Origin of the sequence: Sphingomonas panacisoli (assembly GCF_007859635.1) — a bacterium.
GTDB classification, from domain to species: Bacteria; Pseudomonadota; Alphaproteobacteria; order Sphingomonadales; family Sphingomonadaceae; genus Sphingomonas; species Sphingomonas panacisoli.
In genome coordinates this window covers 57,672-168,495 of record NZ_CP042306.1, presented here as the reverse complement: position 1 = coordinate 168,495, position 110,824 = coordinate 57,672, and the positions used below count along the sequence as shown (strand labels likewise).

At 66.5% G+C, this 110,824-nt stretch carries 114 protein-coding genes and 1 pseudogene (2 of these 115 only partly in view); 55 read left to right on the top strand and 60 right to left on the bottom strand.

Features of this window, described 5'->3' with window-relative positions:
* Window positions 1-916, bottom strand: the 5' portion of a protein-coding gene (nusA, locus tag FPZ24_RS00820) for a transcription termination factor NusA (protein ID WP_146569276.1). It extends 713 nt beyond the left edge of the window; only the first 916 of its 1,629 coding nucleotides appear in the window; the start codon lies at window positions 914-916; its stop codon lies off the left edge, out of view.
* A complete protein-coding gene (gene rimP, locus FPZ24_RS00815) occupies window positions 916-1,446 on the bottom strand; it encodes a ribosome maturation protein RimP (protein ID WP_146569275.1) in 531 nt (176 codons plus the stop codon). Before rimP ends, nusA begins: the two co-directional genes overlap by 1 nt.
* A 174-nt stretch (window positions 1,447-1,620) precedes the next feature.
* On the opposite strand from rimP, the gene FPZ24_RS00810 reads away from it, so the two are divergent.
* Window positions 1,621-2,817, top strand: a complete 1,197-nt coding sequence (locus tag FPZ24_RS00810; RefSeq protein WP_146569274.1) for a PQQ-dependent sugar dehydrogenase — start codon at window positions 1,621-1,623, stop codon at window positions 2,815-2,817.
* Here the strand turns inward: FPZ24_RS00810 and FPZ24_RS00805 are convergent.
* Complete coding sequence (locus FPZ24_RS00805) at window positions 2,807-3,190, bottom strand: PaaI family thioesterase (protein WP_146574044.1); 384 nt, start codon at window positions 3,188-3,190, stop codon at window positions 2,807-2,809. The genes FPZ24_RS00810 and FPZ24_RS00805 overlap by 11 nt on opposite strands.
* A complete protein-coding gene (locus FPZ24_RS00800; protein ID WP_146569273.1) occupies window positions 3,190-3,621 on the bottom strand; it encodes a PaaI family thioesterase in 432 nt (143 codons plus the stop codon). Before FPZ24_RS00800 ends, FPZ24_RS00805 begins: the two co-directional genes overlap by 1 nt.
* Before the next feature lie 68 nt (window positions 3,622-3,689).
* Here FPZ24_RS00800 and FPZ24_RS00795 point away from each other — a divergent pair, with 68 nt between their 5' ends.
* Both FPZ24_RS00795 and FPZ24_RS00790 read left to right on the top strand, forming a co-directional pair.
* Window positions 3,690-5,231, top strand: coding sequence for an acyl-CoA synthetase (locus FPZ24_RS00795; protein WP_146569272.1), 1,542 nt, complete (start codon window positions 3,690-3,692; stop codon window positions 5,229-5,231).
* Between the two features lie 97 nt (window positions 5,232-5,328).
* A complete protein-coding gene (locus FPZ24_RS00790) occupies window positions 5,329-6,108 on the top strand; it encodes a crotonase/enoyl-CoA hydratase family protein (RefSeq protein ID WP_146569271.1) in 780 nt (259 codons plus the stop codon).
* On the opposite strand, the gene FPZ24_RS00785 is transcribed toward FPZ24_RS00790, so the two are convergent.
* Both FPZ24_RS00785 and FPZ24_RS00780 read right to left on the bottom strand, forming a co-directional pair.
* Window positions 6,105-6,860, bottom strand: coding sequence for a sulfite exporter TauE/SafE family protein (locus tag FPZ24_RS00785; RefSeq protein ID WP_240047554.1), 756 nt, complete (start codon window positions 6,858-6,860; stop codon window positions 6,105-6,107). The genes FPZ24_RS00790 and FPZ24_RS00785 overlap by 4 nt on opposite strands.
* Window positions 6,861-6,960: 100 nt before the next feature.
* Window positions 6,961-7,635 (bottom strand): PEPxxWA-CTERM sorting domain-containing protein, encoded by a 675-nt coding sequence (locus tag FPZ24_RS00780; RefSeq protein ID WP_186728955.1) that lies wholly within the window; start codon window positions 7,633-7,635, stop codon window positions 6,961-6,963.
* A 280-nt stretch (window positions 7,636-7,915) separates the two neighbouring features.
* Here FPZ24_RS00780 and FPZ24_RS16985 point away from each other — a divergent pair, with 280 nt between their 5' ends.
* A complete protein-coding gene (locus FPZ24_RS16985; protein ID WP_186728954.1) occupies window positions 7,916-8,962 on the top strand; it encodes a CAP domain-containing protein in 1,047 nt (348 codons plus the stop codon).
* Here the strand turns inward: FPZ24_RS16985 and rlmN are convergent.
* Together rlmN and FPZ24_RS00765 are read right to left on the bottom strand one after the other, a co-directional pair.
* Window positions 8,959-10,143, bottom strand: a complete 1,185-nt coding sequence (rlmN, locus tag FPZ24_RS00770) for a dual-specificity RNA methyltransferase RlmN (RefSeq protein ID WP_146569268.1) — start codon at window positions 10,141-10,143, stop codon at window positions 8,959-8,961. The genes FPZ24_RS16985 and rlmN overlap by 4 nt on opposite strands.
* A 57-nt stretch (window positions 10,144-10,200) precedes the next feature.
* A complete protein-coding gene (locus FPZ24_RS00765; protein WP_240047553.1) occupies window positions 10,201-11,124 on the bottom strand; it encodes an NAD(P)H-binding protein in 924 nt (307 codons plus the stop codon).
* A gap of 90 nt (window positions 11,125-11,214) precedes the next feature.
* Between FPZ24_RS00765 and FPZ24_RS00760 the strand changes: the two genes are divergently transcribed.
* The gene (locus FPZ24_RS00760) at window positions 11,215-12,102 is read left to right on the top strand and encodes a LysR family transcriptional regulator (protein WP_146569266.1); all 888 of its coding nucleotides are present in this window, start codon (window positions 11,215-11,217) and stop codon (window positions 12,100-12,102) included.
* Here the strand turns inward: FPZ24_RS00760 and FPZ24_RS00755 are convergent.
* The gene (locus tag FPZ24_RS00755) at window positions 12,085-12,537 is read right to left on the bottom strand and encodes a hypothetical protein (protein WP_146569265.1); all 453 of its coding nucleotides are present in this window, start codon (window positions 12,535-12,537) and stop codon (window positions 12,085-12,087) included. The genes FPZ24_RS00760 and FPZ24_RS00755 overlap by 18 nt on opposite strands.
* The gene (locus FPZ24_RS00750) at window positions 12,534-13,172 is read right to left on the bottom strand and encodes a histidine phosphatase family protein (protein WP_146569264.1); all 639 of its coding nucleotides are present in this window, start codon (window positions 13,170-13,172) and stop codon (window positions 12,534-12,536) included. The genes FPZ24_RS00755 and FPZ24_RS00750 overlap by 4 nt, the downstream gene beginning before the upstream one ends.
* 135 nt (window positions 13,173-13,307) lie before the next feature.
* On the opposite strand from FPZ24_RS00750, the gene FPZ24_RS00745 reads away from it, so the two are divergent.
* On the top strand, window positions 13,308-13,976 hold the full coding sequence (locus FPZ24_RS00745; RefSeq protein ID WP_146569263.1) for an outer membrane protein: 669 nt from the start codon (window positions 13,308-13,310) through the stop codon (window positions 13,974-13,976).
* Between the two features lie 148 nt (window positions 13,977-14,124).
* Window positions 14,125-15,237: a DNA polymerase III subunit beta gene (gene dnaN / locus FPZ24_RS00740; protein WP_146569262.1), complete on the top strand. Its 1,113-nt coding sequence runs from the start codon at window positions 14,125-14,127 to the stop codon at window positions 15,235-15,237.
* 108 nt (window positions 15,238-15,345) lie between these two features.
* On the opposite strand, the gene FPZ24_RS00735 is transcribed toward dnaN, so the two are convergent.
* The gene (locus FPZ24_RS00735; protein WP_146569261.1) at window positions 15,346-16,407 is read right to left on the bottom strand and encodes an HD-GYP domain-containing protein; all 1,062 of its coding nucleotides are present in this window, start codon (window positions 16,405-16,407) and stop codon (window positions 15,346-15,348) included.
* Between the two features lie 188 nt (window positions 16,408-16,595).
* Between FPZ24_RS00735 and FPZ24_RS00730 the strand changes: the two genes are divergently transcribed.
* Together FPZ24_RS00730 and recF are read left to right on the top strand one after the other, a co-directional pair.
* Window positions 16,596-17,387, top strand: coding sequence for a Coq4 family protein (locus FPZ24_RS00730; protein WP_146569260.1), 792 nt, complete (start codon window positions 16,596-16,598; stop codon window positions 17,385-17,387).
* 69 nt (window positions 17,388-17,456) lie between these two features.
* A complete protein-coding gene (gene recF / locus FPZ24_RS00725; RefSeq protein ID WP_146569259.1) occupies window positions 17,457-18,623 on the top strand; it encodes a DNA replication/repair protein RecF in 1,167 nt (388 codons plus the stop codon).
* Here the strand turns inward: recF and FPZ24_RS00720 are convergent.
* Together FPZ24_RS00720 and FPZ24_RS00715 are read right to left on the bottom strand one after the other, a co-directional pair.
* Window positions 18,607-20,136, bottom strand: coding sequence for an ABC transporter permease/substrate-binding protein (locus FPZ24_RS00720; protein ID WP_240047552.1), 1,530 nt, complete (start codon window positions 20,134-20,136; stop codon window positions 18,607-18,609). The genes recF and FPZ24_RS00720 overlap by 17 nt on opposite strands.
* Window positions 20,133-20,918 carry an ATP-binding cassette domain-containing protein gene (locus tag FPZ24_RS00715; RefSeq protein ID WP_146569258.1) on the bottom strand — a complete coding sequence of 262 codons (786 nt, stop codon included), beginning with the start codon at window positions 20,916-20,918 and terminating at the stop codon, window positions 20,133-20,135. Before FPZ24_RS00715 ends, FPZ24_RS00720 begins: the two co-directional genes overlap by 4 nt.
* 59 nt (window positions 20,919-20,977) lie before the next feature.
* On the opposite strand from FPZ24_RS00715, the gene FPZ24_RS00710 reads away from it, so the two are divergent.
* Window positions 20,978-21,772 carry an SDR family oxidoreductase gene (locus FPZ24_RS00710; RefSeq protein ID WP_146569257.1) on the top strand — a complete coding sequence of 265 codons (795 nt, stop codon included), beginning with the start codon at window positions 20,978-20,980 and terminating at the stop codon, window positions 21,770-21,772.
* Between the two features lie 132 nt (window positions 21,773-21,904).
* On the opposite strand, the gene FPZ24_RS00705 is transcribed toward FPZ24_RS00710, so the two are convergent.
* Window positions 21,905-22,195 carry a 4a-hydroxytetrahydrobiopterin dehydratase gene (locus FPZ24_RS00705; protein ID WP_146569256.1) on the bottom strand — a complete coding sequence of 97 codons (291 nt, stop codon included), beginning with the start codon at window positions 22,193-22,195 and terminating at the stop codon, window positions 21,905-21,907.
* A 53-nt stretch (window positions 22,196-22,248) separates the two neighbouring features.
* Here FPZ24_RS00705 and FPZ24_RS00700 point away from each other — a divergent pair, with 53 nt between their 5' ends.
* Genes FPZ24_RS00700 through FPZ24_RS00690 form a run of 3 tightly spaced genes read left to right on the top strand, consistent with a single transcriptional unit; the run spans window position 22,249 to window position 23,929 of the window.
* Window positions 22,249-22,647 (top strand): metallopeptidase family protein, encoded by a 399-nt coding sequence (locus FPZ24_RS00700; protein WP_146569255.1) that lies wholly within the window; start codon window positions 22,249-22,251, stop codon window positions 22,645-22,647.
* Window positions 22,644-23,285 carry a heme ABC exporter ATP-binding protein CcmA gene (ccmA, locus tag FPZ24_RS00695; protein ID WP_146569254.1) on the top strand — a complete coding sequence of 214 codons (642 nt, stop codon included), beginning with the start codon at window positions 22,644-22,646 and terminating at the stop codon, window positions 23,283-23,285. The genes FPZ24_RS00700 and ccmA overlap by 4 nt, the downstream gene beginning before the upstream one ends.
* Window positions 23,285-23,929, top strand: coding sequence for a heme exporter protein CcmB (locus FPZ24_RS00690; protein WP_146569253.1), 645 nt, complete (start codon window positions 23,285-23,287; stop codon window positions 23,927-23,929). Before ccmA ends, FPZ24_RS00690 begins: the two co-directional genes overlap by 1 nt.
* Before the next feature lie 117 nt (window positions 23,930-24,046).
* Here FPZ24_RS00690 and FPZ24_RS00685 read toward each other — a convergent pair whose 3' ends face one another.
* The 9 genes from FPZ24_RS00685 to coxB form a co-directional block, all read right to left on the bottom strand.
* Window positions 24,047-24,916: a class I SAM-dependent methyltransferase gene (locus FPZ24_RS00685; protein WP_146569252.1), complete on the bottom strand. Its 870-nt coding sequence runs from the start codon at window positions 24,914-24,916 to the stop codon at window positions 24,047-24,049.
* Window positions 24,913-26,310: a threonine synthase gene (thrC, locus tag FPZ24_RS00680; protein ID WP_146569251.1), complete on the bottom strand. Its 1,398-nt coding sequence runs from the start codon at window positions 26,308-26,310 to the stop codon at window positions 24,913-24,915. The genes FPZ24_RS00685 and thrC overlap by 4 nt, the downstream gene beginning before the upstream one ends.
* A gap of 3 nt (window positions 26,311-26,313) precedes the next feature.
* Window positions 26,314-26,955 (bottom strand): SURF1 family cytochrome oxidase biogenesis protein, encoded by a 642-nt coding sequence (locus tag FPZ24_RS00675; protein ID WP_146569250.1) that lies wholly within the window; start codon window positions 26,953-26,955, stop codon window positions 26,314-26,316.
* Between the two features lie 2 nt (window positions 26,956-26,957).
* Window positions 26,958-27,875: a cytochrome c oxidase subunit 3 gene (locus tag FPZ24_RS00670; protein ID WP_146569249.1), complete on the bottom strand. Its 918-nt coding sequence runs from the start codon at window positions 27,873-27,875 to the stop codon at window positions 26,958-26,960.
* 31 nt (window positions 27,876-27,906) lie between these two features.
* On the bottom strand, window positions 27,907-28,440 hold the full coding sequence (locus tag FPZ24_RS00665) for a cytochrome c oxidase assembly protein (RefSeq protein ID WP_146569248.1): 534 nt from the start codon (window positions 28,438-28,440) through the stop codon (window positions 27,907-27,909).
* A complete protein-coding gene (locus FPZ24_RS17715; RefSeq protein WP_275669353.1) occupies window positions 28,437-28,571 on the bottom strand; it encodes a hypothetical protein in 135 nt (44 codons plus the stop codon). The genes FPZ24_RS00665 and FPZ24_RS17715 overlap by 4 nt, the downstream gene beginning before the upstream one ends.
* Window positions 28,568-29,464, bottom strand: coding sequence for a heme o synthase (locus FPZ24_RS00660; RefSeq protein ID WP_146569247.1), 897 nt, complete (start codon window positions 29,462-29,464; stop codon window positions 28,568-28,570). Before FPZ24_RS00660 ends, FPZ24_RS17715 begins: the two co-directional genes overlap by 4 nt.
* Before the next feature lie 94 nt (window positions 29,465-29,558).
* Entirely contained in the window at window positions 29,559-31,268 is a 1,710-nt protein-coding gene (gene ctaD / locus FPZ24_RS00655; RefSeq protein ID WP_146569246.1) for a cytochrome c oxidase subunit I, read from the bottom strand.
* Window positions 31,269-31,270: 2 nt separating this feature from the next.
* Entirely contained in the window at window positions 31,271-32,422 is a 1,152-nt protein-coding gene (gene coxB / locus FPZ24_RS00650) for a cytochrome c oxidase subunit II (RefSeq protein ID WP_146569245.1), read from the bottom strand.
* Between the two features lie 192 nt (window positions 32,423-32,614).
* Between coxB and FPZ24_RS00645 the strand changes: the two genes are divergently transcribed.
* The 6 genes from FPZ24_RS00645 to maiA all read left to right on the top strand — a co-directional run bounded on the left by FPZ24_RS00645 (window position 32,615) and on the right by maiA (window position 36,628).
* Window positions 32,615-33,355 carry a pyridoxine 5'-phosphate synthase gene (locus FPZ24_RS00645; protein WP_146569244.1) on the top strand — a complete coding sequence of 247 codons (741 nt, stop codon included), beginning with the start codon at window positions 32,615-32,617 and terminating at the stop codon, window positions 33,353-33,355.
* On the top strand, window positions 33,352-33,768 hold the full coding sequence (gene acpS, locus FPZ24_RS00640) for a holo-ACP synthase (RefSeq protein ID WP_146569243.1): 417 nt from the start codon (window positions 33,352-33,354) through the stop codon (window positions 33,766-33,768). The genes FPZ24_RS00645 and acpS overlap by 4 nt, the downstream gene beginning before the upstream one ends.
* A gap of 1 nt (window position 33,769) precedes the next feature.
* Complete coding sequence (gene lepB / locus FPZ24_RS00635) at window positions 33,770-34,714, top strand: signal peptidase I (RefSeq protein ID WP_146569242.1); 945 nt, start codon at window positions 33,770-33,772, stop codon at window positions 34,712-34,714.
* Window positions 34,711-34,896: a hypothetical protein gene (locus FPZ24_RS00630; protein WP_146569241.1), complete on the top strand. Its 186-nt coding sequence runs from the start codon at window positions 34,711-34,713 to the stop codon at window positions 34,894-34,896. The genes lepB and FPZ24_RS00630 overlap by 4 nt, the downstream gene beginning before the upstream one ends.
* A gap of 65 nt (window positions 34,897-34,961) precedes the next feature.
* The gene (locus FPZ24_RS00625) at window positions 34,962-36,008 is read left to right on the top strand and encodes an AI-2E family transporter (RefSeq protein WP_146574040.1); all 1,047 of its coding nucleotides are present in this window, start codon (window positions 34,962-34,964) and stop codon (window positions 36,006-36,008) included.
* Window positions 36,005-36,628, top strand: coding sequence for a maleylacetoacetate isomerase (gene maiA, locus FPZ24_RS00620; RefSeq protein WP_146569240.1), 624 nt, complete (start codon window positions 36,005-36,007; stop codon window positions 36,626-36,628). Before FPZ24_RS00625 ends, maiA begins: the two co-directional genes overlap by 4 nt.
* On the opposite strand, the gene FPZ24_RS00615 is transcribed toward maiA, so the two are convergent.
* Window positions 36,615-37,712, bottom strand: coding sequence for a glycosyltransferase (locus FPZ24_RS00615; protein ID WP_146569239.1), 1,098 nt, complete (start codon window positions 37,710-37,712; stop codon window positions 36,615-36,617). The two genes, maiA and FPZ24_RS00615, sit on opposite strands and share 14 nt — an antisense overlap.
* 265 nt (window positions 37,713-37,977) lie before the next feature.
* Here FPZ24_RS00615 and FPZ24_RS00610 point away from each other — a divergent pair, with 265 nt between their 5' ends.
* Entirely contained in the window at window positions 37,978-38,931 is a 954-nt protein-coding gene (locus tag FPZ24_RS00610) for a hypothetical protein (RefSeq protein WP_186728952.1), read from the top strand.
* Window positions 38,932-38,938: 7 nt separating this feature from the next.
* On the top strand, window positions 38,939-40,132 hold the full coding sequence (locus FPZ24_RS00605; RefSeq protein ID WP_146569238.1) for a glycosyltransferase: 1,194 nt from the start codon (window positions 38,939-38,941) through the stop codon (window positions 40,130-40,132).
* Here FPZ24_RS00605 and FPZ24_RS00600 read toward each other — a convergent pair whose 3' ends face one another.
* Together FPZ24_RS00600 and FPZ24_RS00595 are read right to left on the bottom strand one after the other, a co-directional pair.
* Window positions 40,133-41,788 (bottom strand): hypothetical protein, encoded by a 1,656-nt coding sequence (locus FPZ24_RS00600; protein ID WP_240047551.1) that lies wholly within the window; start codon window positions 41,786-41,788, stop codon window positions 40,133-40,135.
* 15 nt (window positions 41,789-41,803) lie between these two features.
* Window positions 41,804-43,252, bottom strand: a complete 1,449-nt coding sequence (locus FPZ24_RS00595) for a hypothetical protein (protein ID WP_146569237.1) — start codon at window positions 43,250-43,252, stop codon at window positions 41,804-41,806.
* A gap of 85 nt (window positions 43,253-43,337) precedes the next feature.
* Here FPZ24_RS00595 and FPZ24_RS00590 point away from each other — a divergent pair, with 85 nt between their 5' ends.
* A complete protein-coding gene (locus FPZ24_RS00590; RefSeq protein ID WP_146569236.1) occupies window positions 43,338-44,954 on the top strand; it encodes an alkaline phosphatase D family protein in 1,617 nt (538 codons plus the stop codon).
* Here the strand turns inward: FPZ24_RS00590 and ubiG are convergent.
* Window positions 44,951-45,688, bottom strand: coding sequence for a bifunctional 2-polyprenyl-6-hydroxyphenol methylase/3-demethylubiquinol 3-O-methyltransferase UbiG (gene ubiG / locus FPZ24_RS00585; protein ID WP_146569235.1), 738 nt, complete (start codon window positions 45,686-45,688; stop codon window positions 44,951-44,953). The two genes, FPZ24_RS00590 and ubiG, sit on opposite strands and share 4 nt — an antisense overlap.
* Before the next feature lie 54 nt (window positions 45,689-45,742).
* Here ubiG and FPZ24_RS00580 point away from each other — a divergent pair, with 54 nt between their 5' ends.
* Window positions 45,743-47,014 (top strand): aspartate kinase, encoded by a 1,272-nt coding sequence (locus FPZ24_RS00580; RefSeq protein WP_146569234.1) that lies wholly within the window; start codon window positions 45,743-45,745, stop codon window positions 47,012-47,014.
* Window positions 47,015-47,024: 10 nt separating this feature from the next.
* Here FPZ24_RS00580 and FPZ24_RS00575 read toward each other — a convergent pair whose 3' ends face one another.
* A complete protein-coding gene (locus FPZ24_RS00575) occupies window positions 47,025-48,608 on the bottom strand; it encodes an amidohydrolase family protein (RefSeq protein WP_146569233.1) in 1,584 nt (527 codons plus the stop codon).
* Window positions 48,598-49,215, bottom strand: coding sequence for a GntR family transcriptional regulator (locus FPZ24_RS00570; RefSeq protein ID WP_186728950.1), 618 nt, complete (start codon window positions 49,213-49,215; stop codon window positions 48,598-48,600). The genes FPZ24_RS00575 and FPZ24_RS00570 overlap by 11 nt, the downstream gene beginning before the upstream one ends.
* Before the next feature lie 123 nt (window positions 49,216-49,338).
* Here FPZ24_RS00570 and FPZ24_RS00565 point away from each other — a divergent pair, with 123 nt between their 5' ends.
* The gene (locus FPZ24_RS00565) at window positions 49,339-50,370 is read left to right on the top strand and encodes an NAD(P)H-dependent flavin oxidoreductase (RefSeq protein ID WP_146569231.1); all 1,032 of its coding nucleotides are present in this window, start codon (window positions 49,339-49,341) and stop codon (window positions 50,368-50,370) included.
* Between the two features lie 227 nt (window positions 50,371-50,597).
* Here FPZ24_RS00565 and FPZ24_RS00560 read toward each other — a convergent pair whose 3' ends face one another.
* Together FPZ24_RS00560 and FPZ24_RS00555 are read right to left on the bottom strand one after the other, a co-directional pair.
* Window positions 50,598-51,566, bottom strand: coding sequence for a hypothetical protein (locus FPZ24_RS00560; protein WP_146569230.1), 969 nt, complete (start codon window positions 51,564-51,566; stop codon window positions 50,598-50,600).
* A 1-nt stretch (window position 51,567) separates the two neighbouring features.
* On the bottom strand, window positions 51,568-51,909 hold the full coding sequence (locus FPZ24_RS00555) for a PadR family transcriptional regulator (RefSeq protein WP_146569229.1): 342 nt from the start codon (window positions 51,907-51,909) through the stop codon (window positions 51,568-51,570).
* Window positions 51,910-51,994: 85 nt separating this feature from the next.
* On the opposite strand from FPZ24_RS00555, the gene FPZ24_RS00550 reads away from it, so the two are divergent.
* From FPZ24_RS00550 to ftsH, 7 genes are all read left to right on the top strand, one after another.
* Window positions 51,995-52,573, top strand: coding sequence for a YdeI/OmpD-associated family protein (locus tag FPZ24_RS00550; protein ID WP_205012853.1), 579 nt, complete (start codon window positions 51,995-51,997; stop codon window positions 52,571-52,573).
* 123 nt (window positions 52,574-52,696) lie between these two features.
* Window positions 52,697-53,251 (top strand): hypothetical protein, encoded by a 555-nt coding sequence (locus FPZ24_RS00545; protein ID WP_146569228.1) that lies wholly within the window; start codon window positions 52,697-52,699, stop codon window positions 53,249-53,251.
* 64 nt (window positions 53,252-53,315) lie between these two features.
* The gene (ptsP, locus tag FPZ24_RS00540; protein WP_146569227.1) at window positions 53,316-55,592 is read left to right on the top strand and encodes a phosphoenolpyruvate--protein phosphotransferase; all 2,277 of its coding nucleotides are present in this window, start codon (window positions 53,316-53,318) and stop codon (window positions 55,590-55,592) included.
* Window positions 55,593-55,704: 112 nt separating this feature from the next.
* Window positions 55,705-56,655 (top strand): helix-turn-helix domain-containing protein, encoded by a 951-nt coding sequence (locus FPZ24_RS00535; protein WP_146569226.1) that lies wholly within the window; start codon window positions 55,705-55,707, stop codon window positions 56,653-56,655.
* Between the two features lie 55 nt (window positions 56,656-56,710).
* Entirely contained in the window at window positions 56,711-57,673 is a 963-nt protein-coding gene (locus FPZ24_RS00530; protein ID WP_186728948.1) for a hypothetical protein, read from the top strand.
* Entirely contained in the window at window positions 57,651-58,640 is a 990-nt protein-coding gene (tilS, locus tag FPZ24_RS00525; RefSeq protein WP_240047550.1) for a tRNA lysidine(34) synthetase TilS, read from the top strand. Before FPZ24_RS00530 ends, tilS begins: the two co-directional genes overlap by 23 nt.
* Window positions 58,641-58,724: 84 nt before the next feature.
* The gene (gene ftsH / locus FPZ24_RS00520; protein WP_146569224.1) at window positions 58,725-60,677 is read left to right on the top strand and encodes an ATP-dependent zinc metalloprotease FtsH; all 1,953 of its coding nucleotides are present in this window, start codon (window positions 58,725-58,727) and stop codon (window positions 60,675-60,677) included.
* A gap of 145 nt (window positions 60,678-60,822) precedes the next feature.
* On the opposite strand, the gene FPZ24_RS00515 is transcribed toward ftsH, so the two are convergent.
* The gene (locus tag FPZ24_RS00515; protein WP_146574029.1) at window positions 60,823-62,943 is read right to left on the bottom strand and encodes an AsmA family protein; all 2,121 of its coding nucleotides are present in this window, start codon (window positions 62,941-62,943) and stop codon (window positions 60,823-60,825) included.
* Window positions 62,944-63,102: 159 nt separating this feature from the next.
* On the opposite strand from FPZ24_RS00515, the gene rpmI reads away from it, so the two are divergent.
* The 8 genes and pseudogenes from rpmI (at window position 63,103) to FPZ24_RS00475 (ending at window position 70,953) form a co-directional block, all read left to right on the top strand.
* Complete coding sequence (rpmI, locus tag FPZ24_RS00510; protein WP_146569223.1) at window positions 63,103-63,306, top strand: 50S ribosomal protein L35; 204 nt, start codon at window positions 63,103-63,105, stop codon at window positions 63,304-63,306.
* A gap of 14 nt (window positions 63,307-63,320) precedes the next feature.
* The gene (rplT, locus tag FPZ24_RS00505) at window positions 63,321-63,686 is read left to right on the top strand and encodes a 50S ribosomal protein L20 (RefSeq protein ID WP_146569222.1); all 366 of its coding nucleotides are present in this window, start codon (window positions 63,321-63,323) and stop codon (window positions 63,684-63,686) included.
* 226 nt (window positions 63,687-63,912) lie between these two features.
* Window positions 63,913-64,540 (top strand): annotated as a pseudogene (locus FPZ24_RS00500) (choice-of-anchor C family protein).
* 73 nt (window positions 64,541-64,613) lie between these two features.
* Window positions 64,614-65,072 (top strand): GNAT family N-acetyltransferase, encoded by a 459-nt coding sequence (locus FPZ24_RS00495; RefSeq protein WP_146569221.1) that lies wholly within the window; start codon window positions 64,614-64,616, stop codon window positions 65,070-65,072.
* On the top strand, window positions 65,066-66,163 hold the full coding sequence (pheS, locus tag FPZ24_RS00490) for a phenylalanine--tRNA ligase subunit alpha (RefSeq protein WP_146569220.1): 1,098 nt from the start codon (window positions 65,066-65,068) through the stop codon (window positions 66,161-66,163). Before FPZ24_RS00495 ends, pheS begins: the two co-directional genes overlap by 7 nt.
* Window positions 66,160-68,529, top strand: a complete 2,370-nt coding sequence (pheT, locus tag FPZ24_RS00485; RefSeq protein WP_146569219.1) for a phenylalanine--tRNA ligase subunit beta — start codon at window positions 66,160-66,162, stop codon at window positions 68,527-68,529. The genes pheS and pheT overlap by 4 nt, the downstream gene beginning before the upstream one ends.
* Entirely contained in the window at window positions 68,522-69,391 is an 870-nt protein-coding gene (locus FPZ24_RS00480; RefSeq protein WP_146569218.1) for an aldose 1-epimerase family protein, read from the top strand. Before pheT ends, FPZ24_RS00480 begins: the two co-directional genes overlap by 8 nt.
* A 17-nt stretch (window positions 69,392-69,408) precedes the next feature.
* Entirely contained in the window at window positions 69,409-70,953 is a 1,545-nt protein-coding gene (locus FPZ24_RS00475) for a peptide chain release factor 3 (RefSeq protein ID WP_146569217.1), read from the top strand.
* Here the strand turns inward: FPZ24_RS00475 and FPZ24_RS00470 are convergent.
* Together FPZ24_RS00470 and FPZ24_RS00465 are read right to left on the bottom strand one after the other, a co-directional pair.
* Window positions 70,950-72,227 carry a spinster family MFS transporter gene (locus tag FPZ24_RS00470; protein ID WP_146569216.1) on the bottom strand — a complete coding sequence of 426 codons (1,278 nt, stop codon included), beginning with the start codon at window positions 72,225-72,227 and terminating at the stop codon, window positions 70,950-70,952. The genes FPZ24_RS00475 and FPZ24_RS00470 overlap by 4 nt on opposite strands.
* 70 nt (window positions 72,228-72,297) lie before the next feature.
* Complete coding sequence (locus FPZ24_RS00465) at window positions 72,298-74,697, bottom strand: TonB-dependent receptor (RefSeq protein ID WP_240047548.1); 2,400 nt, start codon at window positions 74,695-74,697, stop codon at window positions 72,298-72,300.
* 127 nt (window positions 74,698-74,824) lie between these two features.
* On the opposite strand from FPZ24_RS00465, the gene FPZ24_RS00460 reads away from it, so the two are divergent.
* Window positions 74,825-75,490 carry a TetR/AcrR family transcriptional regulator gene (locus FPZ24_RS00460; protein WP_146569215.1) on the top strand — a complete coding sequence of 222 codons (666 nt, stop codon included), beginning with the start codon at window positions 74,825-74,827 and terminating at the stop codon, window positions 75,488-75,490.
* A 106-nt stretch (window positions 75,491-75,596) separates the two neighbouring features.
* Here the strand turns inward: FPZ24_RS00460 and FPZ24_RS00455 are convergent, their stop codons facing one another.
* The 5 genes from FPZ24_RS00455 to rpmF form a co-directional block, all read right to left on the bottom strand.
* The gene (locus FPZ24_RS00455; RefSeq protein ID WP_146574023.1) at window positions 75,597-75,959 is read right to left on the bottom strand and encodes a MerR family transcriptional regulator; all 363 of its coding nucleotides are present in this window, start codon (window positions 75,957-75,959) and stop codon (window positions 75,597-75,599) included.
* Between the two features lie 5 nt (window positions 75,960-75,964).
* Window positions 75,965-76,261 (bottom strand): integration host factor subunit alpha, encoded by a 297-nt coding sequence (locus tag FPZ24_RS00450; protein WP_146569214.1) that lies wholly within the window; start codon window positions 76,259-76,261, stop codon window positions 75,965-75,967.
* A gap of 100 nt (window positions 76,262-76,361) precedes the next feature.
* A complete protein-coding gene (locus FPZ24_RS00445) occupies window positions 76,362-77,327 on the bottom strand; it encodes a beta-ketoacyl-ACP synthase III (RefSeq protein WP_146569213.1) in 966 nt (321 codons plus the stop codon).
* Entirely contained in the window at window positions 77,324-78,379 is a 1,056-nt protein-coding gene (gene plsX, locus FPZ24_RS00440; protein ID WP_146569212.1) for a phosphate acyltransferase PlsX, read from the bottom strand. The genes FPZ24_RS00445 and plsX overlap by 4 nt, the downstream gene beginning before the upstream one ends.
* Window positions 78,380-78,398: 19 nt before the next feature.
* Window positions 78,399-78,578: a 50S ribosomal protein L32 gene (gene rpmF / locus FPZ24_RS00435; protein ID WP_146569211.1), complete on the bottom strand. Its 180-nt coding sequence runs from the start codon at window positions 78,576-78,578 to the stop codon at window positions 78,399-78,401.
* Between the two features lie 198 nt (window positions 78,579-78,776).
* On the opposite strand from rpmF, the gene FPZ24_RS00430 reads away from it, so the two are divergent.
* A complete protein-coding gene (locus tag FPZ24_RS00430; RefSeq protein ID WP_146569210.1) occupies window positions 78,777-79,223 on the top strand; it encodes an MAPEG family protein in 447 nt (148 codons plus the stop codon).
* Here FPZ24_RS00430 and FPZ24_RS00425 read toward each other — a convergent pair.
* Window positions 79,220-79,882 carry an MBL fold metallo-hydrolase gene (locus FPZ24_RS00425; protein ID WP_146569209.1) on the bottom strand — a complete coding sequence of 221 codons (663 nt, stop codon included), beginning with the start codon at window positions 79,880-79,882 and terminating at the stop codon, window positions 79,220-79,222. The genes FPZ24_RS00430 and FPZ24_RS00425 overlap by 4 nt on opposite strands.
* 42 nt (window positions 79,883-79,924) lie before the next feature.
* Here FPZ24_RS00425 and pabB point away from each other — a divergent pair, with 42 nt between their 5' ends.
* The 4 genes from pabB (at window position 79,925) to msrA (ending at window position 83,963) form a co-directional block, all read left to right on the top strand.
* Window positions 79,925-81,709, top strand: a complete 1,785-nt coding sequence (gene pabB / locus FPZ24_RS00420; protein WP_240047547.1) for an aminodeoxychorismate synthase component I — start codon at window positions 79,925-79,927, stop codon at window positions 81,707-81,709.
* 67 nt (window positions 81,710-81,776) lie between these two features.
* Complete coding sequence (locus FPZ24_RS00415; protein WP_146569208.1) at window positions 81,777-82,976, top strand: pyridoxal phosphate-dependent aminotransferase; 1,200 nt, start codon at window positions 81,777-81,779, stop codon at window positions 82,974-82,976.
* A gap of 127 nt (window positions 82,977-83,103) precedes the next feature.
* Window positions 83,104-83,241, top strand: a complete 138-nt coding sequence (locus FPZ24_RS16980) for a hypothetical protein (RefSeq protein ID WP_186728944.1) — start codon at window positions 83,104-83,106, stop codon at window positions 83,239-83,241.
* A gap of 62 nt (window positions 83,242-83,303) precedes the next feature.
* Window positions 83,304-83,963: a peptide-methionine (S)-S-oxide reductase MsrA gene (msrA, locus tag FPZ24_RS00410; protein WP_146569207.1), complete on the top strand. Its 660-nt coding sequence runs from the start codon at window positions 83,304-83,306 to the stop codon at window positions 83,961-83,963.
* An 80-nt stretch (window positions 83,964-84,043) separates the two neighbouring features.
* On the opposite strand, the gene pdeM is transcribed toward msrA, so the two are convergent.
* Entirely contained in the window at window positions 84,044-84,706 is a 663-nt protein-coding gene (gene pdeM / locus FPZ24_RS00405) for a ligase-associated DNA damage response endonuclease PdeM (RefSeq protein WP_146569206.1), read from the bottom strand.
* 122 nt (window positions 84,707-84,828) lie between these two features.
* Here pdeM and FPZ24_RS00400 point away from each other — a divergent pair, with 122 nt between their 5' ends.
* A complete protein-coding gene (locus FPZ24_RS00400; protein WP_240047546.1) occupies window positions 84,829-86,751 on the top strand; it encodes a potassium transporter Kup in 1,923 nt (640 codons plus the stop codon).
* Between the two features lie 112 nt (window positions 86,752-86,863).
* Here the strand turns inward: FPZ24_RS00400 and FPZ24_RS00395 are convergent, their stop codons facing one another.
* The 4 genes from FPZ24_RS00395 to FPZ24_RS00380 form a co-directional block, all read right to left on the bottom strand.
* Window positions 86,864-88,270, bottom strand: a complete 1,407-nt coding sequence (locus FPZ24_RS00395; protein ID WP_146569204.1) for a M20/M25/M40 family metallo-hydrolase — start codon at window positions 88,268-88,270, stop codon at window positions 86,864-86,866.
* Between the two features lie 64 nt (window positions 88,271-88,334).
* The gene (locus tag FPZ24_RS00390; RefSeq protein ID WP_146569203.1) at window positions 88,335-89,285 is read right to left on the bottom strand and encodes an aspartyl protease family protein; all 951 of its coding nucleotides are present in this window, start codon (window positions 89,283-89,285) and stop codon (window positions 88,335-88,337) included.
* A complete protein-coding gene (locus FPZ24_RS00385; RefSeq protein ID WP_186728942.1) occupies window positions 89,285-90,214 on the bottom strand; it encodes an aspartyl protease family protein in 930 nt (309 codons plus the stop codon). Before FPZ24_RS00385 ends, FPZ24_RS00390 begins: the two co-directional genes overlap by 1 nt.
* 103 nt (window positions 90,215-90,317) lie before the next feature.
* On the bottom strand, window positions 90,318-92,651 hold the full coding sequence (locus FPZ24_RS00380; protein ID WP_240047723.1) for a ligase-associated DNA damage response DEXH box helicase: 2,334 nt from the start codon (window positions 92,649-92,651) through the stop codon (window positions 90,318-90,320).
* 110 nt (window positions 92,652-92,761) lie between these two features.
* Between FPZ24_RS00380 and FPZ24_RS00375 the strand changes: the two genes are divergently transcribed.
* The gene (locus FPZ24_RS00375; RefSeq protein ID WP_146569200.1) at window positions 92,762-93,760 is read left to right on the top strand and encodes a ligase-associated DNA damage response exonuclease; all 999 of its coding nucleotides are present in this window, start codon (window positions 92,762-92,764) and stop codon (window positions 93,758-93,760) included.
* Between the two features lie 10 nt (window positions 93,761-93,770).
* Window positions 93,771-94,469 carry a DUF899 family protein gene (locus tag FPZ24_RS00370; RefSeq protein ID WP_146569199.1) on the top strand — a complete coding sequence of 233 codons (699 nt, stop codon included), beginning with the start codon at window positions 93,771-93,773 and terminating at the stop codon, window positions 94,467-94,469.
* Here FPZ24_RS00370 and FPZ24_RS00365 read toward each other — a convergent pair.
* The 8 genes from FPZ24_RS00365 to FPZ24_RS00330 form a co-directional block, all read right to left on the bottom strand.
* Window positions 94,466-94,768: a putative quinol monooxygenase gene (locus FPZ24_RS00365; RefSeq protein ID WP_146569198.1), complete on the bottom strand. Its 303-nt coding sequence runs from the start codon at window positions 94,766-94,768 to the stop codon at window positions 94,466-94,468. The two genes, FPZ24_RS00370 and FPZ24_RS00365, sit on opposite strands and share 4 nt — an antisense overlap.
* A gap of 54 nt (window positions 94,769-94,822) precedes the next feature.
* Entirely contained in the window at window positions 94,823-95,212 is a 390-nt protein-coding gene (locus FPZ24_RS00360) for a hypothetical protein (RefSeq protein WP_186728940.1), read from the bottom strand.
* A gap of 50 nt (window positions 95,213-95,262) precedes the next feature.
* On the bottom strand, window positions 95,263-96,756 hold the full coding sequence (gene rpoN, locus FPZ24_RS00355) for an RNA polymerase factor sigma-54 (RefSeq protein ID WP_146569196.1): 1,494 nt from the start codon (window positions 96,754-96,756) through the stop codon (window positions 95,263-95,265).
* Window positions 96,757-96,759: 3 nt separating this feature from the next.
* Window positions 96,760-97,536 carry an LPS export ABC transporter ATP-binding protein gene (lptB, locus tag FPZ24_RS00350; RefSeq protein ID WP_186728938.1) on the bottom strand — a complete coding sequence of 259 codons (777 nt, stop codon included), beginning with the start codon at window positions 97,534-97,536 and terminating at the stop codon, window positions 96,760-96,762.
* Between the two features lie 135 nt (window positions 97,537-97,671).
* Window positions 97,672-98,205, bottom strand: coding sequence for an LptA/OstA family protein (locus FPZ24_RS00345; RefSeq protein ID WP_146569195.1), 534 nt, complete (start codon window positions 98,203-98,205; stop codon window positions 97,672-97,674).
* A gap of 5 nt (window positions 98,206-98,210) precedes the next feature.
* On the bottom strand, window positions 98,211-98,828 hold the full coding sequence (gene lptC / locus FPZ24_RS00340) for an LPS export ABC transporter periplasmic protein LptC (RefSeq protein WP_240047545.1): 618 nt from the start codon (window positions 98,826-98,828) through the stop codon (window positions 98,211-98,213).
* Between the two features lie 13 nt (window positions 98,829-98,841).
* Window positions 98,842-99,462, bottom strand: a complete 621-nt coding sequence (locus tag FPZ24_RS00335; RefSeq protein WP_146569193.1) for a ribonuclease D — start codon at window positions 99,460-99,462, stop codon at window positions 98,842-98,844.
* A gap of 31 nt (window positions 99,463-99,493) precedes the next feature.
* On the bottom strand, window positions 99,494-100,291 hold the full coding sequence (locus FPZ24_RS00330) for a TerC family protein (RefSeq protein ID WP_146569192.1): 798 nt from the start codon (window positions 100,289-100,291) through the stop codon (window positions 99,494-99,496).
* Window positions 100,292-100,497: 206 nt separating this feature from the next.
* On the opposite strand from FPZ24_RS00330, the gene FPZ24_RS17710 reads away from it, so the two are divergent.
* Window positions 100,498-101,307, top strand: coding sequence for a cold-shock protein (locus tag FPZ24_RS17710; RefSeq protein ID WP_146569191.1), 810 nt, complete (start codon window positions 100,498-100,500; stop codon window positions 101,305-101,307).
* 193 nt (window positions 101,308-101,500) lie between these two features.
* Here FPZ24_RS17710 and FPZ24_RS00320 read toward each other — a convergent pair whose 3' ends face one another.
* Together FPZ24_RS00320 and FPZ24_RS00315 are read right to left on the bottom strand one after the other, a co-directional pair.
* The gene (locus FPZ24_RS00320; RefSeq protein ID WP_146569190.1) at window positions 101,501-102,334 is read right to left on the bottom strand and encodes a DMT family transporter; all 834 of its coding nucleotides are present in this window, start codon (window positions 102,332-102,334) and stop codon (window positions 101,501-101,503) included.
* Between the two features lie 195 nt (window positions 102,335-102,529).
* Window positions 102,530-104,101, bottom strand: a complete 1,572-nt coding sequence (locus FPZ24_RS00315) for a cisplatin damage response ATP-dependent DNA ligase (RefSeq protein WP_146569189.1) — start codon at window positions 104,099-104,101, stop codon at window positions 102,530-102,532.
* Between the two features lie 64 nt (window positions 104,102-104,165).
* Between FPZ24_RS00315 and FPZ24_RS00310 the strand changes: the two genes are divergently transcribed.
* Window positions 104,166-104,981 (top strand): metallophosphoesterase, encoded by an 816-nt coding sequence (locus FPZ24_RS00310; protein ID WP_146569188.1) that lies wholly within the window; start codon window positions 104,166-104,168, stop codon window positions 104,979-104,981.
* Here FPZ24_RS00310 and FPZ24_RS00305 read toward each other — a convergent pair.
* From FPZ24_RS00305 to FPZ24_RS00295, 3 genes are all read right to left on the bottom strand, one after another.
* A complete protein-coding gene (locus tag FPZ24_RS00305) occupies window positions 104,978-105,469 on the bottom strand; it encodes a Dps family protein (protein WP_146569187.1) in 492 nt (163 codons plus the stop codon). The genes FPZ24_RS00310 and FPZ24_RS00305 overlap by 4 nt on opposite strands.
* 95 nt (window positions 105,470-105,564) lie before the next feature.
* Window positions 105,565-106,107, bottom strand: a complete 543-nt coding sequence (locus tag FPZ24_RS00300) for a hypothetical protein (protein WP_146569186.1) — start codon at window positions 106,105-106,107, stop codon at window positions 105,565-105,567.
* A 16-nt stretch (window positions 106,108-106,123) separates the two neighbouring features.
* The gene (locus FPZ24_RS00295; protein WP_146569185.1) at window positions 106,124-106,426 is read right to left on the bottom strand and encodes a hypothetical protein; all 303 of its coding nucleotides are present in this window, start codon (window positions 106,424-106,426) and stop codon (window positions 106,124-106,126) included.
* 175 nt (window positions 106,427-106,601) lie between these two features.
* Here FPZ24_RS00295 and rpmG point away from each other — a divergent pair, with 175 nt between their 5' ends.
* On the top strand, window positions 106,602-106,769 hold the full coding sequence (gene rpmG / locus FPZ24_RS00290) for a 50S ribosomal protein L33 (RefSeq protein ID WP_146569184.1): 168 nt from the start codon (window positions 106,602-106,604) through the stop codon (window positions 106,767-106,769).
* Between the two features lie 83 nt (window positions 106,770-106,852).
* On the opposite strand, the gene FPZ24_RS00285 is transcribed toward rpmG, so the two are convergent.
* Window positions 106,853-107,215, bottom strand: coding sequence for a response regulator (locus tag FPZ24_RS00285; RefSeq protein WP_146569183.1), 363 nt, complete (start codon window positions 107,213-107,215; stop codon window positions 106,853-106,855).
* A 33-nt stretch (window positions 107,216-107,248) separates the two neighbouring features.
* On the opposite strand from FPZ24_RS00285, the gene FPZ24_RS00280 reads away from it, so the two are divergent.
* From FPZ24_RS00280 to FPZ24_RS00265, 4 genes are read left to right on the top strand one after another with little or no spacing between them, the layout of a single operon-like run.
* Window positions 107,249-107,518, top strand: coding sequence for a DUF3572 family protein (locus FPZ24_RS00280; RefSeq protein WP_146569182.1), 270 nt, complete (start codon window positions 107,249-107,251; stop codon window positions 107,516-107,518).
* Window positions 107,515-108,153 carry an HAD family hydrolase gene (locus FPZ24_RS00275; RefSeq protein ID WP_146569181.1) on the top strand — a complete coding sequence of 213 codons (639 nt, stop codon included), beginning with the start codon at window positions 107,515-107,517 and terminating at the stop codon, window positions 108,151-108,153. Before FPZ24_RS00280 ends, FPZ24_RS00275 begins: the two co-directional genes overlap by 4 nt.
* Complete coding sequence (locus FPZ24_RS00270) at window positions 108,150-108,617, top strand: RidA family protein (protein ID WP_146569180.1); 468 nt, start codon at window positions 108,150-108,152, stop codon at window positions 108,615-108,617. Before FPZ24_RS00275 ends, FPZ24_RS00270 begins: the two co-directional genes overlap by 4 nt.
* A 16-nt stretch (window positions 108,618-108,633) precedes the next feature.
* Window positions 108,634-109,773: a GNAT family N-acetyltransferase gene (locus FPZ24_RS00265; RefSeq protein WP_146569179.1), complete on the top strand. Its 1,140-nt coding sequence runs from the start codon at window positions 108,634-108,636 to the stop codon at window positions 109,771-109,773.
* Here FPZ24_RS00265 and FPZ24_RS00260 read toward each other — a convergent pair.
* Window positions 109,767-110,824, bottom strand: partial view of a hypothetical protein gene (locus tag FPZ24_RS00260; RefSeq protein WP_420853374.1) — the 3' portion only. Its footprint extends 673 nt past the window's final position; 1,058 of the gene's 1,731 nt are visible here — the last part of the coding sequence; its start codon lies beyond the right edge, outside the window — the gene reads right to left on this strand; its stop codon occupies window positions 109,767-109,769. The two genes, FPZ24_RS00265 and FPZ24_RS00260, sit on opposite strands and share 7 nt — an antisense overlap.

The following is a 110,824-nucleotide window of genomic DNA, read 5'->3' as shown; positions in this document are numbered from 1 at the left end:
CGCGGCTGACGGATGCCGGCTGCAGCGCGTTGACGACGAAGGTCGCGGTGTCTTCCGACCAGGGGATGATGTCGATCTTCTCGCCCTGCATTTCCTGGACGACCGCCTGGACGCGGCTGCCCTTCATGCCGACGCAGGCGCCGACCGGGTCGATGCTGCTGTCGTGCGAAATCACGCCGATCTTGGCGCGGCTGCCCGGGTCGCGGGCGGCGGCCTTGATCTCGATGATGCCGTCGTAGATTTCGGGCACTTCCTGCGCGAACAGCTTCTTCATGAAGTCGGGGTGTGCGCGGCTGAGGAAAATCTGCGGCCCGCGATTCTCGCGACGGACGTTGAGGATCAGCGAGCGAATGCGATCGTTGACGCGCACGACTTCGCGCGGGATCTGCGCGTCGCGGCGGATGACACCCTCGGCACGGCCCAGATCGACCACGACATGGCCGAACTCGACGCGCTTGACCACGCCGGTGATGATCTCACCCATGCGGTCCTTGAATTCCTCGAACTGGCGCTCGCGCTCGGCGTCGCGGACCTTCTGGAAGATCACCTGCTTGGCGGCTTGCGCAGCGATGCGGCCGAACTCGATCGGGGGCAGCGGATCGACGATGAAGTCGCCGATCGCGGCGTCGGCCTGCAGCTTCTGCGCGCCCTTCAGATCGACCTGCTTGAAATAGTCATCGACCAGTTCGACCACCTCGACGACGCGCCACAAACGGAGGTCGCCGGTATTCGGGTCGAGCTTCGCGCGGATGTCGTTCTCCGCACCATAACGGGCCTTGGCGGCGCGCTGGATCGCGTCCTCCATCGCCTCGATAACGATGCCCTTGTCGATCATCTTTTCGGTCGCGACCGAATTGGCGATCGCGATCAGTTCGGCGCGGTTGGCCGTAACGCCAGTGCTACCCGAGGTGGCCATCAATCCTGTCCTTCTTCTTCGTATTCGTCAGCGCCCTCGTCGGAGAGCGGTGCAGTTGCGGCTAAAAGTCTGTCGGTGATGAGCAGCTTGGCGTCGGCGACCTGGTCGAACCCGATCGTCATGCGCTCGTGTTTCTTGACGTCGATCGCGATGCGGTCGCCGTCGAGCCCGGCGAGGTCGCCGGTCAATTGCTTGCGGCCGTCGATCTCGTCGGTCAGCTTGATCCGCGCCTCATGCCCCGCCCAATCCGCGAAATCCTTGAGTCGCGTCAGCGGCCGGTCGATCCCGGGCGACGACACTTCGAGGCGATAAGCGTCCTCGATCGGATCGATCTCGTCGAACTTGTCCGAAATCCGCCGCGACAGATCGGCGCAATCGTCGATCGTCAGCTGGCGCGTGTCGGGGCGTTCGGCCATCACCTGCAGCGTCAGATCGTCGCCGCCGCCGAACATCCGCACGCGCACGAGATCGAAGCCGAGCGCTTGCGCCTCGGGCTCGATCAACTGCGTCAGTCGGGCGATGTCCGCCATATGGTTCCGTAAGCAAGCAGGTTCGGCGCCGGAAGCGGGAGCCTCCGACCTCTTCACCTGGCGATGTAGAGATTGTGGCGATGATATAGTTCGGTCGGCGCGCGCTGGCAAGCGGGCAACCTTGCATCGTGCGGCGGCGTTGTGAGTCGTGATCGACCGTTTGGAGAATACCGGATGTTGCGCTTCGCCCTGCTCGGCTTGTTGGTCGCCACCGCTTGCTCGGCCGCGCCGCAGGACAGTGCCAAGCCATCGACCAAGGTACCGCGTAATTCGCCGCTCGAACCCGACATCAAGAATGTGCCCGCGACGACCGGCCGCGCGAATCTGGCGCCGACGCAGCCGCCGTTCACGATCACCAATATCGGCAGGTTCGACGAACCGTTCGCGATGGCGTTCATGCCCGATGGGCGGTTGCTGGTGACGGAGAAAGCCGGCCAGCTGAAGCTGCGCGCGGCCGATGGCACGGTCGTGGCCATCACCGGCGCGCCGCCGGTCGCCAAGGCCGGACAAGGCGGCTTGCTCGACGTCGCGATCGCGCCCGATTTCGCAACGAGCAAGACGATCTACCTGAGCTATGCGGAACCCGGCGCGGACGGCAGCGCACTGGCGCTGATGCGTGCGACGCTCGACGAGCCGACACACGCGCTGACCAAGACCGCGGTGATCTGGCGCTCGGGCATGAATGGCCCCGGCGGACAGTTCGGCGCCAACATCCTGTTTTCGCCCGACGGTAAGTATCTGTTCCTGAGCTCGGGCGAGCGCCAGCGCTTCACACCCGCGCAGGATCCGAACCAGGCGCTCGGCAAGATCCTGCGCCTGACGCTCGACGGCAAGGCCGCGCCGGGCAACCCGTCGTTCGATAAGGGCGGGGTCGAGGCGATGACCTGGACCACCGGGCATCGCAACCCGTACGGCATGATCTTCACGCCCGACGGGCGCCTTTGGGAAGAAGAGATGGGTCCGCGCGGCGGCGACGAGCTCAACCTGATCCTTCCGGCCAAGAATTACGGCTGGCCGATCGTCAGCAACGGCGACAATTATTCGGGCCAGATCATTCCCGATCATCCCAGCAAGCCCGAATTCGAGGCGCCCAAACTCTGGTGGAACCCGTCGATCTCGCCGGGCGGGATGATCTATTATTCGGGGGCGATGTTCCCCGAGCTGAAAGGGTCGCTGCTGATTTGCGCAATGTCCGATGCCGGCCTCGCGCACATCACGCTCAACGGCGACACCGCAACCCCGGCGCATTTCTGGGACTTCGGCACGCGGCTGCGGGACATCGCGCAGGCGCCCGACGGGTCGATCTGGCTGCTCGAGGATGGCGGCCAGGGTGCGCAGGGCCGCCTGATGCGGCTGACTCCTAGGACCTGACGATCAGGTAGTTCATGCGCGCCGCCGCGATCGGTTTGGCGGGGTCGTCCTGCCATGCGGTCGCCTCGACATTGGCGACACGCGTGCCGAGCCGCGTCACCACGCCGCGGCTGCGCGTTTCCTTGTCGCGGCCGCCGCGCATGAAATCGACCGTGACGTTGATCGGCTTGATCTCCCCCCCGCCCTCGCTCTCCAGCGCGGCATGCAAGGCGACGATCGCCGCCATCTCCATCAACCCGCTGATCGCGCCGCCATGAAGGAAGCCGGGACGGCCGAGCACTTGGGTCGCGAACGGCATCATCAGCACGGGCGCGCCGTCGTCGCCGGTTTCGGCGACCAGGCCGAGCAGGTCGGCATAAGGCGGCAGCCGCATCATCGCGGATAGCCTTCGGGCGCCATGAACGTACCGGCGACGTGCGCGAGCGGATCGTCGGGATCGCCGTCATGCGCTTGGCCCCGCACGAACGCGATCGAGCGCGTCAGCCGATAGCATTCGCCCCGCCCGATCACCGTCTTGCCCGGGGTCGCCGGCCGCAGATAATCGACCCGCAGGTCGAGCGTCGCGTGGGCTACGAACGCATCGGCGCGCAGCCACACGCCCATGCTGGTCGCCATGTCCATCAGCGACAGGATCGGCCCCGACGCGATCACGCCGGTACCGGGGTTGCCGACCAGTTTCCCGTCATAGGGCAAGGACAGCTCGGCCCAGTCGGCGCCATGCGCGTGATACTGGATGCCGAGCGCACCGCCATGGCCGAGGCCGGCACGGAAGAAGCGTTCGGGGTCGAAACCGGTGAAAGTCATCGCCCGCGCCCTAGCACGGTTGCGAGCGCCGCCAACCCCGCTTAGCGTGCCCGAAAAAGGAGGGGCGGGTGCATCCGAGCGTCCATGCCAAGGCTAATCCCGACAAGCCCGCGCTGATCGTCGCGGAGACCGGCGAGACATGGAGCTATGCCGAGCTCGACCGCCGCGCCAACCGCGTCGCGCAGCTGTTCCGCGCGCGCGACCTCGCCGTCGGCGATACGGTCGCGTATTTCCTCGACAACGTTCCGGATTATTTCGCGCTGACCTGGGGCGCGCAGCGAGCCGGGCTGTTCTATGTCTGCATCTCGTCGAAGCTGACCGCCCCCGAAGCGCACTACATCGTCGAGGATTCGGGCGCGAAACTGGTCGTCGCCTCGGCCGCTCTGTCGCACGTCGCCGAACGGCTGGGACCGATGATCGGCGACCGCGGCAAGCTGGTGCTCGGCGGCGACGTCGACGGATGGGAACGGCTCGAAGACGCGCTCGCCGCCCAGCCCGACACGCCGATCGCCGACGAGCGCGCCGGGATCGACATGCTCTATTCGTCGGGCACGACTGGGCGGCCCAAGGGCGTCCGCGTCGCGCTCCCTGAAGACCCCAACCCCGCCGCCGGCAATGTGCTGATGCAACTCGCCGCGGGGCTCTACGGGTTCGGACCCGACAGCATCTATCTCAGCCCCGCGCCGATGTATCACGCAGCACCGTTGCGCTGGTCGATGACCGTCCATCGGCTCGGCGGGACGGTGATCATGATGCAGCATTTCGATCCGCTCGCGGCGCTGGCGGTGATCGAGACCTACCGGGCCAATTGCAGCCAGTGGGTGCCGACGCATTTCGTCCGCATGCTCAAGCTCGAGCCCGACATGCGTGCGCGCCATGACATTTCCAGCATGAAGGCCGCGATCCACGCCGCCGCGCCCTGCCCGATACCGGTCAAGGAAGCGATGATCGAGTGGTGGGGGCCGGTGATCTACGAATATTATGCGGGGTCGGAGGGGAATGGCTTTACCTCGATCACGTCGGCGCAATGGCTCGAGCACAAGGGATCGGTCGGCAAACCGGCCTACGGCATCGCGCATATCTGTGGCGAGGACGGCGAGGAATTGCCGCCGGGTAGCGAGGGGCTGATCTATTTCGAGGGCGGCGGGCAGTTCGAATATCACAACGATCCGGGCAAGACCGCGGAGGCACGCAACGCGCACGGCTGGTCGACGCTCGGCGATATCGGGCGGCTGGACGAGGACGGGTTCCTGTATCTGACCGACCGCAAGAGCTTCATGATCATTTCGGGCGGGGTGAACATCTATCCGCAGGAGATCGAAAACCGCATCATCACCCATCCGCGCGTCGCCGACGTCGCGGTGATCGGCGCGCCCGATCCTGAGATGGGCGAGCGCGTCGTCGCGGTCGTGCAACCGGTCGATATGGCAGAAGCCGGGCCGGCGCTCGCGGACGAGATCACCGCATGGTGCCGCACCGAACTGTCGGGCGTGAAGATGCCGCGCCAGATCGACTTCACCGCCGAACTGCCCCGCCATCCGACGGGAAAACTCTACAAGCGCCTGCTGCGGGATCGCTATTGGGGCAACAAGGAAAGCCGCATCGTATGACACACATTGCGTCATCCCAGCGAAAGCTGGGATCTCAGGTGGGGAAATACCGCACGGGACCCCAGCGTTCGCTGGGGTGACGATTTAGGAGACTAAAATGAACGACCGCGTTTCGATCACCGTCACCGACCAGATCGCCGACGTCCGCCTGACCCGCGCCGACAAGATGAACGCGATCGATCCGGCGATGTTCGCCGCGATCGGGGCAGCGATCGACAGCCTGACCGAGCGCAAGGACGTGCGCTGCGTCGTGCTGTCGGGCGAGGGCAAGGCGTTCTGCGCGGGACTCGACATGGCGAGCATGCAGGCGGGCGGCTCCGGCACCGGGCGCGGCCGCAACGATCAGGGATCGATCCTGCCGCAGCACGTCACCTGGGGCTGGCGGCAATTGCCGATGCCGGTGATCGCCGCGGTGCATGGCGTCGCGTTCGGCGGCGGCTTCCAGATCATGTCGGGCGCCGATATCCGCATCGTCGCGCCGGGCACGCGGTTCGCGATCCGCGAAAGCTATTGGGGGCTCGTCCCCGACATGGCGGGCTGGCCGATCTGGCGCGGGCTGGTGCGCGACGACGTGCTGCGCGAATTGGCCTACACTGCGCGCGAGTTCGACGCCGACGAGGCGCTGGCCCACGGCTTCGTCACGCGCATCGCCGACGATCCGCATGCCGCTGCGATGGAACTGGCGACCGCGATCGCCGGGCGCAGCCCGCACGCGATCCGCGGTATCAAACGCCTTGCCAATGCGGCGCACGACGCCGACCCGCGCGCTTTGCTCGAAATGGAAACCGACGAGCAGGTCGCCGTCATCGGCAAGCCCAACATGATGGAAGCGGTCGCCGCCAACATGGGCAAGCGCGCGGCGGTATTTCAGGACTAACCGTAAGCGCGCGCGAAGAACACGATCGTCGTCACCCCGGTCACCAGCAGGGTCCAGACGCGCACCCATTCGGCGGGCAGTCGCTTGCCGACATGCGCGCCCGCCCAGCCGCCGATGACCGCGCCGGCCAGCATCGGCAGGCAAGCGGTCCACCGCACCATGCCGGCAGCAACGAACACGATCGCCGCCGCTAGGTTGGCGATAGCCAGCATCAGCGTCCGCGGTGCGAACAGCTCGCGCGGCGTGTGCCCGGCTAACAGGCCGTAGGTAGCGGTCGTCATCAGTCCGACCCCGCCGCCGAAATAGCCGCCATAGATGCCGAGCAGCATCTGGACGCTCAACAAGGTGTTGCGCCCGATCGTCACGCGCTGCTGCAACCAGGCCGACGCGCGCTTGCCGAACGCCAGCACGACGAACGCGTAGAGCACCAGCCAGGGAATGATGAAATCGAACGCCTTGCTCGGCGTCACCACCAGCAGCACGCTGCCAACCAGCCCGCCGGCGAACGTGATCGCCGCCAGCGTTCGGATGCCGACCCCGCCGACCGGCCCGAGCTCGTCGCGAAACGCCCAGGCGCTGGTCCCCGCGCCCGGCAGCAAGGCGACATTGCTCGTCGCGTTGGCGATATTCGCGGGCAGCCCGATCGCGAGCAGCGACGGCAGGGTCGCGAACGTCCCGCCACCCGCAAGCGCATTCATCGCCCCGCCGACGAACCCGGCCGCGAGGGCAAGCAACAGATAGGCGATCGTCACCAGCCGCTCATCGCGACCGCGCGGTGCTTTGTCCATGATGCAAAAGAGCCGCCGACCCAAGGCCGACGGCTCCCTTACGCAATACTAAAGGCGTGAGCCCTCAGGTAAAGCGAATGCGCGTGCTCGTCTTCGGACGGCGGCGCACGGCATAACCGAGCCCGGCAAAGCCGAACATCATCAGCGCCCACGACGCCGGTTCCGGCACGGCGGTCGTCGCGGTCAGATTGCCGGTGCCGTTGAAATTGCCCAGTCCTGAACCGAACGTGATGTCGTACCGAACGGTCTGCGAATAGGGCAGCGATAGGTTCAACGCGTTGGTGCCGCTCGAAACGCCCGTGCTGCCGAACGTCGCGGACTGCAGCAGCGTACCGCCGAACAGTGCATTAGCGGCGCTGTAATAGCTGCTCAGCACGACGTTCGCATTCGCGATCGTGTTCGACGTGAACGTGCTGGTCAGGAAGCCGTTGAACGCGGCCAGATCGGTCTGCGTAATATAGATGCTCAACGTCCCGGCGGTGTTGCCGGCCTGCTGGATGTTGACCGACTGGGTCAGCAGGTTGGGCTGGAGCAGGAGCGGGAAACCCGTCCCGTTGGTGTTGAAGAAGAAGCCGTTCGACGTCGTGTTGAAGTTGGCGGAGCCGATCGTCGAATCCGTCGCCACTTGCGTGATCGGGCCGCCGTTGAACGAAACGCCGATGAAAATGCCGGCCGATGCCGGACTTGCTGCCGCGATCGCCAGGGCGGACGCCGCCAGCGCGAACAGAGTACGCTTCATTACGCAACCCCTTTTACTGGAAAGCCCGCGCCCACGACCATCGTCGAGCACCGCTTTCGCTTGATGCAACGCGCAGCGCAGCCCTGACCGCGCCGACGTTATCGTCGCGTGCAAAGCGTTAACGTGCCGTAAAGGTTGCATGGTCACGAAAATTTTATTTTTGCGGCTGGCTGTCGCTGCTCATCGCTTTGGCGCGCTGCCGCGACGCTTGACCGCTTTCCGCGTGGAAAACGACACGATCTTAAGCACTTCTATACCAAGTTCGGTGCGGGTGGGTTGGATGAAAGCTGGTTTGATCTTGGCATTCGGCGCGTTGCCGCTGCTGGTTGGCTGCGGTGACGGTGGGGGAAGTAGCGGGACCGCGAGCAATGGCGGACCCGTCGTGGTCCCCGCGCCGACCCCGACGCCCGCCCCGACCGCAACGCCGGCCCCAACGCCCGCGCCCTCGCCCACACCGACGCCAACGCCAGCGCCGGTCGGTTGGGCCGCCCAGGCGGCAGCGCTGTACGACGTCCAGCCCAACGCCGCGGCCTGCACCGCCGGAACACTGAAGGCCGCGGTGAAGGCCGATTTCCTCGCCAAACTCAACGCCGTCCGCGCGCTGCACAACCTCGCCGCCGTGACCTATTCGGCGGTCGAGGACGACCAGGAGGCTGCATCCTCGTTGATGATGGCGGTCAACAAGACGCTGAGCCACACGCCGCCGACGACCTGGATTTGCTACACGGCAGGCGGCGCGACCGCGGCGGGATCGAGCAATCTGATCGGCGGCTGGGGCACCGGCCTCGGCTTCTCGACCGAGGACGATTATCTCGCCGGCTGGCTGCGCGAAAACGGCAGCGCGTCGATCGGCCACCGGCGGTGGATCCTCGATCCCTTCCTGGGCAAGGTCTCTTACGGCCGCGTCTCGCTCGTGTTGGGCGACGGCAGCCGCGCAAGCGCAGCATCGATGAAGGTCTTCAACTTCAACGGCGGCGTGTCGGTGCCGAGCGGCGTACCGGGCTTCGTCGCCTATCCCTATGGCGACTATCCGGCGCGCTATTTCCAGGCTGGCGACTATCTGTCGTTCACCGCGATCGCCAATACCGGCGGCGCGTTCGGATCGAACGGATCGATCAACTTCACCGGCGCGACGATCCGCGTGACGGGGCCGTCGGGCAACCTGACGGTGACCGACGTCGCCAGCGACAATGACGGCTACGGCGTCGCCAACAGCGTGCAATGGCACGTGACGGGATTGCAGTCGGGCGTGACCTATACCGTGACGATCAGCGGCGTGACCGGCGCGCCGCAGACCAGCTACACTTATAGCTTCAAGATCACCTAACCGAGCGCGGCGAGCTTTTCCTCGGCCTGGCGGTCGAGCTCGGCGCGGCTCTTCTTCTCGCTCGCGGTCTTGAGCTGCCCGCACGCCGCGTCGATGTCGCGACCGCGTGGCGTGCGCACCGGCGCGGAGATGCCCGCTTCGAACACGATGTTGGAAAACGCCCGCACCCGCTCCGGCGTCGAGGTGTCGTAGGGCGCGCCCGGCCAGGGATTGAACGGGATCAGGTTGACCTTGGCGGGCAGCTTGTACTTGCGGATCAGCCGGACGAGTTCGCGCGCATCCTCGTCGCTGTCGTTCTTGTCCTTCAGCATCACATACTCGAACGTGATGCGCCGCGCGTTGTTCGCGCCGGGATAGTCGGCGCACGCCTGAAGCAGTTCCTCGATCCCGTATTTGCGATTGAGCGGCACGATCTCGTCGCGGATTTCCTTCGTCACCGCGTGCAGCGACACCGCGAGGTTCACCCCGATCTCCTCGCCCGCGCGCGCCATCATCGGCACCACGCCCGAGGTCGACAGCGTGATCCGCCGTTTCGACAGCGCGAGGCCGTCGCCGTCCATCACCAGTTTCAGCGCATCGCGTACATTGTCGAAATTATAGAGCGGTTCGCCCATCCCCATCATCACGATGTTGGTAAGCATCCGCCCCTCGGGCTGGCTCGGCCATTCGCCGAGCGAATCGCGCGCCAGCATCACCTGCCCGACGATCTCCGCCGGGGTCAGGTTGCGCACCAGCCTCATCGTGCCGGTATGGCAGAACCGACAGTTGAGCGTGCAGCCGACCTGGCTCGACACGCACAGGGTCCCGCGATCGGCGTCAGGGATGAACACCATCTCGTAATCCTGCGCGTCGGGCGAGCGCAGCAGCCACTTGCGCGTGCCGTCAGTCGAGACCTGCTGCTCGACCACCTCCGGCCGGCTGATCACGAAGCGGTTGGCGAGCCAGGCGTGCAGCGTCTTCGAAATGTCGGTCATCACCGAAAAGTCGGTCGCGCCGCGATTGTAGATCCAGTGCCAGAGTTGCTTGGCGCGCAGCTTGGCCTGCTTGGGCTCGAGCTGCGACGTCTCCAGCGCCATGCGCAGGTCGTCCTTCGACAGGCCGAGCAGGTCGATGCGCCCATCGGCCCGCGGCACCACGGCGCGCGGGACGGGCACGGGATCGATGTGCCCGGGAATGGGCATGAGGGCTGACGACGCTGTCTGCATGGCGGCGCACATAGGGCAAAAGCGCAGACTTTTCTAGTGACAGCCGAGCGCGGCGAGCGTGGTGCGCATCGCCTCGTCGAGCGGGGTATGCGGCTCTACACCAATGGCCTCGACCAGCGACCGGTTGTCGAGCCGCACGGGGTTCTCCCAGAACGGCCGCATTTCGACCATTTCGCGCATCGTCGGGTTGAACAGGCCGATCAGCGGCAGCACCGCCCACGGCATCCGCCACGTCTTTACCGTACGGTCGAGCGCATGGCCGATCGATGCGGCGAAGCTTGTGCCGTCGGCATCCCAATCCCCGGCGAAATGATAGCGCACGAAGCGAGGCAGATCGTCACCCTTGTCGAGCAATCGCGCGAACGCTTCGCCGACGTCTGGCAGATAGGCCCAGGCATGGCCGACGCCCTTGCGCCCCGGCACCATCACGCGACCGACCGGTTTGCCGGGCGTGACCATGCCCTGGCTCAGCCAGCTATTGCCCGGACGCGGACCGAAGAAATCGCCGGCGCGCAGGATAACCGCTTTCACCCCCGATGCCTCGATGGCGCGCTCCATCTCGACGCGGATCGCCCCCTTATTCGTCATGGGCCGCTGCGGGTTGTCGGGCGCGATCACCGGCGAAGTGGCGGGATCGAAATTGTAGATCGTGCCGGGCAGCGCCAGGCGGGCGTCGTTGGCTTGCGCCGCCGCGATGCTATTGGCGAGCATCGGCATCACCAGCTTTTCCCAGTCGCGATAGCCGGGCGGGTTCACGGCGTGGACAATCGCATCGACACCCTTGGCGGCCGCGAGAACCGCGTCGCGGTCCATCGCATCGCCGACGATCCAATCGATCCCTTCGCCTTGTCGCGGCGTTCGGGTCAGCCCGCGCACCGACCAGCTGTGCGCGATCAACGCTCGCGCGGTCTCGCCACCGACCCCGCCGCTCGCGCCCAATACCAATGCCGTTTTCATCGTTCGTCTCCTCATCCGATGAAGGCGATATCGGCACGGCAGAGGCTAAAGAAAATTGTCGAATAGCGACAATCGGCCTATAAGAAATTAATGAGCGAAGATTGGGAACGTCACCGCGCTTTCCTAGCGGTCCTGCGCGAAGGCAGCCTATCGGGCGCGGCACGGCGGCTTGGTCTCGCGCAGCCGACAGTGCGCGGGCGGATCGCCGACCTCGAAGCCGGATTGGGAGTCGCCTTGTTCACGCGTGCGCCCGACGGGCTGGTGCCGACGGACGCCGCGTTAAGTCTGCGCCAACATGCCGAAGCGATGGAGATCGCCGCCGCCGCTTTCGCGCGCGGCGCGACGCAAGGGGCGGAAGTCGCCGGTCCGGTCCGCGTTTCGGCAAGCGACGTGATCGCGGTCGAGGTACTGCCGCCGATCCTCGCCGCGCTGCGCCGCCGTCATCCGCGCCTGGTCGTCGCGCTCAGCCCCAATAACCGTGCCGAGGACTTGCTCCGGCGGGAGGCCGACGTCGCAGTGCGAATGGTCGCACCGCAACAGGGTTCGCTGGTCGCCAGGAAGATCGGGGCGATCGAGCTCGGCCTGTTCGGCCATGCCGATCTCCTCACCGGCCGCGCGCTCCCGGCGACGATCGACGATGCTGTGGCGATCGGGTTGATCGGAGTCGAGACCGACAACGATGTCGTTCGCGCCCTACGGGCCGAAGGCATTCCGCTGCTCGACAAGGATTTTGCATTCCGATCGGACAGCGACCTCGCGCACGTCGCCGCGATCCGCGCGGGCGTGGGTGTTGGGCTATGCCAAGTGCCGCTCGCCCGGCGCGATCCAGACCTCGTCCGACTGCTGCCCGATCGTGTCAGTTTCCCCCTCCACACCTGGGTCGTGATGCATGAGGATCTGCGCACGTCCGCCCCCATCCGCGCCGTGTTCGATGCGCTTGTCGCCGGGTTACAGGCCTATCTAGCGACGGCAGGCTAGAGCCGCAGAGTCGATCGCGGAGGCGGCGCCGGACAGCGCGTAGGTGTCGGCGAACGGCGCGCCGCCGCGGCCGAGCGCTTCGACGCTGAGCGAGCGGCTCGATCGCATCGCGGCGACGATCGCGGCGTCGGTGCGCGCATCGGGCGCCCAGGCATCGGTGTCGTTCGCGATCAGATCGAACCGACGCTCGCCGATCGACAGCGTGACGCGTGCGGTGCCGGCGCGGGGACGGCTGAGATGGACGTAGAGCTGGCTACGCACGTTGCGGTCGGGCCAGGTCGCGATGCTGAGCGATCCCGCGCGTTGCGTGGGATCGACCGGCTGCGCGATCGCAAAGCACCGCGCGGGGCTGTCGTCGCGGAACGCACCCCAGCCGCCATAGACGCCGATCGTCTCGCGCGCGCCGAGCAACAAGAGCGCGAGCAGCGCGCTCACACACGCTCTCCGCCGCCGCCGATATGGACGACACTCTCGACGCCGCGTTCGATCATCACGAGCGATCCTTGCGGCAAATGCCCGGCCGCCGGTGCGCCGAACCGCTCGACGATCGGCGCGCCGGTCATCACGCCGCGCATCACGCGGCTGGAAATGCCGTGCATGATGACCAGACGATCGCCGTCGCCGCCATCGGTCTCCGCGAGCCAGCCCGACACGCGCTCGGCAATCTCATGATAGAGTTCGCCGTCGGGCGCCGACAGCAACAGGCCGCTCGGCCGGTCGATCACGTCGCCGGCCTCGGCCATCACGTCGGCATAATAGCGTCCGCCCCAGCTGCCCATGCCGATCTCGGTCAGCCGCGGATCGGTGTTCGCGTCGTGCCAGTCGAGCCCGACATGCTCGGCCATTACCGCCAGCGTCTGGAGCGCGCGCCCGGTTGGCGACGCCCACAGGGTCAGCGCCGGCTTGTCGCCCAGCAGATGATGCAGCGCCTCCCCCATCTCGTCGGCCTGCGCGAACCCGGCGCGCGTCAGCGGCGTGTGCGGCGCTTCGCCCTGCAAGCGGCCGGCGGCGTTGAAGACGGTCTCGCCGTGTCGGGCGATGAAATCGCGGCCCCGCCGGTTGGTTCGCATGGCTCCCGTTTCAACCCCCTGTGGCGCGAAAGCAACGGATTTCCGCGTTTATCTGAGGTTCATGCAACCTCCCGAGCCCTGGCGCGCTTGGCGCAACCCACCCACGGTTTCGGGTGGACTTAATGGAGTTGTTTTATGCGTAAGTTCGTTCTCGCCGCCGCCAGCCTCGCAGCTCTGGCCGCTACTCCCGCCTTCGCGCAGTCGGGTCCCCCGTCCGATCCCGACCAGGAGTTCAGCGGCCCCCGTGCCGGCATCCTGCTCGGCTATGATCGCGTCCAGCCGGGCAAGGTACCCAATTCGAATATCGACGACAGCAATTCGGCGAGCGGTCTGACCTATGGCGGCGATGTCGGCTACGACATCCAGAGCAACCGCTGGGTGTTCGGCGTCGAGGGCGAAGTGACCGGATCGACGAGCAAGGTGACGAACAATCCGTCCGCCGCCGGCGCGCTCGGCTATGGCCGGGTCAAGGCTGGCCGCGATCTCTATGCCGGCGCCCGCATCGGTTATGCGGTGGCGCCGCGCACGCTGATCTACGCGAAGGGTGGCTACACCAACCAGCGGCTCGATCTGGTCGCGTCGAACGGCACGACCGAAACCGGCCAGCACTTCAACCTCGACGGCTGGCGCGCGGGCGCGGGACTCGAGCAGAAGCTGGGCCGCAACACCTATGCCAAGCTCGAATACCGTTATTCGAACTACGGCAACGCACGGCTCGAATATCCGAACGGTGCCAACACCAACAACTTCGATGTCGATACCGACCGGCATCAGATCGTGGCCGGGCTGGGCTTCCGCTTCTAAGCGGTGAATCCCCGCAAAAGCTGTGGGAAACCGGGGTCGGAGCGCTTGCTCCGGCCCCTTTTCCGTTTAAGGAAGCAAGACGGCAAAATGCCCCCGGATTCGGTATGTCTGGCGGGAAGGAAATGGGCGCCGGCCCGGGGGTAGGTTCATGAAGGCCACGATCGAACGCGCAACGCTCCTCAAGGGGCTGAGCCATGTCCAGTCGGTGGTCGAACGCCGCAACACCATCCCGATCCTGTCGAACGTCCTGATCGATGCCACCGCCGACGGCCAGCTGAAGCTGATGGCGACCGACCTCGACCTCCAGATCAACGAAAGCGTCGCCGCCGCGGTCGATCAGCCGGGCGCGACCACCGTCTCCGCGCACACGCTGTTCGACATCGCGCGCAAGTTGCCGGAAGGGTCGCAGGTCAGCCTGTCTGCCGCCGAGGGCAAGATGACGATCGTCGCGGGCCGCGCGCGGTTCCAGCTCGGTACGCTGCCGCGCGACGACTTCCCGGTGATTGCCGAGGGCGAGCTGCCGGTGTCGTTCGAACTGCCCGCCGAAACGCTGAAGCAGATCATCGACAAGACGCGCTTCGCGATCTCGACCGAGGAAACGCGTTACTATCTGAACGGCATCTTCTGGCACGTTGCCGACGACGGCCAGCCGGTGCTCAAGGCCGCGGCGACCGACGGCCACCGCCTTGCCCGCGTCACCTTGCCGCGCCCCGACGGCGCGGAGGGCATGCCCGACATCATCATCCCGCGGAAGTGCGTCGCCGAACTGCGCAAGCTGCTCGACGAGATCGACGGATCGGTCGGCGTGTCGCTGTCGGGGTCGAAGATCCGCTTCGACATGGGCCAGGCGCTACTGACGTCGAAGCTGATCGACGGCACCTTCCCCGATTACAGCCGCGTCATCCCGACCGGCAACGACAAGATCCTGAAGATCGACCCGCGCAGCTTCGAGGAAGGCGTTGATCGCGTGTCGACCATCGCCACCGAAAAGACCCGCGCGGTGAAGATGGCGCTCGACCGCGACAAGATCACGCTGTCGGTGACCAGCCCGGAAAACGGCACCGCGGCCGAAGAGGTCCCCGGCGACTATGCGGCGCAGGGGTTCGAGATCGGCTTCAACAGCCGCTACCTGCTCGACATCCTCGGCCAGATCGAAGGCGATTCGGTCGAGGTCCATCTCGCCGACGCGAGTGCGCCGACGCTGATCCGCGAGAACGACAAGTCGCCGGCGCTGTACGTTCTGATGCCGATGCGGGTCTGAGCGAGGCGCGCAAGCTGGCTTGCAAGCCGGTGCGCGGCGCGCACGCGAAGGACCGGCCGGCGCGGCCCTGCCGCGGCCGACGGCGCGGAATTCACTTCCGCGCCCTGCTTACTCCGACAGCGCCAGTAGCTTCCGCCGCAATTCCGGCCAATCCTCGAATCCCCAGGTTTCGGGCCGCTCGATCCCGATGATCGGGTCGGCCTTCGTGCTCATCCGCTGAAATGGCACCGGCGCGCCGCCGATATAGCGGAACACCGCGACCATCGGATGCAGCGGATCGCGATCGGTCTCGTCCAGCACCACCGCCAGCCGGTCGCTGCGCAACCGTACCAGCGCGCCGGGCAGGAACGTCCCGACCACGCGGACGAACGCCCGCACCACGCGCTCGTCGAACGCGCCGCGCTCGGCCTTCAGATAATCGATCGCCTGGCTCGACGGCCATTTCTCGCCGCCCGGCGGCGGGTTCGTCGCCTTGTCGTAAAAGTCGCTGACCGCCGCCATCTGCGCGTACACGCTGATCGATCCGCCGATCAGTCCGAGCGGATAGCCGGTGCCGTCGGGGCGCTCGTGATGGTTGTGGCACACATCGAGCACGATATCGGGCATGTCGGGCATCGCCCTGAGGATGTCGTAGCCGCGCTGCGGATGCTCCCGCAGCAGCGCGTCGTCCTGCGCCGACAACCGGCCCCGCCGCTCGAGCAGTTCCTGCGGCAACGTCGCCTTGCCGATATCGTGCAACAAGCCGGCCAGCCCCGCGTCGCGGACCAGTTCCGGGCTGAGCTGCAGTTCCTGCGCCAGCGCGATCATCCAGCCGCACACCGCGACCGAATGGAGATAAGTCTGTTCGTGCCGCTCGCGCAGCCGTGTGATACTCGGCAAGGCCAGCGGATCGCGAACCAGCGACGCCGTCACGGCATCGACGATCTCGACCAGCTCGGTCGTCTCGAGCGGCTTGCCCGCCTGCACCGCCGCGAACGATTCGGCCATCGCCTCGCGCCCGGCGCCGATGATCGCGATTGCCCGCGCGCGCTCTTCCTGATGCGATGCGGGTCGCGCGCGAAGATGAAGCTCGCGCGCCTTGCCGAACGCCGGCCGCGGACGGGCAGCAGCAGGCTGAACCGGTTCCGACCCGCGCCAATCGCCGGAAAGAAAGGCGCGGTCGTCGTCCATTACCGCAAAGTTCTCCGTCCGCTGGTGTGATCAATAACTTGTATCAGCCCGCGGCCGTAACGGACGATCACCTAGATCAATTGCAAAAATCGGACAGAAACCGGGGGTTAAGCGGTTTTGCGCATGAAGGGCTTGACCGAACCTCCCGTTTCGCTTACTAACATTAATGTCAGTAAGGAATCAGACCGATGGCCGCTAAGCTCCCTCCCTTCCCCGGCACGACCGGACGCCGCGACTGGAAGACCGCGTTCGACGCGATCAAGAAGCTGCTCGCGAACGGCGACGACACGACGCAGGTGTTCCGCATCATGCGCGCGCTCAACGTCGGCAATGCGCCGATGAACTATGCCAAGTTCATCGCCACGGCCGAGGGCGGGCGGATGGCGTACGAGCGGCACGAGCTGGCGCAGGTCTTCTCGCAGCCCGGCTACGCCAAGCAGTTCGCGCCCGGCACCGTCGGCGCGGCATACAATCACTTCCTCGAATCGACGGGTTATTCGGCCGACGGCCTTGCCGACGTGTCGAAGATCAACAACGAGGAAGACATGCGCCACCCTTATGCCTGGTTCGGGCGGCGGGTGCGCGACACGCACGACATCTGGCACGTGCTGACCGGCTACAAGGCCGACGAGAGCATGGGCGAAGCGGCGCTGGTCGCGTTCAGTTATGCGCAGGTCGGCGGGCTCGGCTGGGCCTTCATCGGCGGCGCCGCCGCCCTCAAGAGCCGCAAGGTGACGGGCAATAACCTGTTCATGAAGGCGGTCTGGGAAGGCTATCAGCGCGGCAAGAAGGCCAAGTGGATTTCGGGCGAGGATTACGAAGCCCTGATGCACGAGCCGCTCGATGTCGCGCGTCAGCGGCTCGGTCTGGGTGAACCGGTCGCCTATCTCAAGGCGCAGCGCGAACTGGGTGAGCTCGCCTCGTACATGAGCGCGCCCAAGGTCGAGACGCCCGCGATGCCGGAGAAACTCGCGGCCTGACGTTCTTTGCGCCGCTCACGCGGCCGTCGCTGTTTCAGCTTTACTGAAACAGCCGCTACAGACGCCGCGATGCTGTCGCGCCTGGTCCTGACCGATTTCCGCAATCACGCCGAAGCCGTGCTCCACCCGGGGCGCGGCTTTGTCGTGCTGACCGGGGATAACGGCGCGGGCAAGACCAACGTGCTGGAGGCGGTGTCGCTGCTCGCCCCGGGCCGCGGGCTGCGACGCGCGCCGCTGTCGGACATGGCACGGCAGGGCGGCGCGGGCGGGTTCGGCGTGGCGACGACGCTTTTCCCCTCCCGCTTGCGGGAGGGGTTAGGGGAGGGCGTGTCCTTTGCCCCGTCGTCTAAGGACTTGGCGGAACCCCTCCCCAACCCCTCCCGCAAGCAGGAGGGGGAGTCACAAGTCGGCACCGGCACCCTGGCAACCGCGCCCGAGCGCCGGATCGTCCGCATCAACGGCGCGACCGCCGCCGCGACCGCGCTCGCCGAATGGCTGACGGTGCTGTGGCTGACCCCGGCGATGGACCGGCTGTTCGTCGAGCCCGCGGGCGAGCGGCGGCGGTTCCTCGATCGGCTGACACTGGCGCTGCGCCCCGATCATGCGGGCCACGCCAACCGCTACGAAGCGGCGATGCGCGCGCGCAACCGCTTGCTTGCCGAGGACGGACCGCATGACGATGCGTGGCTGAGCGCGCTCGAGGCGCAGATGGCCGAGCATGGCGCGGCGATCGACGCCGCCCGGCGCGAGACGGTGGCGCGGCTGGGCGAGCGGCTCGCCGATCAACCGGCCGGGCCGTTCGCCCGTGCCGGTCTGGCACTGGAGGGGTGGACCGACACCGGCACGCTCGCCGCCGATCTGGCGCAAGGCCGCCGCCGCGACGCCGCCGCCGGGCGTACGCTGGCCGGGCCGCATCGCAGCGACCTCGCGGTTACGCATCTCGAAAAGCAGCAACCCGCCGCTCTGTGCTCGACCGGCGAGCAGAAGGCGTTGTTGCTCGGGCTCGTCCTCGCGCACGCCGAACTCACCGCCGCGCGCACCGGCCGCGCCCCCGTTTTGCTACTCGACGAAGTCGCCGCGCATCTCGACCCGTCGCGCCGCGCCGCGTTGTTCGATCGGCTGGCCGCGACCGGCGGTCAGGTGTGGATGACCGGCACCGAGCGCTCGCCGTTCGACGGCATCGGTCAGGCCAGCTGGTACGACGTCGCCGACGGGCGGATCACAGCCCGATCTTAGCCGCCAGCCAGCGCGCGGCCGCATCGGGACTGGCCTTCGCCGTGTCGCGATCGACCATGTAGTTCGCCTCGCGCATCGCCGCGACGTCGATGCGGCCGATGAGCGGGCGGAGCACGGCCAAGAACTTCGCATTCTTCGCGAACCGCGGCGAGATCGTCAGGATCGCGTCGTAGTTCGGGATCGCATGCTTCGGATCGGCCAGCACGACCAATTTGTCCGCCGCGATCCGCCCATCGGAAGTATAGGCGGAAATGACGTCGGCGCGACCGCCTGCCAGCGCACGGTACATGAAGGTCGGGCTGTACGCGTTCGCCGCGCGGAAGCGGATCGGATAGGCCGCCTTCACCGCTTTCCACTCGGGGCGTTCGAGGAATTCGGGGTCGCTCGCGAACGACAGATCGTCGGCCTTTGCCGCGAGATCGTCGAGGCTGACGACGCCCAACGCTCGCGCCCGGTCGCCGCGCATCGCGAAGCAATAGGCATTTTCGAACCCCAGCCGACCGAGCAGGTTGAGGCCTTTTTTCGCTTCCCACGCGCCGATCGCCGCCAGCATCGCATCGCGCGGCACATTGTCGCCGCGCTTCATCTCGTTGGTCCAGATCGTGCCGGTATAGTCGATCGCGACATCGACATCGCTCGACGTCAGCGCGGCGAACATCACGCCCGACCCCAGCCCCTCCTTATACTGGACGTGATACCCCGCCGCTTCCAGCCGATGCCCGACCAATCGCGACAGGATATATTGCTCCGAAAAGCCCTTCGCGCCGATCACGACGGTCGGTTTCGACGCCGGCAGCATCGGCGCCAGCGCGACCAGGATGCCCGCGGCGAGCAATCCGAGCGCGACCCACACGCGACCGCGTTTGCGCTGGGCGATACCGTGCTCGATCACGCCGAGCAGCGCATCGACCGCCAGCGCGAGTGCCGCCGCGGCGAAGCAGCCCGCGAGTACCAGCGCCCAATTCTGCGTCTGCAACCCGGCGAAGATCATGTCGCCCAGGCTCGGCTGGCCGACCGTGGTGGAGAGCGTCGCCGCGCCGATCGTCCACACCGCCGCCGTCCGGATCCCCGCCATCAGGACCGGCGCGACCAACGGCGCCTCGACCAGCCGGAGCTTCTGCCCTGCGGTCATGCCGACGCCGTCGGCCGCCTCGATCACCGCCGGATCGATCCCCGCGAGCCCGGTCACGCCGTTCCGCAAGATCGGCAGCAGCGCGTACAACGTCAGCGCAAGCAGCGACGGCAGGAAACCGAGCGCCGGAATACCCCCGCCCACCAATGTCGAGAGCGACAGCAGCAGCGGGTAGAACAGTGCCAGCAACGCGAGGCTCGGAATCGTCTGGACCAGGCTGGCGAACCCCAACGCCACCCGCCCGACGACGGGCACGCGCGCCGACAGCACCGCGAGCGGCAGGCTCAACACGATGCCCAGCACCAGCGCCGCCATCGCCAGCAACAGATGCTGCGCCAGCAGGTCCGGCGCGCGGCCGAGCGCTTCGAGGAAGTCGCTCACGCCCCTGCCTCCAGCGCGGACAATCGCCGCATCTGGTCGCGCGGCACCGCGACCAGCGCCTGCGCGGCCTCCCCGCCTTCGCCCGCCAGCAACGCCTTGGGCGTCGCGTCGGCGACGATCCGGCCCTGGTCCATCACCAGCACGCGGGTCGCGAGGATCAGCGCCTCCGCCATGTCGTGCGTGACCATGATCGTGGTCAGCCCGAGCCGATCGTGCAGGTCGCGGATCGCGGTGCCGAGCTGATCGCGCGTCACCGGGTCGAGCGCCCCGAACGGCTCGTCCATCAGCAGCAGCTTGGGCTCGGTCGCCAGCGCCCGCGCCACCCCGACCCGCTGGCGCTGCCCGCCCGACAAGGCATCCGGCATCCGCGCGGCGAAATCGGCGGGCAGATCGACCAGCGCCAGCAATTCGGCGACGCGATCCGCGGTCGCCTTCTGCCCCTCCAGCCGCAAGCCGATCGCGACATTCTCCGCGACGGTCATGTGTGGGAACAGCCCGATATTCTGGAACACGTAGCCGATCCGCCGTCGCAGCCGGAACGGGTCGCCCGCCGTCACGTCCGCGCCGTCGATCGCGACCGATCCCGCGCTCGGTTCGATCAGGCGGTTGATCGTCTTCAGCAGCGTCGATTTGCCCGACCCCGAACTGCCGACCAGGGCGACGAAACTGCCCCCGGCGACCTGTAGCGTGACATTGTCGACGGCCGTCGTGCCGCCCGCATAGCTCTTGGTCACCCCATTCAGGGTCACCGAAGGGCCGGCGGTTTGCGAAGACACTGGCATCCGGCGCGACGATGCGGGATGACGGGGCAAACGACAAGACAATCAGGGAGGCCCGGCGAATGGCAACCAAGGCGATCTTCATCACCGGCGGCGGGTCGGGCATCGGCCAGGCGGTCGCAATACGCTTTGCGCGCGAAGGCTGGCGCGTCGGACTGGCCGACGTCAACGCGAGCGGGCTGCGCGAGACGGCGGCGATGCTGCCCGCGGGGATGGTCGACACCTACACGATGGACGTCCGCGACCGCGACGCATGGAAGGCGAACCTCGACGACTTCACCGGCAAGTCCGGCGGGCGGCTCGACGTACTATTTAACAATGCCGGGATCGGCACGGGCGGCCCGATCGCGCAGATGAGTTTCGAGGACATGGACCGCGTCGTGTCGATCAACCTGGGCGGCGTGCTGAACGGCGCGAAGATCGGCCATGCCTATCTCGCGAAGACGCCCGGATCGTGCCTGCTCAACACCGCCAGCGCCTCGGCGATCTACGGCACGTCCGGGCTGGTCGTCTATTCGGCGACCAAGTTCGGCGTCCGCGCCTTGACCGAAGGGCTCGACGGCGAATGGTATGGCGACGGCATCAAGGTCCGCGACCTGATCCCCGGCTTCATCGACACGCCGCTGTTGCAGGGGCCGATCGAGGGCAGCAACCAGAACATTCGTGAGGTGGTCACCGGCGCGGGGCTGGAACTGACCAGCGCCGCCGACGTCGCCGAAGCGGCGTGGCGCGCGGTCCATGGCGACGACGTCCACACCTATGTCGGCAAGACCGCGTTTCGGCTCAAGTTCGCGGCGAAATGGCTGCCGAAGCGGATCCGCCAGCAGATGCGTCGGGGGATCGCGGCGCCGCAATAATTCCTCCCTGCGCGAAGCGTGGGGAGGGGGACCATCGCGCAGCGATGGTGGAGGGGCGACGCGCGAAGCGCGGCGATGCCGCGTCCCCTCCACCGCTTCGCGGTCCCCCTCCCCATCTGCGATGGGGAGGATTTAATCCACCAGACTATCGATCGCCTCGGCCATGGCGACGTCGCGCGCCGACAGGCCGCCGGCGTCGTGCGTCGTCAGCACGATATCGACCCGGTTCCATACGTTCGACCATTCGGGATGGTGATCGGCTTTTTCCGCGAGCAACGCGACACGCGTCATGAACGCGAACGCTTCGCTGAAATCGGCGAAGGTGAAGCTGCGCGAGATCGCGTCGCGGCCCTCGTCATAGTCCCATTCGTCGAGCTCATCAAGCGCGTCGGCGCGTTCGTCCTCGCTCAATTGCTCGACCATCGCCGCTCTCCCTTGCTTGCCGCACGTCCTTCGCTCGGACTATGCCGAGCCGCATGAGCGGGCAAGAGCAACGCGCGCCGAGCGCTGAGGAGATCGAGGCGATCGCGCGCGCCACGCTGGCGTCGCTGCCGCCGCAATTCGCCGCGCATCTCGGCAACGTCGTGCTGATCGTCGAGAATTATGCCGATGACGAGACGCTCGACGCGCTGGGCATCGACGATCCCTACGATCTGACCGGCGTCTATCACGGCCGCCCGATCGGGGAGAAATCGTCGATGGATTCGGGCGCGCCGCCCGACCGCATCCACCTTTATCGCCGCGCAATCCTCGACGAGTGGGTGGCAGACGGCGAGGATCTGGCGACGCTCGTCCGCCATGTCGTGATCCATGAGGTGGGGCATCATTTCGGGCTGTCGGACGCCGACATGCACGGCCTCGAGGACGAGGCTTGAGCCTGCTCGTGTTCCGCGACGTCACGTGCGAGCGCGGCGGACGCGTGCTGTTCGAAGGACTGTCGTTCGCGCTGGAACCGGGCGGCGCGGCGCTGGTCACCGGCCCGAATGGCGCGGGCAAGTCCAGTCTGATCCGTGTGGCTGCGGGACTGTTGCGGCCTGCCGCAGGGGCGGTCGAGGGTGAAGCACCACGCGCCTTACTGACCGAGGTGGCATCGCTCGACGAGGAACTGCCGCTGGCCGAGGCGCTCGGGTTCTGGGCGCGGATCGATGGTCGCGCTGACGCGGTAGCCGACGCGCTGATAAAGACGGCACTGAGCGACCTCGCCGAGGTGCCGGTGCGCTTGCTCTCGACCGGCCAACGCCGCCGCGCCGCCTTCGCACGCGTCGTCGCCAGCGGCGCGCCGGTCTGGTTGCTCGACGAGCCGGCCAATGGCCTGGACAGCGCGGCGTTGGCACGGTTGGAGGACGCCATCGCCCGTCACCGCGCCAATGGCGGCGGTGTACTCATCGCTAGTCACACGCAGATTGCTTTGCCGGACGCCAAGCCCATCCACCTGCCGTTCCCCGGCGAAGGCCGGGGTCCAGTTGCGACCGGCCCGATACTGGTCCCCGGCCTTCGCCGGGGAAGCGATTGATGGGGGCCTTTCGCTCTTTGATCCTCCGCGACGTCCGCCGCGCCTGGATCGGCGGCGGCGCTTTGCTGCCGGTCGCGTTCTTCCTGCTCGTCGCGATCCTGTTTCCGTTCGCCGTCGGCCCCGATGCCGCCTTGCTCGCGCGCGTCGGAGGTGGCGTGTTGTGGGCGGCGACCCTGCTCGCCGCGCTGATCCCGGTCGAGCGGCTGGTGGCGCCCGATCTGGCGAGCGGAGTGATCGACCAATTGCTGGTGCGCGGGCAATCGGCGGCGACAATCGCCTTGGCCAAGCTGGTCGCGCACTGGCTGAGCTTCGCGCCGCCGATCCTGATCGCCGTGCTCCTCGCCGCGGCGTTGCTCGACCTACCGCACGACACCCTGATCCGCGTCGAAATCGGCCTGCTGATCGGCACGCCCGGCCTCGCCGCGCTCGCGCTGGCGGTCGGTGCGCTGACCGCGACGTTGCGCGGTGCGGGGGCGCTGGCGGGCCTGCTGATCCTGCCGCTCGCGATCCCGTTGCTGATCTTCGGCGCGGGGAGCCTCGACGGTGGGACCGGGGCGCTAAAGCTGCTGGCAGCAGTCAGCCTGCTGCTCGTTGCGGGTGCGCCCCTCGTCGCCGGCGCCGCAATCCGGGCCAGTCTCGATTAACGTTGCAATGTAGGATTTCGCCTGGCAGCGTCAGCGCGGTATTCGAGGCTTTGTCATTTAAGTTCAGAGAGATACGAAACGGGAAATCGATCGCGCTAGTGTCACCCTAGTGTCAACTTAGCGGCGCCACCGTGCCCAGATCGCCGTGGGCAGCAACAGCCCGCGCGCTTCCTCTCGGACCGCGAGTTCGCCCGCCTCGACCGCGCCGGGCAGGTCGGCGAAAGCCTGACTGACCAGCTCGCCGATCGCCAGCGCCGACATGCGGACGGCGTAGACCGTGAGGAACAGGAACCGTGAATTCTCGTCGAGCAATTGGCGGCAATCCTGGATCAGGCCGGGCAGCCCTTCCTCCAGCCGCCACACCTCGCCTTCCGGCCCGCGCCCGAACTTGGGTGGGTCGAGCAGGATGCCGTCGTAGCGGCGCCCGCGGCGTACCTCGCGCGCCGCGAATTTGGTCGCATCATCGACCATCCAGCGCACCGGCCGGTCGTCCAGCCCCGCGAGCCGCGCATTCGCCCGCGCGCCCTCGACCGACTTCTTGGAGGCGTCGACATGGACCATCTTCACGCCCTGCGACGCCAGCGCCAGCGTGGCGACGCCGGTATAGCCGAACAGGTTGAGCGCCTCCGCGTCCGCCACCCCGTCGAGCCGCTCGCGCATCCACGACCACACGGGTGCCATGTCGGGGAAGAAGCCGAGGTGACGGAACGGCGTGGTCTGCGCGGTGAAGGCGACGTCGTCCCATTTCATCGGCCAGCCGTCGCGCGGCACTTGTCCGCTATACTCCCAGCGCCCGCCGCCTTCTTCGTCGGAGCCGGGGATGAATTCGGCGTCGGCCTTCCAGTCCGCGCTCGCCGGCGCCCACATCGCCTGCGGTTCGGGGCGGACGAAGCGGAAGCGGCCATAGCGCTCCAGCTTGCGCCCGTGCCCGCTGTCGATCAGGCCGTAATCGGCCCAAGGCTCGCCGATCAGCGTGTCGAGTTTCATGCCGCGGTCTTGGCGATGTATCCGGCCACCGCCTCCAGCGTCGCGGGCAGCGTCTCGTACCCTTCCTCGCGCTCGAACAGGTTGCCGATCCGCGCCGGCAAGGCGGGCCGCGCGCCGGTCGCGCGCTCGACCGCGTCGCGGAACTTGGCGGGGTGCGCCGTCGCCAGCGTCACCACCGGCACGTCGAGGTCGCTCGCGCGCGCCGCCGACAGGCCGATCGCGGTGTGCGGGTCGATCACTTGCCCGGCGCGCTCGCACGCCCAGCGCATCGCCAGCGCCATGTCGTCGAGATCGACGCGCGCGCTGCCGAACAGGCCGGCCGCGCCCTGCAGCTGCGCGTTGGTCAGCCGCATGGCCTTCGACGCTTCGAACCCCGCCATCTGCTCGCGCATTGCCGCTCCGTCGCGCCCGCCGAGGTCGAACAGCAGGCGCTCGAAGTTCGAACTGACCTGGATATCCATCGACGGCGTCGGGGTCGCGACGACGCCCTTCGCCGAATAATCACCCGACGACAGCGCACGATGCAGGATGTCATTCACATTCGTCGCGACGATAAGCTTGGCGACCGGCAACCCCATCTTCGCCGCGACGTAGCCCGCGAAGACGTCGCCGAAATTGCCCGTCGGCACCGAAAAGGCGACGGCCCGTTCCGGCGCGCCGAGCCGCACGGCGGCGTAGAAATAATAGACCACCTGCGCCATCAGCCGCGCCCAGTTGATCGAATTGACCGCCGACAACCGCAAATGCCCCAGCGGCCCGGTCCCGGCGGCGTTGGCGTTGAACATCGCCTTCACCATCGCCTGCGCGTCGTCGAAGCTCCCTTCGATGGCGATGTTGTGGACGTTGGGCGCGAGCACCGTGGTCATCTGGCGGCGTTGGACGTCGGACACCCGGCCCTTGGGATGGAGCATGAAGATCTCGACATGCTCGCGCCCCGCCAGCGCGTCGATCGCCGCCGAGCCGGTATCGCCGCTGGTCGCGCCGACCACGGTCAGCGGCCGGTCGGTGCCGGTCAGGAATTTCTCGAAGAGCAGCCCAAGCAGCTGCAGCGCCACGTCCTTGAACGCCAGCGTCGGGCCGTGGAACAGTTCGAGCAGCCAGTGCCGGTGGTCGAGCTGGACGAGCGGCGTCACCGCCTCGTGGGAGAAGCGACCATAGGCTTGCGTGCAGAGCGACCGCAGCTCGTCCTCGCTCAGCGCGTCGCCTACGAACGGCGTCATCACGCGGACCGCGGTTTCGACATAGGACAGGCCGGCCAGCGCCGCGATCTCGTCGCGCGTCAGGCTCGGCCACGCATCGGGCAGATACAGCCCGCCGTCGTTCGCCAGCCCGGCCAGCGTGACCTCACGGAAATCAAGCGCGGGCGCGGTGCCGCGCGTGCTGACGTAGCGCATCTTCTATCCCCTCTGCGCGCGACGGCGCAGCGCGAGGCCGTAGATGACCAGCGCGATGGCGGCAAACGCGAACCATTGCACGGCGTAGGCGAGGTGGTTGTTGGGAATCGATTCGATGCTGGGGACGGTGTTCGCCGTCAGCCCCGGCGCGGGCGTGTCGGCGACGAGCAGCAGCGGCTGGGGCGGCGCCTTCCCGAACAGCCCCGCGATCAGCGGCCGATTACTCGGCGCATGGCTCAGCATTCCGCTGACGTGCCCGCCGGACCATTGCGGCTTGAAATCCAGGTCGCGCGTCGTGCCGAGCTGGACGTCGAAGCCCGGCCCCTCGGCGCCGGTCTTGCAATGCGCGATGATGCGATAGCCGGCGTTACCCGCGCCTTCGGTCGAAAAGCTGATCGGCGTCAGGCACATGCCGCCCGCGTGGCGAAACAGCAGATCGTCGCCGATCGCGGGGATCGGCATCGCGATCGGCGGTTTGGCGGGGTTGGCGGCGAGTACCGCCAGCGCGGCCAGCTTCTCGGTGCGGCGTTGGAGCTGCCAGAAACCAAGCCCGATCATCGCCGCAGCCGCCGCCATCACCAGGATGGTGGCGACGATCGGCAGTCGCCGCCGCGGCGCCGCCGTCTCGGCCGGCGCCGGATCCATCGTCAACCCGCGTGGATCGGTGCGCCCCAGCCGCCCCAGACATAGATGGTGACGAACAGGAACAGCCACACCACGTCGACGAAGTGCCAGTACCAGGCGGCCGCTTCGAACCCGAAATGCTGCTTCGGCGTGAAGTCGCCCTTGTACGCGCGGACCAGGTTCACGATCAGGAAGATCGTCCCGATCAGCACGTGGAAACCGTGGAAGCCCGTCGCCATGAAGAACGACGCGCCATAGTTCAGCCCCTTGAACGGGAACGGCGCCTCCGAATATTCGTACGCCTGGATCGAACTGAACAGCAGACCGAGCACGATCGTCAGCCACAGCCCCTTCTTGACGCCGTCATTCTCGCCGACGCCGATCAGGCCCCACAGGCCCTTCATCGCGCCGCCGCGCTGGTTGTGGATCAGCGCGTGGTGCGCCCAGGTCACCGTGGTACCCGACAGCAGCAGGATCAGCGTGTTGAGCAGCGGGAACTGGAACGCGTTGATGACCTCGATGCCCTTGGGCGGCCACACCGCGGCGGCCTTGGCGCCGGCGTCGGTAACAAGGTTCGCGCTCTTGGCCGCTGCGTCCCACACGACCGGCGCCGGGAACAGCGAGAAGTCGAAGAACGCCCAGAACCAGCCGACGAAGAACATCACTTCGGATGCGATGAACAGGATCATGCCGTAGCGCAGGTGGAGCTGCACGACGGGCGTATGATCGCCCTGATGCGCTTCCTTGATGACGTTCGACCACCACGAATACATCGTGATCAGCACGCACATCACGCCCAGGCCGAACACGACCGGCGCGTGCGCCGCGCCCTTCATCCACATGATCCCGCCGGCCGCGAGGATCAACGCGGAGAACGCGCCGATGATCGGCCACGGATCGGGCTGGAGGATGTGATAATCGTGGTTCTTGGCGCCGGCCATGGGTGCTTCCCTGTCTTTACTTCACACCGCTCTAGCTAGGAGTTTTGCCGGAATCCACCGGGTAAAACGTGTAACTGAGCGTGATGGTCTGGATGTCGCGCGCATCCGGGTCCTTCAGGATTGCCGGATCGACGTAGAAGATCACCGGCATGCGCTGCGTCTCGCCGGGTTTAAGCGTCTGCTGGGTGAAGCAGAAGCACTGGATTTTCTTGAAATAGACGCCCGCCTGCGCCGGGGTGACATTGAACGTCGCGGTACCGGTCAGCGTCCGGTTCGACGTGTTGGTCGCGGTGAAGAACGCCATGTCGCGCGCGCCAATGTCGATCGTCTCGGATTCGGCCTCGGGCTTGAACTTCCACTTGAGCTGAGGCGACACGTTGGTGTCGAACGCGACGGTAATCTTGCCGTCGACCGCGCCAGGCGCGCGCACGCCGCGTCCCGTGGTGCCGTTGAGGCCGGTAACCTGGCAGAACATGCGGTACAGCGGCACGCTGGCCCAGGCGAGCCCGCTCATGAAGCAGACCCCCAGCGCCAGGAACAGGACGGTGCGCCGCGTGCCGGTCATGGATGGCGCATCCCGATCTTGGCGATCGACACCGCGAACATCAGGATCACGAACGCCCCGAGCAGGATCGCCATGACGCGCGCGTTGCGCCGCTGTGCGGCCAGCCGGCGTTCCTCTTCGTCAGGCGTCATGCCAGCCACCGGTCGACGACCACCGCGCCGAACAGGACAAATAGATAGACGATCGAGAACGCGAACAGCCGCTTTTCGGGGCGCATCGTGTCGCTTTCCTGCGTCGATCGCGTCGCGACGCGGAGCGCCAGCAACGCGAACCACGCGGTCGCGACGATCGCCACCACGCCGTAGATCGCGCCGGTCAGCTTGAGCGGCCACGGCACGATCGCTGCCACCGCCATCGGAATCGTGTAGAGCCCGATCTGCGTCCGGGTCGCGCGCTCCCCGGCGACGACGGGCAACATCGGGATGCCGGCATTGGCGTAGTCGGTCTTCACGAACAGCGCCAGCGCCCAGAAATGCGGCGGCGTCCACAGGAATACGAGTGCGAACAGCAAGACCGGCAACGGCGCCAGGCCGCCGGTCGCCGCCGCCCAGCCGATCAGCGGCGGGAACGCGCCCGCCGCGCCGCCGATGACGATGTTCTGCGGCGTGCGGGGCTTGAGCCACACGGTATAGACCAAAACGTAGAACAGGATCGAGGCCGCGAGGATGCCGCCGGCGAGCACGTTCACCGCGAGCCCCATCAGCAGCACCGAAAACGCGCCAAGCCCGACGCCGAAATGCAGCGCCGATTGCTTGTCCATCCGCCCGGCGGGCAGCGGCCGGCCAGCCGTCCGCCGCATCTTGGCGTCGAGATCCGCCTCATACCATTGGTTGAGCGCCCCCGCCGCCCCGGCGCCGAGCGCGATGCACAGGATCGCGGTGAACCCGATCACCGGATGCACCGTCACCGGCGCGGCGAGCATGCCGCACAACCCGGTGAACACGACGAGCGTCATCACGCGCGGCTTGGTCAGCGCCAGGAAATCGCGCCAGTCGGCGGGCAGGGCAATCGTCTCGGTCGTCATGGGATGCGCGCGCTATAAGCGGGAGGTCCGTCCCTTCCAACGAAAAACGCCCCGGATCGCTCCGGGGCGCTCGTTCGTGTCGACCTGGGGTCGATCAGTGATGATGGGAATCGCCCTCGTCTATAACGGGCAACGTCTCGAACTGGTGATACGGCGGCGGGCTCGACAGCGTCCATTCGAGCGTCGTCGCCCCCGAACCCCAGGGATTGTCGGGCGCCTTCTTGCCCGCAAACAGCGACCACAGGATGTTGACGAAGAAGATCACCATCCCCGCCGCCATGATCGAATAGCCCCAGGCCGATGCGATGTGGTTCCAATAGGCCAGGCCGTCCTGGAAATCGGGCATGCGGCGCGGCTGACCCTGCAGGCCCAGGAAGTGCATCGGGAAGAACAGGATGTTCACGCCGGCGAAGAACACCCAGAAGTGCAGCTGGCCCAGGAACTCGCTGTACATCCGCCCCGACATTTTCGGGAACCAGTAGTAGAAACCGGCGAACAGCGAGAACACCGCCCCGAGCGACAGCACGTAGTGGAAGTGCGCCACGACGTAGTAGGTGTCCTGCATGTAATCGTCGACGCCGCCATTGGCGAGGACGACGCCGGTCACGCCGCCGACGGTGAACATGAAGATGAAGCCCATCGCCCAGACCATCGGAGTCTTGAAGCTGATCGAGCCGCCCCACATCGTCGCGATCCACGAGAAGATCTTGATGCCGGTCGGCACCGCGATGACCATCGTCGCCGCGGTGAAGTACATCTTCGTGTTCACCGACAGACCCGTCGTAAACATGTGGTGCGCCCACACGATGAACCCGACCACGCCGATCGCGACCATGGCGTAGGCCATGCCGAGATAGCCGAACACCGGCTTTTTCGAGAAGGTCGCGATGATCTGGCTGATCATGCCGAAGCCCGGCAGGATCATGATGTACACTTCGGGGTGACCGAAGAACCAGAACAGATGCTGGTACAGGATCGGGTCGCCGCCGCCTTCCGCCTGGAAGAAGGTCGTGCCGAAGTTCCGATCTGTCAGCAGCATCGTGATCGCCGCCGCGAGCACCGGCAGCGCGAGCAGCAGCAGGAAGGCGGTGACCAGCACCGACCACACGAACAGCGGCATCTTGTGCAGCGTCATGCCCGGCGCGCGCATGTTGAAGATCGTCGTGATGAAGTTGATCGCGCCCAGGATCGAACTCGCGCCCGCCAAGTGGAGCGACAGGATCGCCATGTCGGTCGACGGCCCTGCTTCTTGCGTCGAAAGCGGCGCATAGACCGTCCAGCCCGTCCCGGCGCCGCCGTCCGCACCGCCGAAGAACGGCGACGCCAGCAGCAGCGAGAAGCTGGGCACCAGCAGCCAGAACGAGATGTTGTTCATGCGCGGGAACGCCATGTCCGGCGCGCCGATCATCAGCGGCACGAACCAGTTGCCGAACCCGCCGATCATCGCCGGCATGACCATGAAGAACACCATGATCAGGCCGTGTGCCGTCACCAGCACATTCCACAGATGCTTGGCCTGGTCGACATTGACGTCGCCGCCGCCGCGCAGATGGTTGAGGTAGTTCGCCCAGGTGCCGAGATACTGGAGATGCGGCGAGGCGAGCTCGATCCGCATCAGGCCCGAAATCGCGCCGCCGATGATCCCCGCGGTGATCGCGAAGATCAGGTACAGCGTCCCGATATCCTTGTGGTTGGTCGACATGAACCAACGCGCGAAGAAACCCGGCTTGTGATCGGCGTCGTGATGCGCGTGATCGTCATGATGCGCCTCGAAGCGCTCGGGGGTGAGGGCGATGTCGCTCATGATCAGTTTCCGGGGTTGCCGGCGCCCGCAGGATTCGCGGTCGCGGCTTGATTGGAGGTCGGCGCGGCGGTCGTCGCGTTGACGGTCGGACCGGTCGTCGCTGCAACCGCGGCATTGTCCGACGCGGGCGGCGCGACGGCCGCACCGGCGACGGTGCCGCCCTTGGCGACGACCCAGCGGTTATAGACGTCGAGCGGCACGGCCTGGACCGCGATCGGCATATAGCCGTGCTTCGGCCCGCACAGTTCGGAGCATTGGCCGAAATAGAGGCCAGGCTTCTCGATCGTGAAACTAGTCTCGTTCAGGCGGCCGGGAACCGCGTCGAGCTTGATCCAGAACGCCGGGATCGCCCAGCTGTGGATGACGTCGGCCGAGGTCGTGATCAGGCGGATCGGCACGCCGACCGGCAGCACTACGCGATTGTCGACCGCAAGCAGGCGGGGGCCGTCGGCCTCTTCGCGCGCACGCTCGCCGGGGGCGACCTCGTCCTTTTCCTTCAACAGGTTCGACGTGATCTCGAACCCGCCATTATCGGGATAGGTATAGGTCCAATACCATTGGTTGCCCGTCACCTTCAGCGTGATGGCGTCCTTGGGCGGCGGCTTGAACTGCGCCGACAGCAACCCGATCGACGGGATCGCGAGCAGCACCAGGATCAGCACCGGGACCAGCGTCCAGACGACTTCGATCGTGGTGTTGTGCGCGGTCTTCGACGGCACCGGATTGGCGGCCGCGCGGAAGCGGAAGACGACCCACAACAACAGGAACAGTACGAACACGGAAATCGCGATGATCACCGGCAACAGGATGGCGTTGTGGAAGTGCTTCGCGCGCTCGCCGTTCTTGGTGACCTGCGGCTGGATGCCGATATCGCCGTCGACCGCGTCGCCGATGCCCTTGGTCGGGGCGAGTTCGGGGGCGCCGTCGCGCGCCAGCATCTCGGGATCGGCTGCCGGAGTCGCGGCGGCCGCCGGTGTCGTACCCGCCGGCTTGACGTCGGCCGTCACCGGCTGCGCAGGGGCCGCCGGCGCGGTCGCGGTCGATGGCGTCGTCGCCGTGGCGGCCGAGTTGGCGGCCTGCGGTGCGGCATGGCCGGCGCCGGCGAGCATCAGCCCCACCGCCAGCATCGTAGATTTCAGCCCGATAAAGCGCATCGTGTCGCGTCACCCTGTTGAACCGACCCGCCATGGTCACGGCGCGTCGCATACCCATGTTGTTCGGGCGGATTTCGCCCCTATCGCCCGGGCCTATACGCCGCGGTCGCCGCGATCATCAAGGCTCGCCGCACATTTTGCTGTGCGGGTAACGTTGCGCGGCCTCAACCGGCTCCGTATCTGTCGCCTTCGATGAGCGTTTCCACCGCCAACTCGTTACGCCTGGGCGTCAATATCGACCATGTCGCGACCGTCCGGAATGCGCGTGGGTCGGGTTATCCCGATCCGGTGCGCGCGGCGCTGCTCGCAGCGGAGGCGGGGGCGGACGGCATCACCGCGCATCTGCGCGAGGACCGCCGTCACATCACCGACGACGATATCGCACGGCTGTCGGCGGAGCTGCCGATCCCGCTCAACCTGGAGATGGCGGCGACCGAAGAGATGCTGGCGATCGCGCTGCGCCACCGCCCCCACGCCGCGTGTATCGTCCCCGAAAAGCGCGAGGAACGTACGACCGAGGGCGGGCTCGATGCTGCCGGACAGCACAACCACCTGGCGCCGATGGTTCGCGCGCTGGGCGAGGCGAACGTCCGTGTGTCGCTGTTCATCGAGCCCGATCCGCGCCAGATCGAGGCCGCTCTGAGCCTCGGCGCGCCGGTCGTCGAGATACACACCGGCCGTTTCTGCGAATTGGCGGGCGAGGAACAGGCCGCCGAACTGCGCCGAATCGCCGACGCCGCCGCTTTGGCGGTCAAGAACGGGATAGAGCCGCATGCCGGGCACGGCCTGACCTTCGACAATGTCGTGCCGATCGCCGCGATTCCGCAGATCCGCGAGCTCAATATCGGCCACTTCCTGATCGGCGAGGCGATCTTCGACGGCTTGGCGCCGGTGGTGCGGCGGATGCGCGCGTTGATGGACGAGGCGCGGTGATCATCGGGCTCGGCTCCGATCTGTGCAATATCGAGCGCATCCAGAATTCGCTCGACCGGTTCGGCGAGCGGTTCGAGCAGCGGGTCTTCACCGAGACAGAGCGCGCCAAAGGCAACCGGCGACCGTTCACCAAGGCGGGAACGCTGGCCAAGCGCTTCGCCGCCAAGGAAGCTTTTTCCAAAGCGGTCGGCACCGGATTCAAGGCCGGCGTATTCATGAAGGATATCGGCGTCGTCAACGCGCCCAGCGGCAAGCCGACGCTCGCCTTGACCGGCGGCGCCAAGGCCCGGCTTGACGCGATGACCCCGGCGGGCCACGTGGCGCACATCCATATCACCCTGACCGACGATCATCCCTGGGCGCAGGCGTTCGTCGTGATCGAGGCGCTGCCCGCGCCCGCTACCGGATCCTAGTATGAGTGAAGAGTTGGCGTTGAACGACGATCAGATCGGCGGGCCTGCCGAGCAGACCGCGACACCAGGCAAGCGGCGATTCGCGATCAGCGGCAGAGCGGTATGGCGCGAAATCCGCGGCATCTTCTGGCTCGTGCTCGCGGTGCTGGCGTTCCACAGCTTCGTCGCCAAGCCCTTCTACATCCCGTCCGAATCGATGCTGCCGGGCCTGCAGGTCGGCGATCAATTGGTCGTGACCAAATATCCCTACGGTTGGTCGTTCATCTCCCCCACGCTGCCCAATCCCGTCGCGATGTGGAAGGATCTGGTGCTCAAGCAGCCGCAGGAAAGCTGGGGCGTGCAATTGCCGTTCGTGAAGGGGCGGCTGTTCGGGCGCCTGCCGGAACGCGGCGATGTCGTCATCGTGACGCCGCCGGGGCGCAACCAGGATTATATCAAGCGCGTCATCGGTCTGCCCGGCGATACGATCGAAGTGCGCGGCGGCACGGTGCTGATCAACAATGTGGCGGTGAAGCGCGGGCCGATGCATAACCTGCTGGTGCCGATCGACGCCAACACGACCTGCAACGACGTGCCGGGCGGCCGCCGCACGGTGAATGGCAAGGCGTATTGCCAGTTGCCGCTGGTGCGCGAGACCTTGCCCAACGGCCGCAGCTACGAGACGGTCGACCTGGGTTATTCCGACGGCGACTTTTACGGACCGGTCAAGATACCCGCCGACCGGATCTTCCTCATGGGCGACAATCGCGATCGATCGGCCGACAGCCGCGTACCGCTCGCGTTGCAGGGCCTCGGCGGTCCGGTGCCGTGGGAATATGTCGGCGGGCGCGCCGAGTTCATCACCTTCAGCAAGAACGGCCAGGCGACCTGGAATCCGCTGACCTGGTGGGGCGGCCTGCGCGGTGGCCGCGCCGGTACCTCGCTGCATCCGGCGCGCGACAAGTGAGCACCGAGCGGCCCGACGCCGGCCTGGTCACCGAACCGAGCCCGCACGAGTTGCGCGATCCGGAAATGCGCCTGGAGTTGAGGCGCGCGGGCATCTGGCTGGGGCTCGCCGCGGTGACGTGGTGGGGCGGCCTGCGCGGCGGTCGGGCCGGTACCTCACTCCATCCGGCGCGCGACAAGTGAGCACCGAGCGGCCCGACGCCGGCCTGGTCACCGAACCGAGCCCGCATGAGCTGCGCGATCCGGAAATGCGCCTGGAGTTGAGGCGCGCGGGCATCTGGCTGGGGCTCGCCGCGGTGATGGCGCTTGTGGTGATCCTGATCCAGCCGATCCTGGTCATCCTGGCGGGGCTGGTATTCGCATCGATGCTCGACGGCGGGGTTCGGTTGCTCGGGCGTTACCTGAAGATCGGGCGCGGCTGGCGGCTGTTGATCGTGGTGGTGCTCACCGTGCTGTTCATCGGCCTGACCGTCTACAAGACCGGCGCCGGGATCGTCATCCAGTTCCAGCAACTCCAGGCGACCCTGACGGTGCAGTTCGACCGGCTGTCGCACTGGGCCGCCGCGCAGGGTTTCCTGCCGGGCGCCGACGACCTCAAGGGGCTGGCACAGCAAGCGATGGGCTCGGTCGGCAAGCTGACGAGTTGGATCGGCACCGCACTGGGCGCGATCACCACATTGTTCATGATCATGGTGATCGGCTTGTTCGTCGCGATGGAGCCCAAGCTCTACGATCGCGGGCTGCAATGGATGGTCCCGAGCGACCAGCGCGCCGAATTCGCCATCACGCTCGAACGGATGGCGAAGCAGCTGCGCCGCCTGCTCGCCGGCCGTCTGGCGGGGATGGCCTTCGAAGGGCTGTTCATGTGGCTCGCGCTGGCGCTGGCCGGCATCCCGATGGCGCTGGTGCTGGGCATCATCACCGGCATGCTCGCCTTCATCCCCAATATCGGCGCGTTCATCAGCGGCGTGCTGATGATCTCGGTCGGGTTCTCGGCCGGAATGGACAAGGGGCTGCTCGCGATCCTGATCTATTTCGGGGTGCAGACATTCGACGGCTGGGTGGTGATTCCGCTGGTCGCGAAAAAGACCGTCGATTTGCCGCCGGCGCTGACGCTGTCGACGCAGATTCTGTTTTCGACCTTGTTCGGTATCCTCGGCCTGGCGCTCGCCGATCCGCTGACCGCGATGATCAAGGTCGCGATGGAGCGCAATTCGGAACGCGCGATGGAAACCTCACCCGCCCCCGCCCCCAACCCGCCGCGACGACGGCGAACGCGAGCGAAGAAGGCATGATCCGGCTCTACGATTACTGGCGCTCCTCGGCGAGCTATCGCGTCCGCATCGCGCTGGCGATGAAGCATGTCGATTATGAACGCCACGACGTGAATCTGCTGGCGGGCGAGCAGGGCGACGACGCCAATCGCGCGCGCAACGCACAGGGGTTCGTGCCGACGCTCGACGTGGACGGGCAGACGATCGGCCAAAGTCTCGCGATCATCGACTATCTCGACGCGACCTATCCCGATCCGCCGATGGTGCCGCGCGATCCGCTGGCGCGGGCGCATACGCTGCAGCGCGCGCTGGTGATCGCCGCCGACATTCATCCGGTGAACAATCTGCGCATCCTCAAGCGGCTCGGCGCGATGGGGATCGATCAGGCTGGGCGCGACGAGTGGTATCGGCACTGGATCGCCGAAGGATTCGCCGCGCTGGAGGCGTTGGCAGGCGACGGGCCGTATCTGGGCGGCGACGCGCCCGATCTGTCGGACGTCTGCCTGGTGCCGCAGATGTACAATGCACGGCGGCTGGAAACGCCGCTCGATGCCTATCCCAAACTGGTCGCGATCGACGCCGCCCTGACCGCGCTGCCCGCCTTCGCGGCCGCGCATCCGGACAAGTTCAGCCCTGCATAAGCCGGCGTTCGAGTATCAGTTCCTCGAACAACCGGACGTAGCGCTCGACCGAATCGTGGCCCCGCTCTGGCACCGGGTCGGGGCGCGGACGGCCCGGGGTCAGCCAATGATCGAGCGCGGCGACGAGCGCGCGGTCGTCACCCGTCGGGACGATGCTGCCATGGCGCGGGTCGGCGACGAGTTCGCGGATCGCGACGCTCGAATCGGTAGTCACCACCGGCGTGCCGACCGCGAGCGATTCCTGGAGCACGCCGGGCACGCCCTCGAAATCCGAGGTCAACACCAGCGCGCGGGCGCTGGCCAAGGCCGGCCGCGGATCGCTGGCATAACCGGGCAACCGCACGCGATCGTCCAGTCCCAGCGCGGCGACTTGCCGTTCGAGCGCGGGCCGTTCCTCGCCCTCGCCGAGGATCAACAGTTTGGTATCCGCGCGCGCGACGTCCGCCAGCGCGGCGATCGCCCGGTCCCAGCGTTTCTGCGGCGCCAGCCGGCCGATACCGATCAGATAGTCGCTGCCGTTGATGGGCGGGGTCGGCGCGCCGCTGCCCGACAGACCGGGCGGGTTGGCGATGACACTGACGCGATCGGCGCCGATGCCGGTCATCGCGACGGTTTCGTCCGCCATCGCCGGCGTCATCGCCACCATATGGTCGATGAATCCTGGATGCGCGCGGAGCCAGACGCGATAGCCCTGTCGTACGGGGAAATGCTGGTCATCGCGGTCGAGCCGGTTGGAAACCTTGGCCACGATCGGCGGACAATCCCGCCCCAGCCGCGCCTTCAACCACGCGGCGGCCCCCGAATAATGATTGCCGGGGCAGAAAACGATCGCGGGGTCGGCGCGACGTACCAAGCCGGGCAGCGCCGCGATCAAATTGAAATAGGCCCCGTCGATCTGAACCAGTTCGACCCCTGCGGGCAACTCACCGGCATGAGGACCATCGCTCGTACCCAGCGCCAGCGTCACGCGATGCCCGGCATCGACCCACCCGTGGATCAAGCGCAGCAAGGCGCGCTCGACACCGCCGTTATGCAGCGATTTCGCGAACGTGAAGATTCTTACGGGTCCGTAAGGACTGAGCATGCGGGCCGGATAACGGCGATTTGTGTCAAAAGTTTCGCAATCAAGCAGCAAGGCTGACATAAATCGTGCTGAAGCACCGATTCACCGTTGTGCAGCGCAACATTCTCTTGCCAAATGCGTTGCCCCACCCCAAATGCCGCGCCGATCACCAGGGGGCGATCATCGCGAGGTCGGAACCTTTGCCGTTAAGCCGCCATTATTCCCGGGCAATCGGGCGTCGATCGGACACCGTCCCATCGTGGACATGCAAGATTCTGGAGCGTCGATGAACAGTTTTGTCGAGGCTTCGACCAATCCTGCGGCCAATCCTGCGGCCAATCTGGCCCCCAATCTAGCGCACGCCGCCGAGGATCTTGCCGGGCTCGAACCGGTCAAGACGATCAAGAGCCGCTGGCCGATGATCATCGCCGGCGTGCTGACCGTCGCCATGATCATCGGGCTTGCCCGCCAGTTGCTGAAATCGGGTCTTCACGGGCTGGACCAGGCGACACCCGACAGCTGGCTCTACTACGTCGCGTTCGTCCTGCTCTATCTAGCGCCGCCGGTTGCCGACTACATCATCTTCCGCAAATTGTGGCGCATCCCGCTCGAAGGTCTCGGCGCGCTGATGAAGAAGCGCATCGCGAACGAGGTCGTGCTGGGCTATTCGGGCGAGGCCTATTTCTACGCCTGGGCGCGGCAGCGCGCGCAGATGGTCGCGGCCCCGTTCGGCGCGGTGAAGGACGTGATGATCCTGTCGGCGATGGCCGGCAATTTGATGACGCTGGCGATGACCGCGCTGGCGCTGCCCTGGCTCCCGGCGCTCTATTTCCGGCCGATGTTGATCGGCATGGGCGTCGTGGTGGCGATGAGCCTGCCCTTCCTCATTTTCTCTCGGCGTGTCTTCTCGCTCGATCGCAAGACCTTGTGGTGGGTGTTCGCGGTGCACCTGGCCCGGCTCGCGGCGACCAGCGTGCTGATCGCGCTCGCGTGGCACTTCGCGCTGCCCAGCATCGCGATCGGCGCGTGGCTGCTCCTGTCGGCGACGCGAATGATGGTGTCGCGCCTGCCGTTCATTCCCAACAAGGATCTGGTGTTCTCGACCGTCACGATCGCACTGCTGGGCGAGAATAGCGACTTATCGAGCCTGATGGCGTTCACCGCCGCCGCGATCCTGCTGACCCACGTCGTGCTCGCCGCAGGCTTCGCGGTGCAGAGCCTGATCAAGCGGGAGGTCTGAGCCCGCGATGCGGATCGTCGATGTCAACGAATTCTATTCCCCGACCGGCGGCGGGGTGCGCACCTATATCGACCGCAAGATGGCGCTGATGGCGGAGATGGGTCACGAGCTGATCTGCATCGCCTGCGGCCGCGACAAGGAATATGTCGACGAGCGGGTCGGCGGCGGGAAGGTCATCTATCTCAAGTCTCCGGGGCTGCCGTTCGACAAGAATTACGGGCTGTTCTCGAAGCGCGATCCGATCTGGCGATTGCTCGACGAACTCGATCCCGACGTCGTCGAAACCTCGTCGCCTTGGCGACCCGCCTGGATCGTCGGCCAATGGCAGGGCCGCGCGCTCAAGTCGTTCTTCATGCACAACGACAATATCGCGGCCTATCCGATGCGCTGGCTCGAAGGGCTCGCGCCGCCCGAGCAGATCGAGGACGCCTGTTTCATCTACGCGCAGTACATGAATCGCTTCCTCGATATGTACGATACCGTCGTGACCAACGGCCCGGCGCTGCAGAAGCGGTTGCTGCGGCGCGGGGTGCGGATCGACACCGCGATGACGTTGGGGATCGAACGCAGCCATTTCTCCCCCGATTTGCGCGACGAGCGGTTGCGTGCGGCGATGCTGCGCCAGCTCGATCTGCCGCCCGAGGGGCATTTGCTGCTCGGGCTGGGGCGGCATCATGGCGAGAAGCGCTGGCCGATGGTCGTCGATGCCGTCGAACGCGCCGGCGCGGGGCTGCCGGTCGGGCTGATGCTGCTGGGGACGGGTCCTGAGAGCAAGCGGATCGAGGCGCGGATCGCGGGCAGCCCGCACATCAAGATGTTCCGCCCGGTCTATGATCGCCCCGAACTCGCGCGGATCATGGCGAGCTGCGATGCGCTGATCCACGGATCGGAAGCCGAGCCGTTCGGATTGGTCGCGTCCGAAGCGATGGCGTCGGGCCTGCCGCTGATCGTTCCCAATACCGGCGGATGCGCGGAAGCGGCCGATCCGCTGACGAGCGAGAAATATGCCCCTCGCGACGCGGCCGACGCCGCACTGGCGATCGAGCGGATGTTTGCGCGCGAGCCGGCGATCCTGCGCAAGGCCGCGAGGGTCGCCGCGGGCCGCGTCCGCACCGACCGCGAGCACACGGTCGACCTTATGGACTATTACGCCGACCGGATCGCCGAAAAGGCCGGACAGCGCGCCCGCCTCGTCGCCTGATCAGATCGTCGTTACACGCCGCCACGGCGCCGGACTGCGCATGTCGAGCCGGCACAGTCCGGCAAGCCGGTGCTTTCTCGCATACGCCATGACGCGCGCGTCGTAGTCGGCCGCTTCGGGACTCGCGACGTTCCAGTCCGGAGGGTTGAAGGTCGAAAAGCCGTTCAGCGTCGGTAACCGCCAGCGCTCGGCGAGGAACATCGCATCGACGTTGTGCGGATAGAGCGCATTGAGCCGCCGATCGACATAGATCGGCTCGCCCGGGCGAACTACGACCACGTAGAACGCGTGGCATTCCGTCGGTGGGGCGGGCACGGCATCGAGCGCGGCGAACTGAGCCTTGCGGCTGAGCTGCGCCGGTTGCGCGAGATTGATCTGCTCGAGGATCAAGAGGGCGATCAAGCCCGCGGCCAGCACGGGCCGGCGTCGCCAAAGCCTCGTGAGCCGGTGGCGAAACACCGTTCCGACCAACAGCAGGACCGGCAGCACGAGGAACAGCTGATAGCGCAGCACGACGCGCAGGCCGGACGCCGCCGGGACCAGATAGTGGACCAGAATCCACGGCGACACTTGCCAGATCCGCAACGTCAACGCCCAGCTGATCACGATCGCCAGCGCGAACACGCGCGCGAACCCCGTGTCGCCACGCCGGCGAACCAGGCGATAGGCGGCCGCGCAGGTCAGCGCGAAGAGCAATAGCGGAAAACCCGCCTCGTGCTCGCCGCCAAGCCATGCTTTCTCGAGCCGGCTGCCGGCGGGCGTCACCGTATGCACCATGCCGGCCAACGCCCGGACCAGCCATCCCCACAGCAAATTCCGTTCGCCCGTATTGACGAGATCGGTCGGCTGGACGGTGTAGGACAGGACGAATCCGTGTCCGCCCGTCTCAAGCATCTTGGGCGCGTAAACGAGAACGAAAGGGATTGCCGCGAGCACGAAGACGCCAACGAACACCGCGGCCGTTCGCCGATGCGCGTGAAACAACCGCGCCAATTCCGCGGATCGCCAGCGCCCGGTCACCCACAGCCAGCAGGCGACGAAGGCGATCGAAAAGTAGATCGTGAACCAGGCGAAATAGAATGACGTGACGAGCCACAGCCCCATCATCGCGGCGGCGGCGATTGCCCACCGATAGGTCCGGCCTTGATCGCTGGTCTCTGCGCGAGCGGCCTTGATCGCGAGCCCCGCGACGATCGGCAACAGCGCCAATGTCTGGATCTGTGCGTGGATCGATTGCAGGAACATGTTGTTCGCGATCGTCGCCAGCGTGGCGATCAGGATCGCCGCTCCCCACGACCAGCGCAGCACGCCGCGCACCAGCCACAATATCGCGACGAACCCGACGCTCTTGTACGTCAACGCCGTCATCGTGTCGGCGACGAACGGATCGAACCACAGCCGCCATCCCGAATAGACCACGCCGGACAGCAGGTATCCGTCGTTATAGCCCAACGTGTCGGTGTAGGGATGGAAATAGAATGGCTGGTTCCAGCGCGCCGCGCCCAGCAGGACCGACCGCCAATGTTCCAGGATGCTGATTTCGATGATCGCATCCGTGCGGTCGCCGAACCCGAGATCGAAACCGCTCAGGATCGTATCGCGGAACACGATGCCGATCGACAACAGGTAGGCGGCAAGGGCACCCAGCGGCCCCATGCTCCTGCGCCACATCTAGCGATCGGGCCGCGCTGCGAACACGGAGATGGTGTCGCGCCCCAACGGCTTTTGCACCTTCAGGTCATACCCCGCCGCCATTCGCGCGATCACCAGCGCACGAAGCTCGGGCCGTTCGCCGTTGAACGGCAGGCGCATCACCACCACCGCCGGCTTGAGCGCCAGGATACGCTCGATCTCGGCCTGCTGATCCACCCCGATCGCGCCACGCTCGCGCTTGCGGACGAGATGGCTGGGAAAGACGTACGGGCTCAGGCGGCACCGCCCGGTCGCCGGATAGAGCATCGGCTCGCCCGAATAGACATACAGGCAGCCCGGACCGCGCCCCACGGCCGCGACGACATCGGCAAACTGCCCCGGCCCACCGCGGCCCAGTCGCTTGGCGATCACCGTGGCCTCGCCGCCTAGCAGCGCGATCAGCAGCACGGCCGCGGTGATCCTGGGCGAGCGGCGGGGATCGTCGGCGAATCCGGCGGCGCAAATGCTCAAGGGGACCAAAACCGGCAGCGCATAATGGTCGAACCACGATCCGAACACGAGTAGCCCGAACACCGCCGCGACGAGCCAGGCGAACAACCAGCCGCGGATCCCTTCCCAATGCCCGCGGGGCAATGCGAGGATCGCCGCGGCGAACAACGGCGACGTGATCAGCACGATCTGGGCGAGATTGCCGAATTGCTCGCCCATCGGGTCGGGCCGGCGCGCGGCGATCGAAGTGAAGTTGGCATAGAGGTATGCCGCCCCCTGCCCGATCGCCTGATAATAGACCAACGCGAGCGCGGTCGGGATCAGCGCCACGACAGCGAGCAACGCGCCTTCCGCCAGCATCGGCACCGCGTGCCGCCGTCGCATCGCCTCGCGCCACAGCCACCACAGCCCGAAGAACAGTCCTTCGAAAACCACCGAATATTTGATCTGCAGCGCGACCCCGACCAACAGCATCGCGCCGAGCCCGCGCCGCAGACGGCTCCGCGGATCATGATCACGGTCGCTCGACGCGATCAGCGCGGCCGCTCCGACCATCAGCAGATTGTAGAAGACTGGCGCCTGCCCCCCCTGCCCCTCGAGCAGATCGAGCCACACGATATACGCGATCGCTCCCGCCAGCGAACCGCGCCGCCAGCCCGCGCGATCGGCCAGCCGGGCGATCAGCAACGCGGTCGCGACGACCGCCGCCAGCGCCATCGCCTGATAGACCCAGATGCCAAGCGGCAGGCCGAACAGGGCGGCGGGGACGTAGAGCAGGAACAGGCCGATCGGCTTGCGGTCCCACACGTCGACATAAGGCAACGCACCGTCGAGCATCGACCGCGCCGTCGCGAAATAGAAGCTTTCGTCGACATGCACGATCGGGTTGCCGAACGTCGCGGCGCGCGCGATGATCGCGACCAGCAACAGGATCGCCCAGCGCGGCAATCGTTCGAGGGACCGGAGGGACGGCGTCACGCGCGCGCCCCTAACAGCCGGGCCGGCGACTGTCACCAAAGCGACATCGAGCGGGCGCAAGCACGCTGCGAACAGGGAGAACGACATGCTTCGGATCGATCGCCGCTCGTTGCTGATGACCGGAACGCTGGGATTGGGCGCCTATGCGATTCCCGGATTCGCGCAGACCGGCAGCGTCGCCAACCTGCGCGGGTTCACCCACAACGTCGCGTCGGGCGAGCCGGCAAGCGATTCGATGTTGCTCTGGACGCGCTTCGTCCCCGCCGACGAGCGGCCGATCCACCTGATGGCCGAAATGTCCCCCACCGCCGATTTCGCGCGGATCGTGGCGAAGGGTACGGCGATCACCGGCCCGTGGCGCGACTGGACGACCAAGATCACGGTGAGCGGGCTCGAGCCCGGCACGCGGTATTTCTACCGCTTCGTCGGACCCGACGGCTCGCTGTCGCCGGTCGGCCAGACCAAGACCCTGCCCGAAGGACCGGCGAAATCGTTCAAGGCGGCGATCTTCTCGTGTTCGAACATGCCGTTTGGCTGGTTCAACGCCTATGCCCATGCCGCGGCGCGCGACGATCTCGACCTCGCGATCCATCTCGGCGACTATTTCTATGAGTATAAAATCGGCGGCTATCCGCCGCTCAAGGACCAGGTCCGCCCGACCGAGCCGGCCGGCGAACTGATCCGCCTGATCGACTATCGCATTCGTTACGCCAGCTACCGCGCGGACCCCGATCTTCAGGCACTCCATGCCCGCGTGCCGTGGATCGTACAGTGGGACGACCACGAATCCGCGAACGATTCGTGGGAAGGCGGCGCGGAGAACCATCAGCCCGACGAAGGCGATTGGAGCAGCCGCCGCAATGCCGCACTGCAGGCCTATCGCGAATGGATGCCGATCAGCGACGAGCCGTGGAAGACTTATGAGATCGGCACGCTCGCGACGCTGTTCCGCACCGAAACGCGCGACCTGGCGCGCACCGAACAACCCGACATTGCGCCGTTGTTCAAGGAAGCCGACCCCGCCGCTGCGCTGAAGGCGTTCCGCGACGGCGCGTGGATGGACCCCGCCGCGACGATGATGGGGACGCAGCAAGCGAACTGGCTGTTCCACGCGCTTCGCCAATCGGTGAAGGCCGGGCAGAAGTGGCAGATCGTCGGGTTCGGCACGATCATGGGCCAGACAGTGATGCCTGACGCGGCAATGGGCTGGCTCGATCCAAACGCGAACGAGCGCGCGAAGGGCTATATCCTGGGCGGCATTCAGGCGGCCAAAGCCGGCCTGCCCTTCAACTACGACAATTGGGGCGGCTATCCGGCCGAGCGCGCGCGGTTCCTGAAGGCGGCGCAGGGCGCCGGCGCCAACCTGTTGGTGATCTCGGGCGACAGTCACAACGGCTGGGCCTACGACCTCGGGCAGGACGGCAAGCCCGCCGGCGTCGAATTCGCCGGGCACAGCGTCACGTCGAACGGCTATGAAGGATCGATCAAGACCGATCCGAAAATCGTCGCGGCCGGTCTGGTCGCGGCCAATCCCGAACTCAAATGGTGTGACACTTCGCGGCGCGGCTACATGGCGCTGACGATCACGCCGACTAAGGTGTCGAACGACTGGCTGTTCGTCGATTCGGTGAAGACGAAATCGTCGAATGCGGTTGTCGGACACACCGCGACGGTCGCGCGGGGCCGGAATGTGATGGCCTAGGCGCGGACCGCCGTTACGAAATAGTCTAGCTGCGTGCTGTCGCCGACGGCGAAGCCTTTGCCCGGCGAAACGCCCAGCCCCGACACGTCGATTACCCGCAACTCCACCGCTTCGACCAAAGCGGTCAGTTCGTCCGGAGTCAGGAACTTGTCCCAGTCGTGCGTGCCCTTGGGGATCATGCCGAACCCCTCGCCCACGGTGATCATCGCCAGCCGCGACAGCGCGGTGCGGTTGGGAGTGGATAGGATCAGCAAGCCGTCTGCGGCCAGCGCGCCCGCCAGCCCCGCGACGAACGCCGCCGGGTCGGTGACGTGCTCGATCACCTCCATCGACGTGACGAGATCGAACGTCTCGCCCGTCAGCGTCTCGATCCCGCCCGCGCGATAGTCGACCGCCAAGCCGCTCAGCGCAGCATGCGCTCGCGCGACACCGATGTTCTCCGCCGCCGCGTCAAGTCCCGTCACCGCCGCCCCGAGCCGCGCGAGCGGCTCGCACAGCAACCCCGCGCCACACCCGACGTCGAGCGCCCGCTTGCCCGCGAGCGGCGTGAACCCGACCCCGTCGCCCAGCCAATGTCGGTCAATCTGGTCGCGGATGTACTTCAGTCGCGGCGGATTGAGCCGGTGGAGCATCGCCGACGACCCCTTCGGGTCCCACCAATCCTTCGCCAGCTTGCCGAAATGCGCGGCTTCCTGCGGATCGATAGTTACGGACGTTACGGTTGCGCTATCCATGCGGCCTTCCTATCAGCGCCGCTCCGCCATTCCAAAGGACTTCCGCGCCCCGCCATGGCCCGCATCGTGATGAAATTCGGCGGGACGTCGATGGCCGGGATCGAGCGCATCCGCGCCGTCGCGCGTCGCGTGAAGCGCGAAGTCGATGCCGGCAACCAGGTCGCGGTCATCGTCTCGGCGATGGCCGGCGACACCGACCGGCTGGTCAATTTCTGCCGCGAAGCGTCGTCGCTCTACGATCCGCGCGAATACGACGTGGTGGTATCGTCGGGCGAGCAGGTCACGAGCGGGTTGCTCGCGATCGCGCTGCAGGCGGCCGGGGTGAAGGCGCGGAGCTGGATGGGCTGGCAATTGCCGATCCACACCGACGACGCCTTCGCCAAGGCGCGGATCGAAGACATTGACACCGCAGCTCTCGACGCATCGCTGACCGCGGGCGAGGTCGCGGTGATCCCGGGGTTCCAGGGGCTGGCCGACAACGGCCGCGTCACGACGCTCGGTCGCGGCGGGTCCGACACGTCGGCGGTCGCGATGGCGGCGGCGATGAAGGCCGACCGTTGCGACATCTACACCGACGTCGATGGCGTCTACACCACCGACCCGCGCATCGTCCCGCGTGCGCGTAAGTTGAAGCAAGTCACCTACGAGGAAATGCTCGAGCTCGCGAGCGTCGGGGCCAAGGTGCTCCAGACGCGCTCGGTGGGCCTGGCGATGAAGGAAAACGTCCGCGTCCAGGTGCTGTCGTCGTTCACCGGCGACGACGCGCCGATGGCCGACACGCTGCCCGGCACGATGATCGTGGGCGAAGAGGAGATCGACGAGATGGAACGCCAGCTGATCACCGGGATCGCGCACGACAAGAACGAGGCGAAGATCACGCTGACCAACGTCAGCGACACGCCCGGATCGGTCGCCGCGATCTTCGCGCCGCTGGCGGCGGCGAACATCAACGTCGACATGATCATCCAGAACATCGCGCATCAATCGGCGGGTCGGGCGGGATCGACCGACGTCACCTTCACGGTGCCCGCCGTCGATCTCGCGCGATCGATCCAGGCGCTCAACGACGCGAAGGACAAGATCGGGTTCGAGGAACTCGTCCACGACACCCGCGTCGCCAAGATCTCGGTCGTCGGCGTCGGCATGAAGAGCCACGCGGGCGTCGCGAGCACGATGTTCACGACGCTGGGCCAGCGCGGGATCAACATCCAGGCGATCTCGACCAGCGAGATCAAGGTTTCGGTCCTGATCCACGAGGACGAGACCGAACTCGCGGTGCGGGTGCTGCACACTGCCTATGGACTAGATGCGGACGAGGCGGCCTAATCCCGCAAATTCAGGGTCGCGGCTGACAACGCGATTCGGCTTGGCTTAGCCTGAGCAGCCGCTCGGCCGTTTCGGCATCACCCGCGCGAAACGCGTTCGCCGCATTCTCGAGCGTCCCCGCGTCGAAGACGTAACCGCTCGTCGACAGCCGTTCGACGTCGCGCACGAGCTGGCGCCCCTCGACATCGGTGCCGGCGATCGGCTTCGCGAACAGGCTCGCGACCCGACGGAGCGATCGCGCCAGCGCGGCTTGGCTGAGCCAATACCCATTCGCCATCACACCGCGGCTATGGCGGTAGGCGTCGGGGTCGGTCAGCGGATTGCGCGGCAGCAACACCAAGTCCGCCCGCATCCCCGCTTTGACGAGTCCGAATTCGCCTTCGCGGCGAAACGCGCGCGCGGGTTCGACGGTGGCGGCGCGCAATACTTCTGCCGGAGACAGGCCGGCCCCCACCAACAAGTCCAACTCGTCGAGCAAAGCGAAACCCGCGACAGTATATTTGTACCCATCGGCATCCGTGCCGGCCAGGAATTGCGCGCCGACTGCGTGCAGCGCTTTCACGATGACGATCATGTTCGCAAGCTGGCCGTCCTGCGAGCGCGGACCACCCGTGTCAGCCTCAATTGCTTTGCGCCAGCGTTCCCGGTCCGCTAGAGGGACATAGGCGGCCTCGGGAGCCGAAAGCGCCGCACGCGCCGCCGCACCGCGGAGGTTGGGCTGAGTCGCATAGAGTGTCGGCACCACCCACATCGATCGGTAATCCTTCGCAACGGCATAGTCGCGATCGTCCAGTTGCAGCGTTCCGTCGTTCAGCCAGCCCTTCAAATGCTCGACGGTCCGCATCCCGGCCTCGGCGGCGCGGCGCACCGAAATTGCGTGCGGCACATGCCCGACCAAATCCACGCGGACCGCCTTCGCTTCGTCCGCGATTGCGTCGAACACCTCGGGGCGAAGCACATTATGGATCTTGATGAATTCATACCCACACGCCGCCTGCTCCCGGACGATCCGGCGCCCATCTTCCGGTGTCCTCGCGGGCACGGCATAGCCGTCGAGTGAATTGCCGTTGATGATAGTGCCAGCGACATAGGGAATCGGCGCTAGCATCCGACGATTGCGGGTCTGCGCTCGCCACAGGAGCATCCAAGGAAACCCATCCATTTCGCGCACGCTCGTAATGCCGTTGGCGAGGTGCAACAGGTGCGTCGCGGGCGAACTGGAATGAACGTGCGAATCGACCAGTCCGGGCGACAGAAATTGACCTCTTCCGTCTAGGACGAACGCGCCCTTCGGTAGCGGTTGCCGGTTGCCGCCGACGGACACGATGATCCCGTTGCGCACCAACACGGTGCGATGCGCCACCATTTGTGCACGCAACGGATCGACGACGCTGACATCGCGAAAAACGATGGTTCGCGAAGGTGCCTGCGCTCGCAATGCCTGTAGGATCGACGCCACGCCGGCAGCTTGGCTGAGCCGCACGATAGCGGATGGCCCGGCAGCAGGATCGACGATGTCCTGCGCTGATGTCGGTTGGCCTGCCAACGACAGTGGAAGGGCCAGAGTCAGCGCAGCAATCGTCTTATTGAACATCGTTGTGCTCCATCCACGCGATGACCGCTTCCTCACCGCACCGCCAATGGTCGCGCACTGCGTCGCTGGCGCTACGCGCGTCGCCGTCGGCGAGCGCGGCGATGATCGTTTCATGCTGTCGATGGGAGCCGGATGTATCCACCATTCCGCGCCGCATGGCGCCATCCAGTCGGTATGCAACTGCCTCTTGCGCGCCCAGCAGGCGAAGTAGTGGCTGATTCGTACAGGCGCTTCGTAAGGCGGCGTGAAATGCCCGGTCGGCAACCCTGGATTTTTGCGGCGAGACCGCCGGAAGTGCGAGGCCGGCGTTCAGCGTGCGCAATTGCGGCACTTGGTCGCGGAGTGCCGCGCAGGACGATTCCACCACCAGCGCTTCGAGGCTGCCGAGCATGGGATAGAAATCCCGAACGGCCTTCTGATCCAACGGCGCCACGATGAATCCGCGGCGCGGACGCGAGATTACCAACCCTTCCTGCTCGAGACCGTGAAGCGCTTCTCGCAGCGGCGTGCGGCTTACGCCTAGATCGGCGGCGAGGCCCACCTCCTCGAGACGGGCACCCATGGCGAAGTCGCCGGCAATGATTCGCGACCGAAGATCGGTACGCAACCGATCGCTCAATCGTGGCCAATTCGAATGCGACATGCATCTTGTATACAAAATACAATCGATGGCGCAAGTACATGATCCTTTGCTTGCTACCCGACCCAACACGCGGCTAGTCGCCGACATATGAGTAACGCATCTTCCATCGGCGCCGAGCGCCTTGAGCGGCGCATGGCGCGGGGCGTCGAATTTCTGGGCAGCGAGGTCGCGATCCTGTGCGGGGCGATGTCGTGGGTGTCCGAGCGGAACCTGGTCGCCGCGATCTCGAACGCCGGCGGGTTCGGACTGATCGCGTGCGGGGCGATGACGCCCGAACTGCTCGACGCCGAGATTGCCGGAACCAAGGCGCTGACATCGAAGCCGTTCGGCGTGAACTTGATCACGATGCACCCGATGCTGTTCGAGCTGATCGCTGTGTGCGCGAAGCATGAGGTCACGCACGTCGTATTAGCGGGCGGATTGCCGCCCAAGGGGTCGCTCGAGGCGATCAAGGAGACCGGCGCGAAGGTGATCTGTTTCGCCCCCGCGCTCAGTCTGGCGAAGAAGCTGATCCGCTCGGGCGTCGATGCTTTGGTGGTCGAGGGGATGGAGGCCGGCGGGCATATCGGGCCGGTATCGACCAGCGTGCTAGCGCAGGAGATCCTGCCCGAGGTCGCCGCCGACGTCCCGGTGTTCGTCGCGGGCGGGATCGGCCGCGGCGAGGCGATTTCGGCCTATCTCGACATGGGCGCGGCGGGGGTTCAGCTCGGCACGCGCTTCGCCTGCGCGACCGAGAGCATCGCGCATCCGAATTTCAAAAAGGCGTTCTTCCGCGCTTCCGCCCGCGACGCAGTGTCGAGCGTCCAGATCGACCCGCGCCTGCCCGTCATCCCGGTCCGCGCGCTCAAGAATGCCGGCGGCGAGCTGTTCACCGCCAAGCAGCGCGAGGTCGCACAACTGCTCGACGAAGGGAAGGTCGAGATGCTGGAGGCGCAGCTCCAGATCGAGCATTACTGGGCGGGCGCGCTGCGCCGTGCGGTGATCGACGGCGATGTCGAGCATGGCTCGCTCATGGCCGGCCAGTCGGTCGGCATGGTGACCAAGGAGGAACCCGTCGCCGACATCATCGCGCAACTGATGGCCGAGGCCGCGCATGCGCTGGAGAAACGCGCGGCCTGACCGCTAAGTTGACACCAGGGTGACACTAACGCGGTGTTCCGCCGGCGGCCCAAACTTCCGCGTTTTTTAGATTTCCCGTGTTCCTGCGAAAGCAGGAACCCAGGACCTCATGGCATACCGATCGCGATAGTGACCCTGGGCTCCTGCTTTCGCAGGAGCACGGGCGGGATAATCGCGATGTCAAAGAGCCGGACGACGCTGTCAGGCGAAATCCTACATTGCAAGCGTCACCGCTTGGCCACCGCGATCCGCCACAATTCCTTGCCGCATTGCAGGACCCAGATCACCCCGCCGACGATCAGCGCGTAGTGGATGCCGAGGTTGGTGCTACGGTCGATATCGGCGATCTGGCCGGCGGGCATCGTCGCCGAGGTCGCGGTCACCCAATGGCCGGCCTGGTAGACGATCACCAATATGCCGATCGCGGCCGCCGCGGTGCCGACGCTGAGCACGCCCCGCACCGCCTTCCAGCGCGGGCGCAGCCATTGTACCAGGTTGAACACCGTCCGCGCGATCAGCAGCACCAGGATCGGCAGCCACATCACCGTCCAGATCGGATCGGGGACCAGGGTCAGGCCCTTGACGTCGGTATAGGCGATCGGGAGCGGGACGAAGCCGGCCCACCACGCGATGATGCCGATCCCGACAACGACTTCGAACACCGATTCCCACTGGCTCTGCGGCTTGGTCTTGATCTTGAGATCGCCCAAATCGGGCAAATGCTCGGGCGACCAGCGGCCGAGATGATCGGTCAGCCAGCCGGTGCGTTCGATGATCGCGAAGATCAGCGTGACGAACCCGGCATTGCCGAGCAGCGACCACCACGCCCCGCCGAGCACGTGCGCCAGCGACTGGAGCGGATGCCCGCCGGCAACGATGTCGCCGACGCCCGACAGCAAGGTCAGCAACACGCTGATCGCGAGCACGACCTTCAGCGCGAACCAGTAGAACGGGAACAGGTCCGGCCCGATCAGCCATTGCTGCGTGCCGTAGCGCGCGGCGACCACCAGCGGATGGCCGAAGTCGCGCAGCACCACGCCGACTTCTTTCTCGTCCAACGGGCGGCCGAGCGCGTCCTCGCGTTCCTCGATCCGGTTGCCGATCACGTCGCGCAGTTCGGCCAGGATATCCTCGGCGTTGCTGCCGCGCGGCAGGTTCCAGCGGATCGCGGACAGATAGCGGTCGATCAAGTCCATCTTACTTGTCCTTTTCGGTGAGGCGCAGGATCGATTCGGAGATCGCGTTCCATTCGCCGAGCAATTGCGCGAGCGTTTCCACGCCCTGGGTCGACAGTTGGTAGAATCGCTTGGTGCGCTTGGCGTCCTCGCGCCATTCGCTGGTCAGCAGGCCTTGGGCTTCGAGCCGGCGCAGCAGCGGGTAGAGCGCGCCTTCGTCGATCGGCAGGCCGGCCTCCTCCAAGCTCTGGCGCAACGTGTAGCCATAGCGTTCCTCGCGAAGCGCCCCGAGCACGGCGAGCACCAGCGACCCGCGGCGCAGCTCGACGCGCATTTTCTCGAACAGATCGTCATCGGTCGGCAAAACCTGTGTCTCGCATAGTGTGTGACATACACTGTATGATACACAGTAATTGAAGAGTCAAGCGCTCGGATGCGATTGGCTGCGCATGGAGATGAAAGCAGGGCTGCCGGTCATCGCGTTCGACGACCTCGACGCGTGGGAAAAATGGCTCGCGGATCAGCCGCGCGAGGCGAAAGGCCTGTGGCTCAAGATCGCCAAGGCAGGGAATGCCGATTCGGCGCTGACCAAGGCGCAGGCGATCGATGGGGCGTTATGCCATGGATGGATCGACGGGCAGATCGACAAATATGACGACGCCTGGTTCCTGACGCGCTTCACCCCGCGCACGGCGAAGAGCAAATGGTCGGAGAAGAACCGCAAACGCGTCGAGCAACTGGCGGCGGACGGGCGCGTATCGACAGCGGGCCATGCCGAAATCGCCGCGGCGAAGGGCGACGGCCGCTGGGACGCCGCCTACGCCCCCGCTTCCACCGCGACCGAACCCGACGACCTGCGCGCGGCGCTCGACGCCAACCCCAAGGCGCGTGCGTTCTTCGACACGCTGACCGGCGCCAACCGCTACGCCATCCTCTACCGCGTCCACGACGCGAAGAAGCCCGAGACACGCGCCGCGCGGATCGCCAAGTTCGTCGCGATGTGCGCGGCGCACGAAACGCTGCACTGAAAGTTCCGAATAAACGTGCCTAACGCGAAATTGACGGCTCTTTTGAAGGAGTTGTTGGCCGCATCCAGGTGACCATTCCTCTGTCGCGCCGCGTGGGGCTGGCGCGCCTAGGGGGTTGTAACCATGCGTATTCTTCTTGCCTTGCTGCCGCTGACTCTCGTCGCGGGGGCGCCCGCCGCCGCACAGACGTTCAAGCCGGCGGTCGTCGATGCCGACATCTCGCCGCTCGAAACCTTGTGGCACGTCCGCGTCGCACTGAACGTCGCAGCACTCGGCTGCCGCGATGCCGACGAAGCGACTACGGTCGCCGCCTATAATTCGCTGATCCGCCGCAACAGCGCGGCGCTGACCGCTGCCAACGCCGCGGTCGATGCGCGCTACAAGGCGCAATATGGCGCGAAGTGGCAGGACGCCCGCGAACGCGACATGACCAAGCTCTACAATTTCTTCGCGCAGCCGCCCGCCCAGGCCGCATTCTGCGCGACCGCCAAGGACGTGCTCGCGCAGATCGGTACCGTCGATCAGGGCGCGCTGATGGCGTTCGCGAAAGCCGAACTGCCCGTGCTCGAAGCGCCGTTCTGGAGTTCGTCGCCCCAGGATCAATTCGCCGGCGGCCCGGCATCGACGACCGTCGTGGCGGTGTCGGCGGCGGTTCCCATCGCACCGCGCGGTTTCTGACGCCGCAGTTTAAGTTGCGGCGGCTGCAATGGCGCCGCCGCGACCAAACTGCTAGCGGTTGGGAATGGCCGTTACCGCTGCTGCCTCCGCTCGCGAAATCCTCGTCAACCTCCATGAGGTGATGGCGGCGCGGTCGAGCCCGCAAGCCAAGCTCGACGCGGTCGTCCGCATCATCGGGGAGGCGCTCGATAGCGAGGTCTGCTCGATCTATCTGCTGCGCGAAGGGCTGCTCGAACTCTACGCGACGCGCGGCCTCGACCAGGCCGCGGTCCACGTCACCAAGCTCGCGCTCGGCGAGGGTCTGGTCGGGACGATCGCGCAGAATGTCGAGACACTGAACCTCGACGAGGCCACCGCGCACCCCGACTTCGCCTATCGCCCGGAAACCGGCGAGGACGAGTTCCACAGTTTTGCCGGCGTCCCGATCATCCGCCGCGAACGCGCGATCGGCGTGCTCGCGGTCCAACATGTCGATCCGCGCAAGTACGAAGACGTCGAGATCGAGGCGCTGCAGACCGTCGCGATGGTGCTGTCGGAACTGATCGCCAGCGCCGGGCTGGTCGACCAGCGCAACGACCCCGCCTCGCGTCCGCAATCGACCGCCGCGATCCGGCTCGACGGACTGAAGCTGGTCGAGGGCATGGGGATCGGCCACGCCGTCTATCACCAGCCGCGCATCACGATCGAACACACCGTCGCCGAGGATACCGAGGCCGAGCGCCACCGCGTCTATGCCGCGTTCGACAAGATGCGCGAGCAGATCGACAAGATGGCCGCGCAGGCCGAGTTCGGCGTCGGCGGCGAGCATGACGAAGTGCTCTCGATGTACAAGATGTTCGCGTATGACGAGGGCTGGTCGCGCCGCATCAACGAGGCGATCGATAGCGGCCTGACCGCCGAAGCCGCGATCGAGCGCGTCCAGCAGCGCACGCGGATGCGGATGCGCCAGATCGGCGACCCGCTGCTCCAGGATCGCATGCACGATCTGGAGGATCTGTCGAACCGGCTGCTGCGCATCGTGTCGGGCCAGATGGGGACCGCCGCGCAGCTCGGACTGCGACAGGACACGATCCTGATCGCGCGCAACCTGGGGCCGGCCGAACTGCTCGAATACGACAGACGCCGGTTGAAGGGCGTGATCCTGGAGGAAGGATCGCTGACCGCGCACGTCATCATCGTCGCGCGGGCGATGGGCGTGCCGGTGCTCGGCCGCGTCCGCAACGTGCGCCAGCACGTCGCCGAGGGCGACCAGTTGCTGCTCGACGTTACCGGCAACGGGTCGGCGCTCGTCCGACCGTCGGCCGCGATGGAGGAGGCGTTCGACGCCAAGCTGATCCTCCGCCAGAAACGCCGCGCCGCCTTCGCCGCGCTCAAGGCCGAAGCGCCGATCACCAAGGACGGCGTGCGGCTGACGGTGATGTGTAATGCGGGCCTGCGCGACGACGTCGCGGCGCTCGACGTGACCGGCGCCGACGGGATCGGGCTGTTCCGCACCGAATTCCAGTTCCTCGTCTCGGCGACGTTGCCCCAGCGCGAGCGCCAGTTGCGGCTGTACAAGGATGTGCTGGAGGCGGCGGGCGACAAGCCCGTGGTGTTCCGCACCGTCGATATCGGCGGCGACAAGGCATTGCCCTATCTCAACACGCACGACGAGATCGAAGAGAATCCGGCGATGGGCTGGCGGGCGTTGCGGCTCGCGCTCGAACGCGGCGGTTTGATGAAGGCGCAGGCGCGTGCGCTGATCGAGGCGGCGGGCGGGCGGACGCTCAACGTGATGTTCCCGATGGTCAGCGAGCCGTGGGAATTCGACGAGGCCAAGGCGATCTTCGAAGCGCAGCGCCAATGGCTCGCCGATCGCGGCAAGCGGCTGCCCAACGAGATCCGCTACGGCGCGATGCTCGAAGTGCCCGGCTTGGCCGAACAGCTCGACCTGCTGCTCCCCAACCTGCAATTCTTGTCGGTCGGCACCAACGATCTGACCCAGTTCCTGTTCGCCGCGGACCGCGCCAATCCCAAGCTCGCCGAGCGTTACGACTGGCTGAGCCCGTCGATCCTGCGCTTCCTCAGGCGCGTCGTCGGGCCGTGCCGCGATGCCGGGGTCGACCTGGCGGTGTGCGGCGAGATGGGCGGGCGGCCGCTGGAGGCCATGGCGTTGATCGGGTTGGGAATCGAAAGATTGTCGATTACGCCGGCGGCGGTCGGGCCGATCAAGGCGATGGTCCGCAGCCTCGATCGCGGGGCGATCGTCGCCGAGATGGGCCGGCTGCTCGCCGCGCCGCCGCGCGACGTTCGCGGCCACCTCACCGAGTGGGCGACGCGAAACGGGGTCGAGCTCGTCTGAATCGACGGCGAATCGTGCCGGATTGGCGTTGACGGCGGCGGGGCTTTGGCCGACATCCTGCCGTCATGGCGGAGGGCCATAATAAGTCGCACCCTGTACGCCGGAGAGATTGATGGACGAGGAACAGACGCCGGATCAGGCATCGCTCTTTCCCAAGAGCACCGGCGACAAGTTGCGCGAAGCGCGCGAGGCGCAAGGGCTGACGCTGGCTGACATCGCCAGCCGCACGCGCGTGCCGATGCGGCACCTCGAGGCGATCGAACAGGGCAATTATGCCGGCCTGCCGTCGTCGACGTACGCGATCGGTTTCGCCAAGTCGTACGCACGTGCCGTCGGGCTGGACGAAAAGATGATCGCGGCGGAGGTGCGCAACAACCCGCAGCTCCCGCTCGCGCCGACGACCGACTACGAAACCTACCAGCCCCGCGATCCCAAGCGCGTCCCCTCGCCGGGCCTCGCGACGGTAGCGGGCATGATCGGCATGCTGGTCGTGATCGCCGTGATCATCTGGTACGGCACCAGCATGTTCCGCGGATCGAGCGAGCCAGCCGCGCCGGTGGTCGAGAACACCATCGCCGCCGCGCCCGAAGCGACGCCGACGCCGGCCTCTGGCGGCCAGGTATCGCTGACCGCGACCGACGCGGTCTGGCTCAAGATCTACGACGCGACCGGCAAGACCCTGCTCGAAAAGACGATGGCGGCGGGCGAGCGCTACGACGTGCCCGGCGATGCCAACAATCCGATGATCAATGTCGGCCGGCCCGACAAGATTCAGGTCACGGTCAACGGATCGGCGGTCCCGCCGCTCGGCGACGGCAAGGTTGCGATCAAGGACGTGCCGATCAGCGCCACCGCGCTCCAGGCGCGCGGTACCGCCGCCGCGCCGGTCGCTGCAGCACCGACGCCCGCGGCGACCGCCAGCCCGCGCGCCATGGCCATCCCACCGGCGTTCCAGCCTGCCGCCGCGCCCACGCCTCGCGCCACGCCGACGCCGCGCGCGACCTCGGCCCCCGACACCGCTCCCGCGCCCGCGCCCGCCGCCGGGGCGACGCCGATACCGTGATCGGGTGACACTAACGGCGGGTTCGGGGATAGGTGAATCGAGGATGAGTTCGGGGATGGGTATGCGCAAGTTCGCGATGATGGTGACGGTCGCCGGCGGCCTGATGGCGGCCGGGCCGGTCGATGCGCAAAGTACGGCGGCGTCGCTCGACGCGCGGATGACGCAGGTCGAAAAGCGGCTCAATACGGTCGAGCGCGCGGTGTCGCGCCAAAATGGCGGCGCGACCATGGTCCAGCCCGAGATCGGCCCGCCCGATGCCACGACCAGCGCCGCCGGAACGCCCGCCAGCGCCCCGCTCGCCGATCTGACCGCTCGGATCGCCAGCGTCGAGGGCGAGGTCAGCGGCCTCACCAACCGCGTCGAGACCGCCGAGCATCGCCTGCAACAGCTCGAAGCCGATTTCGCCGCGTACAAGAAGGACACCGATGCGCGGCTGCGCGCGCTGGAGGACGGGCGATCGGCCAACCCGGGACCGAACGTGTCGGCCGGCCCGGTCGACACGCCCGCGCCGTCCAAGCCGACCAAGCCGGTCGCGACCACCCCCAAGCCTGCCGATATCGATGCCGACCCCGCCCGCGCCGATCGCGTCGCGGCGGTGCCCAAGCCGACCGGCGCCGACGCTCCGGACAAGGCGACCTACGCCTACAATTACGGCTATCGGCTGTGGAAGGCGCAGCTCTATCCCGAGGCCGAGGGGCAGCTCGAAAAGTACGGCACGCGCTTTCCCAAGCACCGCTTGGTGAGCCGCGCGCAGAACGTGCTGGGCCTGGTCTATCTCGACGACGGCAAGGCGCGCGAGGCGGCGCAGATCTTCTACGAGAATTATTCGAAGCTGCCCGACGGCGACCGCGCACCCGACAGCCTGCTCAACCTGGCCAGGGCGCTGACCGCGCTCAAGCGCCCCGCGCCCGACGTCTGCCAGGTGTATAAGGAGCTCGGCGACGTGTACGGCGACAAGTTGAGCGCCGCGCAAAAGGCCGAGGCCGACAAGGGCCGTGCCACCTACAAGTGCAAATGACCTGAGCCGCGCGGCGGTCGCGCGGTTCGCGCGCGACCTTGCCGCGCTGGCCGATCCCGACACGCACCTGCTCGTCGCGGTTTCGGGCGGTCCCGATAGCGTCGCGCTGCTGTTGCTGGCGCATGCCGCGCTCGGCGAACGCTGCAGCGCCGCGACGGTCGACCACGGTCTCCGCTTCGAATCGGCCGATGAGGCGACCTGGGTCGCCGATCTGTGCGCCGCGCGCGGTATTTGCCACGCGATTCTGACCGCGCCACTACCCGACCGCGCCGGGCGCACCGCGAACCTGTCCGCCCGCGCTCGCGAACTCCGCTACGGCCTGCTCGAAGCGCAGGCCGACGCGATCGGCGCCGACTATATCGCCACCGCGCACCATGCCGACGATCAGGTCGAAACGCTGATCATGCGGCTCAACCGCGGCGCCGGGGTCGCGGGTCTGGCCGGGGTGCGTGCGACGAGCGGACGAATCGTGCGGCCGCTGCTCGGCTGGCGGCATGCCCAACTGGTCGCGTTGGTCGCCGCGCACGGCATCGATCCGGTCGACGACCCCAGCAACGTCAGCGACCGATTCGACCGCGCGCGACTCCGCAAGAATCTCGCCGCGATCGACTGGCTCGATACCGACCATATCGCCGCCAGCGCCGCCGCGCTGGGCGATGCCGACGATGCGATCGGGTGGATGGTCGATCGGCTGGCGGCGAAATTGTGCCATCGCGACACGGCGGGAATCGTGCTCGACGTACCCGGCGACCTGCCGTTCGAACTGCGCCGCCGCCTGGTCGAGCGCTGCGTCCACGACATCGACGCCATGACGTCATCACGCGGCAGCGCGGTCGCCGCGGCGGTGCGCACGCTCGAATCGGGTCGACCGGCGATGCTCGGCACTGTATTGGCGCACCCCGCGCGCATGGGCGAAACCGGCACGCAATGGCGCTTTTCGTTGGCTCCGCCGCGCCGATCGGCCTGATCGACCGAATGCGCGGCTTGTTCCATTGCCATTAATAGTTGGTCGCTTATCTTGTAGGGCGACGAAAAAGGTAAAGCGACGAACATGAACGACGACAAGCAACCGGACGGCGGTAACAACTGGATGAAGAACCTGGTGATCTGGGTCGGCATCCTGGTCGCGCTGGCATTGGTGGTGTCGCTGATCGGCGAACGGACCACCGCGTCGCCCGGCAAGTCGCTGTCCTATTCGGCGTTCCTCAACCAAGTGAAGCAGGGCACGGTCGCTAAGGTCGAGATCGCCGGCACCGTGGTCAGCGGGACGATGAAGGACAATTCGACCTTCCGCTCCAACCTGCCGGCGGTTGTCGATCCGCAGCTGATGCCGGCGCTGACCGCCGCCAATGTCGATGTCGTCGCCAAGCCCGAGGAAAGTCCGTCGATCTGGCAGTATCTGCTGGTCCAGTCGCTGCCGTTCGTGCTGATGCTGGCGATCGCGTTCTTCGTGCTGCGCCAGATGCAGAAGTCGAGCGGGTCGGGCGCGATGGGCTTCGGCAAGAGCCGCGCCAAGATGCTGACCGAAAAGCACGGCAAGATCACCTTCGACGACGTCGCCGGCATCGACGAAGCGCGCGAGGAATTGCAGGAGATCGTCGAGTTCCTGAAGGATCCGACCAAGTTTGCACGGCTGGGCGGAAAGATCCCCAAGGGCGCGTTGCTGGTCGGCTCGCCCGGGACCGGCAAGACGTTGCTCGCCCGCGCGATCGCGGGTGAGGCCGGCGTGCCGTTCTTCACCATTTCGGGCTCGGACTTCGTCGAGATGTTCGTCGGCGTCGGCGCCAGCCGCGTGCGCGACATGTTCGAACAGGCCAAGCGGTCGGCGCCCTGCATCGTCTTCATCGATGAAATCGACGCGGTCGGTCGTCACCGTGGCGCCGGGCTCGGCAACGGCAACGACGAGCGCGAACAGACGCTCAACCAGCTGCTGGTCGAGATGGACGGGTTCGAGGCGAACGAAGGCATCATCATCATCGCCGCGACCAACCGTCCCGACGTGCTCGACCCCGCACTCCTGCGTCCGGGTCGCTTCGACCGCCGCGTGACGGTGCCGTTGCCCGATATCGAGGGCCGCGTGCAGATTCTGCAGGTCCATATGAAGAAGGTGCCGCTGGCCCCCGACGTCGATGCGCGCACGCTTGCGCGCGGTACGCCGGGCATGTCGGGCGCCGACCTCGCGAACCTAGTCAACGAAGCGGCGCTGATGGCCGCACGGCTCGGCAAGCGGCTGGTCGCGATGGCGCAGTTCGAACTCGCCAAGGACCGCGTGATCATGGGTACCGAGTGGAAATCGCTCGTCATGACGCCCGAGGAAAAGCGCATGACCGCCTATCACGAGGCGGGCCACGCGCTGGTGCGCATCCACGAGCCGGCGTCGGACCCGATCCACAAGGCGACGATCATCCCGCGCGGCGGTGCCCTCGGCATGGTCGTCTCGATGCCCGAGCGCGACAATTATTCGTACCACCGCGACAAGATGTACGCCGACCTGGCCAGCGTCATGGGCGGTCGCGTCGCCGAGGAAGTGATCTTCGGCTACGACAAGGTATCGTCGGGCGCGTCGGGCGACATCCAGCAGGCGACCAAGCTGGCACGTGCGATGGTGATGCGCTGGGGCATGTCCGACAAGCTCGGCCCGCTCGAATACGAAGAGCAGCAGGGCGAGACGTTCCTGGGCTATTCGCAGTCGCAGCGGCACAACATGTCGAACGAGACCGCGCTGTTGATCGACAGCGAGATCAAGCGGTTGATCGAGGACGGACACAAGCGCGCGACCCAGGTGCTGACCGAGAATATCGATCAACTCCATGCGGTGGCGGGCGCGCTGCTCGAATACGAGACGTTGACCGGTGACGAGATCAAGCGGCTGGCCGCGGGCGAAGGCATTGGCCGTGACGACGGCGGCGCGAGCGCGACGCCGATCCCGGCCGCGGGCACCTCGATTCCGAAAACCAAGCGTCCCAACGGTCCGTTCGGCAACCCGGCGCCTGCGGGCGCGTAATCGCCACCTTCCTCCGTCACCCCGGCCTTGTGCCGGGGTCCACCGGGAGGCAACGGCTGGGCAAAGGGCTCGACTTCAGCCGGTGAGGCTAAGCGGACCCCGGCACGAGGCCGGGGTGACGCCGATTGTTAGGCGATCGATAACCTCAGAAAATCCCCAGAAACTTCTTCTTCTGTTTCTGCTTGACGGCGGGCGATTCCTTGCCGCTTTCGGTCTTCGACGTCGTGCCATTGCCGACATCGTCGCGCGGTTTGCCGCCCTTGGTCCGCATCGCCGCGGCGTGTGCGCCCGCCAATACCGGGCCGCACTGCGCGCTCTTGGCGTCGCCGATATCGACGAACGCCAGGATCGCCGCGAGCGGGCTCGCGACCACGCCCAGACCGATGCCGGCGCCCGCGCGGCCGACCAGTTCGGGGCTGATCACGTCGATCCCCGGCTTGGCGAAATAGCCGTTCAGCCCGACCGGCGATTGGCCCGAAAAGATCGAGAATTTCTTGCCGTCGGCGCGGAACGCCATGTCGAGGCTCTCATTCTTGAAACTGAACCCGCCGCGTCCGAGGATGACGTTCTTCTGCGTGTCGATCAGGATCGGGTCGGCCGCCGCGATGCCGTCGCGCACGGTGAAGCCGATCAGCCCGCAATTGATCTGCACCGGCTCCTTCAGCTTATGCTCGAACATCTTCTGGATGAACGTGCCGATATCGAGCTCGCTCAACTGGACGTTGCGGGTCCAGAAGCTGCCGCTCGGCATGACGAAGGCGATGCGGCCCGTCGCGCTGGCGAGCGAATCGTGGATCGTGTCGCCACGCCCGGCGAGCTGGATCCGGCCCTTGATCGTCCCCGACGTGCCCGATTCGTCGACGCCATAGCCGGCGAGCAGGCGGCCCATCGGCGTCGGCGACAGGCGGATGTCGTAGCTGTCCGCCGCCGGCCGAGCGCGGGTGTCGAAGACGATGTCCGACGCGACGTTACCGCGCGCCATCGCGAAGGTCAGCGGCGACAGCGCCAGCTTGCCGTGATCGAGCGACAGGGTCAGGTCGACGTTCGACACTGGAACATTCTTCGACTTGATATCGCCGATCGTCCATTTGAGCCCCGCATCGAAGCGCTGCAGTTCGGCGACTGGCAGCGCGGCGTCGGGCATGATCCGCGTCGGCCCGGCGCCCGTTGCCGCCGCGGCCGCCATCGCGCCCTTCGTCGCGACGATATCCGGATTGTAGCCGATGAACGGGGCGGCATCGACGATATCGAGGCTCCGCGTCGCCAGCACCGAGTCGAGCCGCAGCCGCTCGCCGTTGGTGACGGTCAGCCGCCCCGCCAGGTCACTATTGCCGAACCGCCCCGCCAGATGCGTGAAGCGATATTCCGGCCCGTCCTTCACCATTTCCGCGCGCAGATCGTAGCCGCGCGTATTGGGCAGCACGACGCCGATGATCGCGAGCAGTTCGGCCAGGTTGCGCCCCTGCGCGCGCGTCCTGAGCTGCACGTCCTCGACATCGGTCGCCGACGGCAGCGTCCCCGCGACGTCGATCACGTTGTTCGCCGCCCAGGCGCGCAGGGTCAGCTTGTTCTCGCCGCGATTGACCGTCGCATCGGGCGACAGCAATTGCGCGACGACGCGGAACGGCGTGTCGCGGATCCGGCCGGTACCACGCAAGCCCACCGCCTTGCCGATCGTCTTGTCGAGCGCGGTGACCGTGTCGATCGCCAGATCGGTCGCCAGCCGCATCTGCGGATCGATGTACCGCACCGTCGTCCCCGCCACCGTCGCGCGATCGATGCGGGGGATCTCGAACGGCTTCCCGCCCGTATCGGCGAAGGTCCAGGTGTTGGTCGTGTGCGCGGCGTTCCATTCGAGGTCGATCGCGCCCCCGGTCAGATCGAGCCAGTAGAGCCGCCGTTTACCGAAGATCAGGCTGAGCGGCGCGATTCGCGTATCGACCTTCTGCGCCTGGAACAGGTTCGGCTTGGTCGCCCATTGCGGGTTCGCGACGCTCAGCCCCTCGGCGTAGAATTTGATCTGGAGCGGCGCGAAATAGAGTTGGAAGTCGCCCTGCACCTTGACGGGGCGGCCGACCAGCTTGGTCGTGATGCTCTCGAACGGATGCTTCAGGAACCGGCCCTTGGTGATGTAGAGCACCAGCCAGATCAGGAAGAGCGTCGCCACGATCCCAAGCACGACGTTGCGCGCGATCCGGAACCAGCGCCGCTTGTGGACGGGTAGCGGCGCGACGGCCGCGTCCTGGGTTATGGCCGGTGTGCTCATATCCATGGCGGAATGAATCGCGCCAGGCGGCGGAAAGGTTGCATTTCGCAGGGAGCGCCGCTATGCGCGCCAGCTTCCCGAGCAATGCGTGGAAAGAACGGCCCGGCCATCAAGGGCTGCCGCGGCCGTTCCAGCGTTGCTCAAACCGAAAGGACCAAAATGCCCAAGCTCAAGACGAAGAGCGGCGTCAAGAAGCGCTTCAAGCTCACCGCGACCGGTAAGCTGAAGCACGGCGTCGCCGGCAAGCGCCACCGGCTCATCAGCCACAACGGCAAGTACATCCGCCAGAATCGCGGGACCTCGGTCCTGTCGAAGGCCGACACCGCGACGGTGAAAGCCTGGGCGCCGTACGGCCTGAACTGAGGAGCTAGAGAGACATGGCACGCGTCAAACGGGGTGTAACCACCCGCGCCAAGCACAAGAACATCCTCGAACAGGCCAAGGGCTATCGCGGTCGTCGCAAGAACACGATCCGCATCGCTCGCCAGGCCGTCGAGAAGGCCGGGCAGTACGCCTATCGCGACCGCAAGGTGAAGAAGCGGACCTTCCGGGGTCTGTGGATTCAGCGCATCAACGCCGGCGTCCGCGCCGAAGGTCTGACCTATTCGCAGTTCATGCACGGGCTGAAGCTCGCCGGCATCGAACTCGACCGGAAGGTCCTGGCCGATATCGCGATGCACGAAGGTGAGGCGTTTACCGCCATCATCGCGCAGGCGAAGGCGGCGCTGCCCCAGGCCGCCTGAAGCGACCTGTAGCGCGCAACGAATATGGGGCGTCGGTGGCAACACCGGCGCCCTTCGTTGTTTGCGGGGCCGCCGAGTCCCGAAAAGCGACGTTGCCTGATCCAGGTTGGTAAGAAAGCGGTTAACGTTAGTTGGGAAGCACGCCGAGCAGTGGTATCGTTCCGGCCGTAGATTGACTTGCGCCGAGTCGCGGCGCGGCAAGTTTCGTTGCGTAAAGGGGTAGATCATGAAGAAGCTGATTCTCGCGCTGGCCTGCGCGGTTGCTTTTCCGGCCACGGCCTATGCCGGCCCGTTCATCAATGGCAGCTTCGAGATCCGGGACCAATCCGGGCGTATTCACGCCGTTGGCCGCCGGATCGACCGCGATCACCGGCTGGACCGTCGGCGGCGACAGCGTCGATTATATCGGCACCTACTGGAACGCGCAGAACGGTTCGCGCAGCGTCGATCTGTCGGGCAACGCGCCGGGCAGCATCTTCCAGACGTTCGATACCATGTTGGGCCAGGTCTATAACGTGACCTTCTTCCTCGGCGCCAATGGCGACGGTCCGCCGCCGACCAAGACGGTCAGCGTAACGGCGACCGGCAACGCCGCCGGCAATTATTCGGTCGGCACCACGCCGTTCCCGCCGAACGTCGTGACGTGGTCGCCCTTCAACTACGTTTTCACCGCGACCGGCACATCGACGACGCTGACCTTCACGTCGACCGGCCAGACCGCCTATGGCGCAGCGCTGGACAACGTCAACGTGACGGCGGTGCCGGAACCGGCCACTTGGGCGCTGATGGTCTTCGGCTTCGGTGCGATCGGCGGCGTCCTGCGCCGCCGCCAGGGCTCGTTTGCCTTCGCCTGACACGATACGTCACTGGGTCTAGGAAGGGCGCCGGTGGCGACACCGGCGCCCTTCTCGTATCTGGATACCTCGCATGCACTTGCTTGCCATGACCGACGCGCATTTCGCCTGGCTGCTCGGCGAGCCCGCACCCGCCGACGCCCCGCGCCTGGCCGAGGGCGGACTGGCGCCGGCCGAGATCGTCGCCCTGCTTCGCGGCGTTGCGGCCGAGGTCGGGGGCGAAGCGGCGTGGATGATGGTTTCGGACGGGGAGGGCGTCGGGATGATCAGCGTCAAGGAACGCGACGCGAAGGGCCGCTGGGACATCGGCTATGGCGTCGCGCCGTCGCGTGAGGGACGCGGCCACGCCGGTGCCGCGGTCGCCGCGCTGAAGACGATCGCGCAAGCGGCGGGCGCGACCGGCTTGACCGCGGAGACCTTGCCCGACAGTGGAGCCTCTCCGCGCGTGCTCAAACGCAACGGCTTCGTGTGCATCGGCCAGTTCGACCATCCGGAGGATGGCATGGTGGATCAATGGGTGGTGGAATGGTGACCGATCTCGACCAATTGCAGACCGACCTGCTCGGGCAAATCGACGCGGCGGCGACACCCGAGGCGATCGAGGCGGTGCGTGTCGCCGCGCTCGGCAAGTCGGGCAGCGTGACCGGGCTGCTCAAGACGCTGGGCGGCATGAGTCCCGAGGAGCGCCAGGTCGAAGGGCCGCGCATCCACGGCTTGCGCGAAACCGTCACTGCGGCGCTCGGCGACCGCAAGGCCGGGCTGGAGCGCGTCGCACTCGACGCGCGGCTGGCGGGCGAGACGCTCGACATGACGCTCCCCGCCGACGTGCCGCCCGCCGGAACGATTCACCCGGTCAGCCAAGTGATGGACGAGCTGGCGGAAATCTTCGCCGACCTGGGCTTCGCGGTCGCGACCGGGCCGGAGATCGAGAACGACTGGTACAATTTCACCGCGCTCAACATCCCGGAAACGCACCCGGCGCGCGCGATGCACGACACCTTCTACCTCGCCGGCGAGCACGAGCAGCCGATGGTGTTACGCACGCATACGTCGCCCGTGCAGATCCGCGCGATGCAGGCGGCGGGCGGCAACCAGCCGGTGCGCATCATCGCGCCTGGCCGCACCTATCGCTCCGACAGCGACGCGACGCACACGCCGATGTTCCACCAGGTCGAGGGGCTGGTGATCGACAAGGGCATCACGCTCGGCCACCTCAAATGGACGCTCGAGACGTTCCTGAAGGCGTTTTTCGAGCGCGACGACATCGTGCTGCGGCTGCGCCCAAGCTACTTCCCCTTCACCGAACCGTCGGCGGAGGTCGATGTCGGCTACACGATCGTCAACGGCAAGCGCGTGATCGGCGGGTCGGGTGGCGGAAACGGCGGCGGCTGGATGGAAGTGCTCGGCTCGGGGATGGTCCACCGCACCGTGATCGCGGCGGGCGGCTACGACCCCGACCAGTGGCAGGGCTTCGCGTTCGGCTGCGGGATCGATCGCCTCGCGATGCTCAAATACGGGATGGACGACCTGCGCGCGTTCTTCGACGGCGATGCGCGCTGGCTGAAGCATTACGGCTTTTCCGCGCTCGATGTGCCCACGCTCAGCGGGGGAGTCGGGGCATGAAGTTCACCTGGCAATGGCTGGCGCGGCATCTCGATATGCCGGCGCAGGTCGGCTTCGACGACATTATCGACGGCCTGACGCGTATCGGTCTGGAGGTCGAAGGCGTCGAGAATCCGGGCGAGAAACTGGCCGGATTCAAGATCGCCAAGGTGCTGACCGCGGAACGCCACCCGCAGGCCGACAAGCTGCAAGTGCTGACCGTGGACGCCGGCGACGGTGTACCGCTCCAAGTCGTGTGCGGCGCTCCCAATGCGCGCGCGGGCATATTCGGGGTGCTCGGACTGCCCGGCGCGGTCGTTCCGGCCAACGGCATGGAGTTGAGGGTTTCCGCGATCCGCGGTGTCGAATCGAACGGCATGATGTGTTCGACGCGCGAGCTCGAACTCGGCGAGGACCATGACGGCATCATCGAGCTGGACGGCATGGATCCGAGCGCGGTGGGTCGCGATTTCGCCGATTATGCCGGCCTGAACGATCCCGTCATCGACGTATCGATCACGCCCAACCGCCAGGACTGTATGGGCGTCCGCGGGATCGCGCGCGACCTGGCGGCCGCCGGCCTGGGGACGCTTGTGCCGCTCGACGTGCCGACCATCGACGGCGCCGGGACCGGGCCGGACGTGCGGACCGACGATCCGGACGGCTGCCCCGCTTTCTACGCCCAAAGCGTGTCCGGCGTGGTCAATGGCGAGGCGCCCGATTGGATGCGTCGCCTGCTGACCGCGATCGGGCAGAAGCCGATCTCGGCGCTGGTCGACATTACCAATTTCGTGTCGGTCGATCTCGGCCGGCCGCTGCACGTCTACGACAAGGCCAAGCTATCGGGCGGGCTCGTCGCGCGCAGGGCGACGCCGGGCGAGCAGGTGCTGGCGCTCAACGGCAAAACCTACATGCTCGAGCCGGGCATGACGGTGATAGCCGACGACAAGGCCGTGCACGATATCGGCGGGATCATGGGCGGCGAGGAATCGGGCGTGTCCGAGGCGACCACCGACGTCGTCATCGAATGCGCCTATTTCGATCCCGACCATATCGCGCGGACCGGGCAGAAATTGATGCTGACCAGCGATGCGCGCCAGCGGTTCGAGCGCGGCGTCGATCCGGCGTTCCTGGACGACGGGCTCGCGATCGCGACGCAGCTGGTGCTTAGCCATTGCGGCGGCACCGCAAGCACCGTCACGCGCGCGGGCAAGCCGCCGCTCGAACCGAAGACGGTCGCATACGATCCGGTCCGCGCGGAAACGCTCGGCGGGCTCGCCGTCGCCGCGGATCGCCAGCGCGACATCCTGACGCGGCTGGGCTTCGTCGTCGCCGACGACTGGACCGTCACGGTCCCGACCTGGCGCCGCGACGTCGACGGTCCCGCCGACCTGGTCGAGGAAGTCATCCGCATCGAAGGGATCGACAACGTCCCCTCGACCCCGCTGCCGCGCATCCCCGGCGTCGCGACGCCGACCGCGACGCCCGAGCAGAAGCTCGAGCGAAAGGTCCGCCGCGCGGCGGCCGCGCGCGGGCTCGACGAGGCCGTGACCTGGTCGTTCCTGAGCCAGACCGAAGCCGATGCGTTCGGCGGCGGCGCGTGGAGCCTCGCCAACCCGATCAGCGAAGACCTGAAGGTTATGCGTCCGTCGTTGCTCCCGGGCCTGCTGTCGGCGGCGGCGCGCAACCTCAATCGCGGCGCGGTGAGCATCCGACTGTTCGAACTCGGCCGCCGCTATCTCGCCGACGCCGAACGCTCGACCTTGGGCGTCGTGCTGGCGGGCGACAAGCGCGCGCGCGGCTGGCAGGCCGGCAAGGCCGCACCCTACGACGCGTTCGACGCCAAGGCCGAAGCGCTGGCACTGCTCGCCGCAGCCGGCGCGCCGGTCGACAATCTGCAGGTCATGGGCGAGGCCGGCGATACGTGGCATCCCGGCCAGTCGGGCACGCTCCGGCTCGGACCGAAGACCGTGCTCGCCGCGTTCGGCATGGTCCACCCCTCGACCACCAAGGCATTCGACCTCGACGGACCGGTCGTCGCGGTCGAACTGTATCTCGACGCCATTCCTGCCAAGCGCGGCGGCAACGGCTTCATGCGCCCGGCCTACGCCCCGCCCGCGCTGCAGGCGGTCAAGCGCGACTTCGCCTTCACCGTCCCCGCCGGGCTGACCGCCGACGCGCTGACGCGTGCCGTGCGCGGCGCCGACAAGGCCGCGATCACGGGCGCGCGCGTGTTCGACCTGTTCGAACGCGACGGCGTGCGGTCGATGGCGGTAGAGGTGACGCTGCAGCCGAGCGACAAGACCTTCACCGAAGCGGATCTGAAAGGCATCGCGGATCGCGTCGTCGTCGCAGCCGAAAAGCTGGGCGCGAGCTTGCGTGGCTGATCCGGTCGCGCTCCGGTCGGACGGGCTGTCCGCGCTGATCGATCCGCTCGGGGCCGAATTGGTGTCCCTCAAGGACGCCCAGGGTCGCGAGTTGATGACCGATGCCGATCCGGCGTTCTGGACCGGGCATGCGCCGATCCTGTTTCCGATCGTCGGGCGGCTGAACGGCGACGTGCTGCGGATCGACGGGCGCGACTATCCGATGAAGCAGCACGGCTTCGCGCGGCGGATGGTTTTCGAGGTCGTTGCGCATGACGATTCCGGCGCGCGCTTTCGCCTGACGGCGAACGACGAGACTCGCGCCGTCTATCCCTTCGACTTCGCGCTGGACGTCGCCTTCACGCTCCGTGATGCGACGCTGGCGATCGACGTCAGCGTGCACAATCGCGGCGATGTACCGATGCCGGCAAGCCTGGGTTTCCACCCTGCCTTTGCGTGGCCCCTGCCCTATGACCAGCGGCGTGAAGATCACCGCATCGCCTTCGACGGCGACGAACCCGGCGCGATCGTCGAATTGGACGATGGCCTGTTCGCGGCGACGCGCCCCTCGCCGCTCGACGGACGGCTGCTACATCTCGCCGACGATCTGTTCGCCGACGACGCGCTGATCTGGGATCCGGTGCGCTCGTCGGGCGTGACCTATGGCGCCACCGTCGGCCCGCGCCTCCGAATCGATTTTCCCGACACGCCGTATCTCGGCATCTGGACCAAGCCGGGCGCGGCGTTCGTCTGCATCGAGCCGTGGCACGGCCACGCCGATCCGGTGGGCTTCACCGGCGATTTCCACGACAAGCCGGGCGTCTTCGAGGTTGCACCCGGTGCCGAACGCACCTGTTCGATGCAGGTGACGTTGCTGCCCTGACCCGCTAGGGGGTCGCGATGACCCAGATTTCGGCCAAGATTTCGGACCGCCGCACCTTCGCGATCATTTCCCACCCCGACGCCGGCAAGACCACGCTGACCGAGAAGCTGCTGTATTTCGGCGGCGCCATCCACTTGGCCGGCGAGGTCAAGGCGCGTGGGCAGAACCGGCGCGCGCGATCGGACTGGATGAAGATCGAGCAGCAGCGCGGGATTTCGGTCACGTCGTCGGTGATGACGTTCGAGCGCGAGGGCATCACCTTCAACCTGCTCGACACGCCGGGCCATGAGGACTTTTCCGAAGACACCTATCGCACGCTGACCGCCGTCGATTCCGCCGTCATGGTGATCGACGCGGCGCGCGGGATCGAGGCGCAGACGCGCAAATTGTTCGAGGTGTGCCGGCTCCGCTCGGTGCCGATCATCACCTTCGTCAACAAGGTCGATCGCGAGGGGCGCGACCCGTTCGAACTGCTCGACGAGATCGCCGACATGCTCGCACTGGACGTGTGCCCGATGTCCTGGCCGGTCGGGATGGGCGGGCAGTTCGAAGGCGTGTTGAACCTGGCCGACAATAACGTCGCGCGGCCCGAGGGCGACAGCCGCACGTTCCAGGGCAAGGTCGATGCCGACCCCACGCTGCCGGGCAACATCGCCGACGAAGTCGAGCTGGCGCAGGGCGGCTATGCCGAATTCGATGCCGAGGCTTATCGCAACGGCGACCTGACGCCGGTCTATTTCGGCTCCGCGCTCAAGGATTTCGGCGTCGCCGAGCTGATCGCTGCGCTCGCCGCCTACGCCCCGCCGCCGCGCCCGCAGCCCGCCGAGCCCGCACCCGTCGCGCCGGACAATCCCGAGGTCACCGGCTTCATCTTCAAGGTCCAGGCGAACATGGACCCCAACCACCGCGACCGCATCGCGTTCATGCGACTGTGCTCGGGCACGTTCAAGCGCGGCATGAAGCTGACGCCCACCGGCCACGGCAAGCCGATTGCGGTGCATTCGCCGATCCTGTTCTTCGCGCAGAACCGCGAAGTGGCGGACGAGGCGTTCCCCGGCGACATCATCGGCATTCCGAACCACGGCACGCTCCGCGTCGGCGATACCTTGTCCGAGCGCGCCGACGTGCGCTTCACCGGTCTGCCCAATTTCGCGCCCGAAATCCTGCGCCGCGTCGCGCTGAAGGACCCGACCAAGACCAAGCAGCTGCGCAAGGCACTCGACGACATGGCCGAAGAAGGCGTGACGCAGGTCTTCTATCCGGAGATCGGGTCGAACTGGATCATCGGCGTGGTCGGGCAGCTCCAGCTCGAAGTGCTGATCAGCCGGCTGGACGCGGAGTACAAGGTCGCGGCAGGGCTGGAGATGGCGCCGTTCGAAACCGCGCGCTGGATCTCCGCCGACGATCCCGCCGACCTCAAGACCTTCGCCGACCTCAACCGTGCCGCGATGGCGAAGGATCGCGACGGCAATCCGGTCTATATGGCGAAGACGTCATGGGACGTCGGCTACGTCGCCGACCGTTATCCCAAGGTGCGGTTCGCCGCGACGCGGGAGCGCTAGTCTTCGGACTCGACCCAGCCGTTCTTGAGTGGCTTGATCGCGAGAAAGGCGAGCGCTGCGGCGACGAGGTACAGCCCCACCGCGATGATCGCCGCGATACGCAGCGAGTCCGCGCCGTAACTGCCCTTCAGCGCCACCGACAGCGCGCCCATCAGCCATGGGCCAAGCCCCAGTCCCATCAGGTTGTTGACGAGCAGGAACGTGCCCGACGCCCCCGCGCGCATCCGCGTCGGTGCGAGGTGCTGGACCGCGGCGATGATCGGCCCGAGCCACAAAGTGTTGAGCGCGTTGGGGATCAGCAGCACGAACCAGGCGATCAGCGGCGACGGCGTCAGCAGCCCGATCATGAAGGTCGGCGCGGTGATCAGCCAGGCGATGGCGGGGATGCGCACGTACCAGGCGCGATCGGCCTTGCCGAACTTGTCGGCCAAGACGCCGCCCATGAACACGCCGGACGCCCCGCCGACCAGCAACAGCGATCCCATGAACAGCCCGACCGTGAACAGATCGGCCTTGGCGGTCCAGCCGTAATGGACCGCGATGATCTTGGGCACCCAGACGGCGAGTCCGTACCCTGCCATCGAGCTGCACCCCGCGCCGATCGCGAGCAGCCAGTAGGCGGGCTTCTTCCACAGGATCGGGATCACCGCGACCGCCGAACCGGCGTCGGCGGTAGCGGCCGGGCCCACTGGACGCGGCTTGTCGCGCACCAACAGCATGAAGATCGGGGCGATCAGGATGCCCGCGACCCCGACCGTGATGAACGCAGTCTGCCAGTCGACCCGCGACGCGATCCACCCGCCGAGCAACACGCCCGAGCCGAGCCCGATCGGCACGCCCATGCCGTAGATCGCCAGCGCGCGGGCGCGACGTTCGACCGGGAAATAATCGGCGATCAGCGCATAGGACGGCGCGACGCCGCCTGCCTCGCCGACGCCGACGCCCAAGCGATAGAGAAACAATTGCCAGAACCCCGCTGCGGTCCCGCACAAAGCGGTGAAGGCGCTCCACACTATCAGCGACCCGGCGATGACGCGCGTCTTGCCCCAGCGGTCGGCGGCGATCGCGAGCGGCACGCCGAGGACAGAATAGAGGATGGCGAAAGCCGACCCGGCGATCGCCCCGAATTGCGCATCGTCGAGCTTAAGACTGTCCTGGATCGGTTTGGCGAGGATGCCGAGGATCTGACGGTCGAGGAAATTGAAGGTGTAGACGAGCAACAGCATCGCCAGCACGATCCCCGGATAGCCCGGCCGCTCGGTTCGCGTCGTCACTCGCCTCTCCTACAAAAAAAGAGGCCGGGCACGCGGTGCGTACCCGGCTCTCTTCCCCCTTATCAGTCGATCAGAACTTGAGCGAGAAGGTTCCGAATATCTGGCGCGGATTGCCGTAGAACGCGCTCGCGACGCCTTCCTTGCCCAAGGTCGGCGTCACGCCGCCGGTCGGGGTGTAGATGATCGCCCCGGTCGCCGCGTTCGCCGCCAGATATTGATACCCGCCGATCTTGTAGTGGACGTCGGTCAGGTTCTTGGCATGCACGCCGATCGAATACTGGCCCTTCGACCCGAAGCTGTAGGTCAGATTGGCGTCCCACAGCGTGTAGCCGGGCTGGTCGAGGAACGGGCTCGACACTTCGAACTGATGCGTCGTGCTGCGATACGACACGACGGTCGACGCGTTCAGGTCGCCGCCGCCGATCGGCAAGTTCGCCGCGAGCGTGCCCGAGGCCGTCCATTTCGGCGTGTTCTGGAACTGGCGGAACGCCGCGACGTCGGTGCCGGTCGGGCCGATGTAATTCTTGTACTTGGGCTCGATGTAACCGACCGCGCCCGACAGCGAGACGTTCGATCCAGGCCCGGCAAAGCCGCGCGCGAGGACCGCGGTGCTTTCCAGTTCGATACCCTTGATGGTCGCCTTGGCGGCGTTGGTCGTGATGCCGCAGAAATTGGGCGCGCCGTTGACGACGCAGGCGACCGAGCCCGGAATCTGGACGTCGGTATAGTCGGCATAGAAACCGTCGAGCGCCCAGGTCAGCCGCTTGCCGAACGCCGAACCCTTCCAGCCGATTTCGTAGCTCTTCACGATCTCGGGATCGAACGAGAGGTAATTGTAGATGTCCTGATAGGTACGGCCCGCCGCGGCGTTGCTGATCGGCGCCGACGTGCCGGAGCCGCGCGGATCGAACCCGCCGCCTTTGAACCCTTCAGAATAGGATGCGTACAGCAGGTGGTTCTCGCTGGGCTTGAAGCTGATCGACGCGCGCGGGGTAAAGCGCTTGAACATCGCGCGGCCGCGGAAATTGGTCGCCGGGGCGCCGAAAGCCGTCGGGTTGCCGCCGAATTCGGACGTCGGGCCGAGGATGTAGTTCGCCTTGTAGACGAACGACTTGCGCTCATCCCACGTATAGCGGCCGCCCAGCGACAGGCTGATCTGCGGGGTGAAGTCGTAGGTGAAGTCGGCGAAGATCGACTGCGTCTCGGTCCGGACGTCGCCGGCGGTGTAGGCGTCGAACTGCGGATAGGGGCCGAACAGCGGCGCCCCCGCCGGAATGGCGTCGCCGGTCGTGTACAGCAGCACGTCGAACCCGGTGGCTGCCTTCGCGCCGAGATAATAGAAGCCGACCAGGCCGTTCAATTTTTCGCTCGAATAGGCCAGCTGGAATTCCTGGCTGGTCTGCTCGTTGCGATAGACGGCGGGAACATCGACGTCGACCGACGGGGTCGAATCGAAATCGATCGGCGTGAAGCTGCGGTCCTTGCGCCACGCGCTGATGCTGCGGAGCGTGAACCCGCCGCCCAGCTTCGCGGTGACCGCCATCGACAAGCCGCCGGCCTGGATGTCCTGCTTCGGATTCTTGAGCCCGGCATTCGTGTCGAAGACGTTCGACAGCAGCGGCGAACCGGTCAGCAGGCCGGCGAACAGGCGATGGCCGTTGCGCGGCGCCGAGGTGTCGTGGGTGTAGTCGCCGGTGATGCGGACGAACAGCCCGCCGTCCGGGCTCTCGAACTCGACCGTGCCGCGGCCCGCCCAGATGTTCTTGTTGTAATTGTCGATGTTGAGGAAACGGTTCTTGCCGAACCCGTCGCGCGTCAGCCGCGCGCCCGACACGCCGATCCGGACCATGTCGCCGATCGGCGCCGACAGACTGACGATGCCGTCGGCCTGGTTGTACGACCCATAGGCGCCGCGAATCGATGCCGAGAACGTGTCGGGCAGGCGCTTCGTCACATACTTGATCGCGCCGCCGATCGTGTTGCGGCCGTACAGCGTCCCTTGCGGCCCGCGCAGCACTTCGATCCGCTCTACGTCGTAGATGTCGAGCACCGCGGCCTGCGGACGGTTGAGATACACGTCGTCAAGATAGATACCGATGCCCGCTTCGAACCCGGGAACCGGATCCTGCTGACCGACGCCGCGGATGAAGGCTGCGAGCGTCGAGTTGGTGCCGCGCGCGTCCTTGATCGTGGTATTGGGGGATACGGCCTGGAGGTCGGTCAGATCGACCGCGCCGATCTTGTCGAGCTTGTCGGCCGACAAAGCGGTGACCGCGATCGGCACGTTGAGTAGCGTTTCCTCGCGGCGGCGCGCGGTAATGACGATGTCGCCAGTGCCGCTGTCATCCTGAACCTCGGTTGCCGCCGGTGCGGGCGCGTCCTGCGCCGATGCGGGTGCCGCCAGCAATGCCGCGATCGCCGCCCCCGAATAGAGCGCCGCGTGGATCATGCGCGTGCGAGTGCCGATCATGTCATCTCCCTCCCGAAAAATCGTCTATCGTTCGCGCCGGCAACGATCCGGTTGAACGCTTCTGGATCGTGCGTATACTGAAACCTGAACCGGGTTTCAACTTCGGTGTGTGGGGGAGTGAGAAAAGATGGCGCAGCGTGGCGGAACGGCAACGCCAGTCACGGACGCGGAGCGCGATCGCCAAGAGCTCGACGCGACTGCCAGCGCGGGGAAGGCGCCGCGCACCGATCGCGGCCGTCGGACCTTGCGCGCGCTGCTCGACGCCGCCGCCGCCGAGTTCGGCGAAAAGGGTTTCCATGAAGGGTCGATCAGCGGGATCACGCGGCGCGCGGGCGTCGCGCTGGGCAGTTTCTACACCTATTTCGATTCGAAGGACGCGATCTTCCGCGCGCTGGTCCGCGACATGTCGGACCAGGTCCGCGATCACGTCGCCCCGGCGTTACGCGCCGCGCCCGACCAGATCGCCGCCGAACGCGCCGGCCTGCTCGGGTTCCTCGAGTTCGTGCGCGGTCACAAGGAAATCTACCGGATCATCGACGAATCGGAATTCGTCGATCCCGCGAGTTTCCGCGCGCATTACGCGACCACGGCCGAGCGTATCGAACAGCGTCTGAAGGCCGCAGCGGGGCGCGGCGAGATCCGCGCCGACGTATCCGACGTCCATGCCTGGGCGGTGATGGGGATGAACGTATTCCTGGGCCTGCGCTACGGCGTCTGGGACGAGGATCGCACGCCCGACGCAGTCGCCGACACCGTCGCCGATATGCTGCGGACTGGTCTGGCGCCCCGTTAGCCCCGTACGATGATGGTCCGCCGCTAGTGCTCCGGCGCCGGCCGGAGCGTTGGCCGGCAACGGCTGCGATCTCCGGAGCTCCGGCCTACGCCGGAGCACAGCTCAGTTAGTTCTGGGCGAGCGCCGTTGCCAGCAGGTCCCGAATCGATGTCAGGCTTGCCGCATCCACCGGCGCTCCGGCGACGGGCACCGGGGCGGCGGGTACGGGCGCGGCGCGCGTTTCGCTGGCGAGCAATTTCTGCACGCCGCGCACGGTATAGCCCTCCTGGTTGAGCAGCGAATCGAGCCGCCGCACCAGCGCCACATCCTCGGGCCGGTAATAGCGCCGCTTGCCGGCGCGCTGGAGCGGCCGGAGCTGGGGAAATCGCGTTTCCCAATAGCGCAGGATGTGCTGCGGCAAGCCGGTGTCGCGCGAAACCTCACCAATGGTGCGGAACGCGCCAGCCGCCTTTTCGCCGGCCGCAGCGATGGCCGTCAGCCCGCGCTGACGATGCGGTCGCGCATCATCTGGCTCGCCCGGAACGTCAGGACGCGACGCGGGGCGATCGGCACCTCGACCCCGGTCTTCGGATTGCGTCCGATGCGCTGACCCTTGTCGCGCAGCACGAACGTGCCGAAGCCCGAAATCTTGACGTTTTCGCCGCGCGACAAGGCGTCGCACATATATTCCAGAATATCTTCGACCATCTTGGCCGAATCGGCGCGCGACAATCCGACTTCGCGCTGCAGCGCATCGGCCAGGTCTGCTCGCGTCAACGTACCCACACTCATCTACGCCCCTCCCCAGGTGCTAGAAAACCAACGTAACACAATGAACGCGGCTAGGAAAAGCGATAGTTACGTGGCCGTTACCGGCCCGTGACACTCGCCGTTAGGTGCGTAGCACCGCAGCGCCCCAGGTGAAGCCCCCGCCCATCGCCTCCAGCACGACGATCTGTCCCGGTTTGATCCGTCCGTCGCGACTCGCGGCATCGAGCGCGAGCGGCACGGAAGCGGCAGAGGTATTGGCGTGTTGATCGACCGTGACGACGACCTTTTCGGCGGGCAGCCCGAGCTTGCGCGCGGTCGCGTCGAGGATGCGGGCATTGGCCTGGTGCGGCACGACCCAATCGACATCGGCGGCGGTCAGCCCGATCGCACCGAGCGATTCGTCCATCACACTCGCCAAATTGGTGACCGCGTGACGGAAGACCTCGCGGCCCTTCATCCGCACCTTGCCGACCGTCCCGGTGGTCGAGGGGCCGCCATCGACATAGAGCAGTTCGTTGTGGCGCCCGTCGGCGTGAAGCTTGGTGGTCAGGATGCCGGGCCCGTCCTCCGCCACGTCCTGCGCCTCGAGCACGACCGCACCCGCGCCGTCGCCGAACAGCACGCAGGTCGCGCGGTCTTCCCAGTCGAGGATGCGGCTGAACGTCTCCGACCCGATCACCAAGGCGCGAGTCGCGACGCCGCCGCGAATCATGCTGTCGGCGACCTGGATCGCGTAGAGGAAGCCGGAACACACCGCGCCGACATCGAACGCAACGCAATCGTTTATCCCCAGCATCGCCTGGATCTTGGTCGCAGTGGCGGGGAAGGTCTGGTCGGGGGTTGCGGTCGCCAGCACGATCAGGTCGATTTCGTCCGCGCGTTTGCCGGCCGCGGCCAGCGCCGCCTTGGCCGCGTCGCAGCCGAGCGTCCCCGTCGTCTCGTCGGGGCTGGCGATGTGGCGGAAACGGATGCCGGTGCGCTCGACGATCCAGTCGTCGGAGGTATCGACGGTCTCGGCGAGTTCGGCGTTGGACACGCGCCGCGCCGGCAGCGCCGATCCGGTGCCGAGCAGGACCGCGCGCCTCATGCCGCGGCCTCGGCGGTTTCTGCGGGCATCGTCTGGGCGAAATGCTGGAGGTCCTCGGCGATCTTGGTCGCGAGGTCGTCGCGCACGCTCTTCGCCGCGACCGCGATCGCGTTGGCGACACCGGTCTCGTTGGCGCCGCCATGGCTCTTCACGACCAGGCCGTTGAGGCCGAGAAAGACCGCGCCGTTATGATTGTTGGGGTCGAGCCGATCGCGCAGCAGCGCCGTCGCCGGGCGCGAGATCAGGAAGCCGATCTTCGACCGCACCGAACTCGAAAAAGCGATGCGCAGCAGGTCGGCGACGAACCGCGCCGTCCCTTCCGCGGTCTTGAGCGCGACGTTCCCGGAAAAGCCGTCGCACACGATCACGTCGACATCGCCGCGCGACAATTTGTCGCCCTCGATGAACCCTTCGAACGTCAGCGGCAGGTGCGTCGCGGCGCGCAAAGCGGCGGCGGCTTCGCGGATCTCATCGGTGCCCTTCATGTCCTCGGTGCCGATGTTGAGCAACGCTACCTTCGGGCTTTTGAGGTCGAGCATGGTCCGCGCATAAGCGGCGCCCATGATCGCGAATTCCTCGAGATTGCGCGCGTCGCACTCGGTGTTGGCGCCGAGATCGAGGACCACGGTGTCGTGCTTGCCGAGGCTCGGCATCAGTCCGGCGAGCGCGGGGCGATCGATGCCTTTCATCGTACGCAGCGACAGTTTCGCCATCGCCATCAGCGCGCCGGTATTGCCCGACGACACTGCGGCGGCGGCGCGGCCCTGCTTCACCAGATCGATCGCGACGCCCATCGACGTCGTCTTGGCGCGGCGCAAGGCGGCGCCCGGCTTCTCGTCGCCGCGAATCACATCGGGCGCGTGGACGATTTCCGAATTGGCGGTGAGGTTGGGGTGCTTCTTCAGCCCCTCGGCGATCCGCGCCTCGTCACCGACCAGGAAGAAATGCGTGCCGTCATAGCGACGCCGCGCTTCCGCGACACCCGCCAGCATCACCGCCAGCCCCTCGTCACCGCCCATTGCGTCGACGGCGATCCAGGAGCCGGTGGTCACGTTCTATTCCTCTTTACGGTCAGCCTTCGACCGAAACGATCTCGCGGCCGTTATAGTGCCCGCACGACCCGCAAAGGTTGTGGGGACGCTTCAGCTCGCCGCAGTTTGGGCATTCCTGGAATGCCTCGACCGACAACGAATCGTGCGCGCGGCGCATGCCACGACGCGAGGGCGAAGTTTTGCGTTTTGGAACGGCCATTGCGGCGACAACCTTCTAAGACAAAATCGAATTGATCAGGACGATTAGGCCCGGAACACGAACCGCGCAACCGACGGGTCGGCGCGCGGCACAAATCGGCGGGCTGAATCGCGAAGCGTGCGCCTATACCGAATTGTCGCGCCGTTGCAACCCGAAGCGCCCGGTGGCACGGTCCCGCCATAACAAGGGGAGCCCGACATGATCCTGCCGATAACGCTCGTGATGGCCGCCGCGGCGGGACTGATCAACATCTGGCTGGCGGTTCGCGTCACGCAAGTGCGGTCGAAGAACAACGTCTGGCTCGGCGACGGCGGCAGTGAGGCCGTAGTCGCCCGCACCCGGGCGCACACCAATTTCGTCGAATATGCGCCCTTCGTCCTGATCCTGATCGCGCTGATCGAACTCGCGCGCGGCCCCAGCCTGTGGCTGTGGGGGCTGGGCATCGCGTTCACGCTGGCGCGGTTGTGCCACGGGATCGGCATGGACCCGACCGCGCCACGCATCCTCCGCCGGATCGGCGCAATCACGACGCTGGTGGTGTTGCTCGCTTTGTCGGGCTGGGCGCTGGCGATCGGCTACCAGGGCGCCGCCGAGAAGCCCGATGCCAGTCCGATCATCATCGGCGCGCCACCCGCGCGCGGTTAGGCCAAGACCGAATCGGCGACGAACGGGTTGCTCGCGCGTTCCTGCGCGAAGGTGCTCGGCTGGCCGTGGCCGGGCAGGAACACGGTATCGTCGCCCATCGGCCACAGCCGCGTGACGATCGAATTGATCAGCTGGTTGTGGTCCCCCCGCGGGAAATCGGTGCGGCCGATCGATCCCTGGAACAGCACGTCGCCGACGATCGCGAGCTTCGAGTCGGCGTTGTGGAACACGACGTGACCGGGCGTGTGGCCCGGCGTGTGATGCACCGCGAACGTCACCTCGCCGACCGTCACCTCGTCGCCCTGGTCGAGCCAGCGCGCAGGAACGAACGACCGCCCCGGTATGCCGTATTGCACGCCGTCCTCGCCGAGCTTCTCGATCAGCCAATTGTCGTCCGGATGCGGCCCTTCGATCGGAACGCCGAGATCTTCCGCCAGCTGCGCCGCGCCCGCCGCATGATCAAAATGCCCATGAGTGATCAGGATCTTCTCGATCGTGACGCCGTATTTCTCCATCGCCGACTTGAGCATCGGCAAGTCGCCGCCGGGATCGACGAACGCGCCGCGCATCGTCTTCGTGCACCACAGGAGCGTGCAATTCTGCTGGAGCGGCGTGACGGGAATGATCGCCGCGCGGAGCGGCTGGCTGGGCTCGGTCATGGGTGAGACCTAGGCAACCGGCGCAATGCGGGCAAGCAGGGCTTGCCCCCGGAGACGACCGGTTGCATCTGCCGCGCAGTGATCCGCCGCGACCGCCCCTTCGTGTTGCTCGACGATGCCCGTGCCGCGGGTGCGGCGCCGGCGCGGCTGTACCAGGACCCGACCGGCACCGTCGAAGCACGGGCGCTGGTCGAGGTGAAGCCCGCGCTCGACCGTCTCCGCGCGGCGCGCCATCGCGGGCTGCACGCGGTAGGATACATGGCCTACGAAGCGGCCGCGGCGTTCGAACCGGTGCTGGGCAGCCTGGCCGCCGACGACGCGCCATTGCTGTGGTTCGGCTTGTTCGAAAGCTATGACGAGATCGCGCCCGACGATGTGCCGGCGCTGCTTCCCGACCCCAATTCGGCCTGGGCCGGGACACCGCTGCCCGATGTCGATCGCGGTGGCTATGCCGACCGTTTCGACCGCATCCATGCGCTGATCGAGGCGGGGGACATCTACCAGGCCAATCTCAGCTACCGTGCCCGCGTCCCCATCGCCGGCGACCCGCTTGCGATTTATGCCAAGCTGAGGGCGAGCGCGCAGGCGGGCTATGGCGCGGTGGTATCGACGGGGATCGACTGGCTGTTGTCACTGTCGCCCGAATTGTTCTTCGCGCTCGACGGGGCGACGCTGACCGCCAAACCGATGAAGGGGACCGCGCGCCGCGGGGCCACGCCCGACGAGGATCGCAAGCTCGCCGCCGAACTGGGGAACGACGCCAAGCAGCGTGCCGAGAATCTGATGATCGTCGATCTGCTCCGCAACGATCTGTCGCGCGTCGCCGGCAATGTCGCGGTGCCGGAATTGTTCGCGGTCGAGACATATCCGACGATCCATACGATGACCTCGACCGTCACCGCGACGCTCGCGCCCGACCAGGACGCGATCGACGTGCTCGCGGCGCTATTTCCCTGCGGATCGATCACCGGCGCGCCGAAAATCCGCGCGATCGAGGCGCTGGCCGAGATCGAGACAGAGAGCGCACCGCGTGGGCCCTATACCGGCGCGATCGGGCGACTCGACGCAGGCGGCGGGGCGATGTTCAACGTCGCGATCCGCACGCTCGCGATCAATGGCGACGACGACCACGCGACGCTCGGCGCGGGCGGCGGCATTGTCGCCGACTCGCGTGAAGCCGAGGAATGGGACGAGGCGCTGGCGAAGATGGACTTCGTCACCGCCGGCGCGCGCACGATCGACTTGATCGAGACGATGGCGTTCGACCCGGTCGAAGGCTTGCCGCTGCTCGAGCGGCACCTCGCGCGGATGAAGGACAGCGCCGCATTGCTAGGCTTCGCGTTCGATCGTCACGCCGCGCGCAACGAACTTCAGGCCGCGACCTTCCGGCTGCGCGAGCCGAAACGGATTCGGTTGCTGCTGGCGAAGACAGGGGCGGTCGCGATCGAGGTTGCGCCGCTGCCGCCCGCATCGACCGATCCGGTTGCGGTGGCGATCGTTCCGATGCCCGTCGCGCGCGCCGATTTTCGCCTGCGTCACAAGACCAGCGATCGCGCGTTTTACGACCGTGCCCGCGGCTCCGCGTTCGAAGTGCTGTTCGAGCGCGACGGACAACTCACCGAAGGCAGCTTCACCAATCTGTTCGTCGAGCGCGACGGCATGTTCCTAACCCCGCCGCTCGGCCTCGGACTCCTACCCGGCGTCCTGCGCGGCGACCTGATCGACAGCGGTCGCGCGGTCGAGGCTGTGCTGACCCGCGCCGACCTCGCCGACGGCTTCATGATCGGCAATGCGTTGCGCGGCCTGATTCCCGCTACGCTCGCCTGAAAGATTTGTTGCGGTTGCGAAGGTCCGTCACACCGCTATAGCCGCCCGCGACATAGGGGTAACGTTCATGCAACCTTCCGCCGCGCTCAACCGCATCAAGCCGTCGCCGACGCTGGCGATCACCAGCCGCGTGCAGGAGCTGAAGCGCGCCGGGATCGACGTGATCGGCCTTGGCGCGGGCGAGCCCGATTTCGACACACCGGACTCCATCAAGGAAGCCGGGATCAAGGCGATCCGCGACGGCCAGACCAAGTACACCAATGTCGACGGCACGCCCGAACTGAAGGAAGCGGTGCGCGCCAAGTTCCTGCGCGACAACCAGCTGACCTACGGCATCGACCAGATCACGGTGAATGCGGGCGGTAAGCACACGTTGTTCAACGCGATGGTCGCGACGCTCGATCCGGGCGACGAAGTGGTTATACCTGCCCCGTATTGGGTGAGCTATCCCGACGTCGTGCTGTTCGCGGGCGGCACCCCGGTGTTCGCGCCCGCCGGCGCCGACCAGCAGTACAAGCTGAAGCCCGAACAGCTCGAAGCCGCGATCACGCCGCGCACCAAGTGGCTGATCCTCAACTCGCCGTCCAACCCGACCGGCGCCGCGTACAGCGAAGCCGAGTTGAAGGCGCTCGGCGCGGTGCTCGAACGCCACCCGCATGTCTGGATCTATGCCGACGATATGTACGAGCACATCGTGTTCGACGACTTCCGGTTCACCACCATCGCGCAGGTCCGTCCGTCGCTCTACGACCGCACGCTGACCGCGAACGGCGCGTCGAAGGCCTATGCGATGACCGGCTGGCGGATCGGCTTCGCGGGCGGGCCGGCGTGGCTGATCAAGGCGATGTCGAAGCTGCAGTCGCAATCGACCAGCAACCCCTGTTCGATCGCGCAGGCGGCGACGGTCGCGGCGCTCACCGGCGACCAGGCGTTCCTCAAGACCAATGCCGCCCTGTTCCAATCGCGCCGCGATCTGGTCGTGTCGATGCTCAACCAAGCGAAGGGCATCACCTGCCCACGGCCTGAGGGCGCGTTCTATGTCTATCCCGAATTCTCCGCACTGATCGGCAAGAGCACGCCGAACGGCCGGCTGATCGCGACCGACGAGGATTTCGTCGGCTATCTGCTCGACGACGCGAAGGTGGCGGCGGTGCAGGGAGAGGCGTTCGGGCTCTCGCCGGCGATGCGGATCAGCTATGCGACGTCGGACGATCTGCTGCGCGAAGCGTGCGAGCGCATCCAGACCGCGTGCGCCGCGTTGCGGTAACCATTCCTGCTGGCCGATGAACGGCTGCGCAACGATTGGTTCAGTCCCGGAAACCTAATGTTCACGCATTGATGGTTGAAGCGGCGCGGGGACGCGCCGATTTGAGCTGCGTGAAGGGACAAGAGACATGAAAGCCATCCTCAAATCCGCGATGCTGTGGCGTTTCCTCGGCGGGTTCGCGCTGGGCGGGCTCGGCGTCATGGCGCTCCATCCGGCAACCGCCGAGACGGTGTCAGCGCCGACCGCGATCGAAGCGCAGCGCTGACGCGCATCCTTGGCCGCGGCCGGGCCGTTCCTATATTCAAAGGAACTCCGGAGCCGACGACCATGATCAAGACGACATTATTGAGCCTCGCGCTGACGGGCGCCATCGCCTTCGCGGCGGGACACACCAGCGCCGCTCCCGAGCGCGCCGTCGCCATCCCCGCCCCAGCGCGTGACGTCACGCCGACCGCCGCACCGCGCGTCGCCGTGTTCGCCGGCGGGTGCTTCTGGGGCGTGTCGGCGGTGTTCGAGCGGGTGAAGGGCGTGACCGGCGTGACGTCGGGCTATGCCGGCGGCACCGCGGCGACCGCGACCTACGACCAGGTATCGACCGAGACCACCGGCCATGCCGAGGCGGTGCGGATCACCTACGATCCGCGCGTCGTCAGCTACGGCACCCTGTTGCGCGTCTATTTCTCGATCGCGACCGACCCGACCTCGCTCAATCGTCAGGGGCCGGACGCCGGCCCGAGCTACCGGTCGGCGATCTTCCCGCAGAACGACGCGCAGCGCGGCGTCGCGGCGGCGTATATCGCGCAGCTGACGGCCGCCAAGGCGTTCCCGCGCCCGATCGTGACCAAGCTGGAAACCGGCCGCTTCTTCCCGGCGGAGGACTATCACCAGCGGTTCTACGACAAGAACCCGAACCATCCGTACATCGTGAGCTGGGACAAGCCCAAGGTCGCGGCGTTCAAGACGGCGTTTCCGCAGTTGGCGAAATAACGCCGTGCTCCTGCGAAGGCAGGAGCCCAGGATAGTTCGCGCTGCACAACCCTAGGCTCCTGCCTTCGCAGGAGCACGGGTCAGGCTGCCAAGGGAAATCTCAACAACCGGTCGGCCAGCGGCACCAGCGCCTCGCCGTCGCGGCCGACCGCCCGAATGATTTCGGGATGGTGGATGTCCAGCCCGCCCGTCAGCGCGCCGAACGCCGGCAGGATCAGCTTGCTGTCGGTCGCGACGAAGCAGCGCCGCGACACCAACCGTCCGCGTACACGGACGCGGAGTTTGGGGTGGAAATGCCCCGACAGTTCGGGGCGCGGATCGCGGCGGTCGGCTTCGTGGCGCAATACCAGGCCGTCGACCACCGCATCGTCGATCACGACGCCGCCGCACGGATTGCCGATCGCCGAATCGTGATTGCCGACGATCCACGTCCAGCGATGCGCCGCGGTCAGCGCGCGTAACCGCGCTTGCTCGGCGTCTGGAAGCCGGTCGCACCCGCGCGAGTCGTGGAAGCTGTCGCCCAGGCACCAGATCTCGACCGGATCGGTCGCCCCGACCACCGCTTCGATCGCGGTCAGCGTCGCCGCGCTGTCGTACGGCGGCAGCATTTGGCCGAAGCTCGCGAACCAGCTCGCCTTCTCGAAATGGAGGTCGGCCAGGATCAACGCGCGTCGCGCCGGCCAGTACAGCGCGCCTTCGGGCAACGCGGCAAGTTGATGGCCGGCGAACGAAAAGGGAACCATATCCCGCCAATGCCGTATTATCGCGGCACGATCAACGGCTTGCGGCATTGCAACAAATTCCGCTTGATCGGCCCTAAAACAGGCGTAAAGCGCGCCGTCCATTCCGGTAGGCCATGTCCTCCATGTCGTCCCCCAAGACGGTTCAACTTTCAAAATCCGCGCTCATCGCGCTTAGCATCGGCGCGATCGGCGTCGTGTTCGGCGATATCGGCACCAGCCCGCTCTACGCGTTCCGCGAGGCGTTGGGTCAGGCCGCATCGGACGGGCTGGTCAAGGATGAAGTGCTCGGCGTGCTGAGCCTGGCGCTCTGGTCGCTGTTCCTGATCGTCTCGGTCAAATACGTGACGTTCCTGATGCGCGCGAACAATCGCGGCGAGGGTGGCGTGCTGGCACTGGCGGCGCTCGCGCGAAAGGCACTCGGTTGGCGCTCGCGCACCGCGATCGTGCTCGGCGCGGCGGGTGCGGCGCTGTTCTACGGCGACGCGATGATCACCCCGGCGCTGTCGGTGCTGTCGGCCGTGGAGGGCCTGCGGACGCTTCCGGGTGCGACCAACGCGGTGAACGAGACGCAGATCATCCTGATCACCATGGGCATCCTGATCGGCCTGTTCCTGATCCAGTCGCGCGGGACCGAGCGCGTGTCGAAGCTGTTCGGCCCAATCTGTATCCTGTGGTTCGTCGTGATCGGCGGGCTGGGACTGTGGCACATCGCCGACGAGCCCGGCATCCTGTGGGCGTTCAACCCGCTGGAGGCGGTATATTTCCTGCTGAGCCACGGTACGCTGGGGCTGTTCGTGCTCGGCGCGGTGTTCCTGACGGTGACCGGGGCGGAGGCGCTGACCGCGGACATGGGGCATTTCGGGCCGGCGCCGATCCGGCTCGCCTGGTTTGCGCTGGCGGGCCCCGCGCTGGTGCTCAATTATCTCGGCCAGGGTGCCTATGCGCTCAACAAGATGGAGGCGCTGCAGGCGGCGGGCCAACCTTTCGTCAATGCCGACTGGTTCTTCCTGATGGCGCCCGAGGCGTTGCGGCCGTGGCTGATCGTGCTGGCGATGCTGGCGACGATCATCGCCAGCCAGGCCGTCATCACCGGCGCTTATTCGCTGACCCAACAAGCGGTACAGCTCGGCTTCCTGCCGCGACTGCGCGTGCGCAACACTTCGGCCGATTATGCCGGGCAGATCTATCTGCCGACGGTCAACTGGCTGCTGCTGATCGGTATCCTGGTGCTGGTGATCCAGTTCCGCACCTCGTCGGCGATGGCCGCGGCATACGGAATCGCGGTGACCGGCACGATGGTGGTGACGACGTGCCTGGCGTACATCGTCGTGCGGCATCGCTGGCGCTGGTCGCGCCCCTGGGCACTGCTGCTGATCCTGCCGTTCCTGACGCTCGACCTGATCTTCTTCGGCGCGAACATCCTGCGCGTGATCGAAGGGGGCTGGGTGCCGCTGGTGATCGCGGCCGTAATCGGCTTCACGATCTTTACCTGGGTCCGCGGCAAGTCGATCGTCCGCACCTTCGAACAGCGCCAGAGCGTCCCGCTCGCCGACCTCGCCGCCGCCTTGGCGCGCCGTTCGCCCGAGCGCGTCGAGGGTACCGCGATCTTCCTGACCGGCACGCCGACCGCGGCGCCCGGCGCGCTGCTCCACAACCTCAAGCACAACAAAGTGTTGCACGCGACCAACCTGATCGCGTCGGTGAAGACCAGCGACATGCCCTATGTCGATGCCGACGACCGGTTCGACATCAAGCGCCTGGACGACAATTTCAGCGTCGTCGTGCTCCGCTACGGGTTCATGGAAAGTCCCGACGTGCCGCACGATTTGGCGGTCGCGGCGAAGGCCGGTTTGCTCGCGCTAGACCCCATGAAAGCGAGCTATTTCATCGGTCGCAACACGCTGAAGGCCGATGCGGACGTCGGCATGCCGCTATGGCAGGACCGCATCTTCATGTTCCTGCAGCGCAACGCCAGCGATCCGACCGACTTCCTGCGCATCCCGCCGGGGAAGGTGCTGGAATTGGGCGAACAGGTGACCGTTTAGACTTGGGAAGCCGGCGCGAAGTAAATTCGCGCCGTCGGCCGATGCCGGTTGCATCGCCGGCCGCACTCGCCGCCGGGACGCGGAATAGCGGCGCTATTCCGCTGCGCCGAGCCTAGCCCGCATACGCCTTCACCAGATCGTACAGATAGTCCCGCCCGGCATAGAGCGACTCCACCCGGATCCGCTCGTTCAGGCCGTGCACGCCGCTGAAATCGCTGTCGACGAAGACCCCCGGCGCGCCGTAGACCGGAATGCCGATCGCTTCGAGGAAGATGCCGTCGGTCGCGCCGGTCGACATCGTCGGCAACAGCGGCACGCCGGGGAAATATTTGGCGGCCAGCGTCGTCATCGGCCCGGTGATCTTGGGATCGAGCTTGGGCGGAATGCCGATCGGGCGGATCGGAGAGTTGGCGGTCACCGTGACCTTCGGCCCAGCCAATTCCTTCAGCTTGGCGAGCGTGCCGTCGACGCTCTCGCCCGGGAAGATGCGGCAATTGATGTTGGCAGTCGCGCTTTGCGGCAGCGCATTTTCGGCGTGGCCGGCCTTGAGCAGGGTCGCGACGCAGGTCGTGCGCAGCGTCGAATGCAGCGCCTTGTCCAGGCTGACGATCCTGTTCGCCGCGGCATCGTCGGGGTTGGCGAGCAAGGTCGTGATCGCGTCGGCCATCGGCTTCGGCGTGGTCGGCGCCTTCGCGACCATGCCGAAGAATGCCCGCGTCGTGTCGGTGAACTTGACCGGGAACTCATAGCCCTGGACGCGCTTGATCGCGTCGGCGAGCTCGTAGATCGCGTTGTCGGGCACTGGTTGCGAGCTGTGTCCGCCGGGGTTGGTAGTCGTGAAGGTGAAGTTCTGCGCCGCCTTTTCGCCGACCTGGATCGCCAGCAATTCGCGTTCGCCCTTGGCGTTGTAGCGCCCGCCGCCGCCCTCGTTCAGCGCGAATTCGGCCGCGATCAGATCCTTCCTGTTCTTAGCCAGCCATTCGGCGCCGTTGAACGCGTAGGTCGTCTCCTCGCCGCAAGTCAGCGCGAGCTTGATCGTCCGCTTCGGCTTGTAGCCCGATTGCTTGAATCGGATCATCGCGTCGGCCCAGATCGCCGCCATCGCCTTGTCGTCGACGGTGCCGCGGCCGTAATAATAGCCGCCTTCCTCGGTCAGCTTGAACGGATCGCGCACCCAGTCCGCGCGGTTTGCCGCGACGACGTCGATATGGCCGAGCAGCAGCATCGGCTTGGCCTTCGCGTCGCTGCCTTTGAGGATCGCGACGAGGCCGCCGTCCTTGGGATGGTCGGGGGTCGAGAATTGGACGATGTCGGCATCGGCATAGCCCGCCGCCTTCAGCCGCGCGGCGATCTGCGCCGCGGCCTTGGTGCAATCGCCGACATCGACCGCCGTGTTGGTTTCGACCAGTTCCTTGTAGAGTCCGAAAAATGCCTGCTGATCGGGGCGGGTCTGCGCCGCCGCACCGCCCATCGATTGCCCGACCAACGCCGTCGCGACGATCCATCCCAATGCGCGCATGTCCGCCCCCTGTTCTATCTGGAGCCGGGAATAGAGCGGCATTCCGCCGCCGTGGCAACCGTCGCTAGTCGGTCGTGACCGGACCCGTCGTGATCGCGTCCTTGGGCAGCGTCAGCCTAATCTCGCGATTGGCGAAGTCGATCTGCACGCGGCGAAACAGCTTTAGCGTGTCCATGCCGAGCATCAGCGCGGGCGTATCGGTCAGGCCGAAGCGCTTGAACGGCAGGGCATCGGCGAACGCGATCGGCACGCTGCGGAACCCGATCTTGGCGATCTCCAGCTCGTCGATCACGCGGTAATCGGCCTGCAGCCATTGGCCGGTGACCGACAGCAGCCCGATATTACCGAGCGATTTTTCGGTCCGAACGCGCTTCAGCATCGCCAGATTGCCGATCGTGACCGGCGATCCCGTATCGATCACCACCGATATGCGGCGGCCCTTATACGTCGCGTCGGTGACGATCAGCTGGCCGTAGAGATTCTTTGCGCGGATTACGATATCGTCGGGTCCGGCCGACTTGCGGCGCTTCGACGACGGCCGCACTTCCATCATGTTGCGGTCGAAATCGATCGCGACGGCATGGCCTTTGAGCGCGTCGATCCCCAGCATCCCCGGCGCGCCGAGATTGACGGCGGAGACGGCGGGCGCTTCGATCGTGTCGGGCTTGACCAGACTAACCTGGAGCGCGGGCAGCATGAAGGTGTTGAGCGTGCTCTGCCCCGCCATCGTCGTCACGCGCACGCGGCGACCGGCGGCGAGATTGAGGCTGCCGGCGAGTTCGCTCGACACCACCGTACGCTCGGCGCCGGTGTCGATGACGAAGCGATATGGCCCGCTAGCGCCGATCGATACCGGCACGGTCATCCGGTTGTCGTTGAAATTGAACCCCAGCGTCTCTGGCGTCGCCAGGGCCGGATCGGTCGGCGGCGGCTGCGGCAATTTCGAATTTTGCGCGAGCAGCGGGACGGCGATCGCCAATCCGGCCGCCGCCGCCAGGATCGACACCCGGCGCATCACATGCTCCGGCACGCGGCGTACGACCGGCACGTATTCGTGAAATCGATCTTCGGTCGCGGCAACGAGAACGCGATCGCGCGGTTGACGAAATCGATCTCGACCCGGCGGAACATCTTGAGCGAATTCATCCCCAGGATCAGCGCCGGTTTCTCGGCCAGGCCGAACCGCGCGAACGGCGCGACATCGGCGAACGACAGGCCGAACTTGTCGATCTGCATGTCCCCGATATGCAGGTTGTCGATCATCACGTAATTGACGTCGAACGACCGGCCGGTCACCGACGAGACGTTGATCGGACCGATCGGACGCGGCGCCCGCTTGGCCAAGGCGCGCATCGCCATGTTGCCGACGCTGACCGACGATCCGGTATCGATGATGACCGAAATCGGATGCCCTTCGAACGTCGCCTGCGTCACGATCAGCTGACCCAGCCGCGACTCGGCGCCGACCACGAACTCGCCCTTGGGACGCTTCGTCGCCGTCGCCAGCGTCATGCGGTTACGGTCGAAATCGATGACGAGGCGATGGCCCTGCAGCGCATCGATGCCCAGCATGCCCGGCGCGCCGAGATTGGCCGCGGCCAGCGCCGGCGCCTCGATCTCGCCCGTGGTCAGCGACCCGGCGGACAGCGAGGCGACCTTGACCGTGCCGACCGTGCTCGCCCCCATGAAATCGAACAGCCGCGCGCGCGTTCCCGCATCGAGCCCCAGCGTATCGGCAAGTTCGCGCGACACCACCGATCGCTCGGCCCCCGTATCGATGATGAATGCGTAAGGCCCCTTGCCATCGACCTGTACGGGCACCGTCATGCGATTGCTCGCGTTGCGGAAGCCGAGCGTTTCGCCGGATGGTGCGGCGGGTTGGACGGTTCCGGCAGGCAAGCCGGCATCCTTTTGCGGCTGACCGCCTTCTGCGAATAACGGCATCCCCATTGCGCTTGCCGTCATCGCGATACAGATACCCCACCTACGCATCGCAGGCCGCAGTGTACGCCCGTTTCGGATGTGCACCAAGCGGATAATACAGTCCCTAATCGAGCCGCATCGCCTCCTGCGCCAGCGCCTCTGCCTCGACCAACAGCGCGTCGTCGACTGTCCCCGTCGCGACCCGCTCGCGCCCGATCAAGGTCAGAACCGGCACGGCCAGCGGCGACACGCGATCGAGATCAATATGCACCATCGTGTCGGCGGCACGGTCGAGCAAGTGCGCCAGCCGCCCGACATCGGTCATCCTGGCGCGCGCATCGTCCCACGCCGCCTGCAACAGCAGATGTGTCGGCTCGTATTTCTGCAGCACGTCATAGATCAGGTCGGTGGAGAAGGTGACTTGCTTTCCCGTCTTGCGCTTGCCCGGATGCTGGCGCTCGACCAGCCCGCCGATCACCGCGACCTCGCGGAATGCGCGCTTGAGCAAATGGCTCTGCTGCACCCAATCGACGAATTCGTGTTCGAGGATGTCGGGTGAGAACAGGCTGGCCGGATCGGTCACCGGGTCGAGCGAATAGGTCGCGATGGCGTAGTCGCTCGCGACGAAGCCCAATGGCCGCAGCCCTTGCGTCTCCATCCGTCGCGTCAGCAGCATCCCGAGCGACTGGTGCGCATTCCATCCCTCGAAGCTGTAGGCGACCATGTAGTTGCGGCCTTCGCGCGGGAAGGTCTCGACCAACAATTGCCCCGGGTCGGGCAAGGTCGATCGGTACGATTGCACCTCCAGCCATTCGCGCACGTCGTCGGGGAAGCGCGCCCATTGCTCGGGCTCGGCGAGGAAATGGCGGACGCGGTCGGCCAGGTTGGTCGATAGCGGCATCCGCGCGCCGCCATAGGTCGGGATCCGCGCGGGCCGGGCGGAGGCGCGCACCAGCAGGTCCTCGGTATCGATGCGGATCACCTCGCAACTGATTCCCGCGAAGAAGAACGTGTCGCCGTTCGACAGCGTGGCCGCGAACGATTCCTCGACCTTGCCGAGCAGCCGCCCGTTCTTGAACCGCACGTTGAGCATCGTCGCCTCGACGATGATTCCGGCGTTGAGGCGGTGCTGCGTCACGAACTTCGGATGACTGACGCGCCAAACGCCGTCCTCGTCCTGGGTCAGTCGCTTGAACCGGTCGTACGCCTTGAGCGCATAGCCCCCGTCGCGGATGAACCCCAACACGCGCTCGAACAGCTCCGCCGACAGCGCCGAATAGGGCAAGGCCGAGCGGATCTCGTCGAGCAACGCGTCCTGTTCGAACGGCGCCGCGCACGCGCAGGCCATGACGTGCTGCGCCAGAACGTCGAGCGACCCCAGCCGGAACACGTCCTCGTCGAGCGCCCCCGCCTCGACCGCGTCGAGCGCCGCGCGCGCCTCGAGATATTCGAAGCGGTTGCCGGGGACGATGATCGCCTCCGACGATTCGTCGAGCCGGTGGTTGGCGCGCCCGACACGCTGGAGCAGCCGCGACGATCCCTTGGGCGCGCCCATCTGGATCACGCAATCGACGTCGCCCCAATCGACGCCGAGGTCGAGGCTGGCGGTCGCGACCAAGGCGCGCAGCCGCCCGTCCGCCATCGCCTGTTCGACCTTGCGCCGCGCCTCCCGCGCGAGGCTGCCGTGATGCACGCCGATCGGCAGCGACATGGCGTTGACCTTCCACAGGTCCTGGAAGATCAATTCGGCGAGGCTGCGCGTGTTGCAGAAGACGAGCGTCGTGCGGTGCGTCTCGATCTCCGCCATCACCTGTTCGGCGGCGTAGCGCCCCGAATGCCCCGCCCACGGCACGCGGCCCTGCGGCAACAGGATCGCGAGGTTCGGGTCGGCGCCCGGCTCGCCGAGCACCAGATCGACCGTGTCGATATCGCCATCGGGCGCGAGCCAGGCGCGGTACCCGTCGGGATCGGCGACCGTCGCCGACAGTGCGACGCGACGCAGGTCCGGTGCGATCCGCTGCAGCCGCGCCATGCACAGGCTCAGCAGATCGCCGCGCTTGCCGGTCGCGAAGGCGTGAACCTCGTCGACGATGATCGTCCGCAGCCCCGCGAACATCGTGACGCTATCGGGATAGCTCAGCAGCAGCGACAGCGATTCGGGGGTGGTCAGCAGGATGTTGGGTGGCTTGACCCGCTGCCGCGCCTTGCGGTCGCTGGGTGTGTCGCCGGTGCGGGTCTCGACGCGGATGTCGAGCCCCATCTCCTCGACCGGGGTCAGCAGGTTGCGCTGCACGTCGACCGCCAGCGCCTTGAGCGGCGAGACGTAGAGCGTGTGCAGCCCCTCCTGCGGCGCCTCGATCAGTTCGGTCAGCGTCGGCAGGAATCCGGCCAGCGTCTTGCCCGCCCCCGTCGTCGCGACCAGCAGCGCGTGATGCCCCGCGCGCGCCGCATCGAGCATCTCCACCTGATGCCGCCGCGGCCGCCACCCGCGCGACGCGAACCAGTCGGTGAGTTGCTGTGGAAGTTGGGTCACTGGGAACTCAAGCGCATCCCATCCATATAGGATGCATGGCCAAGCTCGGCGACTGGATCGATCCCAAGCCCCACGGCATCTACGTCAAGCCCGCCGACGCGTGGATCGACCCGTCGGTGCCCTCCCCGCGCGCGCTAGTGACGCACGGCCATGCCGACCATGCGCGCGGCGGTCATCAGGCGGTGTGGGCGACGCCCGAGACGCTGGCGATCATGGAAACGCGCTATGGTCCGCAGGCCGGGCACGCGGTGGATTACGGCGAAATCCTCGACATGGGCGGGGTCGAGGTCGAGTTCGTCCCTGCCGGCCACGTCCTCGGATCGGCGCAGATTGTGCTCCGCCATCGCGGCGAGACGATCGTAGTGTCGGGCGACTACAAACGCCGCCCCGACCCGACCTGCGCGCGGTTCGAGCCCGTAAAGTGCGACGTCTTCGTCACCGAAGCGACGTTCGGCCTGCCCGTGTTCCGCCATCCCGACACGCATGACGAGATGGACAAGCTGCTCGCGACGCTCCGCGCCAATCCGGAGCGCTGCGTGGTGGTCGGTGCCTACGCGCTGGGCAAGGCGCAGCGCGTGATCCGCGAGTTGCGCGACATGGGGTTCGACGACCCAATCTACATCCACGGTGCGCTGCAGCGGCTGTGCGATCTGTACGTTGAGCTCGGCGTCGATCTCGGCGAACTGCGCCCCGCGACCGGCGTGCCCAAGGCCGAGTTGCAGGGCCGCATCGTCATGTGTCCGCCCAGCGCGCTCAACGACCGCTGGTCGCGCCGCCTGCCCGACCCGATCACCGCGATGGCGAGCGGCTGGATGCGCGTCCGCCAGCGCGCGCGGCAGAAGCTGGTCGAGCTGCCGCTGATCCTGAGCGACCATGCCGATTGGGACGAACTCACGGAAACGCTGACCGAGATCGCGCCCAAGGAAGTGTGGGTGACCCACGGCCGCGAGGAAGCGTTGATCCACTGGTGCATGACGCGCCAGATCAAAGCGCGGGCGTTGGCGCTAGTCGGGTATGAGGACGAGGACGATTGAGGAGAGCACCATGACCGAGGCACTGGCCCCCGCCCCCCAGCTCGCGGCGAAAGCGCACCGCCCCTATCCGGGCGAGAGCGAGGCCTACACCAAGGCACGCACCGCGCTGATCGCGGAGGAGGTCGAGCTTCGGCGCCACCTCGAGCGCGTAGCCGCGCAACGCCGCGCACTGCCCGAAGCCCCGATCGTGACGAAGGACTATCGCTTCGAAGGCAAGGATGGTCCCGCCACCCTCGCCGACCTGTTCGAGAGCCACGATACACTCGTCACCTATTGCTACATGTTCGGGCCGGAGCGTGAGCGGCCATGTCCGATGTGCACGCAGTTCCTCGGGCCGCTCGCCGCCAATGCGCTTGACCTGCGGCAGAAGATCGGCCTCGCGGTGATCGCGCGATCGCCGGTCGCGCGGCTGTACGATTTCGCGAAGGAACGTGGCTGGCGCGGGCTGCCGCTCTACAGCGATCCGACCGAAGCGTTCGGTCGCGATCACAATGCCTGGCACGACGACGGCGACTGGCCGTCCTACGACGTGTTCACCAAGGACAAGGACGGAACGATCCGCCATTTCTGGGGCAGCGAACTCGGCGGCACGCAGGACCCCGGCCAGGACCCGCGCGGCGCACCGGAGATGTCGCCGCTGTGGAACGTGCTGGACACCACGCCCGCGGGGCGCGGGACCGATTGGTATCCCAGTATCGACTACGACTAACCGAGCGGCGGCAGCTTCGTCGCCTCGTAGGCGGTGATCTTCTCGCTCGCGCAGGAATGTTCACGGAACGCCGCCAGCAACTCGGCAATCCCCGGCGTCGTGAAATGCGCCTGCAGCGCCGCCATGTCACGCCATTCCTCGAAGAAGACGAGCTTCATCGGATCCTCGCTGTCGATGCGCACCGCATGGCTGATGCAGCCGTCCTCGGTGCGCGAGCGGTGGACATGGGCAAGGCTCGCTTCCAGCAACGCTTCGAAGCTGCCGGGTTTCGCCGTGACGCTGCCGGTGACGATGATCATGCCGCTCTCCCTCGCCATGCGGGCTAGGATGCGGACTGGCCGGCGGTCAACCGGTCAGGCGGCCGCCGTGTCGGGTTCGGCCGCGAACAGCCACGCTTCCGCCGCCGCCGTATTGCCGAACGATTGCGCGGCGCGGCCGTCGAGCGCGCGCCGTACCTGCGAGCGCAGCAAGGTGGGATCGACCACGAACGCCAGCCGCCGCGAATGGAACGCCGGATCGGCGAGCACGCCGCGAAACGCCGCGACCGTATCCTGCGATTGCACCTTCATCGCGCTGGCATCGACCAGGGTCACGTGGCGGTTGGCGCCGCATGTCAGGTTGCGATGCGCGGCGGCAAGACTGTCGCCGAACGCCGCCAGATCGTCGGCCCCGAAAAAGCCCGACAGCGTGATGCGGATCAGGTCGCGCGCCGGATCGGCGGTCACCGAATACTGAGCGGTCATGCGACTCATGTACCGCAAATGTTTTGCGGAATTCCTAAAACGGCGCGCGTTCAGCCGACCCCTTCGAGCGCCTTTTGCCGGCGGCGCTGCACCGAGCTGCCGATCCCCAGCGCCTCGCGATACTTGGCGACGGTGCGGCGCGCGATGCCGAAGCCCTTGGCGTTGAGCATGTCGACCAGCGTGTCGTCGGACAGGATCGCCTTGGGGTCCTCGGCGGTGATCAGCGCACGGATCGCGGACTTGACCGCTTCCGCCGACACCGCATCGCCGCCGTCCGACGACTGGATCGAGCTGGTGAAGAAATATTTGAGCTCGAACAGCCCGCGCGCGCAGCTGAGATATTTGTTCGACGTGACGCGACTGACGGTCGATTCGTGCATCTCGATCGCGTCGGCGACCTGGCGGAGCGTCATCGGCTTGAGGTGCGCGACGCCGTGCAGGAAGAACGCCTCCTGCTGCTTTACGATCTCGCTGGCGACCTTGATGATCGTGCGCTGGCGCTGGTCGAGCGCTTTCACCAGCCAATTGGCGCTGGCGAGCATGTCGGACAGCCACGCCTTCGACGCCTTGTCCTGCGGGCCGTACGACAATTCGACATAATAGGACCGGTTGACCAGCAGGCGCGGCAGCGTCGCGGCGTTGATCTCGATCGCCCAGCCCGACTTGCGCTGCGCGATGAAGAGATCGGGCGTCACCGCCTGCATCGCCTCGCCGCCGAACCGGCCGCCGGGCTTGGGATCGTAGTTGCGCAGTTCGCGGATCATGTCCGCCAAATCCTCGTCGTCGACGTCGCACAGGCGCTTGAGCCGGGCGAGATCGCCCCGCGCGACGAGATCGAGATTGTCGATCAGCCGCGCCATGCACGGATCGTAGCGGTCGGCCTCCTTCGCCTGGAGCGCGAGGCATTCGGCGAGGTCGCGCGCGCCGACGCCGGTCGGATCGAACGTCTGGATGACGCCGAGCACATCCTCGACTTCGACCAATGGCGCGCCAAGCCGGTTGGCGACGTCAAGCAGCGGCGTGGTCAGGTAGCCCGCCTCGTCGATCAGATCGATCAGATGCTGCGCCACGAAGAGGTCGCGCCCGCTTAGCACCTCGCCCGCCTGATGAAGCAGGTGGTCGGCGAGGCTCAGCGAGGTATCGGCGAACGCGTCGAGGTCCGGTCCGTCCTCGGGCATCCCGCCCGATCCGCCGTTCATGCCGAGCGATCCGTCCATCCCGGCCTGATCGGCGGCGCTGTCATGATGAAAGCTTTCCGCCGCGAAATCGACGTCGAGCGCGGCCTCCCCGCCGCCCTCGCCCATCACCAGCGAGTCGGCGCTGGCGGGTTCATCGCTCGCGGCGACCGGCGCCTCGCGTTCGACCACCGGCCCGTCATCTTCCTGCGGCGTGCTTTCGAGCAGCGGATTGCGCTCGATTTCCTCGGCGATGAAGGTCTCGACTTCCAGGTTCGACAGCGCGAGCAGGCGGATCGCCTGCTGCAGCTGCGGCGTCATCACCAGCGATTGCGACTGCCGAAGATCGAGGCGCGGCGCGAGGCTCATCGGCTAAAGCGTGAAGCTCTCGCCGAGATAGAGCCGGCGGACGTTTTCGTCGGCGACGAGTTCCTGCGGCGTGCCGGTGAACAGCACGCGGCCGTCGTAAATGATGTAGCCGCGATCGACGATATCGAGCGTCTCCCGCACGTTATGGTCGGTGATCAGCACGCCGATCCCGCGCGATTTGAGCTGGACGATCAGGTCGCGAATGTCGCTGATCGACAGCGGGTCGATCCCGGCGAACGGCTCGTCGAGCAGCATGATCGAGGGGTTGGCCGCCAGCGCGCGGGCGATTTCGGCGCGACGCCGCTCGCCGCCCGACAGCGCCATCGCGGGCGCATCGCGCAACCGGGTCAGGCCGAATTCGTCGAGCAACTGGTCGAGCCGTTTGGCGCGCGCCGACTTGTCGGGTTCGGCGAGTTCGAGCACCGCGAGGATGTTCTTTTCGACGCTCAACCCACGGAAGATCGAGGTTTCCTGCGGCAGATAGCCGAGCCCGAGGATCGCGCGGCGGTACATCGGCAGCCCGGTGATATCGTCGCCGTCGAGCATGATGCGGCCCGAATCGGGCTTCACCAGCCCCATCACCGAATAGAAGCACGTCGTCTTGCCCGCGCCGTTCGGGCCGAGCAGCCCGATCACCTCGCCCTTGCCGACCGATACCGACACGTCGGTCAGCACGACGCGCTTGTCGTACGACTTGGCGATCGACACCACCGACAGCCCGTCCATCTTGGGCGCTTCGGCGATCGGTTCGATCGCATCCAGGGTGGTGATCTCGTCCATACCGGCTCCGTCAGTGCCCGCTTCTTGGTTACCGAATGGTTATCGGCGGACCAATTGGCAAGCTTTGTGCATGGCCATGCCCTTCGGCCGTCCCAAATGGAAGCGCCGACGCGACGATTTAGCCCAAAAATCGGGTTATTGGTTGCGCTTGGGGACCGAGAAGCGGCCGGTCACGCGACCGCCGCTGGTCGTGGTCGGGCCGCTGCCGGTGCTCGACACCGACCCGCCGCCGTCGATCACCGCCTTGCCGGTGTCGAGATTGATCGTGAGGCGACTGCCGTTGACGGTATTGGCACCCTGCGTGAGCTTGACCCCGCCGAGCATGATCACCGTGCGGCGGCTGACGTCGTACACGCCGTACGATCCGCTCGCGCGCTGATCGGGACGCGTCACGGTCACGCCGCCCGACGCGTCGATCCGCGACGCCTGCGGGCTGCCGCCGGTGACCTTGCCGGTATAGGCGACCGTCACGCGCGTCGCGGTCAGCACCATTTCGGCCTGCGTGATGCGGACGTTGCCCGACAGGATCGCGCGGTTCGCCTTGTCCTGCAGCTCGATGTGATCGGCGGCGAAGTCGATCGGCGCGGAACTGTCGTGGCGCGACTGCGCGAGCGCGGCGCCGGTGGCGGCCACCGCGACGAGCGCGAAGAGTGGTGTGGTAAAACGCATCGCGCCTATTTCGCGCGTCGCGGCGCGATCCGCAAGCGCGCGCGTCCGTCGAGCCGCACGACGCGTCCGTCGAGGTCGGCGCTCATGCTGTCGGCGGTGAACGTCCCTTGCGGCACCGTGCCCGACACGCCGCCCTTGCCGTTCATCGTCTTGGTCTTCAGATCGACGATCGCGCCGTTGCTGTTGAGCGTGTAATTGTCGGGGCCGGCAAAGGTGATCGGGCCGTTGACGTCCATCTGCTGCGTGATCGGATTGAACTTCCCGCTCGGCGCGGCGAGCTTGGCCAAGCCGTCGGGCAATTGCAGCTCGGCCATCAGCTTCTGCATATCGACATCGGGCTGCGCGGCGCTTTTCTGCAGCGCGCTTTCGGCGGTCAGCACGAACGGCTGGCCCTTGTTATCCTGCCCGCGATAGCTCGCCGACTGGACTTTCAGCCGCTCCTTCGACACCTCGACCTTGTTCTTGTCGAGCACGAAACTGACGTCGCCGCCCGAGGTCAGCGGCAGGAACACCATCAGCGCCGCGACCACGCCGACCGCCGCGGGCAACACGATGCGCAGGACCGCGACGAGATGATCGTGCGCGCTTCCCGGCGCCGCCCAATGCTCGCGCTGGGACCGCATGGAGGCTGCGGCTTTAGACATGCGCGAAGATGTCGATTTCCGGCCAGCCGGCGATATCGAGTTCGGCGCGCCACGGCAGGAAGTCGAAGCACGCCTGGGCGAGTTCGGTCCGACCTTCGCGTGCCAGACGACGATCGAGTTCCTCGCGCATGCGGTGGAGATAGCGCACGTCGGACGCGGCATAATCCTTCTGCGCGTCGCTGAGGTCGGGGCCGCCCCAGTCGGACGATTGCTGCTGTTTCGAGATGTCGATGCCGAGCAGCTCGCGAACCAACTCCTTCAAGCCATGCCGGTCGGTGTACGTGCGGATCAGCCGCGACGCGGTCTTTGTGCAATAGACCGGGCCGGCGGTGACCCCGAGATAATATTTGACCGCCGCCAGATCGAACCGCGCGAAATGATAGAGCTTCTCGCGCGCCGGATCGGCAAGCAACGCCTTCAGATTGGGCGCGTCGTACGTGCTGCCGGCGGCGAACCGCACGAGATGTTCGTCGGGTCCGCCGTCGGACAGCTGGACCAGGCAGAGCCGGTCGCGCGGCGTGACCAAGCCCATCGTCTCGGTATCGACCGCGATCGCGGCGCCCGGCGCGAACAGGCCGGCGGGAATGTCTTCTTCGTGGAGGTGAACCGTCATCGCCTTCGCCTAGTCCGATCCGGCTTAACGCTCAATGGCCGGCGGTGTTGCCTCTGCGCCGCTCGCGGGCACGCCGGCTCCAGATATTGAGCATCTCGACCCCGGCCGAAAACGCCATCGCGGTGTAGACGTACCCCTTCGGCACATGGACGCCGAAGCCGTCGGCGATCAGCACCAGCCCGATCATCAGCAGGAATCCGAGCGCGAGCATCACCACGGTCGGATTCTTCTCGATGAAATTCCCCAACGGGTCCGCCGCCAGCATCATCACGCCGACCGCGACCACCACCGCCGCGATCATGATCGGCAATTCGTCGGTCATGCCGACCGCGGTCAGGATCGAATCGATCGAGAACACCAGGTCGAGCGCCAGGATCTGGACGATCGCCGCCGTAAATCCGAGCGACTTCTGGCTGTTGGTCTTATCAAGCGCCGAATCGGATTCGTCGGGATCGACGCTGTGGTGGATTTCCTTGGTCGCCTTGTAGATCAGAAACAGGCCGCCCGCGATCAGGATCAGGTCGCGGATCGAGAACGCCGTCTCGAACGTCGGATTGCCGTGCGCGTCGAGCGCGCCGGTCAGCCCCAGGTCGAACACCGGCTTCACCAAGCCGACGATGATGAAGATCGAAAACAGCAATGCGATCCGCATCACCAGCGCCAGCGTGATGCCGATTCGCCGCGTGCGCGACCGCTCCGCCTCGGGCAGCTTGTTCGACAGGATCGAGATGAACACCAGATTGTCGATGCCGAGCACGACCTCCATCACGATCAGCGTGAGGAGCGCCGCCCACGCGGCCGGACTGGCAAGCAATTCGATGATCGACATCGCCTAGGCTGTGCCGTCTGAGCAACGCCCGCGCAAGTATCGCGATGAGAAGGGCAGGAATACCGACGATTTTGTTCGCGGACGGCCATATTTTGGTCTAAGACTCGAAAAGAGGCGCTGTTGTCTGCGCCTGAAGGGCTGCGTCCGTCGTCCGGCGTGTTGGTCCTTGATTGGAATTTTGGGCGGACCGGAAAGACGAACAGGGCATGAGTTTCGATAAAGGTGGCCGCGGGAACCGTGGTGGACGCGGCCGCGACAAGCGCGACAGTTTCGGCGGCGACGATTTTGGTGGCGGCGGCGGTGATTTCGGTGGCGGCGGCTTCGGCGGCGGCGACCGATTCGGTGGCGGCGGCGGTTACGGCGGCGGCGGTGGCGGTGGCTATCGCGGCGGTGGTGGCGGCGGCTTCGGCGGCGGCGGCGGCGGTGGATTCCGTGGCGGCGGCGGCGGTGGCGGCTTCCGTGGCGGCGGCGGCGGTGGTGGCGGCATGCCCCCGCAGGTCGTCGGCGAAGGCACCGGCGTGGTCAAATTCTTCAACGGCCAGAAGGGCTTCGGCTTCGTCGTTCGTGACGACGGCGGTGAAGACGTGTTCGTTCACATCAGCGCGGTCGAGCAGGCCGGGCTGACTGGTCTGGCCGAGGGCCAGCCGCTCGGCTTCACCCTGGTCGATCGCGGTGGGCGCATTTCGGCGACCGACCTGAAGATCGACGGCGAGCCGATGCCGGTGACCGACCGTGGTCCGCCGCGCGATCGCGATGCGGGTCCGCGCGCCGGCGGTGGCGGCGGCGGGCGCGAGTTGACCGGCGAGAAGGCGACCGGCACGGTCAAGTTCTTCAACGCGATGAAGGGCTTCGGCTTCATTCAGCGCGACGACGGCCAGCCCGATGCGTTCGTTCACATCTCCGCGGTGGAACGCGCCGGCATGACTAACCTCAACGAGGGCGACCGGCTCGAATTCGAGCTCGAGATCGACACGCGCCGCGGCAAGCACGCGGCGGTGAACCTCACCGCGATCTGATTCGCATCCCTAGCGGGAACGAGAGGCCCGGCGCGCGAGACATCGCACGCCGGGCTTTTTCGTGGCCGCGAGACCGCGGTTACACATTTGGCAGTGCTGCGGCGAAGGCCGGAGCGTAGGCGATCGGAGCCTTGTGCGCCAACGCTGCAGCTTTCGCCGGAGCACTGCGTCCGCTTGCACAAAGGTCGGGCCGCTACCCCGCCAAGATCAGCGCCGCGCCGCCGAGGATACCGAACACCGCGATCGCGCGGGCGGCGGTGACGCGCTCCTTCAGGAACACGATGGCGAGTAGCAAGGCGGTTACCATCCCCGTCTCGCGCAACGCGGCGAGCGGCGCGGTCGGGCCGAACGACAAAGCATAGAGCGCAAGGCCGTACGTCACGATCGACAGCACCCCCGCCACCGCGCACGGCCGCCACGCGCTGCGCATGTCGGCAAAGACGCGCCCGCGAGTCGCCGTGGCGAACACGCTGACGCTCACGACGCCGAGCAGCACGAAATCCCACGCGATATAACTGAACGGCGTCGGCGCCGCGCGGACGCCGTGCGCGTCGGCGACCGTGTAGAGCGCGGTCATCGCACCGGTCGTCATCGCCCAGCCGAGCGCGTTGCGCCCGAGATGACGATGGAACACCAGGGTGAACAGGGCCGCACCGATCATCACGATCCCGATCGCGACCGGCGTATCGAGGTGTTCGCCGAACAACCCGACGCTGATCGCCGCGGTCAGCAACGGTGCAGTGCCGCGCATCGCCGGATACGCCGCAGAGAAATCCGCGACCTCGTACGTGCGGATCATCGCGTAGAGATAGAGCAGGTGGACGACCGTGCTCGCCGCGAGCCAGCCCCACGCGCCGGTCGGCCAGGGCACGATCGCGATGGCGGGCAACAGGATCGTCGCGCTCGTGCTGTCGGTTGCGGCGCGCGACGCCATCTTGCTCTTGCCGCCTTTGACGATCGCGCTGACCATCGCGTGGATCGCGCCCGAAGCGATCATGAGCAGCGAGGCGAGCGCGACGGGAGTCATGCCGCCCGCGTTCGCCCAAGTCCGGCGCGCGAGCAAGGGCGCCGCGAAAAGGCTGGCAATGTTGGATTTGATTTGTCAGCGTCCGCCTATGCTCACGCCCCCCGCGATTTGCCGATATCCTCCCTGCCGGTCGGGAGGTTCCGGTCGGCCGGACGACGTCGCTAGTGTCAACTTGGTGTCAACTTAGCACGCGATTCAGGTGATCATCCGCTTGAGGGTATCGAGCCGATCGGCCTCCGCCGCGGGCTTGTCGGTGCGGATGCGGTGGATGCGGGGGAAGCGCATCGCGACGCCCGATTTGTGGCGTTTCGATTCGTGGATCGAATCGAACGCGACTTCGAGCACAAGCGTCTTCTCGACCTCGCGCACCGGGCCGAACCGGTTGAGCGTGTGGTTGCGCACGAAGCTGTCGAGCATTTTCAGCTCGTCGTCGGTGATCCCCGAATAGGCCTTGCCGACCGGCAGCAATTCGCCGTCCTCGGTCCAGCAGCCGAAGGTATAGTCGCTGTAATAGGACGATCGCCGCCCGCTGCCGCGCTGCGCGTACATCATCACGCAATCGGCGGTCAGCGGATCGCGCTTCCATTTGTACCACAGACCGGTGCGGCGGCCGGCGACGTAATCCGAGTCGCGGCGCTTGAGCATGACGCCCTCGATCGCGGCGTCACGCGCACCGGCGCGGACTTCCTCGAGCGCGTCGAAGTCGGCGGCGTCGATCAGCGCGCTGACGTCGAAGCGATCGGGGTCGAGGTGCCTGGCGAACGCCTCGAGCCGCTTGCGCCGCTCGGTCCAGGTCAGCGGACGCAGATCCTCGGCGCCGTCGAACAATATGTCGTAGAGCCGCACGAACGCGGGATAGTCGGCCAGCATCTTGCCAGACACGACCTTGCGCCCCAGCCGCTGCTGCAAGGCGTTGAAGCTCGCCGCCTCGCCGCCCTGGAACTCGCCCTTCACCATCAACTCGCCGTCGAGCACGCCGGGCGTCGCGAAGGCCGAGGCCACGTCGGGGAAACTGCCGGTGATGTCGTCGCCCGCGCGGCTGTAGAGCCGGGTCTCGCCGCCGACATGGACCAGTTGCACGCGGATGCCGTCCCATTTCCACTCGGCGGCATAGTCCTTCAAATCGACGCGCAACTCCTCGAGCGGATGCGCGAGCATGAACGGGCGAAACACCGGCACGTCGGCGGCGGTCGGTTGCTCGCCGCGCCCTTCGACCCAGTCGAACAGTTCGGCATAAGGCGGACGGATCGCGTGCCACACCTCTTCGACCGCATCGACCTCGACCCCGAAGGCATTGGCGAGCGCGGTCTTCGCCAGCCGGGCCGACACGCCGATCCGCAAAGCGCCGGTCGCCATCTTGAGCAAGGCGAACCGCTCCTCGGCATCCATCCGGTCGAGCATCGCGGCGAGCGCGGCGGGCGCGTCCGACCGCGACAGGCTGTTGAGCGTATCGACGACGTTCGACACCGACAGCGGCTCGCCCGCCCCGTCGTCGGCGCCCGGCCACAGCAACGCGATCGTCTCCGCCGTGTCGCCGACATAATCGCGGCTCATCCGGAACAGCACCGGATCGACGCGCTCCTCGATCAAGGCGCGGATCACCGCCGGCTTCACTGCCTTGAGATCGAGGTCGCCGGTCAACGCCGCCATCGCCCAACCGCGATCGGGATCGGGCGTGGCGCGCAGATAATCGCCGATCAGCTTGAGCTTGGCATTGCGCGACCGCGTGTAGATCAGCGAATCGAGGAGCTGCGCGAAGGCGTGCATATCGGGACAACCTAGCGCGAAACGGGGAGTTCCGCGCTCCGTTACGCCGCGCTAACGATTGCGCATGCGCAAGCTGCTCGTCGTCATGCTCGTTCTGATCCTGCTGGTGGCGGGGCTGTTCGGGTATGGCATGCTGGAAGCGCGGCGCGATCCCGTGGTCCGCACGGCCACCCTGTTGCTACCGGGTTGGCCGGCCGGCGCGAAGCCGGTGCGCGCGGTGTTGATCAGCGATGTGCATATCGGCTCTTGGGCGATGGACGCCGGACGGCTCACGCGCATCGTCGATCAGATCAACGCGCTGAAGCCCGACATCGTCTTCATCGCGGGCGACATGATCAACGGCCACGCGGCGAACAGCGCGGCCACGATCGGCGAAGCGATGGTCGCGCCGCTGTCGCGGCTGAAGGCACCGCTGGGCGTCGTCGCGATGCTTGGCAACCATGACAATTGGACCGGCGCAGCCGCGGTGCGCGGCCAGCTCGAGCGCGCCGGGATCACCGTATTGGAAAACCAGGCCATCGCGCGCGGGCCGCTGGCGATCGGCGTGATCGGCGATCGCTTTTCCTATCACAGCAACATTCCCGCCACCGTGACGGCGATGGAGCATGTGTCCGGTGGCCGCCTGTTCCTGACGCACTCGCCGAGCATCTTCCCGCTCCTGCCCGACGGCAGCGTGCTGCTCGCGGGGCATACGCATTGCGGCCAGGTGCGGATATTCGGCTGGTCGCCGGGCCGCCAGCCGTACGACAAACGCTATCGCTGCGGCGTCGTTCGCGAGGGCAAGCGCATTGTGGTGGTCACCGGCGGGCTCGGCACGAGCGGCCCGCCGATCCGTATCGGCGAGCCGCCCGATCTCTGGCTGCTGACGCTCGGCCCTTAGGCTTTCCGCCCAGCCTCGAACAGGAACCAGGCGCGGCGTTCGGCCTGGTCGGTCCAATCGTCGATCATCGCGCTGGTCGCATTGTCCTTGGCGTCGTCGGCGATGTCCTTTGCCTCGCGCAGATGCTCGACCAGCGCCAGATTGTCGTCGCGCAACTCCTTCAGCATCGCGTCGGGTCCGACGAAATCCTTGTCGTTGTCCTTGATCGTCTGGTGCCGCGCGATGTCGCCGATCGATCGCAACGTCGTGTTCCCCGTTTTGCGCACGCGCTCGGCAATGTCGTCGGTCGATGCGAAGATCTGCGCCGCCTGCTCGTCGAGCATCAGGTGATAGTCGCGGAAATGCGGGCCGCTGACGTGCCAGTGGAAGTTCTTGGTCTTCATATACAGCGCGAACGTATCAGCGAGAATCGCGTTGAGCGCGTCCTGCACGCTCTTGGTCGCGTTGCTGGTCAGATCGGTCGGGGTTTTGAGGTCGGACGTGGACATAGCAGCTCCTGCTTGGCGAGTCGTTTCGTGAACGAATCCATATCGGAAACGCTCCGCCGCCGTGCAGCGTTTTTATCGCTTGGTGTAATCGCCCCCTAGATCAGGCGCAGCGCCGCCAACGCCTGCCAGGTGCCGGTGATGCCGAGCAATATCCCAACGACCCAACCCGCCACGCGATCCGGAAGACCCCGCCACAACGCATCGCCCGCAACTGCGGCAAAACCCAGCACGACCAGGCTGCCGATCACGCCGCCTACCCCAGCCAGCACCGGCAGGCCGCTGAGCGAAATCGCGAAGATCACGAACTCGCCCCGCCCGCCGAGCCCGGTCGATATCAGATGCGCCGCCGTATCGACGAACGGACGACGGCACGCGACCGGCTTGGCCTTGCCCGGCCACACCGACCCGGCGGCAGCGGCCAGCAAGGCGAGCCCGAGCATCAATAGTTTGGGATTGGGCGTGATATGCTGCCCGACGAAATAGCCCGCCGTCGCGGCAATTGCGTGCGTCACGATCAAGGCGATGAACGCGCCACCCAGCACCGGGCCGGTCCTGCGGCTTTGCTCGGCGGCAACGGCGACCCAGGCGGCCGAGCGATCGGTCGCGCGAATCAGCAGCGCCGCGACCAGCGCCGCCATCAACGAGTCCATGGGTCTAGTAGGCCAGCCGCACCGCGCCCGCGGCGAGATAGATGCTGGTGCAATCGGCATCGCTGCGATCGCAGCCGACCGCCTCGCTCAGCATCGCGATCCAGCCCTGGACGGCGACTCCACGCTCGCCCCGCGCCAGCGCCGCCTCGATCGCCCGCGCGACCGCCACGACGGGCAATCTCCCTTGGCTCTGCGCCATGGCGCGGATCGCATCGACCGCACCCGCCAAGTCGGCCGGACGGGCATGGCCCGCCATCATGTTGAGCTTCGCGCACGCCGCCGCGAGATCGTATTCCTGAACCCCCATCGCCCGAACTCCTGTTGGGACGAATGGAGCCTGCGCCCTAATTGGTAAACGAACGCCTAATCGTGTTGCGCGCGCTTCGCTTGACAAACGTGACGACGTTGGGCATTGGCCCGCCCCTGACAAGCGGCGGCTCGTTTCCGCCGCTTTTGCATTTCAACTTACAGGAATTCGGGTCATGGCAAAGCCGGCCACCGTCAAGATCAAGCTCGTCAGCTCGGCCGATACCGGCTTCTTCTACGTCACGAAGAAGAATCCGCGCAACCAGACCGAGAAGCTGTCGTTCCGCAAGTACGACCCGATCGCGCGCAAGCACGTCGAGTTCAAGGAAGCGAAGATCAAGTAATTCGGGCGTAGCCCGGATTACGCAGTCCCCGCGAAAGCGGGGATCCGGGGCCGCAGGGGAAACCCTAGCGGCCTTTGCTTTGCCTACAGCAACGCGTTCACCTCATCCACGAACCGCGCGACCGAAATCGGTTTCGACACGAACGCGTCGGCCCCCGCCGCGCGGATGCGGTCCTCGTCCTCGCGCCCGGCATAGGCGGTCACCGCCATGATCGGCGTGCGCTTCAACGCCTCGTCGCTCTTGATCTGCTCGATCAGATCTAGCCCGCTGACGTGCGGCAACTGGATATCCATCACGATCAGGTCGGGGAAGAAGGCTCGCGCCTTGTCCACCGCCTCGCGCCCGTCGCGGACCGGTTCGGTTTCGAATTCGTGCGCACGCAACAGGTCGCAAAACAGCTTCAGGTTGAGCTCGTTGTCCTCGACAACCAGCACGCGCTTTGCCACGGGAAGATCATTCTCCATCACTCGACGATAGCAATGGCCACGACAGACACCAGCCACGACCCATCGATGCTCGGCCTGCGTGCGCTGGTCTGGACGCTGGCCGAGCCGAGCCGAGCGCAACGCTTGCTCGATGTTACCGGCCTGAGCCCTGCGGACCTGAAGGCGTCGGTCGGCGACCCCGCGACGTTGTCGGCATTGTTCGGCTTTCTCGAGAATCACGAGCCCGATCTGATCGCCTGCGCGGCAGAGATCGGCGTGAAGCCCGAAGCGCTGGTCGCCGCGCATCGCGCGCTCGACGCATGACACGCCCGCTCCTGATCTGCGATTGCGACGAAGTGCTGCTCCATATGGTGCGGCATTTCGGGACGTGGATGCGCGAACGCCACGACATGCACTTCGCGTACGAGACCGGCAGCTTCGTCGCGATCACCGCCGCCGACGGTTCCCCGGTCGAGCCGGCGGCGGCGTTCGCCATGCTCGACGAATTCTTCCCGGCGGAGATGGAGCGCCAGACGCTGGTCCCCGCCGCCGCCGAAGCGCTCGCCGCGATCGCGCGGCAAGCCGATATCGTCATCCTGACCAACCTCGGCGATCACTGCCGCGATCATCGCATCACGCAACTGGCGGCGCACGGCATCAACCACCGCGTCGAGACCAATCGCGGCGGCAAGGGCGATCCGGTCGCGCGGCTCGTCGCCGAATATGGCCCGAGCGTCACGGTGTTCGTCGATGATCTGGCCGTGCACCACGAATCTGTTGCCAAGCACGCGCCGAGCGTGCACCGGCTCCACCTCGTAGCCGAACCGGCGATGGCGCATAACGTGCCGCCGGCGCCGTTCGCGCACGCCAGGATCGACGATTGGGAAGGGGCGCGCGACTGGATCGTCCAGCGTTTCGCCGACAATCTTCCCGCTGACACAGAAGGAATGCCCGCATGACCGACCGTATCGACCGCAAGCTGGAGGAAATGGGCCTGTCGCTGCCGACCGCCGCCGCGCCGGTCGCGTCGTACGTCCCGACGGTCGATGCCGGCGGGTTGCTGCACATTTCCGGCCAGCTGCCGTTCCGCGACGGCAAGGTCGTGACGGGCAAGCTGGGCGACGACGTCGATAAGGTCGCAGGTCAGGAGGCCGCCGAACTGTGCGGGCTTATGCTGGTCGCGCAGATCAAGGCCGCGCTGGGCGGCGACCTGTCGCGCGTCGAGCGGATCGTGAAGCTGGGCGTGTTCGTCAACTCGACCCCCGATTTCACCGACCAGCCCGAAGTCGCGAATGGCGCCTCGAACCTGATGGAAGCGTTGTTCGGCGACGCCGGCAAGCATGCCCGCAGCGCGGTCGGCGTCGCGGCGTTGCCGCGCGGCGCGGCGGTCGAAGTCGACGCGGTGGTGAAGCTCACCGCCTGACCCTATCTAGGGTCTAGTGACTTCCAACACGATCACCGCGCGCGTCGCCGACGGCGTTTCCGCCATTCCGGCAGCCGACTGGAATGCGTGCGCGGGTGCTGGCAATCCGTTCGTCGGCCACGCCTTCCTGTCGATCCTCGAGGAATCGGGGAGCGTCGGGCCCGGGACCGGGTGGCAGCCGCTGCCGGTGATCGTCGATGGCGTCGATGGACGGCCCGGCGCGGTCGCGCCGGCGTTCGCCAAGAGCCACAGCCAGGGCGAGTACGTCTTCGACCACGCCTGGGCCGATGCGTGGGAGCGCGCGGGCGGCAACTACTATCCCAAGCTCCAGGTCGCCGCACCGTTTACGCCGGTGCCGGGGCCGCGGCTCTTGCTGCGCGATGCCAACCTTGCCCCCGCGCTGATCGGTGCGCTGGAGGCGTTGACCGACAACAACAACCTGTCGTCGGCGCACGCGACGTTCGTGGCGCCGGACCAAGTGCCGTTGTTCGAAGCGGCGGGCTGGCTGATCCGCACCGGCACGCAATTCCATTGGCGCAACGACGGTTATGCCAGCTTCGATGATTTCCTCGCCGCGCTGTCGTCGCGCAAACGCAAGGCGATCCGCCACGAGCGCGCGAAGGCGGTCGAGGGGCTGACGATCCGCCACCTGACCGGCGCCGACCTGACCGAAGCGCATTGGGATGCGTTCTGGACCTTCTACCAGGACACCGGCAGCCGCAAATGGGGCCATCCGTATCTGACGCGCAGCTTCTTCTCGTTGCTCGGCGAACGGATGTCGAAGCGGACACTGCTGATCCTCGCCGAACGCGACGGGCGACCGATCGCGGGCGCGCTCAATCTGATCGGTGCCGACACGCTCTACGGTCGCTATTGGGGCTGTACCGAAGACGTCCCGTTCCTCCATTTCGAGCTATGTTACTACCAGGCGATCGACGCCGCGATCGCGCGCGGGCTCTCGACGGTGGAGGCGGGGGCGCAGGGCGAACACAAGCTCGCGCGCGGCTATGTTCCGGTGACAACCTGGTCAGCGCACTACATTCCCGACCGCGGTTTCCGCTGCGCGGTTGCCGACTTCCTGGCGCGCGAACGGCTGGGGGTCGAAAGCGATCAGGACTATCTGGCCGCGCTGACGCCGTTCAAGCGCGATCAGTAGAACGGGTTCTTGCCCCGCGGCGGCATCGGGAAGTCGCCGCGCTTCGTGACCGGCGCGACATCGACGTGGTCGACCTTGAACAGCACGCTGGTGCCGTCGCGCCAGATCGGGGTCAAATCCTGGGTATATTTGGGATCGTAGGGCGGCGGGCTGATCAGCCAGACATAGTCGAACGCGGCTCGCGGGAACTTTGCCAGACTACGATTGATCGGCCGCCAATATTGCCGCGGACACTGCATCAGCGTGGTGATCTGCGACGGGTCGTGCGCGAACGGCACGGCGGGAACGTATTTGGTCGTCAGCAACTGCGCGCCGGCCATCGACCATTGATCGTTGGTATAGGCCATGCGCCGTTCGAGCGCGAGCGCGGGCATGTGCTCGAGCCGGCTCATCTTCCAATCAGCGACGCAATTCTGCCCGACGAACGTGACCAGTCGCGCCCCGATCGGCACGTGATCGAGCGCCTTCAACTCGCGCGCATAACGCTGGTCGAACAGCACGTAGCTGACCGTGGTCGCGCCCGTACGCACCAGCACGAACGCCAGCCCGAGCATCGCGAACAGCGCCATCGACCGCCGCCGCCGCGCCATGACGATGGTCTGGAGCTCGGCATCGCCCAGCCCCGGATTCTCGAGCGCCAGCAACCGCGTGTCGCCGGGCAGCGGCCGCGGCCGGATCGCGATCAGCGCGATCGCGACCATGAACGGCGCGAGCCGCATATCGGCATAGGCCGATCCGAACACGATCCGCGGCAACACCACGAACACCGCGACCAGGAACAACGTCGACAGGCCGAGATTGCGGGAGAACTCGATGTTCCGATCGCGGACCGACTTGTACAGGATCAATCCGAGCAGCGCGTTCGACGCGATGTCGAACCCGAGCCAGCGATCGCGCAGCATCATCGTCAGCCACGCGAACTTGGCGCGCCAGTTGAAGAAATCGGTGGTCTGGCCGGACACGTGCTCGCCGCTGCGCCACGCGACCATCAGCAGGATGGGGAGCGCAAGCGGCAAACATTGCAACCCCCCGCGGAACCACGCGATCGCCC

Coding starts and splice junctions, on each gene's coding strand:
- rimP (WP_146569275.1), bottom strand. CDS start 1,446: ATGGCGGACATCGCCCGACTGACGCAGTTGATCGAGCCCGAGGCGCAA.
- FPZ24_RS00810 (WP_146569274.1), top strand. CDS start 1,621: ATGTTGCGCTTCGCCCTGCTCGGCTTGTTGGTCGCCACCGCTTGCTCG.
- FPZ24_RS00805 (WP_146574044.1), bottom strand. CDS start 3,190: ATGCGGCTGCCGCCTTATGCCGACCTGCTCGGCCTGGTCGCCGAAACC.
- FPZ24_RS00800 (WP_146569273.1), bottom strand. CDS start 3,621: ATGACTTTCACCGGTTTCGACCCCGAACGCTTCTTCCGTGCCGGCCTC.
- FPZ24_RS00790 (WP_146569271.1), top strand. CDS start 5,329: ATGAACGACCGCGTTTCGATCACCGTCACCGACCAGATCGCCGACGTC.
- FPZ24_RS00780 (WP_186728955.1), bottom strand. CDS start 7,635: ATGAAGCGTACTCTGTTCGCGCTGGCGGCGTCCGCCCTGGCGATCGCG.
- FPZ24_RS16985 (WP_186728954.1), top strand. CDS start 7,916: ATGAAAGCTGGTTTGATCTTGGCATTCGGCGCGTTGCCGCTGCTGGTT.
- rlmN (WP_146569268.1), bottom strand. CDS start 10,143: ATGCCCATTCCCGGGCACATCGATCCCGTGCCCGTCCCGCGCGCCGTG.
- FPZ24_RS00765 (WP_240047553.1), bottom strand. CDS start 11,124: ATGAAAACGGCATTGGTATTGGGCGCGAGCGGCGGGGTCGGTGGCGAG.
- FPZ24_RS00760 (WP_146569266.1), top strand. CDS start 11,215: ATGAGCGAAGATTGGGAACGTCACCGCGCTTTCCTAGCGGTCCTGCGC.
- FPZ24_RS00750 (WP_146569264.1), bottom strand. CDS start 13,172: ATGCGAACCAACCGGCGGGGCCGCGATTTCATCGCCCGACACGGCGAG.
- FPZ24_RS00745 (WP_146569263.1), top strand. CDS start 13,308: ATGCGTAAGTTCGTTCTCGCCGCCGCCAGCCTCGCAGCTCTGGCCGCT.
- dnaN (WP_146569262.1), top strand. CDS start 14,125: ATGAAGGCCACGATCGAACGCGCAACGCTCCTCAAGGGGCTGAGCCAT.
- FPZ24_RS00735 (WP_146569261.1), bottom strand. CDS start 16,407: ATGGACGACGACCGCGCCTTTCTTTCCGGCGATTGGCGCGGGTCGGAA.
- FPZ24_RS00730 (WP_146569260.1), top strand. CDS start 16,596: ATGGCCGCTAAGCTCCCTCCCTTCCCCGGCACGACCGGACGCCGCGAC.
- recF (WP_146569259.1), top strand. CDS start 17,457: ATGCTGTCGCGCCTGGTCCTGACCGATTTCCGCAATCACGCCGAAGCC.
- FPZ24_RS00715 (WP_146569258.1), bottom strand. CDS start 20,918: ATGCCAGTGTCTTCGCAAACCGCCGGCCCTTCGGTGACCCTGAATGGG.
- FPZ24_RS00710 (WP_146569257.1), top strand. CDS start 20,978: ATGGCAACCAAGGCGATCTTCATCACCGGCGGCGGGTCGGGCATCGGC.
- FPZ24_RS00705 (WP_146569256.1), bottom strand. CDS start 22,195: ATGGTCGAGCAATTGAGCGAGGACGAACGCGCCGACGCGCTTGATGAG.
- FPZ24_RS00700 (WP_146569255.1), top strand. CDS start 22,249: ATGAGCGGGCAAGAGCAACGCGCGCCGAGCGCTGAGGAGATCGAGGCG.
- FPZ24_RS00690 (WP_146569253.1), top strand. CDS start 23,285: ATGGGGGCCTTTCGCTCTTTGATCCTCCGCGACGTCCGCCGCGCCTGG.
- FPZ24_RS00685 (WP_146569252.1), bottom strand. CDS start 24,916: ATGAAACTCGACACGCTGATCGGCGAGCCTTGGGCCGATTACGGCCTG.
- thrC (WP_146569251.1), bottom strand. CDS start 26,310: ATGCGCTACGTCAGCACGCGCGGCACCGCGCCCGCGCTTGATTTCCGT.
- FPZ24_RS00675 (WP_146569250.1), bottom strand. CDS start 26,955: ATGGATCCGGCGCCGGCCGAGACGGCGGCGCCGCGGCGGCGACTGCCG.
- FPZ24_RS00670 (WP_146569249.1), bottom strand. CDS start 27,875: ATGGCCGGCGCCAAGAACCACGATTATCACATCCTCCAGCCCGATCCG.
- FPZ24_RS00665 (WP_146569248.1), bottom strand. CDS start 28,440: ATGACCGGCACGCGGCGCACCGTCCTGTTCCTGGCGCTGGGGGTCTGC.
- FPZ24_RS17715 (WP_275669353.1), bottom strand. CDS start 28,571: ATGACGCCTGACGAAGAGGAACGCCGGCTGGCCGCACAGCGGCGCAAC.
- FPZ24_RS00660 (WP_146569247.1), bottom strand. CDS start 29,464: ATGACGACCGAGACGATTGCCCTGCCCGCCGACTGGCGCGATTTCCTG.
- ctaD (WP_146569246.1), bottom strand. CDS start 31,268: ATGAGCGACATCGCCCTCACCCCCGAGCGCTTCGAGGCGCATCATGAC.
- coxB (WP_146569245.1), bottom strand. CDS start 32,422: ATGCGCTTTATCGGGCTGAAATCTACGATGCTGGCGGTGGGGCTGATG.
- FPZ24_RS00645 (WP_146569244.1), top strand. CDS start 32,615: ATGAGCGTTTCCACCGCCAACTCGTTACGCCTGGGCGTCAATATCGAC.
- lepB (WP_146569242.1), top strand. CDS start 33,770: ATGAGTGAAGAGTTGGCGTTGAACGACGATCAGATCGGCGGGCCTGCC.
- FPZ24_RS00625 (WP_146574040.1), top strand. CDS start 34,962: ATGCGCCTGGAGTTGAGGCGCGCGGGCATCTGGCTGGGGCTCGCCGCG.
- maiA (WP_146569240.1), top strand. CDS start 36,005: ATGATCCGGCTCTACGATTACTGGCGCTCCTCGGCGAGCTATCGCGTC.
- FPZ24_RS00615 (WP_146569239.1), bottom strand. CDS start 37,712: ATGCTCAGTCCTTACGGACCCGTAAGAATCTTCACGTTCGCGAAATCG.
- FPZ24_RS00610 (WP_186728952.1), top strand. CDS start 37,978: ATGAACAGTTTTGTCGAGGCTTCGACCAATCCTGCGGCCAATCCTGCG.
- FPZ24_RS00605 (WP_146569238.1), top strand. CDS start 38,939: ATGCGGATCGTCGATGTCAACGAATTCTATTCCCCGACCGGCGGCGGG.
- FPZ24_RS00600 (WP_240047551.1), bottom strand. CDS start 41,788: ATGGGGCCGCTGGGTGCCCTTGCCGCCTACCTGTTGTCGATCGGCATC.
- FPZ24_RS00590 (WP_146569236.1), top strand. CDS start 43,338: ATGCTTCGGATCGATCGCCGCTCGTTGCTGATGACCGGAACGCTGGGA.
- ubiG (WP_146569235.1), bottom strand. CDS start 45,688: ATGGATAGCGCAACCGTAACGTCCGTAACTATCGATCCGCAGGAAGCC.
- FPZ24_RS00580 (WP_146569234.1), top strand. CDS start 45,743: ATGGCCCGCATCGTGATGAAATTCGGCGGGACGTCGATGGCCGGGATC.
- FPZ24_RS00575 (WP_146569233.1), bottom strand. CDS start 48,608: ATGTTCAATAAGACGATTGCTGCGCTGACTCTGGCCCTTCCACTGTCG.
- FPZ24_RS00565 (WP_146569231.1), top strand. CDS start 49,339: ATGAGTAACGCATCTTCCATCGGCGCCGAGCGCCTTGAGCGGCGCATG.
- FPZ24_RS00560 (WP_146569230.1), bottom strand. CDS start 51,566: ATGGACTTGATCGACCGCTATCTGTCCGCGATCCGCTGGAACCTGCCG.
- FPZ24_RS00550 (WP_205012853.1), top strand. CDS start 51,995: ATGGAGATGAAAGCAGGGCTGCCGGTCATCGCGTTCGACGACCTCGAC.
- FPZ24_RS00545 (WP_146569228.1), top strand. CDS start 52,697: ATGCGTATTCTTCTTGCCTTGCTGCCGCTGACTCTCGTCGCGGGGGCG.
- ptsP (WP_146569227.1), top strand. CDS start 53,316: ATGGCCGTTACCGCTGCTGCCTCCGCTCGCGAAATCCTCGTCAACCTC.
- FPZ24_RS00535 (WP_146569226.1), top strand. CDS start 55,705: ATGGACGAGGAACAGACGCCGGATCAGGCATCGCTCTTTCCCAAGAGC.
- FPZ24_RS00530 (WP_186728948.1), top strand. CDS start 56,711: ATGGGTATGCGCAAGTTCGCGATGATGGTGACGGTCGCCGGCGGCCTG.
- ftsH (WP_146569224.1), top strand. CDS start 58,725: ATGAACGACGACAAGCAACCGGACGGCGGTAACAACTGGATGAAGAAC.
- FPZ24_RS00515 (WP_146574029.1), bottom strand. CDS start 62,943: ATGAGCACACCGGCCATAACCCAGGACGCGGCCGTCGCGCCGCTACCC.
- rpmI (WP_146569223.1), top strand. CDS start 63,103: ATGCCCAAGCTCAAGACGAAGAGCGGCGTCAAGAAGCGCTTCAAGCTC.
- rplT (WP_146569222.1), top strand. CDS start 63,321: ATGGCACGCGTCAAACGGGGTGTAACCACCCGCGCCAAGCACAAGAAC.
- FPZ24_RS00495 (WP_146569221.1), top strand. CDS start 64,614: ATGCACTTGCTTGCCATGACCGACGCGCATTTCGCCTGGCTGCTCGGC.
- pheS (WP_146569220.1), top strand. CDS start 65,066: ATGGTGACCGATCTCGACCAATTGCAGACCGACCTGCTCGGGCAAATC.
- pheT (WP_146569219.1), top strand. CDS start 66,160: ATGAAGTTCACCTGGCAATGGCTGGCGCGGCATCTCGATATGCCGGCG.
- FPZ24_RS00475 (WP_146569217.1), top strand. CDS start 69,409: ATGACCCAGATTTCGGCCAAGATTTCGGACCGCCGCACCTTCGCGATC.
- FPZ24_RS00465 (WP_240047548.1), bottom strand. CDS start 74,697: ATGATCGGCACTCGCACGCGCATGATCCACGCGGCGCTCTATTCGGGG.
- FPZ24_RS00460 (WP_146569215.1), top strand. CDS start 74,825: ATGGCGCAGCGTGGCGGAACGGCAACGCCAGTCACGGACGCGGAGCGC.
- FPZ24_RS00450 (WP_146569214.1), bottom strand. CDS start 76,261: ATGAGTGTGGGTACGTTGACGCGAGCAGACCTGGCCGATGCGCTGCAG.
- FPZ24_RS00445 (WP_146569213.1), bottom strand. CDS start 77,327: ATGAGGCGCGCGGTCCTGCTCGGCACCGGATCGGCGCTGCCGGCGCGG.
- rpmF (WP_146569211.1), bottom strand. CDS start 78,578: ATGGCCGTTCCAAAACGCAAAACTTCGCCCTCGCGTCGTGGCATGCGC.
- FPZ24_RS00430 (WP_146569210.1), top strand. CDS start 78,777: ATGATCCTGCCGATAACGCTCGTGATGGCCGCCGCGGCGGGACTGATC.
- FPZ24_RS00425 (WP_146569209.1), bottom strand. CDS start 79,882: ATGACCGAGCCCAGCCAGCCGCTCCGCGCGGCGATCATTCCCGTCACG.
- FPZ24_RS00415 (WP_146569208.1), top strand. CDS start 81,777: ATGCAACCTTCCGCCGCGCTCAACCGCATCAAGCCGTCGCCGACGCTG.
- FPZ24_RS16980 (WP_186728944.1), top strand. CDS start 83,104: ATGAAAGCCATCCTCAAATCCGCGATGCTGTGGCGTTTCCTCGGCGGG.
- msrA (WP_146569207.1), top strand. CDS start 83,304: ATGATCAAGACGACATTATTGAGCCTCGCGCTGACGGGCGCCATCGCC.
- pdeM (WP_146569206.1), bottom strand. CDS start 84,706: ATGGTTCCCTTTTCGTTCGCCGGCCATCAACTTGCCGCGTTGCCCGAA.
- FPZ24_RS00400 (WP_240047546.1), top strand. CDS start 84,829: ATGTCGTCCCCCAAGACGGTTCAACTTTCAAAATCCGCGCTCATCGCG.
- FPZ24_RS00395 (WP_146569204.1), bottom strand. CDS start 88,270: ATGCGCGCATTGGGATGGATCGTCGCGACGGCGTTGGTCGGGCAATCG.
- FPZ24_RS00390 (WP_146569203.1), bottom strand. CDS start 89,285: ATGCGCCGGGTGTCGATCCTGGCGGCGGCGGCCGGATTGGCGATCGCC.
- FPZ24_RS00385 (WP_186728942.1), bottom strand. CDS start 90,214: ATGCCGTTATTCGCAGAAGGCGGTCAGCCGCAAAAGGATGCCGGCTTG.
- FPZ24_RS00380 (WP_240047723.1), bottom strand. CDS start 92,651: ATGCTCGATGCGGCGCGCGCGGGGCATCACGCGCTGCTGGTCGCGACG.
- FPZ24_RS00375 (WP_146569200.1), top strand. CDS start 92,762: ATGGCCAAGCTCGGCGACTGGATCGATCCCAAGCCCCACGGCATCTAC.
- FPZ24_RS00370 (WP_146569199.1), top strand. CDS start 93,771: ATGACCGAGGCACTGGCCCCCGCCCCCCAGCTCGCGGCGAAAGCGCAC.
- FPZ24_RS00365 (WP_146569198.1), bottom strand. CDS start 94,768: ATGATCATCGTCACCGGCAGCGTCACGGCGAAACCCGGCAGCTTCGAA.
- FPZ24_RS00360 (WP_186728940.1), bottom strand. CDS start 95,212: ATGACCGCTCAGTATTCGGTGACCGCCGATCCGGCGCGCGACCTGATC.
- rpoN (WP_146569196.1), bottom strand. CDS start 96,756: ATGAGCCTCGCGCCGCGCCTCGATCTTCGGCAGTCGCAATCGCTGGTG.
- lptB (WP_186728938.1), bottom strand. CDS start 97,536: ATGGACGAGATCACCACCCTGGATGCGATCGAACCGATCGCCGAAGCG.
- FPZ24_RS00345 (WP_146569195.1), bottom strand. CDS start 98,205: ATGCGTTTTACCACACCACTCTTCGCGCTCGTCGCGGTGGCCGCCACC.
- lptC (WP_240047545.1), bottom strand. CDS start 98,828: ATGCGGTCCCAGCGCGAGCATTGGGCGGCGCCGGGAAGCGCGCACGAT.
- FPZ24_RS00335 (WP_146569193.1), bottom strand. CDS start 99,462: ATGACGGTTCACCTCCACGAAGAAGACATTCCCGCCGGCCTGTTCGCG.
- FPZ24_RS00330 (WP_146569192.1), bottom strand. CDS start 100,291: ATGTCGATCATCGAATTGCTTGCCAGTCCGGCCGCGTGGGCGGCGCTC.
- FPZ24_RS17710 (WP_146569191.1), top strand. CDS start 100,498: ATGAGTTTCGATAAAGGTGGCCGCGGGAACCGTGGTGGACGCGGCCGC.
- FPZ24_RS00320 (WP_146569190.1), bottom strand. CDS start 102,334: ATGACTCCCGTCGCGCTCGCCTCGCTGCTCATGATCGCTTCGGGCGCG.
- FPZ24_RS00315 (WP_146569189.1), bottom strand. CDS start 104,101: ATGCACGCCTTCGCGCAGCTCCTCGATTCGCTGATCTACACGCGGTCG.
- FPZ24_RS00310 (WP_146569188.1), top strand. CDS start 104,166: ATGCGCAAGCTGCTCGTCGTCATGCTCGTTCTGATCCTGCTGGTGGCG.
- FPZ24_RS00305 (WP_146569187.1), bottom strand. CDS start 105,469: ATGTCCACGTCCGACCTCAAAACCCCGACCGATCTGACCAGCAACGCG.
- FPZ24_RS00300 (WP_146569186.1), bottom strand. CDS start 106,107: ATGGCGGCGCTGGTCGCGGCGCTGCTGATTCGCGCGACCGATCGCTCG.
- FPZ24_RS00295 (WP_146569185.1), bottom strand. CDS start 106,426: ATGGGGGTTCAGGAATACGATCTCGCGGCGGCGTGCGCGAAGCTCAAC.
- rpmG (WP_146569184.1), top strand. CDS start 106,602: ATGGCAAAGCCGGCCACCGTCAAGATCAAGCTCGTCAGCTCGGCCGAT.
- FPZ24_RS00280 (WP_146569182.1), top strand. CDS start 107,249: ATGGCCACGACAGACACCAGCCACGACCCATCGATGCTCGGCCTGCGT.
- FPZ24_RS00275 (WP_146569181.1), top strand. CDS start 107,515: ATGACACGCCCGCTCCTGATCTGCGATTGCGACGAAGTGCTGCTCCAT.
- FPZ24_RS00270 (WP_146569180.1), top strand. CDS start 108,150: ATGACCGACCGTATCGACCGCAAGCTGGAGGAAATGGGCCTGTCGCTG.